Genomic DNA, 115343 nt, shown 5'->3' on the forward strand with positions numbered 1-115343 from the left:
GCATATAATCGACTCAGGCCGCACCTCAGCCTGGGAATGAAAACACCCGAAGAGGTGCATAAAAAAGCCGACTGCCATTGGCAGCCGGCTTGAATAAAAAAACGTCAACGTATTTTAGGACGAGACAATGGTCTGAATTTAACTGTCTTCTTTCTTCTTTGCCTCATTAACGCGCAGGGTGCGGCCGGCATAATCGGTGTCGTTGAGATGTTCAATGGCAGCGTTGGCATTGGGCGTGTTCATTTCGACAAAGGCATAACCTTTAAAGCGACGGCTGCGACGATCTTTTACAAGACGGATATCCACGACATTACCAAAAGGTGAGAAGAGGTTTTTGATCTCTTCCTGGCCAACATTAAATGGTAAATTGCCGACATAGATGTTGCTGGTGCCACTCTCTGTTGCTGTGCCAGCACCCTCTTTGGAAGGGTAGAGTGCCACGAGCAGACCACCAAAAATCGTACCGAGAGTCAGGCCACTGGCAAACAGTGATGAGGGGTGGATTGTATCCAGTCCGACCAGCTGGATAGCGTAACTTCCCAGCGTAGAAATGACGATTGCCGCCACAAACAGTTTAATAAAACAGGAAAAACTCATTGATATACTCCATGCCTGCAGAATTGCAGGAAAAATCATGGCGAAGACTGCCAATAAAGAGCTCTGAACGCACGTAAATCCATAAAACAGGGTGGATGTACGTAGCAGCCTGATTCGCTAGCATGCCGCCATGAGCAGAAAAGTGATTCCGATTCAGGTTGAAACGCCAGGCGAGCCGATGATTGGCAAGCCGAAATGGCTGAAGGTGCGTGCGCCGATGTCGCGCGAGTACAAGTCTATTTCCGAAATGATGCGCAAACTCAAGCTGAATACCGTTTGCGAAGAGGCCTCCTGCCCCAATATCGGTGGCTGCTGGAAACAGGGTTCGGCGACCTTCATGATTCTTGGTCGTGTCTGTACCCGTACCTGTGCTTTCTGCGATGTGGCTACCGGCAAGCCTGATCCAGTTGATCCTGATGAAGCCGTGAATCTGGCTACAGCTGTGGCTGAGATTGGCCTTAAACATGTGGTGATCACTTCGGTGGATCGTGATGATCTCAAAGATGGTGGTGCAGGCCACTATGCGACTGTGATCCGGGAGTTAAAAGCCCGTCAGCCGGAGGTGACCATTGAAATTCTCACCCCCGATTTTCAGCGTAAACCTGACTCCTGCCTGAATACGATCATCGAAGCTGGCCCGGACATCTTCAACCACAATCTGGAAACCGTGCCTCGGCTCTACCGTTCAGTACGTCCGGGTGCACGTTACTTCACATCCCTGCGTCTGCTGCAGCGTGCCAAAGAGCTCGATCCAAATGTGGTGACCAAGTCCGGTATTATGCTGGGACTTGGTGAAGAGCGTGATGAGGTGCTGCAGGTACTCGACGATATGCGCGAGGCGAACATCGATATTCTCACCATCGGCCAGTATCTGCGCCCCAGTGAAAAACATCATCCGGTGATGAAGTACTGGTCGCCAGAAGAGTTCGATGATTTCAAATATATCGCTGAGAAGAAAGGTTTCGGCATGGTCGCCTCCGGGCCACTGGTGCGCTCATCCTTCCATGCCGATGAGGTGTTCCAGCAGTTGAAACTCAAAGATAGAGGTTAATGTAGTCTTCTCTTATTTTGACGTGAGCACAATGCCGTTACGTATCTTTTCAGCCAATGCAAGGTTGCTGTTATACAGCGCAACCGGGGCGGTATAGCTCCAGTAGTGATAGAGACCGAGTTTGTCGCGAGGGATGAGCACGCCGATGCGCCGCATCTTCTCTCCCTGCAGGGTGAACTCCATGAGGAACTGTTTGCCGATCACATTACCACCATCATCCATATGCAGATAGGCAAGGGTGGTGAGCCAGCGTGAAGGGCTTGCTCCTTGCTCCAGTTGTGATTTCAGATCGGCAATCACTGCCTGCATGTCGGGATACTCTTGTGCTGAAATATTCTGGACGGTTACCGTGGTAAAATAACTATCAGTTCCATTTGCACCTGAGAATACAACAGTCCAAGGCTTCTCTTTCGCATAGTGCCAGTTGTCCGGATAGGGCATGGTGTAACCAAAGCCGGGCTCGGCAAAAGTTTTACTCAATGTGCCGGGTTTTGCCGATACTGCGGGTTTGGCAATGGCTGCGGTCTGAGTTTTTGAGTCCGGTGCAGTTGCGGCGGCTGTTGGCTTGGGTGCTTTTGCACCTGGCAGGGCCTTTAATGTAGTTAAAGCCTTTTCAAATTTGGCTAACTGGCTGTTGAGCTGCTTGCCGTCACATTTAAAACCGGCAACCAGATAGGTGTGTGGAAGCTTGATGAAATAGCTCTTTAAAGCCCCCTCATTTGTGTCATACGAGCCAAAATAAGCGGGATAACCAGCGATCGTAACAGGGCCGAATGAACTACGGCTGATGCTGCTGTCACCGCCCTGAACCATCTGTTGGAACCAGTGCTTTTCAAGCTGCCTTGGCGTTAGTGAAGTGCCGGGGTTGCCTGGAACCAGATTCCCCGGAACAAAACTCATGGCACAGCTCCCCTGATCCCGAATGATGATCCGTCCCGTGGGTTCCGGTTTGGCGATCCGCCAATTGTCGAATGCTGGTAAGAATGAGTAACCGACGATTTCATTGATTAACCTGAACCCCTCCTTGGGATCGATAACTTCAAGCCGCACACGCCCATCATCACTGAGCGGTGACATCTTCCCCGGTATCATCCGGGTTTTCCGCCCGTTATCCTGTTCTTTGGGCTTTGCTGAGGCGTTGCTAAACAACTCCCATCTCGGCTCTTTGTCATGCTTCAACGCATTGCTCAAACGGGTTCCCGACCACTTACGCGTCATCGGCTTGTCGCAATACCCCCACACCCCGGACATGCGGTCACCGGTAAAGCTCAGGCGAACCTTGCCCCAGTAATATGTCCCCCCCTTTTGGCTGGCACATTTCTCATTGGAGCTGCTTTCAACCCACCATCCGTCAAAAGCATTCCCTGATTTGGATGCCCAGAGCCAGCCGGTGTCATTATCGGTTCTATAATAACTGAGTAGTCGATCATCCTGTTGCCAGAAATCGAGCCTCGCCTTCCATTCCGAACTCGACCAGTGACCAGCGGGGGGCGCTGTGCTCTCTTTTTCTGAAGGTTGACTCTGACTAACGGAATTTCCACGCGTCCCCAGAACTTCAACCTCATCAAGATGGAACCAGTTCTTCTCCGATAATTGAAGCCTGAGATATCGGGCAGAGACACGATTGAGGGGGACTTTCAGCGTACTGAACGACTTTCCTCCCTGATCATGCACCTGACGCCACATCTTGCCGTCATCAGAGAGTAGAACACGCATGGTACGGGCGCGACCAGCGTCGGAAGCCCGGTTATACACCTTGATCTCCTGAATCACGGCACCTTCGCCCAGATCAACTTGCCACCATGGGGAGTTCTCTTTGTTGGTGTGGAATCCATACATGCCTCTGTGTTTGTCGCCATCAACAGCACCGCCACCATCTTTAGTAATATCCTTATGTTTGGAATAGATACTTGTAGAGCTGACAAGGGTAGGCCTGTTTAGCGCTAGGTTGACCTTTTTCTGAGCATCATCGACCGATGACTTTACAGTTGTAGCATCAATGCCAGTAGTCGAATCTGTTGCGTTTATGATGACTTGGCCGCCATTCATCGGTGTGAAGGTAAAGAGCTGAAGCATTTTTCCATTCATCTCTTTGATGCCGGTAGCCGTCGGGGCATAAAGCGTTTTGAAGTAAAGTGGCTTTCCAGATCTCAGATCAAGGGCTCGTTTAGCCACCAGTACACGCCATCCATCCCAGTTTTTCTGTTCCACATTGCCAGTATCACCTTTGACTCCTTGTGCATCGTCATGTGTGACCAGTCCAGTCCAGTCATTCCTTGGCAGGTGTTCATGGATAAAATGAAATATGTGGTAATTCTGGGTGCCTTTCTGGATGGAATTGGGCTGATCTAGTTTTACCCGCTTACTAAGAGCAAAGACAAGCGTATCCTGCCAGCCGGGATATTGTTGCCAGAAGTCAGCTGGAACCTTTTCAGAAGGAACGATGAGGGATGAGACATGAGGAGGCATGGGTGAGTTTTCTCCAACACCTGCCCCTTTGATGATAAGACCGTCACCTTCTGCTTGATAATCAATGGCAAAAGCCAGCTCTGCACGCATAAAGAACTCATTTTCAAACAACAACTGGCCGGCCATTCTGCGCCCTTTCCCAGGAGGGGCTCCCGGCATTAGCAGAGAAAACTGGACATCTTGAAGGACGAGACCATCGAGTAGTTCCATCTTGTTGGGGATATTTCCTAGGGCTGCTTTACTAAAGCGAACACCGATATCAGCAGCATCATGCTCACTGTAACCTCTCAGCTTGAGAACCAGCGCTAAGATAGCCCGATTGACATCATCTGGTGCTTTCTCACCATCAATTATAATGGGATTATCAAGCCTCAAGATGTTCAACTTCTGTTCAGATGAAACAGAGGTTTCTGCCAGCAGGCAGAAGAGTGCGCTGATGCATAAAAGCAGAGCGGGATACCTAATCATTGAAATGGCCTGCTCGCATAGCGGATTAACATGGAGCTTTTAGGCGGAGGAGTGTTATTTCGGAGTTTTCCCGGTTTTTTCATGTATGTCTCGTATTCTTCAGTCGTCCAGCTTTGAACAAGGCCAGAAACTGAATTGCCAGTGCCAGTCTCAATACCTTCCATAAACGCATCCATTCTGGTGAGATGCTTGAGACCCTCATCATCCAATTTGGTGACCAGAACTCTGTCGGCAAGATTTGATTTTGCTGCTTTGCGTCCTAATTTAATACCGTCATCAATAAGTGAAACCGTCGCGGCCCCCATGCGGGACTTCGCTGCAAACTTCCCGATGGCTTTTGCTGCAGGTCTGCTGCTACGCAAGATGACCTTGCCGCTTTTGCCAACCCAGCCGATCACTTTTCCTGTGGCAAGATCAATGACTACGCTTGTACTTGCATCCAATGTCCCTTCGCGAACGCCTTTTGCTGCGGCCTGCCCCACATCAAGTGTTTCACTGGATGCCTTGACGAAATTATCCAGGCTGCTGGCAACAAGCGTGACACCTCCAACAATGATAACGCTTGTGCCTAAAGTCATGGTGCCGGCCGCAAAAGCACCAGCAGTCCACAAGCCAGTGTAGAACGTGGCGTTTTCAGATGCTGTCGCCATGTCGTATTTACCGAATACATGGTCAAAACCGCGCTTTGCATTGTCGATTCTGCGCTCAAAAAAGGATTTATTATTGACCTTGCCGACGAAAAATATTTTTTTCGGTTTTGGCTGTTTTACATGCATGAGTAGTTCATTGCGAACGGTTACCGCATCTTCTCCTTTGGCAATGCGGGCCTGGCAGGCCTTATAGCTACCCTGAGCAGTTGTTTTGCACGCTCTGGAACATGAGCTTGCTTCATTCTCATCTTTTGACCAGCAACCTCCAAAGCAGCCCATTGCAGTTTGCTTAAGTACTTCAGAACATGGATCGTCATCAGCAAGACTGGTTACAGTAGGACACATCCATCCGCCGCATGCCGACCATTTAAAGTCATAGATGTCGCCACAGCCTCTGCTTGAGCAGCTACCAGAACTTGAAGGAGGGCATACTGACTGAGAACAGGCTTGAGCAGCAGGATGGCAGGTTGAATTAAAGCATTCCCAGAAATCACCCGCATTGGCCGTTGAATGGATTAAGACAAGGCTGGCCAATAAGAAAAATCTTATAGCAAAAGAAAAGGAGTTTCTAATTGTTGGCAGCTGTTGCATATCTGCCCCTCACTATATCGATGACTACCTTAAGCATAGACAAAAAGGGTGCAAAAGTCAGCTGGAAATTTACTTGAATTAGGAAGGGTGGAGGGTATGTGTTAGCGCTGACGATTTTACAGCATGTCGGCTAGCGACTGCTCCTCCAGCACCTTCATGAAGGCACGGCGTGCTTTGTACAATACACCCATCAGATGACAGTTGTCGATCAGGGGGCAGGTGTTGGTTTCGCGCGAGAAACACTCCTGAATATTCATATGCGGTTCGGTCAGGCGTACTACATCGGCAATAAAGATCTCTTCCGGTTTTTTGGCCATGCGCATGCCGCCGGATTTGCCGCGTACAGTCTGGATAAAACCGTGAGTCCCCAGATTATGTACCACCTTCACCATATGATTTCTCGAAACACCATAATGCTCGGTGATCTCGGAAACCGTTACCAGCCGATCCGGATGTTTGCCGATATAGAGCAAGGCGCGTAACGAATAATCGGTGTATGAGGTGAGCTGCATGAGCTGAAGGTATATTCAGTTTATATATTATGCAAACTCCAGATGTTTAAAGGCTCTTTCATCTTCTGCAGGTCAAAATTTCAGACCGGAATTTAAAGATATATTTTGTTGACATGTTTTCGCGCCATCTCTAACTTGCACTGCCAATGCATCTTTAGAGAAAGTGAAGGGCATCAGATTATTAGTGATTCTACTGTAGCAGAACCGTGTTTTTGCCAGGCAGAGAGAGTTACTTACAACTATTTATAAAAAGAGGAGTTAGCTGCTTATGTTTTGTTATCAATGTGAACAAACATCCCGTGCCGATGGCATTAATGGATGTGCTTCCGCAGTAGGAAACTGTGGCAAGGATGCGCAGACATCCGATCTGCAGGATCTGTTGATCCATGCCGTTAAAGGTATCGCCCAGTACGCCAAACGTGCTCGTGACCTCGGTGTTGGCAGCAATGATGCCGGTAAATTTATTCTCTACTCCATGTTTACCACGCTAACCAATGTGAACTTCAATCCGGCCCGTTTTACCAGCATGCTGGTTGAAGCTGCAGAGATTCGTGCGGCTGTGAAGAAGGCTTATGAAGATGCCGCCACAGCGCAGGGTGTAGCTATAGAAGAACTCAGTGGTGCTGCTGCCTGGGATATTCCAACCGAGACCAATGAGCTGCTGGCTCAGGCTGAGATGGCATCGGTTCGTGCCGGTGAAGCAGAAGTCGGTGAAGATATCGTCGGTCTGCGTGCCCTGATCCTTTATGGCGCAAAGGGTGTATGTGCCTATGCTTATCACGCACTGATGCTCGATGAGCAGAGTGATGAGGTATATGCTAATATTGAAAGCACCATGGATTTCCTGGCCAGTGATCCGACTGATGTTGATGCGCTGGTAGGTCAGGCTCTGGCGCTCGGTCATACCAATCTGACAGTGATGGGCATGCTTGATGCAGGTAATACCGGCAAGTTCGGTACACCTGAACCATCAGCAGCGCGCATCTCTCCGGTTGCCGGTAAAGCGATTCTGGTCAGTGGTCACGATATGGCCGATCTGGCAGCGCTGCTGAAACAGACCGAAGGCACAGGCATTAATGTCTACACCCATGGTGAGATGTTGCCTGCACACAGCTATCCTGAACTGAAGAAACATACACATCTGGCCGGTAACTACGGCGGTGCATGGCAGGATCAGCAGACAGAGTTTGCCAACTTCCCCGGCCCGATTCTGATGACCTCCAACTGCATTATCGAACCTGCAGCCTCTTATCGTCGCCGCATCTTCACTGCCGGCCCTGTGGGTTGGCCGGGTCTGCGTCATATTGAGAACCATGACTACTCAACCCTGATTCAGGCTGCCAATGCCATGCCAGGTTTTGCTGCAGACTCTGAAGAGGAGACCATCACTGTCGGTTTCGGCCGTGATGCCGTACTTGGTGTTGCCGATGTTGTGATTGATGCGGTGAAAGCCGGTGCAATCAAACACTTCTTCCTTGTTGGCGGTTGTGACGGTGCTGCTTCAGGCCGTAACTACTACTCCGATCTTGTTGATCAGACGCCGAAGGATAGTGTGATTTTGACACTGGGATGCGCCAAGTACCGTTTCAATAAGACCGATCACGGCGATATCGGTGGCATCCCGCGTCTGCTGGATATGGGTCAGTGCAATGACAGCTACTCAGCCATTCAGGTTGCAGTGGCTCTGGCCGATGCCTTTGAGTGCGAAGTTAATGAGCTGCCACTCTCGCTGTTTGTCTCGTGGTTCGAGCAGAAGGCAGCAGCAGTGTTGCTGACGCTGCTGGCGCTGAACATCAAGGGCATCACCCTTGGGCCAACACTGCCTGCGTTTATCACACCGCCAGTGCTTAATACACTGGTAGAGGCTTTTGATATCAAAGCCAACACCACGCCGGAAGCTGATCTGGCTGCAGCTCTGGCTGCATAAAGAAACAGAGCGGAACGGGGGTTACCCGTTCCGCTCCCCTTTAGTTGATACGCATAACGATATTTCGCAAAGGATAATCCGATGACCGGTTCTCACTCCATTCGCTTGATTACTCAGGACGATAAAGAAATAAGCTTTGACTGCGGCGCAGATGAAAATCTGATTGATGCAGCAGCCAAGGCTGATATTACGCTGCCTGCGGTCTGCCATGAAGGAAACTGCGGTGCCTGTCACGGTCACTGCAGAAGTGGTGACTACGTACAGGAATCTCATAGTGCTGGGGCTCTCTCTGAACAGGATGAAGGGCATGGCGGCATTCTGATGTGCCGCACGCATCCACGCGGTGATATGGTCGTAGAAGTCACTTCCGATCTATCCCACATCACCTCTGGTCCTGTACCTGAACCTGTTTGTGAAGTTCTGGCTGTCGATGATATGGGTGGCCAGGTTCGACGACTGCTACTTAAAGTTCTGCCTGATGAATCAGGTGTTGTTCACTCAGAATTTGAACCGGGTCAGTTTATGGAGCTTGAAGTTCCTGGCACGGATATTCGTCGTGCTTACTCGATCTCCAATGCGCCCAACTGGAGCGGTGAACTCGAGTTTATGATTCGTTTGCAGCCACATGGTAAATTCTCCAGCTGGCTTATCGATGGTGCCAAAGTTGGCGACAGACTGAACACTAAAGGCCCTGAAGGCAGTTTTCTGCTGCATCAGGCCGGTATCGCTCCCCGCCGTTTTGTTGCCGGAGGTACAGGTGTTGCCCCTATGCTCTCGATGTTGCGACAGATGGCGGAATTTCAGGAGACCCATGAATCACATCTCTATTTTGGTCTCACCACAGAAGCCGATCTGTTTGCTATCGATGAGATTGAAGAGCTGAAAGCTTCTGTGCCTAATCTCACTGCTGAAGTCTGTATCTGGAAACCGACGGCTGACTGGCAGGGTTTTACCGGCTCGCCAGTGGACGCATTCAAACGTGATCTGCAAGCCGATCTTGCCAAAGGTATTAAACCCGATGTCTATCTCTGTGGCCCTCCGGGACTGATTGATGCTGCTGAAGCTGCAGCTGACGAGCTTGGCTTGCCCTATAGCAGCCTGTTCAGTGAGCGCTTTCTGCCCGGCTAGCCCGCAATTGTGGTGGAGTGATCTTTCACCTGAATAATTAGCGGTTGTTCTCCCGATCCGATAATGACACTCTCTTCTCCTTTCACTGTGGGGGTGAATAAGAGTCTTCATTCGGGAGGGTGCTGTATGCCCTATAACAAAAAACAGATTAGCGAAGAGCTGGCGATAAGCCATTTGGGTTTGAAGAACCTGGAAGATGTTTACTGGAATCTGCCAACACCACGTCTGTATGAACATGCGATCCGTAACCATGAAGGGCATGTGGCACACCGGGGTGCTCTGGTGGTACGCACCGGCCATTTCACTGGCCGCGCTGTAAAAGATAAGTTCATTGTTGATGAGCCATCAAGCCGGGACAAGGTGTGGTGGGGTGATTATACCAGCGCTTTTTCAGAGGAGCGTTTTGATGCGCTCTATAAACGGGTTCAGCGTTATCTTGAGGGCCAACAGGTATATGTGGAAGACGCTCTTGTTGGTGCGGATTCCGGTTTTGAGAAGCAGATTCGTGTGATCACTCAGGATGCCTGGCACTCGCTGTTTGCGCGTATTATGTATGTGCGTCCGGGGGATTTGGGGCGTGATGTTGCCTATAAAGAGCCTGAGTTTACTGTTATCCATGTGCCACATTTTCATGCCATGCCAAGTAGAGATGGCACCAACTCCGAAGCTTTTGTGATTCTGCATCTTGGCCGACGCATTGCTCTGATTGGCGGCACCTCCTATGCCGGTGAGATCAAAACTTCGATCTTTACGATTATGAATTATCTGTTGCCTGATGAGGATGTGTTGCCTCTGCACGCCTCGGCGAATGTCGGTGAAGGTGGTGATGTGGCCATTTTCCTCGGCCTGGATGGAACAGGTAAAACAACACTCTCTTCCGACCCTTCACGCAGGCTGATCGGTGATGATGAGCATGGCTGGAGCCAAAATCATGTTTTTAATTTCGAGGGCGGTTGTTACGCCAGAATCGGAAATCTGTCGGCTGAGAAAGAGCCGATGGTCTATGAGGCGACACAACGCTTTGGCACGCTGATTGAGAATGTGGGGCTTGATACTCATAGTCGCAGACTCGATTTCGAGGATACCAGTCTGACTGAGAATATCCGTGCAGCTTACCCGATTGAGGCGATTCCTGATGCCATCTGGCCCGGTGTTGCCGCGCAACCATCAAATATGGTACTGCTCTCTGCTGATGCCTTCGGTGTGTTGCCTGCCATTGCCAAGTTGTCGCCTGAACAGGCGATGTATTACTTTCTGCTCGGTTATTCGACCAATATCCCCGGCATCGAGGAGGATGTGAAAGAGCCTGAAGCGACCTTCAGCCCCTGTTTCGGCGCGCCATTTCTGGCTCAGAATCCTTCTGTCTATGCCAACATGCTGGGTGAGAAAATACGCAGTGGTAATGTGCAGTGCTGGCTGCTCAATACCGGCTGGAGTGGTGGTGATTGCACCAATGGTGCACGCATGGATATCGAGCTTACACGCACCTTGCTTAGCGCAGCCCTCTCCGGAGCACTCAGTGATATCAAATATCAGCGCCATCCGATTTTCGGCTTGCAGATGCCGGAGACACTCGACCCGATCACCACATGGTCTGACCCCAAGCATTACATGGAGAATGCCGAGAAGCTTGCCATCAGCATCAAGGAGGCCATGGCCCAGTTTAAGGGGCAGGTTCCTGATGAGGTGTTTGCTGCCGGCCCTCGATAAGGGTGGATTGATATACAAATAGCAGCGGATCATGAATGATTCGCGCTATGCGATATGTTACTGATGAACAACAGATAGACTCTTTAGAGAAGCAGCAGTGGTTGCCGCTATTGCGGCGCGGTTTTCAGCTTGGCTGGGTGAGTCAGGGTGAGTGCCCTGATATGCCGACTGCCGATATGACCGCAAGGCGCTGGTCAAACGATCAGGCTGTTTTGCTGCCGGGCATCATCGATGTCACTGCGTGGAAGTCCGAGATCGATGCCGCACACAAGCTGATGGAAGCTACGCTTGATGCGGATGAGGTATCTTCACTGCTGGAGCAGCCGCCATACAGCACTCGCCTATCTCCGCTTTTTCCTTTGGTTGCATCTTCACTTGAAGAGCATGATGAGCAGGGCATTGAGAAGGTCTATTTCGATGCTGAAGAGGGTGAAGAACTTCTGGCTGAGAGCCTCTGGTGCAAAGCGTCATGGTTATCTTTTATCGAAGAGGATGCCTCACTGCGCTTCCGTTTCTCATTTGGTATGGAGTGCATGGAAGATGTGGCTGCCGATCCTGAGCGTCAGCTCTGGGCAGGCAAACTTTGTGATACGATCTTTCCCGAATCAAAATCTATCACAGAGAATGAAGTGATTTTGCCGCTGCTGGAGAAGATCGTTGGTGGTGAACCGGCGTTTGTAGAGCGAATCGTCTATTTTAATGCCCCCAATGGTGGTGCGCAGATGCACCACGATGTTGAACGCGGCCATGATGGTGTGGTTTTTGCACAGCTTTCGGGAAGCACCTTCTGGCTAGCACTCTCCAAGCCTGAACTGATCGATTCGCTGATCGATTTCATTACAGATCCGAACAACAGCAGTGAGATCACCCGCCTGCTGCCTGAATCTGCAGATCGTCTGCAGCTGGCCGAGCTATTAAGTGATCGCGCAGGGCTGGCTGCTTATATGGATGAGTTTGATCATGAACTGGTTGAAGCGGTGATGGATCGTTCGGCTCTGTTTACCGCCTATCTGGTTGCCAAGGGTTATGCTTATATCCTGAATGCCGGAGATGTACTGCTGATGCCACAGCGGGATCTTGATAACTGCGTATGGCACGCAGTGACTTGTCTCGGGGATGAACCGGGCGAAGCGCTCTCATTCGCAGTGCGCGCGAACAAATAAGCAGGAGAGCCGTTTGGACGACCAACAGGTCGCCCGCAGGGTGAGGAGCATTGGATGGCCCGAATCACAAAAAGGCAGGAGAGCCGTTTGGACGACCAACAGGTCGCCCGCAGGGTGAGGACCATTGGATGGCCCGAATCACAAAAAGGCAGGAGAGCCGTTTGGACGACCAACAGGTCGCCCGCAGGGTGAGGACCATGGATGGTCCGAATCAATAACGGAAAATAACAAGCGCAAAAAAAGGGGCGGTGATTACCGCCCCTTTTTCTATCTGACAGTTCAGACTTATTCAGGCTTGTTTAAATGAACATCCATCTGTGGGTAAGGGATGGAGATGCCATTGTCATCAAAGGCGATCTTGATCTTTTCGTTGAGGTCAAAGTAAACACCCCAGTAATCAGCTGATTGAACCCATGGGCGGACATTAAAGTTGACACTGGAGTCAGCCAGTTCACCCACAGCAATCAGCGGCGCAGGATCTTTCAGGATACGCTCATCGGCATCAATAATGCCCTGCATAATCTCTTTGGCTTTGCGGATATCATCATCATAACCGATACCGAACACCATATCGATACGACGGGTTGGACGGGCGGAGTTGTTGGTGATGGTGCCGCTATAGATAGCGCCGTTAGGCACGATGATTTCGCGGTTATCACCTGTTTTGAAACGAGTGCTGAAGATACCGATCTCTTCAACAACACCGGTTGCACCGCCAGCTTCAATAAAGTGACCCACCTTGAACGGGCGGAAGACAATCAGCAGTACGCCTGCGGCAAAGTTCTGCAGCGAACCCTGCAGTGCCAGACCGACAGCCAGACCTGCAGCACCAATCAGAGCGATGAATGAGGTGGTATCAACACCAAGCTGATCCAGTGAGGCGATAATGATGAACAGCAACAGCAACGCATTGAGAATCGAGTGGACAAAGCTGACCAGCATCGGATCCATGCCGGCTTTGTTGAGCATTTTATCAACAACATTAAGTAGCGCTTTGGCAATCCAGCGACCAACGATAAAGATCGCCAGAGCCATGACAATATTGATGCCCCAAGGAATAGCGTAGAGATCAATGAACTCCTGGATATTTGATGTTTCAGGCATGAGTGCCTCCAAAATAAGAGATAAAAAAGGGATATTCTCCCCTTCAGCTGCGCAATATTACATATTAACCGCTAACTACAACAGTAATCGTAGTCGAAATGGTTGTAAAAGTAACAGCTGCTTAGCTGGGGCGCATTCTCATGCGCTAGCCGGAAAAGGCGTGTGAACTATTTCACATATCCGGGCATCTGTTTTCAAAGGCGTCGCACAGGGTGATCAGGAGGAGGTTAATACGGCACAATCTGGGCATCAAATGCTACAAACTCGCCCGCAGCAAAATCGCGTGCATCTGAAATAACATCGGTCATACCAGCCACAGAGGTCGCAACATCGATCAGGCCGCTATTGTGGGTCATATCTGTCGCCACCCAGCCCGGATGCAGGGTAATAACATGCACACCATGGGGTGCCAGATCGACAGCCATCGATTTGGAAACGATCACCAGTCCGGCTTTAGCAGCGCGGTAGGCGTAGGTGCCGCCACTGCTGTTGTCACTTGTAGAGCCCATCTTTGAGCTGAGATTGGCAATCACCCCTTGTGCTACAATCACCCTGTCGGCCAGCAGTTGTACCACCCTAAGTGGTCCGACACAGTCGATATTAAATACCTCCAGCATCGCCTTGCCGGTTACTTTATTCAGTGACTGCCCATCCTTGCCAGGGCCGTAGATACCGGCGTTATTAATGAGTAGGTCAATCGATTCCGGCAGTTCGCCCTGCGGATGTTCATCACTGCCTACATCCCAACGGACGGTATGCAGTCTCTCCGACGCTATACTGGCAAGTTCACCCGCATCCGAGCGATAACAGGCCCAGACAGATGCACTCTGTTGCAGATAATGTTTTACAAAACCGAGCCCTAAGCCTCGATTTGCACCGGTAATCACGACGTTCATGTGCCCTCCATTGGATTCATGTGCTACTGAACTGCTACCATAGGGCCCATGGTCGATTCAGTGAAGCCCCATATCTCGCATAAGAGTTTTCTGACCCTGCTCAAGGGAACTCTGGCAGACCGCATCCTGCTTGCCGTCTCACTGGCAGCTATTGCTGCGGCATGGATAATCGTGCAGGCGGTAGTGGCATCCGGGCCGGCCGTTGCCGAGGTTTATCACGGTAAGGTGCTGCTTGCCACCTATCCGCTGCCACTGGCAGGCGAGCCAGCCAAATCTTTTCAAATTGAGGGTGAATTGGGCACCTCAGAAATCCTGCTTGATGCAGATGGTGTGCGCATGCTCTCATCCCCCTGTTCGGCTCAGCGCTGTGTCTACTCCGGCGCCCATCGCCACGCCGGAGATATGATCGCCTGTGTACCCAACAGGATTCTGATCACCATCCGCGGCAGTGCGACATCCCGTTTCGATGCTATTGTTGAGTAAACTGTGAGTCAGGAGATAATTCGCCCGCCTCTGGCTGAGCTGCAGCAGAAAGCAAACTGGCTGGCACTGCTGCTGCTGGCGGTTGGTCTGCACGTGTTTGAAGCGGCACTGCCCAGCCTTGGCCCATGGTTTAAACCGGGACTGGCCAATCTGGTCACACTGCTGGCACTGATCTGGTTGGGGCCAAGGGCGGCGCTACTGCTGGCAATCGGCAGGGTAGTCGTCGGAAGTTTCTTTATCGGCACACTGTTTACACCGACCTTTGTCATCAGTATGGCCGGAGCGCTTGTAGCAGCAGTTGTCATGCTTGCCGCATGGCGTTCGATTCCCGGCATCAGTCTGGTCGGTGTAAGTCTGCTCGGAGCACTGGCCCATATGGTCGCCCAGTTTGTGACAGTGGAGACACTCTTTATTCAGCAGAGCCTGCTCTATTTTGCGCTGCCACCACTGCTGCTGCTCTCTACGATTACCGGCTGGCTAAATGGTGTGCTGGCAGGGTATATTGCGGCGAGACTTGAGTTCCCTAATGAAAAAAATTGACCTGAATTCACAGCAGCGCCGCATTGGCAGCGCATTCATTGCTTCGATCGCCCTGCATATGCTGCTGGTGGTGATGATCGACTATGCCGATGAGAACAGGGCACTCCCGAAAAAAGATACGCCGAAGATTATGGATGTAGTGCTTCTCGATGATAAGAAGTCACTGTCCAAAAAAGCTCCGAAAGATGCCCGCACCATGTCCAATCGCAGTGCCACCGGTGGTAGCAGCAAAGCTGAGGACAATGTTACCCGTCAGGCCAAGGCACCGGTGACAGGCCAGCAGCAACCGCAGCGGCCAACTCCGCCGAGCCAACCGAAAACGCCACCTCCGATCAGTCTGGAGAGTCGTACCCGCATGATGGCTAAGCGTGGCGCTTTTCCCGATAGCAGCCAGCTTAAGAAGCAGAAGAAGATAGAGAAGAGTAAGAAGCCCGCCAAAAAAGAATCGAAAGTGCCGCTCCCTAATCTGATGCCATCGGCGATGGCGCTGTCACAGCTCTCCCGTGATTTTGAGCGCGAGCGGCGCATGAAGCAGAAGCTAAGCAAAGAGGCTGATATTCCGATCAATACCCGTCAGGCCAAGTATGCTCCGTATGCGCAGGCTCTGGTGCGTGCTCTTGAGGAGCAGTGGCGACCCGGGCAGGCGAACTATGACCAGTATCCGCAGGACGCGCGCCGCGCCCTGATGAAACTGACCATTGAGAGAGATGGTAATCTGGTCGGTGTAGAGATTCTCAATCCGAGTCCGATTCCGCAGATTAACAATAGTGCGGTTGAAGCGATCAATGCTGCGGCCCCGTTTAAGGTGCTGCCATCATCGTGGGGTCTGGACCGGGTCAGTTTTTATCTCACCTTTGAGGTGGTTGAGGATAGGTTTGTTTTCCGACCGGCCAGGTAAGGTACTACTTCACTGGTATGCCAGTAGTGCTCGCCAGCTTCCCTGGCGTGAAACAACCGATCCCTATCAGATCTGGATATCAGAAATCATGCTGCAGCAGACACAGGTGAAAACCGTGTTGCCGCGTTATCGCGGCTGGTTCGAGCTATTCCCAACCTTAGAGGCTCTGGCTGCATCATCTGTAGATGATGTTTTGAAGGCGTGGGAGGGGCTGGGTTACTATCGCCGTGCCCGCTTTATTCACCGTGCCGCGCAAATGATTGTCTCTGACTTCGAGGGGCAGTTCCCAGCTAATTTTGACGATATTATGAAGTTGCCCGGCATTGGTCGCTCTACTGCCGGTGCGATTGCATCATTCTGTTTCAATCAATGCACACCTGTGCTCGATGGCAATGTAAAACGGGTACTTAAGCGTTGGTATGCAGAGCCGGAAGCCCGCGATAAGACCCTCTGGTTGCGGGCTCAGCAGGTTATTGATGGTTCAGGTGACCCTGCCACATGGAATCAGTTGATGATGGAGCTGGGGGCGAGCCTCTGCTCTGCCAAATCTCCAAACTGCAGTGACTGCCCAGTACATACATTTTGCGCCTCTGCATTCAGTGTCGATGTTACAAAAGAGCTGCGTAAACAAGTTCCTGTTGTCGATGTGCACTGGCGAATTCACCTCTTCACCTGTCCTGAGAAAGGCATCTGGCTGACGCAGCGCCCTGATGCCGGTATCTGGGGTGGCCTCTGGTCGCCACCGATCACTGTGCTGGATGACCGCCCTGATGAAGATCCGACCCATATCCATCAGCTAACCCACCGCCGACTGCATCTCTACCCGCTTCAATCCGATAGCGATCCGATAGGTGATGGTCGCTGGGTGCCATCAATCGAAGGTTATGCGCTGCCGACCGGAATCCATCACCTGCTGGATAAAATGATATGAAAACAGTTCGTCTTCTTCTGCCTTTTGCTTTTCTACTTTCCCTGGCCACACCTGCTGTCAGTGCAGAGGCTGGCATGGTGGTCGCTGCTCAGAAGAGCGCTGCAGAAGCTGGTATAAATATGCTGAAGAGAGGCGGTAATGCCTTTGATGCGGCAGCTGCAACGGCACTGGCGCTTGGCGTTGCTGAACCCGGATCATCCGGTATTGGCGGAGGTGGCTTCTTCCTGCTCTATATCGCCAAAGAGAAGCGTTATGTGATGCTTGATGCGCGCGAGACCTCGCCCAAACTTGCTGGCAACGGCGAAGTCTATAAGACCCAATCCAGTGTTGATGGGCCACAATCAGCTGGGGTGCCCGGACTGGCGGCTGGTGTCGATCACCTTGTCTCACGATACGGCAGACTGAATCGAAAAACGGTGACTCAGCCTGCTATTGATCTGGCCAAAGATGGTTTTGAGGTCGGGCCTCGATTGCAATCAATGCTGAACTGGCGCGGCAAAGCGTTTAATGAGACAGGGCGCAACATCTTTATGTCAGGCCAACAGATCAAACAGGAAGCATTGGCCGATACACTTGTTCGTTTTGCCAAAGGCGGAGCCGAGGAGTTCTATCGCGGCGAGACTGCCGGGCGACTGATTGCCGATATGAAGCGTGATGGCGGTCTGATTCGTGAAGCTGATATGGCCGCTTACCGGGTCATTGAGCGTGAGCCTGTCACGTTTGATTATCAGAACTATCGGGTGATCTCTGCACCACTGCCATCATCCGGTGGTTTAACACTGGCGCATGTGTTCGGGCAGCTAAAAGATGATGATCTTAAAGGATTGGATCGGGCTGACCGCGTACACCTTCTGGTTGAAACCATGAAACGTGCCTATCGGGATCGCAATGCGCATATGGGTGATGCTGATTTCGTTGAGATCCCTGATCTGCTCAGTGCGGATCGTTTGAAACAATTGAGGGCTGGCATCCGTATGGATCGAGCTACACCAAGCAGCGAGCTTGGCAGCACTACTGATGCCATCGGCGCAGGAACTGATACCACCCATTTCTCGGTGATTGATGCTGAGGGCAACATGGTTTCTGCCACGCTCTCAATCAACTACGCCTTTGGTTCCGGTTATGTCTCTCCCTCTACCGGTATCTTAATGAATGATGAGATGGACGATTTCGCCACCCGCCCCGGCAAACCCAATGCCTATGGACTGGTGCAGGGAGTGGCCAATGCCGTAGCGCCGGGTAAACGCATGCTTAGCTCTATGACCCCAACCTTTGTGATCGGCCCTGATCGCACCTTTATCGTCGGCACCCCCGGCGGCTCGCGCATTATCTCCATGGTGCTGCTCGCATCTCTCGGATTCATGCTTGATGAAGATGCTCCTGCCGACTGGGTCAATGCTCCACGCTATCACCACCAGTTCCTGCCCGATGTTATCCAGCATGAGCCGAATGCATTCAAGCCGGAACTAACCGCCGAACTTCAGAGCCGTGGACATGTTTTCAAACCAATGACCCGCCAATACGGCAATATGTATGCGATAGTTCTCGATAGAGAGAGCGGTAAACTCACTGGTCTTGTCGATGGACGTGGTGAAGGAAAAGCTGAATCTCTGAATCCAGTCGATTAAGCAGAAGTCTAATTTCCTGCTACACTGGGAATAATCACAGGGAGTAGGGATGTGCATTATGGAAGGCGTTATTAGTATATTAAGTGGAGTTCCAGATGTTATATGGGCAGCAATCATTGCATCATTCCTTACTTTTATAGGCGTGCTGCTGACTAACCGCGGAAGCCAACAAAGTTTGGCTATGCAATTAAACCATGACAAAGAAAAGTTTATTTATGATCAGGATATTGCATTAAAAAAAGAAGTCTTTCTTGAAGCTGCGGAAAAATTCTCACTAAGTCTCGCAACTATTCCAAAAATGGTGAATTTGGAAATAACGATAGAATCTATAAGTCATGATATTGGAGTTCATGGTCCTTCTGCTGCCAAACTTTATATTATAGCTAAAGAAGAAACCGTTGCTAAAGCGATTGAATTCTCGAACGAATTAAGTGAATCATTCCTCAGTTTGTTCAAGACTCGAGCCGAACTGATGGATTCAAAAGAAGCAATTTCAATCTATGAGGAAATAATAAAAGGCTCTGAGACTGAGCAGCAAAGAATTCTTTCAATTATGAAAGAATTGAATTTACATGGCCACTCTGACTCAAGCAAATGGGATTATTTGAATAATAGTTTTGATACAGAATCAAAAAATATTGAAGAGAAGAAAAAAACAATTGATAGCTTAAAAAGTGAAATGGATCCGAAGCACATCCAGTTTTCAAAGAGATGTCTGAATGAGTATGCCCGTCTAAGCGTATTACTATCACCAATGATAATAGCGGTTCGTTCAGAGCTCCATACGACTGAAAATACAGATGAGTTTACCTCAATAATTAGAGAGTCTATGATTAGAATGCAACATTCTTATGATGGGTTTATTAAAGATATTACTGGGAAATAAGAGGCAGCATACAAGCATTAACAGCTACACATTTCATTTAACACTGCATTCCATCCAGAGGCGAGATTGGCTCGATTATAACCACCGCCACCAAGGGCGATGATGCGACTCTGGCTGAATTCATCGGCGATTTTGCAGAGGCTGGCAGCGGCGTGGGCGTGAGAGTTTGGTGTGAAGCGCATGTCGGTGATCGGGTCGCCCTCTATCGAGTCAGCACCGCACTGAAAGATGATTAATTCCGGTTTGAATGCGCGGATAAAGGTTTCTGCTTCGGGCCAGACTTTCAGGAAATCGGCATCATTCGCTCCGGGTCGCATGGGTAGGTTGAGTTTGCTTCCTTTTGCGCTCCCCTTGCCTGTTTCATCACTAAAACCGGTGCCGGGGTAGAGGTGGGCGCCATCCTCGTGAACATCAACGAAACATAGATCCGGATCGTCTTCGAAGGCGTAGAAAACACCGTCTCCATGATGGGCATCGATATCGACATAAGCGATGCGTTGGGTGTTGTGTTGTGAGCGCAGTGTTTCGATCAGCACTCCTGCATCGTTAAAAGCGCAGAAACCGGCCGCCATGTTGCGACGGGCGTGATGCAGGCCTGCAATGGGGATGAAGCAACGTTTATGGGTTCCGTTGATGGCCTCTTCGGCTGCTGCCAGCACGGTGCCGACCACTGTTGCTGCAGCCTCATAGATGCCTTTGAAGGCGGGGGTATCGCCGTAGTCGAGATAGCCGCTTCCCGATTCGGAGCAGGCGATGACACGATCAACATATTCCGGCGTGTGGAAGCGTTCAAGGGCTTGCCGATTCGCCATCACTGGAGCGGTAATCGAAACCCTTTTGTCTAAACCCTGTCTGATTGTCTCCTGCCAGAAGGCATCCATACGATCAGGCTCGAAGGGGTGGCCTTCGCCGAATCCGTAACGGGCCAGTTGCGGGCCAATATATAGCTGAACACGCTGCTGCATGCTTCTACTATAGACGATTTTGTGCGGTCAGGCTTTAAGCCGCAGTAGCGAAAAGGTAACCCCATGCACCGAAGAGCAGAGCAGAGCCGAAGCAGAGGAGGGCGATCCAGGCCATTGCAAAGACGATACTTTTTCTGCCAAGTTTATGGGCTTTCCAGCCGAACCATGCGGCAAAGCAGCCGATGGGAATGGAGAAGATAAGGAATAGGGCAAGGACCATCCGCGCAGGCTAACCTTCATGGGTCGATTGCCAAGCTACATCTCATCCCTATGCTTCTTGCACGGCATCAATATGCAAAGGAGCAAACATGATCAAAAAGCTTCAGACATTGTGGAGAAAGGCTGCGGATACACCCAAGGAGAAGCGCCAGCATGAGGTGTCGCTGGCGGTGACGGCACTGATGGTCGAAGTGATGCGCATGGACGGTAAACTTGATGAGGCCGAGCGCAGTGAGATCGTTCTGGCCATTGAGAAGCGCTTTAGCCTCTCTAAAGCTGAGGTGCATGAGCTGATTGAAGTGGCCGCTATCGAGACTGAACAGGCACTGGATCTGCACCAGTTCACCTCAACTGTGGTGAAATCTTTTTCAACTGATGAGAGAAAAGAGATCCTCTCTGAACTCTGGTGCGTGGCGATGGCAGATGGTCACGTAGACCCTTATGAAGAGCAGCTGCTGCGCCGTATGGCCGAATTGATGGGGTTGCATCACAGCCAGTTTATTCAGGCCAAGATTGCTGCCGAACTGATGTTCTAGGGCTGCCTCCCAAATCAGGGAATCCGGCGTTACTCGTCGTTCATTTGGATTTACCAAACTTCACTCCTCGCGCCTTGGCTACCCAAATTTGAAACAGCAGTAGTGCTTAGCGGTTAAGAACTAATTGATTCTATTGAGTGTAACCCAGATAGAGGCGATTTCGCGGGCACGATCTTTATCTGTGGGCACAGTAGGGAAAATGCGCCGTTTGCTTATGCCGCGGTGATTGAGAAAACGCTCTATCAGCATCAGGCTATATTCAATGCGCTGCATCGACTCCCAGTCGAGACTCTCGCCACTCCATTTCGGATTCAGATCAACAATCAGCGTAGGATCCTCATACATCTTTTTCAGTACTTTGCGCAGGCGGATACGCTCGTTCAGGGAGAGGTTACCGGACTCATGAAGCCGAATGCGGGTCTCCACAGTCGAGGCGCGCTGTTCAGAGGCGGCTGAAATGGCGACAGGGTGCAGAGCCAGATCGTGTAGCTTCTTTTGCAGCTCCATACCAAGATTCTCAGCATTAAGTGGTTGACGCTGCCAGACTCCACTGAGAGGAAGGGTGATTTTAATCTCCCGTTTTTCATTCTCCAGCCTGTGGATCAGATCAATGCTGTTATAACCGACCCGGTTGACCATAGGGTCATTATCCGTGACAGCATGTTCAAGCTTCATGCGATAGAGGGACAGTAGCGCATTTCCTTGATACTGCTCTTCCGATACATCCTGTTTGATCTTCAGTGCGGCTGAAATTCGGCCCTGAATCGGTTTGGGAAAACCTGATGCGACCATCCACTCGCTGAGGAAGAAGGGGGTGGCATTATCAAGGCTGATTGTGCCGAGAAACTGCTCCGAAGCAGCGAGTGGGCTCCATTGCCCATCGAGTTTGAATGCTCCTCCGCCCATCTTTCCCTCTAATACTATGCTGGAAGCGCTCTGCGGGGATAGCGAAGCGAGCTGGAGCTCTGCATCTTTCAGCCAGTAGGAGTCCGCTTGTCCGACGCTGATGTGGCCATTTTTCCAGTGGATCTCATCCACCTGCCACTTTCCGGCGATCAGGTTTTCAGCCCACCACGCCTGCTGCTGGGGCGCTGGCTCGGCGCTACTATTATCTTTCAGGTAGGGCGATAGCGGTTGCAGGGGAGCAATATAGTGCCACTTTTCGGCGAGCAGTGATTGAACATGTTGGATGTCGCCAGCTGTGCCGACGGGGCCGAAGGAGGTGGTCACCTTCTCAGCCATCCAGCGGTTGCCAGCATGGGCGAGAAGCAGGTTTTCGCTGCTGGCTCGGCCATGAAACAGCCATGTTCCATTGTTAAAAGTGGCCCCAATTGTAAGGGCTGCCGCTCCATCAAGCATTAGAGGGGAGCTCTCTGAACCTTTGAGCGGGATCAGTGGGCGCAGTTGGGTCAGTGGAATATCTGCAGCTTTTATCTTCAGATCCGCACCTTCAAAGTGGCCATCCTGCCGCCCAACTTCACCCTGGATACGCCACTTTGCCGCCTCTTCCTGGGTGGTGGCGCTTTTAAGTTTAATATTTTTTATGCCGGAGCTGGAGAGTGAGCAGCTGCCATTCAGCTCTGAGAGCTGGATGTCTCCTGCGTTGAGTGAAAGCAGTATATTGAGGCCATTAATATCAACTGTGCTGATATTGTAGTGCCAGGATTGTGATTGCTGCCTGTTGGCACCGCTCTGTAGCTGAGGTTGGTAGGATATATCAGGTTTTGACAGCATGAGACTGTCGGCTTCAAATGTCCTCTGGCTGGAATCCATTTTTAGATCACGATAATCCAGCCTTTCGATGCTCCAGTTACTAAGCGACTCATCAGAGAGTGGGGCAAAGGTGATTTGATTCAGCGTGCCCTGCTTGCTGCTAAAACGTGAGCCTCTCTCATCACTCTGCCAGAGCAGATCACCATCGAGTGTTGCTCCGATGAGCTGTCGGTTTTCAATGGCTGGAAGGTGGGAGTTCCATGCATCCAGTTGCCAGGCGATGCTTTGCATGGCGATCTTCAAACCACTGTCTGAGTGGGTTCCCTGCCACTGTAGTTTAGAAGCGTGCAGAGCCTTCTCCTCATGCTGCTGATCAACTCTTAGCTCACCGAGAAGAGAAACCGTCGCAGATTCGCTGTTTTCTCTCTGCCACTCCATCTCGCCAGAGAGGAAACCGGAGAGAGGGCCGGGATTTGCCGCTTTAGTCAGCTGAGAGAGATCGATATATCGCCAGTTTACACTACCACTGTTCTCTCCAGCACCGTCTGCCGATCTAAGCCAGTGAGCCTGAACAGGTGCGCCATTAACACTGGATGTGAGCGTGAGAGAGCGCATCTCGCCAAGCGCCAGTTGTGAGAGCTGCAGATCAGAGAGGATCAGCGGTGGGTTGGCATCATCATCGTCGAGATAAAGGGCGAGCTCGCCACTATCAACGACTACAGCATGTGTCGCCTGCCAGATGCGCTGAAGTTGTCTATCCTGCTGCCAGAGATTGAGTTTTTCAGGGCGGTGCAGTTGCGCATGCAGACCCGTGATCTGCATGCTGCCGATCTTCGGATTTTCACCGGTCAGCTGCTGCGGCTGGGCCCGGATAAGCATGTGATCAATGTTAAGTCTATCGCCATTACGTTTGATGTTGATCTGACGAAGGATCAGGCCATTGCGCAACAGGTGATAACGCACATCACCGATTTCAACATCTGCACTTTTCGCCCACTTGTAAATTGCCTCTTCGGCCTGTTTCTGGGCCTGAATCTGCAGTGAGAGATGCACGGCTACACAGAGCAGCGACAGAATGGCTATCCAGGCCAGATACCAGCGGGCTCCCGGCGGAAAGATGCCTACCGGGTGGCGAAACAGATGTGCTTTTTTCAGATCGCCTCCACGTTTATGCTGCTGTTAGAGCCTACTGTTTTGCAGCTGCTCTACAACAGACTGATCTTCCAGCGTTGAGATATCCGAGGTGATCGGTCGATCAGCAGCGATATCCCTGAGCAGGCGGCGCATGATTTTACCCGAGCGCGTTTTCGGCAGCGAGTCGGCAAAACGGATGTCATCAGGTTTGGCGATGGCACCGATCTCTTTGGTGACATGGGCACGCAACTCTGCCGCCAGTGTTTCACTAACCTCACATTTCAGCACCACAAAGGCGCAGATCGCTTCGCCCTTGATCGCATCAGGGCGACCAATGACAGCCGCTTCAGCAACAGCTTCGTGTGATACCAGTGCTGACTCCAGCTCCATCGTGCCCAACCTGTGGCCGGATACGTTGAGCACATCATCGACGCGCCCCATGATCCAGAAATAACCATCGTCATCACGGCGTGCGCCATCACCGGCAAAATAGTAGCGGCCGCCGAAGGCCTTCCAGTAGGTGTCGATATAACGCTGATCATCACCCCAGACGCCTCGCAACATCGATGGCCATGGTTTGCGAATCACCAGCAGGCCACCACCCTCGCTGACCGGCTTGCCCTCTTCATCGACCACTGCAGCATCGATTCCCGGCAGTGGTTTGGTTGCAGAACCGGGTTTGGTCGGTGTGGCAAATGGCATCGGGGCAAGCATGTGACCACCGGTTTCGGTCTGCCACCAGGTATCAACAATCGGGCAGCGCCCTTTGCCGATCACCTCATGGTACCACATCCACGCTTCGGGGTTGATCGGTTCACCTACCGTGCCAAGCACGCGCAGTTTCGAGAGGTCATGGCTATCTGGCCACTGATCCCCGGCTTTATTCAGAGCACGAATGGCGGTTGGTGCGGTGTAGAAGATAGTGACACCATGATCAGCGCAGATTTTCCACAAGCGACCGGGATCGGGGTAGGTGGGTACACCCTCATACATCACTGTGGTGCCGCCATTGGCCAGCGGGCCGTAGACAGAGTAGGTGTGACCGGTGATCCAGCCGACATCGGCGGTGCACCAGAAGACATCACTCTCAGGCCGGAAGTCAAAGCTCCAGCGCATGGTTAGCCGTGCCCAGAGCAGGTAACCTGCCGTGGAGTGCAGGATACCTTTGGGTTTGCCGGTGGAGCCGGAGGTGTAGAGGATAAACAGCGGATGTTCAGAATCCAGTGTGGCAGGTTCGCAGTGGTCCGGTTGAGCATTGAGGGCATCAAGCCAGTTGATATCACGACCGGCCGACCAGTCGATCTCATTACCGGCATGACGAACCACCAGCACATGCGAGATGGTGCGGCAACCCTCGGAGAGTGCTTCATCAACATTGGGTTTAAGGGCATGGATACCGCCGCGACGGCCGCCACCATCGGCGGTAATCACCAGCTTCGCTCCGGCATCTTCGATACGATCACGTAGCGCCTGCGGTGAGAAGGCGCCAAAGACCACAGAGTGTACGGCACCGATACGGGTACAAGCGAGCATGGCGATAGCGGCTTCGGCGATCATTGGCATATAGATGATCACTCGATCACCGGCCTTGATGCCAATCTCTTTCATGGCATTGGCTGCTCGGCACACCTCATGCAGCAGATTACTATAACTGTAGTTACGCACCTCACCGGCTTCAGACTCCCAGATAATAGCGGTGCGTTCGCCAAGGCCTGCTTCAACATGCCGATCAAGGCAGTTTTCCGAGAGATTGATTTTGCCATCCTCAAACCAGCGGAAGAAGGGGGCATGTTCACTGTTGAGCACGCGGGTGAATGGTTGCCGCCAGCTCAGGTGCTCACGGGCCAGATCACGCCATGTACTATCCGAATCATTTTCGAACTGTTCCCGTATGGCTTCATACTCCTGCATCGATGCAATATGACCCCGGTGCCCTTGTGGCGGGTTAAATATGCGAGTTTCATCAAGGATGGTGGTGATCGCTTCAGACATGGCTCCTCCAGTGGCACTCATTTCTAACAGGTGGCGTATAGCGGGACAACAGGCTTTCGCTGATGTGTTAATAGGTTATTATAGCGCATGCCAAAAGTTTGTCTTATTAAAACCAGCTTGGGCTCGATGGATGAGGCGGAGAAACTGGCAACAGCGCTGGTAAAGTTGCAGCGGGCTGCATGTGTACATATCAGTGGCCCCGGCAGATCGATCTACCACTGGCAGGGCAAGCTTGAGGTGGAAGATGAGTACTGCCTTACCATTAAAACCACCCCCTCTCTTCGTGAGGCCACTGTTTTATATCTGACCGGCTCTCACCCTTACGATCTGCCTGAGATCATCTGGGCTGAGTTTGACGCGACGGATGCTTATGGTGACTGGGTCTATGGTGAACTCAATGCTAGCATGGGCACGAATGCACAGGAGTGATTGATGATTGAAGTTACATATGCAGGAGCGCTGGTGGCGGGTCTACTCTCCTTCCTCTCTCCCTGTGTGCTGCCGCTGGTTCCAGCCTATCTCTCCTATATCTCCGGTGTTTCTGTCAATGAGTTGCGCCACAATGATGGATCGGACGCCTCAGTGCGCAGGCATGCGCTTGCCCAGTCACTCTGGTTTGTTGCCGGCTTCAGTCTGGTGTTTATTGCGCTTGGTGCTTCAGCATCGCTGATCGGACAGTGGATGCTGACCAATATGGCGATCCTCGGAAAGGTTGCCGGTGTGATTATCGTGATCTTCGGCCTTCACTACGCAGCGATTATTCGCATTCCATTTTTAATGATGGAGGCGCGATTCGATGCCGGTGGCGTGAATGCCAAACATGGCATGGGTGCACTTATTCTTGGCGCTGCATTTGCCTTTGGCTGGACACCCTGTATCGGCCCTATTCTCGGAGCTATTCTTGCCGTAGCTGGAGCTCAGACTGAGATGCTGCGCGGTGTGGCACTGCTGGCCACCTACTCACTGGGCCTTGCCATTCCATTCCTGCTGGCTGCACTGGCTACCGATAGCTTCCTGCGCTGGTCACAGCGATTTAAACACCATTTCGATCTCATTGAGAAGATCTCCGGCCTGTTATTGATTGTGGTTGGCGCCCTGATCTTCCTCGGAAGTTTCAGTGTGGTTTCAGGCTGGTTGATTGAGTGGTTCCCATTCCTGGCCGATATTGAAGGGACATTTTCCCAGTGATGAATATGTGGCGACCATTTCTAATGGTTGACCCTGATTCACTCTGGTGATTCAATATCAGCGTTATGCATGAATCTCCCAAACAAGCACTTGAAAGCCGCATCGAGGCACTGACTGACCATCTGTCGGAAATTCGGCGCAATATGGAAAAAATTATTGCTGATAACCATCGCATGCGTGAAGTGGTGCGCATTGCTGAGAGTGAATTACGCAAGCGTCGTGATCAGGTGCAGAAGCTTGAGAGTGAGCTGGAGGGGTTGCAGAACAGCCGTCTTGAGGCCAAAGCCCGGGTTGAACATGCCATGGAAAAACTCGATGATCTGATCTCCAATCAGGGAGAAGCTTCATGAGTCAGCATGTTGAAATTAACCTGATGGGTCGCTCATTTACGATCATGACCGATGAAGATCCTGCACAGGTAACTGCTGCTGCGAACCTTGTGCAGGAGCATATCGATGAGATCAGGCAGATGGGGACGACCGTCGGTTCAGATCGCCTTCTAACCCTTGTTGCACTCAATCTGGCAGGTGAACTGCTGAAAGATAAAGAGGGTAAAGTGGAGGGGCTGGACTCCTTGATCTCTGCATTTGACGGTGTAGTATCACAAGCAGAAGGTTTAGCGAAAGCGCCCCTGCGTTGATCGAATGGCAGAAATGTTGCCTGAGCCGATACTTGTCGAAAGGGAGCCTACCTACTTTGGCCGTGAGCGTCCCCTAACCGGGATACCTGAAGCTGAAGTGCGGCGCCCACCTCTTGTTAGAGGGTTCGACGACTGTTTGCCACGACGCCAGCGTGGGGGCGCCCCATCTACTCCCTTGTACTTAAATACCATCCATTTTGTTATCCAATGACCATTAACCCTGTCGATAAGGGTGCTTTAAGGGCATCGGCTCTGGCCTCACGCCAGCAACTCTCTGCTGTCAGCAGGGAGCTCTACTCAACGCGGATTCAAGAGCATCTTGTTGCTCACCTGAATGCTCAGCCAGAGCGCTCTGATATGATTCTCACCTATCGCGCCATGCCCTCAGAGGTAAATACCGACACTCTCTTTAAGATGCCGGAGCGCCGTTTTTTTGCGCCGGTGACACACCATCATGAACATATGGAGTGGCATGAGGTGAGTGCAGAGAGCAGTTGGAGTCGTGGTGTGTTTGGAATTCTTGAGCCGGACGGCAATTCCATCTGGCCGGGCGGCAGTGGCATCACGACGCTACTCTGCCCTTTGACTGCATTTGATCGGCAGGGCAACAGACTCGGCATGGGTAAAGGTTGCTTCGATTTCTGGCTCTCACAGCATAGAAAGGATATCTATCAGGTGATCGGCCTGGCTTTCTCCTGTCAGGAGGTCGCGAAAGTGCCTGCTGAAGGGCATGATATGCCGATGGATTTTGTTATTACAGAAGAGGGGGTCATCAGGTGTCCGAAACGCTGAATCTGCTGGTTATCGGTGATATTATTGGCAGAGCAGGACGCAAGGCGTTAGCCGATCATCTGCCAGTTCTGATTGATCAATACGGTATCGCTTTTACTGTCGCCAATGGTGAGAACCTTGCCCATGGTTTTGGTCTTACCCAGAAAGTGGCTGATGAGATGTTCAAGCTTGGTGTGGACGTATTGACCAATGGTAATCACTGCTGGGATCAGCGTGAGTTTCTCAACCTGATTGACCAGGATGATCGATACGTGCGGCCGATGAATTTCAGTGCGCATGCACCCGGACGCGGATGGACAGTTAAAGAGAGCAGATGTGGTCATAAGATCGCTGTTATTAACCTGATCGGTCAGGTCTTTATGGGGCCTTGGGACTGCCCGTTTGCTGCCGCAGACAAAGCTTTGCAAGAGATTCCTGATGATGTCTCGATTGTGCTGGTGGATATGCACGCTGAAGCGACCAGTGAAAAGATGGGCATGGGTTGGCATCTCGATGGTCGTGCCTCATTTGTCTATGGAACCCATACGCATGTGCCAACCTGTGATGAGACTGTGCATGCCAGTGGCACAGCCTATCAGTCGGACATCGGCATGACCGCATCCTACCAGTCGATTATCGGCATGAAGGTGGAGGGAGCACTCTATCGTATGGTGCAGCGCCTGCCGCAGCGTTTTGAAGCGGTGGAGCAGGGTGCAAGTATCTTTGCAACGATGGTTACCATTGACGTGGCAACAGGCAAAGCAGTAGCCATTAAAAGGATACATATTCCAGCGATCTAACTTACTTGCGAGCAATTAAGAATGTATTTTACCGCAAAGGACGCAAAGGTTCGCAAGGGAAAGAAAATTGCCAAACGACCAAACGGATCATTGATGTGAAGAACAGGGGTGGCGGACAAGTGTCAGCAGTGCCCGAGCATGGAACCCCTCTTTGCGTGACTTTGTGTCCTTTGCGGTTCAATTCGCATCTGTTTTAACCTTGGGAATAAAAAAAAGGGGCCTCGTAAGAGACCCCCTTTGAGTTGTCGAACTTAGCGAAGTGATTCCGCCTGCATAGCCGATTCAGGTGTATCAGCAAAGGTTCTCAGCTTCTGTGCCCGTGAGGGATGACGCAGCTTGCGCAGTGCCTTGGCCTCAATCTGACGAATACGCTCACGCGTCACGCCGAACTGTTTACCAACCTCTTCCAGTGTGTGGTCGGTGTTCATGCCGATACCGAAACGCATGCGCAGTACCTTCTGCTCACGATCGGTGAGGTTTTCCAGAACCTCAAGTGTGGCTTCAGCCAGTGCGGCACTGACTGCTGCATCCAGTGGATTCTCGGCGTTCTCATCTTCAACGAAATCACCCAGCTGGGAGTCTTCATCATCACCGATTGGTGTTTCAAGTGATACAGGTTCTTTAGCAACCTCAAGAATCTGCAACACCTTCTCAACCGGCAGCTCAAGATGTTCTGCCAGCTCTTCCGGTGTCGGCTCGCGACCGATCTCCTGAGCAATCTGGCGAGAAACGCGCATCATCTTGTTGATCGTTTCGATCATGTGTACCGGAATGCGAATGGTGCGTGCCTGATCAGCAATAGAGCGGGTAATGGCCTGACGAATCCACCATGTTGCATAGGTGGAGAATTTATAACCACGGCGCCACTCAAATTTTTCAACCGCTTTCATCAGGCCGATGTTGCCCTCCTGAATCAGGTCGAGGAAGCCAAGGCCACGGTTGGTATATTTCTTGGCTATGGAGATCACCAGACGCAGATTGGCTTCGATCATTTCACGCTTGGCCTGGCGCATCTTGGCTTCACCCATGGTCAGTTTGCGAGCTACATCCTTGAGCTCGCCAACCTCCATCTCGGTCTCCTGCTCAACACGTTTCAGGCGGCGCTGATTCTCTTTGATCTTGCCGGAGATCGCTTCAAGGTTTTCAGCCCAGGCCGCGTCCCTGTTGTTTTTAATAATGTTATCAACCCAGCGCTCGTCGGTTTCACTTGGCGGGAAGGTTTCAAGGAACAGTTTGCGTGGCATTTTAGCCGCAAGTGCGTAATCGCGAATGGTGCGCTCAAAACGACGTACTCGCTCAACTGCATTTTTAAAGCGCTGTACCAGCTGGTCGAGCTGACGTGGTGAGAAAGGAATGCTTACCAGCTCCATCAGCATGCCATCAAGGACTTCACGGCTCTTGGCAAGCAGTTTTGCGTCATCGGGTTTCTTAGTCAGCTGCTTTTTCACAGTGATAAACTTGTCGTGGAATGCTTTGGCATTAGCAAAGTGGCCAAGCGCCTCCTCCAGCTGCTCCTCCTTGGTGATGATTGTTTCCATCATCGGAGTGCCATCAGGCGTAGCGGTGCGCGCTTTAATGGCTTGAGAGAGCTGCTCACCATCCAGCTTGGGCTCGGCATCCAGCGGCTCGTCATCCTCATCTTCGCTGCGGCTCATGCGGTTTTCATACTCTTTAATCGCAGCAGCATTTACTACCTTCTCATCGACATCAATGATGTCACGGAAGTTCGGCTCTTCGCCGGTCTCAATCGCTTCATCGCGGATTTCGACAATGCGCTCACCCAGCAGCATGATTTCACGGAAGGTGGATGGGCAGAGGCAGATTGCCTCGTGCACCTGCATGCGCCCCTCTTCGATACGGCGGGCAATCTCAATCTCACCTTCACGGGTTAACAGCTCTACGGTACCCATCTCACGCAGGTACATACGTACCGGATCATCAATGCGAACCACTGTTCCCAGCTGTGAGGTGTCGGCACGCAGTGCAGAGTCCTCTTTACGCAGGCGGTCCTTGCGCATGGCATAAGCGCCGGTAGGAGCGCGTTCGGGATCAACCACCTCAACACCCATTTCGGTGAAGACATTAATCAGCTGTTCAACGCGGTCAGCGGTGACCAGTTCGCCTGGCAGATGTTTATTGAGCTCGTCATAGGTGATGTATCCGGCCTGCTTACCTTTGGCCATCAGGCTTCCGAGTTCGCGGATAGATACTTGCTCTGGTTTCTTCGACATGCGGTTATGCTCCCGTTTCGTTCAACAGTTCACTAAGTTTACGTTGTTGGCTCTGCAGCTCTCTTAAACGTTTCTGCAGCAGTACCGATTCATTAAGATCCGGGCCGCGCTTCAAACGCCAACGAATATCATTGGACTCCATATCCAACAACAGACTTTCGTATTCAATATCCTGGACGGTTGCCTGATTCACCCAGCGAGAAATCAATGTTTGGTCTTCAGGGGATTCCTGTGCCAATTGTCTCGCGATGTCGGTATTGTTGTCTTCGGCGCCCGCTATTATCGAAAAAGCCCGCATGTATAACGATTTTACCCTTCCTTTGTCAAGGAAAAAGTCATTTGCAATGTCGGGAAGATCTCGAAAACGTTCAGGTTTCTGTATGAGACCGGCAAGAAAGCGGTCTTCAATCTCGTTCAGTTTTACAGTGTCATTGTCTGCCTGGGCAGAAGGGGTGGACGAAACGTGACGGCGCTGTTGCTGCAATGAGATGCCGGTAGTCTGCTCAATCTCCTGTCGCCAGGCCTGTGCAAGGTATGAGTCGGTCATGGTGGCCAGCATGCTGTCGGCTTTTTTGGCCATGCGCGCACGTCCCTCAGCTCCTTGCCCCGCCAGTAGTTTCAAGCCCATCAGCCAGGTTTCAAGAACCGGCTTGGCCTCTTCTTGCATCCTTTTGCGGAAGGCTTCGGCGCCCTCTTTGGCAAGCAGCGAATCGGGATCTTCACCATCGGGAAGATAGAGGAATTTTGGTGAGAGCTCCGCTTTAAGCAGTGGCATCATTCTCTCCAGCGCTCGCCAGGCCGCCTGACGCCCGGCACGATCGCCATCAAAGCTGTAAATCGGGCTGTCGCAGAGTCGGAAAATCTCCCGGATTTGACGCTCGCCGATGGCAGTGCCCAGTGGTGCCAGGCCGATTTTCAATCCGTATGCCGCCAGTGCAAGCACATCCATATACCCTTCAACGATAAGCAGCTGTTTCTCTTTTCTGATCGTATCGCGATGTTCTGAGAATCCGTAAAGCAGATCGGACTTATGGAACCAGTTGGTTTCAGGTGAGTTGAGATATTTCGGTTCACCCTCTCCGAGTACACGTCCACCAAATCCGACCACCCGCCCACGGCGATCGCGGATGGTAAACATCAGCCGGTCGCGGAAGCGATCACCGTAGCCGTGGTCACCCTTAAACAGCAGACCTATCGCCTCAAGCTGGGCGTTGGTTCGGTTATCATTGCCGATCGCCTGCTGTATGAAGCCGTAACCTGCCGGTGCGTAACCCAGTCCATAACTGCGTACAATGGCTTCGGGCATACCGCGCTGCTTGATATATTCAAGCGCTTTGCCACCACTGGGGCCATACAGGGCGCTGGCAAACACATCTGAAACACGGGTCAGCATGTCGTAGGCTTTTTTCTGGCGCTCTTCATCACCGGGTTGGCGCTGGGTCTCTTTGGGTACTTCCATGCCCGCTTTTTCTGCCAGATATTCAACGGCCTCAGGGAATGGGTAACCGTCATGCTCCATGAGAAACTGGAATGCACCACCACCTTTGCCACAACCAAAGCAGTAGTAGAGCTGTTTGTCGGCGGATACAGAGAAGGAGGGGGACTTTTCATGGTGGAACGGGCAGAGGCCCATCATATTAGAGCCTGATTTTTTCAACTCGACATGGCGCGCAATAATCTCAACGATATCAGTGCGCGAAAGCACCTCATCAAGGAATGAAGGGGAAAAGTTAGCCATATCTTATTTTGTAGTGGTTAACGGAGAGGTTTGCAAGGAGTGCAGGGTCATTCAGCCCAGGCGGGATTTAACAATGCCGGAGAGTTTGCCCATATCGGCGCGCCCCTCTGCCTTGGCTTTAACAATACCCATCACCTTGCCCATATCGCGCATGCTCGATGCACCGGAATCGGTAATGGCCTGATCGATCAGAGCTGTCAGTTCTGCATCGGAGAGTGGCTCAGGCAGGTAGGCCTGAAAGATAGCAGCTTCTGCCAGCTCTTTATCACGCAGATCTTCACGTCCAGCCGCATCATACTGGTTGGCAGCATCCAGGCGCTGTTTAACAATTTTTCCTGCAACGTCCAGTGCTTCAACTTCACTGAGTTCATGACCGACCTCGATCTCCTTGTTCTTGATCGCGGCGCGCAGCATGCGAATCGAGGAGAGTTTAAGTTTATCTCCTGCTTTCATGGCGGCTTTCATATCATCGGTTAACTGTTGCAGCATGGAATACTCCGAAATCGGCGAATATTTTTTATCACAGAGTGCACAGAGGAGAATGAGAAATAAAATGTTCCTTCTCAGATACAATCAAGCATGTCAGTTCAGTAACAGTTGAAATGACGGTGTAGATAGCGTGAGCAAAGTATGAACACTTTCTTCCTTTGTGATCTTCGTGGTGGTGCGGGGTGTTACATAAAAAAAAATGCCGGACCAAAAGGCCCGGCATTTTATCTGTTTTACATACACAAGCCTGTGTTTAGTAGTCGCGGTTCTCGCGCATACGTACACGGCGAAGGCGCTTCATTAAACGTTTGCGTGCAGCAGCTTCCTTACGCTTTTTAGCGATAGAAGGCTTCTCATAGCACTCACGACGACGGCATTCGGAAATGACGCCACCTTTTTCAACCTGTTTACGGAAACGCTTAAGCGCGATTTCGAACGGCTCATCAGAATTAACTCTAATTCCTGGCATGTAAAAACATCACCTCCTTGGGCTCATTCCCAAAAAAACTGTGGCCTTTAGCGACGGGCTACCGTCAGGCTCGCCCTTCTCTCATCGCGGCGCTAGGCTCGCAGCGCACCAATAACGGGTGCAGAGAAAAGGGCGACGGATTATGGCGATAGAAAATGACAAGTCAAATCAGCATGAGAGCAGGCGCTCTTCAGGTCTGATTCGAGCTGCATCCAAAGTGGGTGGCTGGACCATGCTCTCCCGAATTCTCGGTTTTGTTCGTGATATCTTTCTGGCCCGTATCCTCGGTGCAGGGCCTATTGCAGATGCCTTTTTTGTGGCATTCAAGCTGCCCAACTTTTTTCGCCGTATGTTTGCCGAGGGCACGCTGACAGTCGCGCTGGTGCCGGTGCTCTCTGATCAACGGCAGCAGGGTGAAGAGCATGCCCACAAGTTCCTTAATGCGCTGGCTACACTACTACTGCTTGCCGTAACCGGTTTCACACTGCTTGGCATGCTGTTGATGCCGTGGTTGCTCTATCTCTTTGCGCCCGGCTTTGCCGATGAGGCGGATCGCTGGGCTATGGCTTTGCAGTTGGCCCGCTGGATGTTTCCCTATCTGGCGATGATCTCGCTGGCAGCAATGGCCTGGGCTGTTCTCAATACCTATAAGCAGTTCTCTGTGCCGGCGGCGAGTCCGGCACTGCTGAATGTAGCCATTATCTTTGCCGCCATTGTGCTGGCTCCCTATTTCGATAGCCCGGCCATGGCTCTGGCGATCGGTGTGTTGCTGGGCGGTTTTCTGCAGCTGATGATCCAGTTTCCTGCCCTCAAACGTATTGGCTGGGTGCCGCGCATCAGCTTTGATTTCAAGCAGGATGCCATTGCTGAGACGATGCGTCTGTTTGGTCCGGCTGTGCTGGCTATCGCGGCAGTACAGATCAATATCCTTGTCGGCACGATTCTGGCCACGCTGCTGGAGAGTGGTGCGGTATCCTATCTCTACTACGCTGATCGCATTGTGCAGTTGCCGCTGGCACTGTTTGGCATCGCCATGAGTACGGCGCTGCTACCAGCTCTCTCCGGCCATATCTCTAAAGGGGATCAGGAAGCAGCCGCAGATGATCTGCGTTCAGGGCTGGCCTGGCTGACATGGATTACACTGCCGTGTGTGGTGGGTGCGATCTATCTCGCCGAGCCGATTATTGTAACGCTGTTTGAACGTGGCGCCTTCACCCATGCCGATAGTATTGCCACCGCGGCCACACTGCAGGCCTATGCAGTCGGATTGATTGCTTTCTGCTGGGTGCGACTGCTGGCCACGGCCTGTTATGCAGAGAAGGATGCCAGGGCACCGATGCGGTATGCGGCAATCAGTGTGGCTGTAAATATTGTATTGGCAGTAATCTTTATGCAGTTCTGGGCGTATGTGGGGCTGGCGCTGGCTACCTCGCTGGCAGCATTTGTGAATGTGGCACTGCTCTATATCAGGCTTACAAAAAGTTACGGTTCACTGTTCAGTGACAAAACAGCGCGCCGCCTGATCACCGCAACCATCGCCAGCCTGTTGATGTTTGCCGGGCTCTACCTCTTTAATAACCTGATCTGGGTCTTCCCTGTTGATGGCGGTGCCATTCAGTTTGGCTGGATCGCCATGGCAGTGGCTGGTGGCATCGCAGTTTTCCTGTTTTCTGCTTTACTACTGGGTGAGAGAGAGTTGTTGATGCGCTTTTTAAGAAGAGGAAAATAAGCATGCGTCGTGATGTGATTGTATTCGATATCGAAACGGTGGTGGATGCCGATAGTGCACGGCGGATACTGCGCCTGCCCGATCTCAATGATTTTGAGGCGCGCGACACACTCTCCGACTATTTCCTTGAGAAGACCGATGGTCGTAACGATTTTCCACGTCAGCCCTTTCATCAGGTGGTGGCTATCTCCTATGGCCACCTGATTCATGAACCGGGTGAAGAGGGGGGGGAGCTGGTGATGCGCCGGCTGGCAACCGGTGGTGAAAGCAGGAGCAGTGAGAAGGAGCTGCTGGAAGGGTTTTTCCATCTGATTGAGACGCGTGCGCCGCAACTGGTCAGTTTTAACGGCCGTGGCTTTGATGTGCCGGTACTGAAATACCGGGCCATGGCACATGGTTTGTCTTGCCCGCGCTGGTTCACGCAGGGCGATAAATGGAATGGTTATGACTCCCGCTACTCTAAAGAGTATCACTGCGACCTGATCGAAGTGCTCTCCGATTTCGGTGCATCGGCGCGCTGTTCAATGGATGAGGTGGCGGCAGTGTTCAATGTGCCGGGTAAGCTGGATACAGCCGGGGAGAATGTGCGCGAGATGTTTGAGGCAGGTCAGATTGACGCGATCCGTAACTACTGCGAAACCGATGTGTTATCGACCATGCTGATCTTCCTGCGTCAGCAGCTCTTTTGCGGTGCACTGACTGAAGGTGCTTATGCCCGTACCCTGATCGGTATCCGTAACTATCTCGAAACAGAATCCGAATCCCGCGCCCATCTTGGTGAATATCTGCAGGCCTGGGATCAGCTGGCGCACTGATTGAAGCTATTTTGAAGCATAAACCTCACATCTATCTGACCCGGGCTCTGCGTATCTTTGAACTGACAAGGCGCAAACGATTTGCCAAAGCAGCATTGAGTGAACTGGTCGATGGAGATCCTGATCCGGTTGTGCTGGATATGATCATTGAACAGTTCGGCATCAAACCACCAAAAACCCAATACAGTAAAAAGATGATCGCACTGGCACGCAAGCGGGCGCTGCAGTGCGCGAAAGAGTCCGGCCTCAGCGATTAAAAGGAGAAGTGCTCTTCTGCCAATAGCTTCACACAGGCATCCACGCAGGCTTCGTCATACTTCGTGCCTCTATGGTTTTTGATCTCATCGATTGCCATCTCCATGCCCAGACTAGGGCGGTAGGGCCTGTGGCTGCTCATCGCCTCAACCACATCAGCTACAGCAATAACTTTCGCCTCCAGGCATATCTCATCGCCCTTCAGCCCTCTGGGGTAACCCGAGCCATCGATCCGCTCATGATGCTGGTAGGCAATATCTGCGACAGGCCATGGGAATTTTACATCCTCAAGGATTTTGAAGCCGCTTTCAGGGTGTGATTTAATCAGCTCGAACTCTGCTTCAGTCAATTTTCCCGGTTTGCTCAATATCTCTGCAGGCAGCTGAATCTTGCCGATATCATGGATGATAGCCCCCATCCTGATCCCTTCAATCAGCTCTTTATCCAATCCCATCTTCTGGGCAATGGACCGGGCCAGTCTTGATACACGCTGCTGGTGACCGGCGGTATATGGATCCCGTGCTTCAACCGCTTTAGAGATAGCCAGGATGGTGCCGATCAGACTCTCTCTGATAATCAGTTCGCTCTCTTCTATCGCCTCTTTATGTTTGCTTAACTCAGAGAGGTCGCGAATGAAGGCATTGAATGTGAGTTTATCCCCTTGCTTTAATGGCACAATCGATAGCTCTACAGGAATGATATGGCCATCTTTATGCATGGCGGTGATCTCAATGTGTGTGTTAAGCACCTTAGCTTCACCTGTGGCAAGGTAGTGCTTCATTCCTGCTGTGTGCGGCTGCCTGAATTCAGCAGGAACGATGGTGTCAGCCAGTTCTCTGCCTTTCACCTCATCAAAAGTGAAACCAAACAGATGTTCAGCTTCGGGATTCCAGTCGATAATAGTGCCAGCGCTATCGATACTCACAAATGCATCCCGAGCATTCTCAATAATACCTCTGGCATGCGCCTCTGCTGCTTTCAATGCACTATTCGCCTGTTCGCTTGCAGTGATATCCAGAACGGACGATTGGTAACCGATGATATTCCCGGCGGCATCGTTAATCGTTGAGGCTAATCCATAGGCATTGAATGTGGTCCCATCCTGTTTCAGGGCTGTGTATTCACCTTCCCACGCGCCACTGCTGTTCAATGCCTGAACAATTGCATGCGCCTCCGCCTCATCACTCACAAATGCACTGATGGACTTGCCGACTACACCCTCCAGACTTTCATAACCCCAGATTTTGAGGAAGGTGTCATTGGCGTGGGTGATGATGCCGGCACTGTCTGCGATACTGTTGGCAGTAATGGAGTGCTCAAAAACCAGATCTTTCAACAGCAGCTCAGACTCTGCCTGCTTGCGTTCGGTGATATCTTCACCGGAAAACAGAATGCCTGTAATGCAGTCGTTATGATCTCTAATAACCGTATTATGAAAGGTAATAGTTCTTGGCTCGCCTGTTTTTGTGAGCACTACATTTTCATAATGTTCAACAGAGGTGCTATCGCCTGTCATGAGTTGATTGAACACCGCCTCCACCGTCTGGCGGAGATCTTCTGGGATACAGAGCTCAAACCAGCTTCTGCCTATAGCCTCCTGTTCAGACCAGCCTAATACCGCGCTCGCTTGCTGATTAAATAGCTTGATCCGTCCACTCTCATCCAGTGCAACCATCATTGATCCGGCAATATCGAGATAGCGTTGCGCCACCTCTTTTTCAGCATTGATACGTTGTCCATGCTCTTTCTGGATGGTGATATCTGTTGCAATGCCTTCAATGGCGACTGGTTTGTCCTGCGCATCGGTGATCAGTACGTTACGCTGATGAATCCATTTTGTATCACCTGCTCTGGTGATAATCTGATACTCATAACTGGTAGGTACGATGCCCGCCAGCAGATCATGCCACTGCTCTTCAAAATATGACCTGAAATCAGGGTGCATCAGTTCAGCGATGATGTTCGGTGATCTGTAGAACTCTTCCGGTTCTGCACCGAAAACCTCACCGCAGGCCCGGTTGATATACTCATATCTGCCATCTGGAAGTGACATGCGGTAGATAACATCTTTGGCGTGGGATGCCAGCCGTGTGAACTGTCTGGTGCTATCGGCAAATCTAACTGCAATCTCTCTGCTTAAGCGGTAAAAGATAAGCATTGCGCCGAGGCCCACCAGAATAGCGACTACAATGGCTGTAATGCCCGCCTTGATGTATGGCGCATGGATCTCGCTCATATCAATTTTGGCAACAATGCCCATATTCAGCGCCTCTACCGGCTCATAGGCCGCCAGTACCAGAGTGCCTCGGTAGTCCCTGCCAACCATCCAGCCCGACTCACCGGATAGAGCCCGGCGCATCGGCTCGGCATTGATCCCTTCAAATGGATCGGGTGCAGGGATACTCCTTTCTGATAGATGGTTTCTGAGCAGGAAGATGATTTGATCGTCAACTCTTCTGCCCAGTGTGAATTCACCGCTATGGCCGAATTGAAACAATTCGTGGGCGGCTTTGATTTGGCTTAAGGTACTTTCAAAGGGTTCCAGGTCTGCATGAAATGTATGCCCCTCACTATCTTCGTGCTCTGCAATCGATTCAATGAGCCGCGCATTGCTTTGCACGGTTTCACTCAGCCGCTCTGCGATTTCTGTTATCGATGTCTCATAGATAATGATTGCACCGATTCCGGATGCAACAAGCACGGCAATAAACATCGTCAGGGCAAGCCCTGCGAGTTTGTTGCGAATCAATCCTGTCCGGTACATCTTCCTGAACCCAAATAAAACCGCCTATCCAACAGAGTTGATTTTTTTATACCAGCAATTTCTTATGCCATCTCTATTATATGCGAAGGGAAGGTCACTGCGGTATGGGGCGAAGGTATGTGCGTTGATATTCATGATTTCAGACCAATATCTCTATTCATCCACAACAGGCTTGCCATAGATGTGGTGAATTCTGGCTTCGGCCTCTAACCAGTCGCCAAGTGAAGAGCCACCTGCAAAACCACGCTGCTCGGCAAGATAATATGCCTGTTCAGCAATCACTCTCCTCAGGTTTTCAGGGGTGGCGTTTGTGCTGTTTTCCTTGAGCCGGTTTGCATCAGACATTTGAGACTCCGTGGATGCATTGAATGAAGTCAGTAGCTGAGCGTGCATGAATGCATCGCTACCAGTATAGCATAAATATGACGGTTAGATATTTTTGCAAGAGAAATGACATCGATGATAATAAAAAAAGGCCCCTTGCGGGGCCTTTTGATAAACGGGGTTAGATTTTACTGCTGAGCAGTTGTCGGCCAGCCGATAGTCCAGATGTGGAAGCTGTGGGCTGCTGCTGATTTGACCTGATGCTGATGTAGCATCTCCTTGCTGATGGCGCGATCGGAGTGGAAATAGATGCGGCCATCTTTGCCCATGCGGGCAGCACCATCACGGGCTGCATCGCGGGTGATCTGGGTCAGGTTGCGACCATCACTGCCGATAGCCCAGATATCCCACTGTGATTTTCCTTTTTTACGCATATCGGCATCGGCGCGATTGGAGGTGAAGAGAATCCATTTGCCATCACTGCTCCAGGAGGGCTGCACATCCACACTTCTGGCATCGGTGACCTGGATAAGATCGCTGCCATCGGTGTTGATACGGAACAGATGCACGCTGCGCCCGGCTTGCATGGCAAACACAATGCTTTTGCCATCGGGGGCGAGAGCCGGATTAATACCTTCAGCCAATATGCGCTCGGAACCATCCTGGTTAAAACGCACGATTTCAGACGTGAATCCTGCTACCTGCCAGTTGTTAAAAGCATCATGTTTGGTTTTGCTGATGGTTTTCTTTTTATAGTCGATAGCTTTCATGCGCACGGCAATAATCGACTCATCGGCCAGCACCAGTGGTTGAGTGAGGGCACCGTGCAGCGGTTGAATGCGACGCTGCATACCTTCGCCATCGGATATCTTCTCCCACAGGCCAAGTCCGCCAGCGCGCTCGGAGAGGTAGTAGATATGCCCCTCATCTTTCCAGCCGAAGGAGTCCAGTGCCCGTGCATCATTGGCGATAACACTATTGGCCGGATCACCATTTTCACTGTAGCGACGGCTGATCGATGTCTGCTTGCCTTGACGGGACAACGTCAGAATATATTTTCCATTGGGAGAAGGCTGCGGATACATCTCACTCTCCTTGCTCTCCAGGGTCAGCAGTTCGGCACTATCTGCAGGCGCGTGGGCTGTTTTGTTGCTGATTGAGTTGGCCGAAGTCTCCAGCCATTCAAGAACGTTTTCTGCATGAGCTGCCGGAGCAGCAAGCAGTAGTGCCAAACTAAGCATTGTTATGTGTCGCATGAGATGAACCCCTCCGAATGTCAAAAGATGGCGCAATATGCGCTTATTCAGATAAATGAAAAATGGATTGAAAATGAAAGTTTATTCATGGAGACATCGCTGCCATGATTGGATCCACAAAAAAAGGTCCCGATTCAATCGGGACCTTTTTGAGCAGGTTGAACATCTGTTTAAGCCTCTGCTTCCAGAAGCTCTTTGAGATTGGCAAAATCCATCTCAAGTTCCCGTTTGGCGATGTGCCCGACAACCGGAGATGCCACCTTAAAGAAGCGGCCTACATCAACGCTTAGTGTGCGCTTTACAACGGTGGCGTTGCCATTGGCTGTAAACGCCATTGAGGTCGCCATCGGGAACGGCCCGGTTGTGCTTTTGGCTGACCAGTAGCTGCCATCTTCATTGCGCTCAGTGACAATCCAATCCTGCTCAATGACGCGGCCGAGGAACTTCTCTTTGGCGTGGTAAATAGTGCCAACGCACGGTTCACCCTCATCCTTCTGACGCGACTCCAGCACCGATGTCTGCCACATCGGGTCGTTGTTGCAGTCATCAACAAAGGCGATCACCTCACTGATCGGACGATTAATCTCTATGCTGGTTTCCAATTTGCTTAATGGCATCTCTTCTCCCCCTGTTGCGGATCAGGCCTCGCGGAGCAGCTCCGTAATGCCTGTTTTTGAACGCGTCTGTTCATCCACCTTTTTCACAATAACTGCGCAGTAGAGGTTAGGGCCACCGGATTTGCCCGGCATCGAGCCTGATACCACCACGGAGTAAGGCGGAACTTCACCGTAGTATACATCACCAGTCTCACGGTCGTAAATACGTGTCGACTTACCGATATAGACACCCATGGAAAGAACCGAGCCTTCGCGGATAATGCAGCCTTCAACCACTTCAGAACGGGCACCGATAAAGCAGTTATCCTCAATGATGGTAGGGGTGGCCTGCAGTGGTTCAAGGACGCCACCGATACCTACGCCACCAGAGAGGTGAACATTTTTACCGATCTGTGCACAGGAGCCGACAGTGGCCCAGGTATCTACCATGGTGCCTTCATCAACGTAGGCTCCAATATTAACATAGGAGGGCATCAGCACTGTTTTCGGTGCGATGTAGGCGCCTTTACGAACTGATGCCGGAGGAACCACGCGCATGCCGCCTTTACGGAACATATCTTCGCCCCAGCTGGCAAATTTCTGCGGAACCTTATCGTAGTAGTTGGTGCCGCCACCGTGGATGACCTGATTGTCGTGCAGTTTGAAGTAGAGCAGTACACCCTTTTTCAGCCACTCCTGAGTGATCCAGTTGCCCGCATCATCCTTTTCGGCAACGCGAACGCCACCATCATCCAGCAGCTGAATGGTGTGCTCAACGGCATCACGAACTTCGGCAGTGGCCGAACGCATATCCCACTCATTTTTTGTGTCCCAAGCGCCTTCAATGACTTTCTGTAAATGATTCACGGACGAACTCCTGTATTCATGTATTTATCTGATAAAGTAATGTAGTGAGTAACAACTATATAGAGTTACCTGCTGCAATCCAGTGCCGGCAAGGGGGTGGCTTTAGCTTAAAACAATCTCATCGGGTCGTTCATGGCTGAGAAACTCCATGTTCGACATGGTCAGCCCATAGGCCCCGGCCAGTCCGAACACCCCGATATCACCGATATCGGCGCTCTCGACATAGACGTTGTTGGCCAGCTTGTCGGCGCCGGTGCAGAGAGGCCCGCCAAAGTAGACCGCTTCATCTCTGATCGACTCCTGCCCATCAAACAGCGGTGCTCTGTTCAGCGTTACAATGGCCAGGGGATGGTTGATCGCCAGTGCAGCCGGACGACGGAAATGGTTGATACCACCGGCACAGATCACCTGCTTTTTGCCACGCGAGTCTTTGATATCAAGGATCTCAGTGCAGAACCAGCCGGAATCGGCAGCCAGATAACGGCCCAACTCAAGGAAGAAGGTGCGCCCCTGATAACCGTAGGTCTCAATCAGGGTTTTCAGTCCATCAGCATAGGCTTGCGGATTAAAATCGTGATCGGTTTCAAGGTAGTCGACACCAAAACCGCCACCGAAATCGATGATATCACAGAGAACGCCGGGGAAATCGGCTTCAATCTGTTTGGCCATGCCAAATACCAGTTCACAGTTTTTCAGCAGATCGGACACATTAAGCACACCGGAGGCGGCATAGACATGCAGTCCGCGGAAATTCAGTGCTGGCAGGGCCAGGATCTGAGGCAGAATATCGGCCAGCTTCTCCTCATCTACCCCGAATTTTTTGGAGCCGCCGGAGAAGGTGGTCTGCGCTTCGTGAATGTCGAAGTCAGCATTGATGCGCAGCAGCACATCCTGCGTTTTGCCAGCTTTCTCTGCGATGGCATTGAGTCGGTGCGCTTCAGTGAGTGATTCAATGTGTACGGTGCGGATGCTGTTTTCTACCGCCCAGCTCAACTCTTCAGGCGATTTGCCGGGGCCGGTATAGATCAGTCGCGATGGATCAAAGCCAGCTGCCACAGCTTTTTCCGCTTCGCCAAGGCTGGCAATCTCAATGCCTTTGGCATCGGCCTTCAGAGCCGCCGCGAGAAAAGCGGCATGCGGGTTGGCTTTCATGGCATAAAAGACTTCAACACCGGCAGGCATGATTTCGGTCAGGTGGGCGATTTTGGTGCGCATCTCGGTTGTATCGTAGATGTAGCAGTTGACGGTGTTGCCGCTTGCAGCCAGCTCGCGCAATGTGGTTTCAACATTCTGAGGTGTCTTCATAACTAAATCCTTACTGCTTTCAGGCGGCGGGCAAGCTCTGCTGCCGAATCGGGGCCATCGACAAGGGCTGCACGAATGTAACCGGAGCCGGGGTTGATGCCCTGCTCATCTTCTGCGCCAAGGTAGCTGCCCGGTAGTATGGTCACTGCCTGCTGCGAGTAGGCTGCCTTTGCAAAAGCTTCATCATCGGTAACCGGCAGCCAGACAAAGAAGGAGCCGGCTGGTATCTGACCACCGAAAACATCGAAGAAGGCTTTCAGGCTCTGGCGATAAACATCCAGATGCTGAGTCACATGGGTCTCATCTGACCATGCAGCGGCAGCCACATGCTGCAACGGCAGTGGTGTGGCTGGCCCTGTGTAGCTGCGCAGCTTGGTGAAGCGTTTGATCAGTTCCGCATCACCTGCAATCAGCCCTGAACGCATGCCGGGAAGTGCAGAACGCTTGGAGAGTGAATTCATCACCAGACAGCGCGAAAAACCTTCGCGACCAAGCTTCTCAGCCACCTGCAGTAGACCAACAGGTTTCTCCTGCCAGTAGATCTCTGAATAACACTCATCCGAGACAACATAGAAATCATATTCATCAGCAAGTGCCAATAGCTCAGCGTAATAAGCCTCATCTGCAATCCAGCCGGTTGGGTTGGATGGCGAGCAGACATAGACAAGTGCAGTCCTCTGCCATGTCTCTTTTTCAACGCTGCTCAAATCCGGAGCAAAACCGGTTTCACTGTTGCATGCCAGAAGCCAGGGCTCTGCCCCTGCTGTATAAGCGGCGCCCAGATAGATCTGGTACATCGGGTTGGGCATCATCACGATCGGCTTGTCATCGGTTGCGCAATCCGGGTTTACCAGCGCATGCGCGATGGCAAATAGAGCTTCGCGTGTACCGTTGGCAGTTAACACCTGGGTAGCCGGGTCAACTGACGTTAAGTCGTAACGGCGCATCAGCCAGTTGGCAATCGCCCCTCGGAGCTCCAGACCACCGATGGTAGAGGGGTATTTGGAAAAGCCGCCGATATGGGTGTTGAGGGTATCAGCGACAAAGGCTGGCAGAGGCAGGCGCGGTTCACCGGCGCCGGCGTCAATGTGAGTCAGTTCGGGATTGGCAGTGATGCCGCCAAACAGCTTCTTCAGACGCTCAAACGGATAAGCGCCCAGCTGTTCAAGGCGAGCCTGATGCGATTTTTCCTGCATCATCAGTCGCCTAGCGGGTCGTGATACTTGGCGCGCATGATCTTGCTCCATGGCCCGATATTGCCATCGATATCATAGGCTCGGATGCGGTAGAGAAACTCCTTATCCTTGGCGCTCAGCGAGATCATTTTATTGATCGGTTTCTCCATCAGTTTCGGATTGGGAGCCTGATCCTGAAAACGGCGCCAGAATCCCGGACAGTTACAGTATGGATCTGTCACAGTGCGATCAATCTGATAACCGACGCCGGCCGGATTGCCTTTGAGTGAGAAATTCATATGTACCAGACCAATCTCCATGTTATAGACCATGTTAACGATTTCCGGTTTGATGTCGGCTGAGCTTATTTGCGGTGCCTCTTTGCGGCCACAGCCGCCAAGCAGCAGCACTGCAAGCAATAGCAGAGAGAGGGTGTGAAACAGACGATTGGATTTCATTAGCTTTTCAGCTCCTTTTGCCAGGCGGTAACCTGAATGCGCACCTGAGCCGGTGCGGTGCCGCCGATATGATCACGTGCTGCCACGCAACTCTCGACTGAAAGTGCGCGCACCATATCCACGCTCAGACGTGCGTCAATGGCACTGCAGGCTGCTTCATCCATCTCATGCAGCTCAATATCAGCTTTGATACAGTGGCCAACCGATTTGCCGACGATCTCATGTGCATCGCGGAATGGTACACCGGCACGAACCAGTGCATCAGCAAGATCAGTTGCCGTTGCAAAACCGGAGGATGCGGCACGATGCAGTACCGCTTTGTTCACCGTGATACCGGGCAGCATATCACCAAAAACGCGCAGGCTTCCTTCAAGATTATCGAAGGCATCAAAAACAGCAGTTTTGTCCTCCTGCATATCCTTGTTGTAGGCCAGTGGCAGGCTTTTAACCGTGGTCAGGATGGCAACCAGACCACCGATAATGCGGCCGGTCTTGCCACGTACCAGTTCAGGCATATCCGGATTCTTCTTCTGTGGCATGATCGATGAGCCGGTGCAGAAGGCATCTGGAAGGTCGACAAACTGGAACTGAGCACTCATCCATAGGATCAGCTCTTCAGAGAAGCGGGAGAGGTGTACGGCTGTAATTGATGCCGCAGCCAACAGCTCCATAATAAAATCACGGTCAGAAACAGCATCAAGAGAGTTGCGGGTCGGGCTGTCAAAACCGAGTTTTTCGGCTGTCATAAAACGATCAATGGGGAAGGTGGTACCGGCCAGTGCCGCAGATCCGAGCGGGCAGCAGTTCATACGCTTGGAGGCATCGCTAAAGCGGCCAGCGTCGCGATCGAACATCTCGACATAAGCCAGCAGGTGATGGCCGAGTGTGACCGGCTGTGCTGTCTGCAGGTGGGTGAAGCCGGGCATAATGGTATCGGCATGTTCATCGGCCAGTGCTACCAGCACCTTTTGCAGATGACGGATGCGAGCCACGATATCGGCTGTGCGACGACGCAGATAGAGACGGGTATCAGTGGCAACCTGATCATTTCTGGAGCGCGCTGTGTGCAGGCGTTTACCTGCATCGCCTATTTTCTCGGTCAGACGTGCTTCAATATTCATATGCACATCTTCAAGGGCGATGGTGAATTCAAACTCACCACTGTTGATCTCACCGGTAATCTCATCCAGACCGCGCAGGATCGAGTTACAATCCTCCTGAGAGAGGATGCCCTGTGCAGTCAGCATTTTGGCGTGAGCACGAGATCCGGCGATATCTTCGGCATACATGCGCGCATCCACATCGATCGATGCGTTAAATGCTTCTACAAATTCATTGGTAGGGGACTCAAAACGGCCACCCCAGGGTTTTTCAGACATATTGATTATCCATTAACAGTGATCTGGCAACTATAGCTCTGCTTGCTACGAACGGAAACAGGCATAAGTTTTGCAGGCAGGAGCTCTCCCGTACAGATGCTTTTCAGTGCGTTCTTAATAGTGCGGAGGCGGGCTCTCTTCATCAGGGCGTGCCAGGCCTGAATCACTGCCGCTTCTCACCTGCTCATGCAGCCGGGAGATCGCTTTTTCCAGCCGGTCTATCTGCTTCTGCTGGCGGGTCACCACATCGTTAAGTTCACCAATGAGATGATCCTGATAGGAGATTTTGGTTTCCAGTTCAATCAGTCGCTCTTCCATGCGGCTCACCCTACTTTAGCGTCTGCATGAATGCAGCAGCCTTGTTTTTCCTATAACCACTGCAGTGGTGGCTCCTGCATGGCGCCAACCTGCTCTTTGAGCATCAGAATGTGCTGCTCCCAGTAGTTCTGTGTATTGAACCAGGGAAAGGCATATTTAAAGGCCGGATCATCCCAGCGCCGGGCTAACCAGGCGGCGTGATGCATGATGCGCAGGGTTCTTAAGGGTTCGATCAGTGATAGTTCACGACAGTCGAAATCACAGAACTGGCTATAGGCGGTGAGCAGAATGTCGAGGGCGCTGTTCATCTGATCCTGCTCGCCGGAGAGAAACATCCAGAGATCCTGAACGGCGGGGCCCATGCGGGCATCATCAAAGTCGATGATATAGGGGTTACCTGCCCCGTGGCCGGAAACATCCCAGAGGATATTACCCTGATGGCCATCGCCATGCAGGCGAATCAGTTGCGGGTCGATCGATTCAAAACGGGATTCAACCGTGTCCAGCAGCTCTTCAGCCACCGCCTCATATGCAGCTTCCAGTTCGAGTGGGATAAATCCGTTTTCAATGACGAATTCGTATGAAGCATCACCGAAAGTGTGCACATCCAGTGTTGGCCGATGTTCAAAATCGCGTGTTGCGCCGAGCGCATGGATACGGCCGATATAACGACCGAGCTGCTGCAACTGCTCCTCACTCTCCAGATCCGGTGCGCGTCCGGCTTTCAGGGGATAGAGAGAGAAACGGTGTTCGCCAAAATGAAACAGCGTGTCGCCTTCAATAATCAGTGGTGGCACGGCCGGGATATCAAAGTCGGTCAGCTCCAGCGTAAATTGGTGCTCTTCATGAATCGCCGCATCACTCCAGCGATTGGGACGATAGAACTTCACCACCAGCGATGGTTCATCCTCAATACCAACCATATAGACGCGGTTCTCATAGGAGTTAAGTGCCATCTGCTGACCATTGCAGTGGTAACCAATGCTCTCAATCGCCTGTAGCACCTGCTCCGGACCAAGATCATAAAACGAGGATGTGGATTCATTTTGCATTGGCAGAGGCTAGCAGATCGATTGCATGCGGTAGAGATAGCGATAAAGTGCGCGCTTATGTTGTGTTATCCATCACGGTCAGCCCCTCTCCGCTCAGCCACAGTGCCGGCCATGCATACTACTAATCGAAATCCCAAACTGTTGACCCGACTACTGTTTACCCTGTTTGCCTCTCTGCTATTGGCATCCTGTGCCAAGGTTGAGCCGAAGGTGGTGGAGGTGAAAGAGGTTGCGCCGCAAGTGGTTGTTGTGGACAAGCCAGTTGTGAAAAAAGAGGTGGTGAAGCGGCCTGCCAGATTCAACAGTGTGACAGAGAAGAAACGCTTCTTTTTCGCGTTTATGAAACCATTCGTCATTGAAGAGAATGCTCGCGTGGTAAAGTTGCGCAGCCGCCTGATTGAGATGCAGTCAGCTACCTTAAGCCAGGATGATCGGCAGTGGCTGGCAGAGGTCGCTAAACAGTATAAGGTGGAGATGAAGGGGAAGCCTGATCAGCAGTTCTGGGATAAGATGATGGCCCGTGTTGATATTGTGCCACTTGAGATGGCATTGGTGCAGGCGGCCAATGAATCGGCCTGGGGTGAGTCCCGCTTTGCTAAAGAGGGCAAAAACTTCTTTGGTCAGTGGTGTTACTCGAAAGGGTGCGGCATGGTGCCCACTCAGCGCAATGCGGGTTCCACGCATGAGGTGCGCAGTTTTGATTCACCGGGGCTCTCTGTGCGCGCCTATATTCAGAATATCAATCGCACCCGTGCCTATCGCGAGTTTCGTCAAATAAGATTGCAGTTACGCAAGCAGAAACAGCCACTGGATGCCGAGAAGCTGGCTATGGGTCTTAAATCCTACTCCGAACGCGGCATGGCCTATGTAAAAACAATCCAGTCGATGATCCGCTCCAATCGCAAACTGATAGAAGCTAGCTAATTAACCTGATGCAGCCTTAATTCATCAGGCTGTGATTCGTTCCATGGTAATAAAGGCATAGGCATACAGATTCTTCTCATCCGGAAGATGCTCTTCGCGTCCGCTCTCGCGCCATAAGCTGAGATCAAATTCGGGAAACCATGCATCACCCTCAAAACTACCGTCGATCTCGGTAATATAGAGCCTGTCTGCCTGATCCAGTAGTAGTGCGTAGATCTCTGCACCGCCCATCACCATAATCTCTTCTGCATCGGGCACTTCAGCCAGTGCCTCTTCGATTGAATGGATGACCGTGCAGCCTTCAATGTTCAGGTCGGCTTGGCGGGTAAGAATCAGGTTGGTGCGGCCGGGCAGGGGGCGCCCGATTGACTCGTAGGTTTTACGCCCCATCAGAATCGGTTTGCCCATTGTACTTTTTTTGAACCAGGCCATATCGGCAGGCAGGCGCCAGGGCAGCCCGTTCTCTTTACCGATGAGTCGGTTGCTGTCCATGCCCCAGATCAGGGAGATTGTTGGTTTACGCATCAGCCAAAGCTCCGGAAATCAGTTGCTGAATGCAACGCCTTTAGCGTTGGCATTATAACCCGAGTGCTCGCAGATCGAGTTTTCCATTGCACATAGGCGGGCACCAGAAATAACTGCCGCTTACCGGCGTGGTAAAGCTGAACAGAGCATCAACTTCGCCATCATCTGCACCGACCATGCGCTCAAGCAGTGCTTCAAATGCATCAAAGCTGTGACCAAAGGCAACGAAAACCAGCCCTTCGTGGGCGGAGTCAGCCCATGGCATGGAACGACGAACCACGAAGGCTTCAGGGCTAAAATCCTCCTGTGCCGTACGTTTCACATGTGCCGAACGAGGGGCATCTTCCAGCTCTTCGTTATCCGATTTGCGCCGCCCAATGGTTTCATCCTGTTCCGATTGGGGGCGAGAGAGGAAATCATCAAGATTGTGCACCCACTGCTGCACAGCCACAAAGCTTGAGCCATCCATACCTTCACCGGCATTGGCGACAACCGCGCACTTCAACGCCTCATCATCTACCGGGTTTTCCGTGCCATCCTCATAGCCGGTGAGATCGCGGCCACTATCAAAACGGAAGCCATCAATAATCTGATCACAGATGAAACCGTCAGCCAGCAGGTTGACCAGCTGATGGGTGCGGTGCACCAGTTCACCGCGATCGCTGCCACGCAGCCAGCACCAGAGATCACTGTGGGTTGCGGGAACCTCAACCAGTGCATCCTCAAAGATCGGGAAGCTGGTTAAACCGACTACCTCTTTAGAGAGCACTTCAGCCACCGAGGCACCAATGCCGACAACGGTTGCCTCACCATCAGCAAACCCGGCCAGCTGCCGCAGCGCCTTTTTCAGGTCGCCATCGGCATCAATAGAGAAGCTCAGGTAACGTGCCTGTGTTGGCACATCGGCAAGAATGCCCGGTTGTGGTTGGTTCATACGCAGATCTCCTTGCTACCCCTGTTCACTACCCTCTGAGTATTGCAGATCAGATGGCAATCGGGGCGCGAATACCGGGGTGGCACTCATAATTGATCAGTTCGAAATCTTCATAGGTGAAATCGAAGATGTTTTTTACATCCGGATTGATCTTCATGGTTGGCAGGGTAAAAGGTTCGCGGGCCAGCTGTGTCTCTACCTGCTCCATGTGGTTGGAGTAGAGGTGGGCATCACCAAAGGTGTGCACAAAATCGCCCGCTTCCAGATCACACACCTGTGCAATCATCATGGTGAATAGGGCATAGGATGCGATATTAAACGGCACACCGAGAAAGATATCGGCACTGCGCTGGTAGAGCTGGCAGGAGAGTTTGCCGTCAGCGACATAAAACTGGAAAAAGGTGTGGCAGGGAGGCAGTGCCATCTTGCCATTGGCGACATTGGCCTGTGGCGAGATCGACTCATCCGGCAGGTCAGCCACATTCCAAGCTGAAACAATCAGACGGCGTGAATTGGGCTTGGTTTTAATCTGCTCGATCAACTCGGAGATCTGATCGACAAGGCGACCATCAGGTGTGGCCCAGTTGCGCCACTGGAAACCATAAACAGGGCCCAGTGATCCATCTTCAGTAGCCCACTCATTCCATATTTTGACACCATTCTCGGTTAGATAACGGGTATTGGTATCACCGCTGAGAAACCAGAGCAGTTCATGAATAATCGACTTCAGATGCACCTTTTTGGTGGTGACCATCGGGAATCCTTCAGAGAGATCGAAACGCATCTGGTGCCCGAACACCGATTTGGTGCCGGTGCCGGTGCGGTCGCCCTTCTGGGTGCCGTGGTCGCGCACATGGCGCATTAAATCTAGATAGGCCTTCATGTTTCCCCTCGCCTGCTGAAATCAATTTGGATATGATGCCGTCAGCCGCATGAGTCGGCAACTGATGTGAGGTTCCCATGTTTATTCGCTTTTTTTCACTGTTGATGTTTTGTCTGACTGTTTCCGCCACCGGAGCATGGGCCGAACCAAAAAGCTCCACCGACAAGATTGTCGACCGTTTTATCGAACTTGATCAGGACTCAAGCGAAGGCGTTTCACTCGATGAGTATCTTCTTATGGTCAACGAACGCGCCAAAGTGCGTTTTGAAGAGATGGATGCCAACCGTGATGGCGAGGTCACTGACCCGGAATACCGCGACTTCTGGCAAAAGAAAAAAGCCCAGTGGTACCGCTTGGAACGCTAGGTTTTATTGGTTTCCTTATTCACGCCTGTTTTAGATGTCGGTGAATTATCATATTCACTGGCCAGTAGATAAACTCGGTTTAAATCCTCTTCACTGATATCAATGAAAGAATCAATCTGTCGTAAAGCATGCTCGATGCTTTGATGTGAGAGCCGGGCTGACTCATTGGCGGCCGTTCTGTTTTTTGTTTCGATTTTAGCCAGTCTGGCCGGGTATCTCCGCCATTTGAATAAGAAGTTAAATAGTACGGCAACCGAAAAAATGACCAGCACATTGAGCAATACCGGCGTGATAACATATTGAAAACCGAGCGATTCGACTGCTGAACCGCCAACCACAGCCGATAGTGCTGTGGCACCACCGGGTGGATGGATACATTTCAGGTAATACATGATGGTCACGGAGAGCCCGACAGCCGCTGCAGCGGCGATGAATGTATCTGGAATCAATTGGGCGCAGGCCACGCCGATGCAGGCGGAGATAAGATTGCCGCCAAACAGTGGCCAGGGTTGCGACAATGGGCCATGTGGCACTGAAAACAGCAGTACAGTTGCAGCACCCATCGAGGTAACAAGCAGAAGAGCATCTTCTCCAAGCATCAGATAGCTGATGTTATAGATGGCGAAAATAGCGATGAAAGCACCAACACCCGAGATCAGTTTTTCGCTATGACTGGAAGGATTGAGCTCGATGCCAATGAGATCAATTAGAGTTGATCTTCTCATGCGTCCTACCCTCCTTTAGCTGCTATGATATATTAACGGTTTACACGCAGGTGGATGACAAAATCTCTTTTGCCGACCGAGGAGCGGCCAGCGAGCAGGGCGGTGCCGAGTCGGCCTGCTTCATTGCTGGATGCTGCAATGGTTACGGTTTTATCCAGTGGGATGGTCACCTCGGTGGAGGCTCCGGCAATCTCGATGACCGGGTTGTTTTGTAGTTGCGGAGAGGCATTCAGGCGCATGTTGGCATTGGGTGAGGGCGGGGTGGCAGGATCTCTTGCCGTGCCCAGATCGATAAGCATCTCATGACGTCCGCTTACCTGTGGTTCCAGACGCTGCATCCACGGGGTGATGCGAACGCGCACCTGATCTGTGCCGACTGGCCATGCGACGACATTGAATCCCGAGGTGATTGGAATCATCTCGACACTGTTGGCCTGCACGATGCCGTAACCACTGAGCCAGAGGCGGGTCTCGCGGCTGAATGAGCGGATCGTACCTGTCTCTAACCTTGCCGCTTCTGCTGCGCTAATACGCAGCTGATGCAGGTGACTGCTGTTGTGGTGTTGACTGTTTTTCCCGAGTGCCAGCTGTACCCAGCCGCCGGGCAGTTTGCCAAGTCTGACTGCACCTGAGGCGCGAGCGTTGGCGATGATCCTGCTGCTGATATCCTCGATCTCAACTACGGCGGTGAATTGAGGTGCGGGTTGATCCAGTTTCTTAAGCAGTGCTTTGGCTTTATTGATGTGTTGCCTGTCATCCTCAATCACGAGCATACGCCGGGACGGAATCGGGGCGATTTTACCATTGGCAGAGAGCTGGCTTCGTACTGCTTCTGCAGCATCGGAGATCGGCAGATAATAGACTTCGAGGGCTTCAGTGGCAGCCGCCGCTGATGTGCTCATGCCGCAGAGCAGCAGCAGGCTCAGCAGCAGCCGTTTCACTCGGCAAACTCCGGATGCTGCTCAACCAGGCTGGCCGGATCTTCGTGGATAATTATCTCCGCCCCCGGATATTCCGCCAGGAGTAGTGCTTCTACTTCATCTGAGATCGTGTGTGCCTGCATAAGAGTTAAACTATCGTCCAATTCAAGGTGAAGTTGAATAAAAATGGTCATGCCGGACGTGCGGGTGCGCAGATCATGCATGCCGAGTGCCTTGGGATGACCGCGTACGATGGCCTTAATTTTCTGGCGATCCTCATCAGGCATTTCACGATCCATCAGCAGACCCAGTGACTCCTGCACAATCTCCCATGCACTGTAGAGGATATAACCGGCAATCAGCAGGGCGAAGAGTGGATCAAAACCGGCCCAGCCGTAGTAGGCCAGCAGCAGAGCGATGATGACGCTGCCGTTAACCAGAAGGTCGGTTTTGTAGTGCAGGCGATCCGCTTTGATGGCGGTGGAGTCTGTTTTATTGATAACATGTTGCTGGAACATCATCAGGCCATAGGTGGCGACAATGGAGACAACCATAATGGCGACACCGACAGGCATCTCTGAGATCGGTTGCGGATTCCAGAAGTGAGAGATCGCCTCAAGCAGTAGAAACAGCGCTGAACCGGTAATAAAGGTGGCCTGACCAAGGCCGGCCAGCGCTTCAGCTTTACCGTGACCAAAGCGGTGCTGCTTATCGGCCGGAGCCAGAGCGTGGCGAACAGCAACCAGATTAATGATCGAGGCGAGTGCATCCAGACAGGAGTCGATGAGGGTGGCCATCAGACTGACCGAATCGGTCATCAGCCAGGCGACCATTTTGCAGATAATCAGGGTAAGGGCGACCGATGTTGAGGCGTAGGTCGCCAGCTTCATCAGCCGTGCTTTTTCCTCGGAGGAGATGGAATTCATGCGGATATGATGCCCGATTCCACCGTTGAATAAAACCGTATTCCTCCAGTTGCAAAGCAAAGGCATGACATCACCAATTTCTCAGACCATGATAGTGGCATGCGATGGATCAACTCTCCTCATCAGAATGAGCGCCCGCCCGGTATGGCGGTTGATATGATTGTGTTGCATGCGATCAGCCTTCCGGCGGGGCAGTTTGAGATGGGCTATATCGAGGATCTATTTATGGACCGGCTTGATTGCAGTGTTCACCCCTCATTTGCAGATCTGCAGGAATTAAAGGTTTCGGCCCACTTCGTGGTTGATCGCAAGGGTGGCATTACCCAGTTTGTTCCCTGTCAGCGTCGGGCCTGGCATGCAGGTGTCTCATCATGGCATGAGCGTGAGGGGTGTAACGATTTTGCCATTGGCATCGAGATGATCGGTGATGAAACGCATCCCTTTACACAGCCGCAGTACCGGGAAACAGCGCGGCTCTGCCGGCAACTGATGCAACACTTTCCAGCTATTAATAGGCAACGTATTGTCGGCCATCAGGATATCGCACCGGGCCGCAAATGGGACCCCGGAAAACAGTGGAGCTGGTCGAAATTTGATCGCTCGCTGAGCAGGATCAGGCGTTTACATCTGGAGGTGAAATGAGCATAGATAACTGGCTTTCTCTTTTTCCGGCACTAACGGGACTCTCCGGGGCAGTGAGCCATGAGCTTGCCGCACTGAAAACCATGAAGGTGCCCAAAGGCACAGTATTGTTTCGCGATGGTGACGCCTGTCAGGGTTATGTGTTTGTGCTCGATGGCTCAGTGCGCGTGCAGAAGATGGATAGTGAGGGGCGCGAGATTGTGCTCTACCGGGTTGAGGATGGGCAGACCTGTATGTTGACCACCTCCTGTCTGTTGGGCGGTAAACTTTATCCTGCCGAGGGCATTGCCGAAGTGGATACCGAACTGGCTCTGATCCCGGCCAGCCGCTTTGATGAGCTGCTCTCAGACAGCGCTTTTCGTAAATTTACACTGGGCATGATCTCGGATCGTGTGGCCGATCTGATGGCGTTGATTGAGGATGTTGCATTTGGACGTATGGATGTTCGCTTGGCTTGCCGCCTGCTCGAACTTGATGACGGTAGCCATGCACTGCGCCTGACCCACCAGCAACTGGCGACCGAACTGGGTACAGCGCGTGAAGTGGTCAGTCGTATTCTTAAGGATTTCGAGCGTCGTTCACTGGTGATGCTCAAACGTGGCGAAGTGCGTCTCTCCGACCTTTCAGCCATGAAACGGCTGGCGAAAGAGGTTGTGTGACAATATCACGGAACTATAATATATAGAGGTCTATAATCCCTCCATCAGCAACGAGATTCTCAGTGGAGGTTTAATATGAAAGCAAATGTAGGAACAATTGATCGGGTTTTACGACTGGTGGTAGGTGCAGCAGCGATTGCGTTTGGTTATATGGGCGGTCTGGCAGCACCATGGAATATGGTGGCGATTGCAGCAGGCAGTGTATTTGTACTGACAGCAGTGATTAAGTTCTGCCCGCTTTATCTCATCGTAGGAGCAAACAGTTGCGGTGTTAAATCAGCGGACAGTTAAGGTAAAAGTTCTGTCTATTAAAGCGGCCCTTTGGGGCCGTTTTTTTTATGCTGCTGACTTGCGTCGACGCGCCACTTCGGTTTTCAGCTGGCCACAGGCAGCTGAAATCTCATTGCCGCGTGAAGAGCGAACCACAGCGACGATCTTTGCCGCGACCAGTATCTCACGAAAGGCAGAGACTGCCGTGTCATCAGGACTCTGAAATGGCGAGCCTTCAAAGGCATTGAATGGCAACAGGTTCACTGTGCAGCCCATGCCTTTAACCAATTCGCATAGGCGATGGGCATCTTCAGTCGTGTCATTGATACCGGCCAGCATCACATATTCAATCAGCACCCGTTTGTTGCCGCGTGCTTTGATATAAGCGCGCACTGCATCCAGCAGCTCATGAATCGGATACTTGCGGTTAATCGGGATTATCCGGTCACGCACCTCATCGGTGGTGGCATTGAGTGAAACAGCCAGATTGCACGGTAGCTTATCTTCGATCATTCTGTAGATGGCTGGAACCATGCCTGAGGTGGAGAGGGTGATGCGGTTGGGTGAGAAGGCCATGCCTTTCGGATTGGCGGCAATCGAGAGGAAGCGCGCCACCTCATCGTAGTTATGCAGCGGTTCACCCATGCCCATCAATACCAGATTGCGCACCTTGAAATCACCGGTCTTCTGGCCTGCAATCACCTGCGCAGCCATCTCGGCTGCAGAGAGATTACGCGTCAGACCTGCGGTTGCGGTCAGGCAGAAGGTGCAGCCAACCGCACAGCCAACCTGGGTTGAGATGCACTGGGTGAGACGACCCGGCCCCTGAATCAGTACCGTCTCCACCTCTCTGCCATCGGGCATCTTCAGCAGCAGTTTACGGGTGCCATCCTCAGCCTGTTGTAGCGCGGTGCATTCGGGCTCAAACATAGAGGTATGTTCGGCCAGATAGCTGCGCAGGATATTCGGTAGTTCGGGGATGGCACTGATATCACTGTTATAGTGGCGAAACAGGGAGGCAACGATGCGCTCGGCATGCACCGGTTTGGCACCGGCATCATGGCAGAGCTGAACCATCTGCTCAAAGCTCATGCCGATCAGTGGCGGAAGATTACTTTTCATAGGGGAAATAAAAAACGCATGTGCAGTTGCCCGCACATGCGTCTGAAATTATCGATCCTGTAGAGATCAGAGACCGTATTTGGCCTTATTCTGAGCCACTTCTTCAGCTGATGGCGGGGTATGATCTTTCACTTCAGCCAGATCAAACTTTTCGCGTTCATCATCACAGAGCTCATTCAGCGCGAGATCAGATTCAAACACCTCAGGCACATCCTCTTCAGGGTAGATCGCTTCCCATGGGCACTCTGGCTCACAGACCGCACAGTCGATGCACTCTTCCGGAGAGATGTAGAGCATGTTCGGGGTTTCATCGTTGATCTCTTTCGGCTGATAGAAACAGTCAACCGGACATACCGCAACACAGGCGGTATCGACACAATCTTTACACAGTTGGGTGACTATAAATGCCATGGGTTATTACCTCACTCACAAATTCGGCGCGCAGACTAACAAGGGCAGGCGAATATGGCTATATGCGGATCAATGCGACCGGTTCAGGCTCACTTTTTCCAGTTCGCCACCGATCCTTGCGATCATGCTGCCCGGTGTTTTTTCCTGTCGCCACTCATAGACGGTGACAAAAGCCATCACCTGCTGCACATAACGGCGTGTCTCATTAAACGGTATCGCTTCAACCCACGCTTCAGGAGCAGAGAACGGCGTGCGCTCCAGCCAGCTTGATACCCGATGTGGGCCTGCATTGTAGGCCGCTGCCGCCAGCGCCAGCGAGCCAAAGCGCTGTTTCATGTCGGCCAGATAGGTTGAACCGAGACGAATATTAACCTCAGGGGAGAAGAGGTCGGGATGACGAGAGCGCAGTTTAAGTTGTTTGGCGACGGCCCTGGCGGTGCGTGGCATCAGCTGCATCAGACCTTTGGCTCCCACATAGGATACAGCCTGAGAATTAAAGGCCGACTCCTGCCTGATAATGCTCCAGATCTCGGATGAGGTGAGGCCGCTCTCAATCGATGCGGATCTGACCTCCTCCTCAAAACCCAGTGGAAAACGCGATTCAAGTGCATCAAGGCTGTCGGATTTAAAGGCGGAACGAATCGTCTGATCAAACCAGCCCCAGTGGTTAGCAAGATTGGTGGCCGCGGCCCACTGCTCTTTGGATGCATCTTGCAGGGCAAAGTGCCATTCACGGCTGGCTTTGTTGTTGTTGCCAAGCTGTAGCCACTCATAAGCGCGATGCACTGCTTTCATCTCGGCTATCTCAGCAGTGGCACTATCGGGTGCATCAATGTTGCTGTTTTCCAGCTTAAGTGGGATGCCGAGTCTTTCGGAGGCAAGAAAGCTGTAGTAACCGCGATCATCGGCCAGCATCAGGTAGAGCGGTTCAGCCAGATCAATTCTGCCTGTCAGCTCCAGGGCACGCGCTTTCCAGTAGAGCCAGTTGCTCTGCTGACGTTCGTTATCGGGCATGGCATCAATGGCGGCAATGGTTTGCGGCCACTGCTGATTGACGATATAGAGGCGAGTCAGCCAGCTGCGGGTATCTTCGTTCTGTGCCGAAGCAGGCAGGCTGTTCAGCCATGTGATCGCTTCTGGCATATGCCGGCGGGCAGCGCGCAGGGCAATCTGACGCTGCTGATCTGCCAGAAAGAGCGGATTTAAATTGGCTGTCTCAGCAAGTGAGAGAATCTGTAACCACGCTTTGGCAGGATCGGAGCGGGCCAGTCGTTTTACACCATCATTAAGTATCAACTCGGCAGTGAAGGGTGATATATTGGAAGGAAACTGTTGCAACATCTTTTCAGGATTGTTCTGCATCTTCTGCCAGTAGCTGATCAGTGATTGCTGATCTTTTGGCAGATGGCGTTTCTCGCCCTTTATCTTTTTCCATTTGCCGCTATTGGCGTAGTGGTCAATGCGCAGCCAGCGTTCATAGAGTGTGGGGTGCCCGGACCTCTGCCACTGTTGATAGAGCGGATGCGTGTATCCGCTGACTTTTTGTGCTTTGATCCAGCGTTTGGAGAAGAGTGTCAGTGCCTGTTTTGTGTTGCCATCTTTCCACGCTGCGAGCATGGCAATCTCAGGTGTCCGCTTGCGATCAGCAGGGAATTTTTCAAGCTGCTGGCCAATCTTTTTCCAGTCACCTTTTTTGGCAAGATGATGAAGCCATGCCACACGCAGGTTGATCGATTCAGGAATATCGGAAAAGTGTTCAACGACATCCTGAACTGTGCTGTCACTGCCCTTGGCAAGCGCTTTTCGGGCTTCCCAGATATCGAGATAGGGGGTGAGTGGATAGTCTGGAATTCTGGCTTTCAGGGTTTGATAGGTGGGAAGATCATTGCTGTTCAGGGCCGCGCGGGCCTCTTCAAATGTGCTTCGGTTAAGCGTCGGCGTGGCCGCCTGCGCGAAAGATGCACAGAGCAGAGAGACGATGATGATCAAGCCGTTTAACCGCATTCCAGCCCCCTTTGATGGCTGCTTCCCGTCGCCTAGCGTAGAGGGTTTGTTTTGTTATTGCCAGTGGTTAGATGATTCGTGTGTGAAATTGCATCCACAGGGTGAACGTAAGAAGTTGTTACATCTTATAAAATGCGAACTCTTCAACAACCCTGCCACCACGGAAATGCTCTTCAATAATGCGGTCAATAGCACTCTGATTCAGATTGCAGTACCAGACCCCTTCCGGATAGACCACCATCACAGGCCCCTCAATGCAGACGCCCAGACAACCGGCTCTGTTCACACGCACCGCATCGGGATCACCGACGACAAGCCCTGCAGCAACAACCTGATCTTTGAGATAGTTGAGTAGCGGCAGGTTTTCACCACAGCTTTTTCCACAGCACATAATGGCGTGGCGTTTATAGGGCATCATCATCGGTTTTGGCATGGCTTAATCCTTCCAGCTTATTCTTTCGTTCACCACATCACCGATAATAATAATCGATGGTGATTGGGCAGTGACATCTCCATTGGCTACCGCTTGCAGGGTGGTCACAATCGTCTGTTCATCATCCAACGTAGCAGCGTGAATAATGGCAACTGGTGTCTGTTGTGCAAGGCCCGCCTCAAGCAGCTTCTCGACAATTTGCGGTAGATTCCTGGCTCCCATATAGAAGACCAGCACCGGAAACGCCTCTACAAGCGCCTGCCAGTCCATGCGACTCTTCTCGCTGGCTTCATGGCCGGTAAGAAAGGCCAGCGTGGCATTGACCGAGCGATCCGTGACCGGAATGCCGGCCATGGCAGGTGCTGCCACCCCGGATGTAATGCCCGGAATTACCCGGAATTGGACAGAGGCTGCAGCCAGTGCACGCATCTCCTCACCACCCCGGCCAAAGACAAACGGATCACCGCCTTTCAGGCGCACCACCCGTTTTCCCGCGCTGGCCAGCTCAATCAGTGTCTCACAGATATCATGCTGGCTGGTTGAGGGCCTGCCACCGCGTTTGCCGGCTTCAATCAGTTCGGCACCGACGGCGGCCATGTTCAGCACCTCTTCAGAGACCAGTGCGTCATATACAATAGCATCGCAGTCAGCGATCAGTTTTGCGGCAGCCAGCGTGAGCAGTGATGCCGCGCCGGGACCGGCACCGACCAGCGCCACCTCACCGTTAGAGAGTGGTGCATCGAGTTTCATTTATCACTCCTGAAGCACTCTGCGACCAGCTCGGCAAAACCGTCCAGTTCACTGAGAACGGCTGCAAGGGTTACATCGGGGATGGCAGATTCACTGATCATGCTCCGGACTCTAGCAAGAGAGTGTCCCGGAAACAGCAGTACCGGTTGCACGGTTATCCCGCTAGCCCCTGCTTGATGTTGCTGTTGCAGAACAGTTGTCAGTGACGATTCACCATGCAGACAGGCAACCGGGCCATGCTCCTGCAGTCTGTTTTGCAGCGCCTCAAAACCTGCTGGCTGATAGAGCAGGAAGATGCTGTTCTTTGCAGCGTTTTTAAGAATAAGGGAGCTGATGGCATCCGTTTGCCTGCCGAATGCCGGTAGCAGACGGCAATTTGAAACAGTTGCTAGCGCAGGCGCATCTCTGGTGACATGCACACCAGCACCAAGAAACAGAGGAAGAACATCGGCTCCCGCAGGCAGGCGTGCATCAGAGAGAAAGGCAGTTGTGACAGCTTCGCCAAGCAGGGTTGAAACTTTGCCTGCCAGAGTATCGACCTGTTCTGCATGAACTGAGTCAGAAGAGCCGTGGGCAAGTAGTACCCTCAAAATTCAATACCCTGAGTGGCGGGGATGTCGGATTCGTAGGCGTGTTTGATCATCTTCATCTCGGTGACGGTATCGGCAACCTCGATCACTTCGGGTGCTGCACCCCGACCGGTGAGGATCATATGCATCCACTTCGGTTTTTCTTCGCGGATGAAGGTGGCAATCTCCTCACCGGATATCCAGCCGTAACCGCTGCAGTAGTTAATCTCATCAAAGAGCACCAGATCGAACTCTTCAGAGCGCACTTTGGCTTTGCAGAGATCCCAGATTTCACGGCTGGTTTTGATATCCTGCTCCGGGTTTTTCGTGTCCCAGGTAAAACCGTCACCGAGTGCATGCCACTCGATATTATCAAACTGTTTAGCGGCCCGCTCTTCGCCGGTTTTCCATTTGCCTTTGATGAACTGGATCACGCACACCTTCATGCCCCAGCCCGCTGCACGGAAGGCAACACCGAAAGCCGAAGAACTTTTACCTTTTCCGTCGCCGGTATGTACCAGTACAACGCCCTGTCGTTTGTCACGTGACTTCATTTCATAACTCCGTAATCAGGAACCAGAACAGTTCCCTGTGTGATGACTGGTGCATCAAATAGTTTTGTTAATCGCTCACTTGCAAAAAGCTGTTTCGCCTCACCATATTCAGCACCGCCTCTGCCATCAATGAGTATAAGATGATCAGCCACAGCCATCGCCTGCTGCAGGTCGTGCAGCACGGTGATGATGCCACGGCCCTGTTTACGCTCCTCTTTCATCATATTGATAAAGTGAATCTGATGTTTGAGATCGAGATGCGCGGTTGGTTCATCCAGCAGCCAGATGGGCGTTTGACGCAGCATCAATGCAGCCAGTTCGGTGCGCTGACGTTCACCACTGGAGAGTTGGCCCAGTGGCCTATGCAGCAACGAACCTATATCCATGCGTGTGGCGGTAGCCTCAACAGCGTCGATCTCTTCACCGGCAGCAAGTTCAAGGCGCTGTTTTACAGTCAGGCCAAACTCGGTAGGAGGAAGCTCCCCCTGCCAGGCGATCAGGCGGGTTAGTTCATTGCGGCTGTAGCCGGTAAGAGCCTTGCCATGCAGTTCCAGACCACCTGATGCAGGAATCAGTCCAGCCAGCGCAAGCAGCAGGCTCGATTTACCTGCCCCGTTGGGGCCGAGAATCACCACCACCTCACCGGCATGGATTTCACAGTTTAAGTCTGAAAGAAGGGTGGATTCACCGCGTTTAACCATGAGATTCGATAGCTTCATTAGACTACTCATCTCGAACGTCTCAGCAGCAGAAAGAGGAATACAGGCACACCGATAATAGCGGTGAGAATACCGACCGGCAGTTCAGCCGGGGCAATGATGGTGCGGGCAGCCGAATCGGCCAGAACCAGCAGCAGGCCGCCACCGATGGCGGAGGCGGGCAGTACCGCGCTGTGCAGTGAGCCGAACAGCAGGCGCATAAGATGCGGAATCACCAAGCCGACGAAACCGATGGTTCCGGCAGCAGTCACTGCCAGTGCAGTAACGGCTGAAGCGAGCAGTAGCAGGCGCTGACGCAGCTTTTTGACATCCACACCCAACGCTTCGGCATGACGTTCGCCGAGCAGCAGTCTGTCCAGTGAGCCGGAGAGCATCACGCCGCAAGCCAGTGCAATAGTCCATGCAATCAGCAGCAGTGGAATGGGCAGATCGGAGTGGGAGAGATCACCCATCATCCAGGAGAAGGCGCGGAACAAACCCTGCTCAGGTAGTAGAGCCAGCAGTAGTGCCAGTACAGCAGACCAGAAGGCTGCCAGTACCACACCGGCCAGCAGCATGCGGTTAGCTCCCAGATGGGAGAAGAACATCACCGCCACAATACCGATCCAGGCACCGATAAATGCACCTGCGCTCATCACCCATGCCGATTCGGGCATAAACATCAGTCCGGTAACCGCACCGGCAGAAGCAGAGCCTGCTACACCCAGCACATAGGGTTCAGCCAGTGGGTTGCCGAGCAAAACCTGAAACCATGCACCGGCCAGTGCCAGCAGGCCTCCGACAGCAAAGGCGGTGAGCAGACGCGGAAAACGCAGATCCCAGAGAATGGTCTGCTCAAGTGGACTGCTGCCAGCAAACGGGTTGATCCACTGCTCGCCAGTTGCCAACCCCAGCAGCAGACAGATGCCCACTGCAATGATGAGTGCTGACCAGCGCAGCATCTTAGATGAGTCCAATCGCAAGCAGCATCAGGCACTCGCAATATTCGATGCCGGCACCGAGACAGTCGCCGCTCATGCCATTCAGACGCCACTTCAGATAACTGCGCCAGAGCAGCAGGGCGCCGACGGCAGCAAGAGCAAACATGAAGGAGACAAAAATAAGTGAGAGCAGGAAGAGGGCACCGCCCCAGATCCAGTGGATCTTTGCATCAACCTGCCAAACGAACGCTTCGCCACTACCCGCTGCGAGCGGCTCAAGTGTCTGTGACCAGAAGATAGCTCCCAGTCTTGCCCAGGCGGGAATCAGCAGCAGAACCCAGAGGTCGATATCGGGTGACTCCACAATCCACGCGACAGTAACCAGCTTGGTGAGAAGAATGGCGACGATGGCCATCACACCGAAGGCGCCGGTGTGCGGATCTTTCATCACCGCAAGCAGGCGCTCAGGATCACGATGGGATGCACCGAGTCCATCAGCCAGATCAGCAGCACCATCAAGATGCAGGCCACCGCTAATGCCCAGCCAGAGTAGCACAACCAGTAGCGCCGCTATCCATGGGCTGGCAGTGATACCTAGCAGTGCAACGAGAATCAGCAGCAGGCCGATGGCGAGGCCGACCAGCGGAAACCAGATGGCAGAGCTAGAGAGCTCCTCCTGCTTAAAGTCGGCAAGCGCAGGCATGGGAATACGTGTGAGAAAACCGAAAGCGAGAATCAGGCCGCGCGGCATCATGATTGAACCTCACGATTGATAAACAGCAGGCGTGGCTGATGGCCTTCAAACAGGGAGATCTGACTGCATGAAGCGTAGGGGAGATGCAGTCGCCAGAGGGCACTCATCGGCATATTCAGGGTGTGGGCGAGTAGTACCCGGATCACACCACCGTGGGCAACAAGCAGACGATTTTGACCGACATCGCGATTGACCCACTCTTGCCAGCAGTTGATAACACGCTGACTGAAAGCATCAAAGGCTTCGCCGTTGGGCGGCTGAATGGCTACAGGTGATTCCCAGAACTGCTGCAGTACCTCTCTGTCAGAGCCACTGATCTCGTCAAAGCTGCGGTTCTCCCAATCACCGAAATCCATCTCGGCCATCGCATCAAGCGTGATCAGCTCGGCCTTCGACTGCTCACTGAGCTCGCGGGCAAACAGTTTGCAACGCTGCAGTGGTGAGGTGGCGATATGATCAAGGCCATCAAACCCGGTTGCAGCCGCACGCATCTGGCTCCAGCCGAGCTCGGATAGTGGAATATCTGTGCTGCCACGGAAGGCCCAGCCCTCGGCCTCCACTTCGCCGTGGCGAAGCAGCGTGATGATGGTTGGTTCACTCATCTTTGTCGGTTACACCGGCACTGGCGAAGGTGGCCATCTCATTGTGCAGGGCAATGGCAGACTGCAAGAGCGGCACAATCAGCGCTGCACCTGAACCTTCACCAAGGCGCATCTCAAAATTGATCAGCGCATCAAGGCGAAGTGCCTTAAGTGCCAGAGCATGGCCATTTTCATGTGATATGTGGCTGGCCAGCATCCAGTTGATCACTTCCGGTTCAACAATCCGGGCTGCAAGTGCAGCAGCGGATGCGATAAAGCCATCAATGACCACCGGTACGCCGGACTCTGCTGCCTGCAGATAAAAACCGGCCATGGCGGCAATTTCCACGCCACCAACCTGCTGCAGCAACTGATCATCTGCATAGCCGGAGATACGTGTCAGGGCTGCTTTGACGACATCCACCTTAAGGTTGCGCCCATTCTCATCAACGCCGGTACCGAAACCGACTACAGCTTCAGGTGCTGCACCGGTCTCTCTACAGATCAAACATGCAGAGGCGGTGGTGTTGCCTATGCCCATATCTCCGGCAATCAGCAGGTTGGCACCAGCCTCAATAGCCGCTTTTGCTTCTGCTCTGCCGACAGCTATGGCGGCAGCACATTCTGTCGCACTCATTGCCGCTTCACGCAGCAGATTGGCTGTGCCGGGTTTTACCTTTTTATGGCTGACTCCATCAAATTCTGAGAGGTCGGAAATAACACCGACATCAACGATGGAGAGTGTGGCGCCGCACTGTTTTGCCAGCACATTAATAGCAGCACCACCGCGAGCGAAATTCTTCACCATCTCACCGGTCACCACAGAGGGATAGGCGGAAATACCCTCTTCGCAGACGCCATGATCCGCAGCAAACACAGCAATATGTGGCTGCAAAGCATCGGGCAAAACCTTGCCCTGGCGGGCGGCGAACCAGCAGGCGATATCTTCAAGGCGTCCGAGTGCACCGCGTGGTTTGGTCAGACTCTCCTGATGGGCTCGCGCCTGTTGTTCAATCTCGATATTGATGGCTGCTACACTCACTTCTTATCCCCTTTCAGACTGTTTTGTTTCAAACAGATTGGCAGACCTGCGGCAATAAACTCTACGCGATCAGCAAGCGCTGCAATGCGCTGATTCAAACGCCCTTGCGCATCGCGAAACTGGCGCCCCTCGGGAGCCTCAGGAACCACGCCCATGCCCACTTCATTGGCCACCAGAATCACGTTGCCTGCCAGCTTGGGCAGTAGTTCACAGAGTCGTTCAACTTCCTGCTCAATATCCCTGCCGCCAAAGATCAGGTTGGATATCCAGAGGGTAAGGCAGTCGATCAGCACGACACTCTCAGGCCCATCCGCTGCTTGCAAAACAGCGGTGAGCTTCAGCTCTTCCTCAATCAGTTGCCAGTGATCAGCGCGCTCTTGCCGGTGGCGCTCAATGCGCTCCAGCCACTCATGATCATTATCGATTAAAGGAGCTGTGGCGACATAGATTGGGGTTTCGCTGAGTTCAGTGGCAATGGCTTCAGCACGGCGGCTTTTGCCACTGCGGGCACCACCGAGAATCAGGGTTACCGGCATGATGGTCTCCTCATGTTGATCTCCTTAACAGTGGCTCAAGTAATTCGGGCTTGATCGCCTTCTCCATAGCATCGGCCAGCAGATCAAGCGAGGCAAGTGTGCGTTCTTGCTGATCTCTGCCGTCACCTGTTGTGTGGCCCATTTCGGCAAGCCACTGTTTACGAAACTCGCCCTGCTCGAAGAGTCCATGCACATATGTGCCCCACACCTGAGCATCTTCAGAGCAGGCCGCAAAGGGGAAGAGCGTCTCATCAGCATCCGACTCGCCATGGTGGATCTCATAACCGGTGACCCTGAAGTCAGCAAAGCGGGGGGCTGGTTGATCCACCTGTTTCAGTGTTTTCGCGGCTCGCATGGTGGTTGAAAGCGGCAGCCATCCCAACCCCTCTGCACTGCCACCCTCAACACCGTCATCTTCAACGCGCTGCCCAAGCATCTGCATGCCACCACAGATACCGAGCAGTTTGCCGCCATAGCGCAGGTGGCGCTGCAGTGCAGGAACAAAGCCTTGATCTCGCAGCCACTCCAGATCCGATGCGACATGTTTGGAGCCGGGCAGGATAATCAGGTCGGCAGGATTTAACTCATCAGGAGAACGGATAAAACGCAGGTGAATCTTCTCCTCCGAAGCCAGTGGATCGATGTCATCACTATTGGACATTCTGGGATAAGCGATGACGGCAATATGGATGGTGTCAGGAGTAAGGGGTAAGGCGTGAGGAGATAGCTCCTGCACATGGCGGAAAGGACTATCCTCTTCAGGTAGCTCAAGTGCAAGCCAGGGGATCACACCAGCAACCGGGCGCGCTGTTTTCTGCTCAAGCCAGATCAGTGCATCATCAAGCAGGGCAAGATTGCCGCGAAAGCGGTTGATCAGCAGCGCTTTGACGCGAGCATTTTCGGTTGCCGACAGGATACCGAGTGAGCCGGTAAGGGCGGCAAATACGCCACCGCAATCGATATCGCCGACCAGCCATACCGGCACATCAGCCGCCTCGGCAAAACCCATATTGGCAATATCACCCTCGCGCAGGTTGGGCTCGGCAGGGGAGCCTGCCCCTTCAATAATTACCACGTCATACTGCTCCTGCAGCTGCGCGAAGGAGTCCAGCACCATCTGCATCCAGCCGATACGATCCTCACGGAAACGTTTGGCATGCAGCTCTCCAACCACCTTGCCGCGCACGACCAGCTGTGCTTTCTCATCTGCTTCGGGTTTGATCAATACCGGATTCATATGAACGGTAGGTTCGATGCCACAGGCGATGGCCTGCAGTGCCTGTGCGCGGCCGATCTCACCGCCATCAATGGTGACAGCCGCATTGTTGCTCATGTTCTGAGGTTTGAACGGGGCGACAGAGACGCCGTTGCGGGCCAACAGTCTGCAGAGACCAGCCACCAGCACCGATTTACCGACACCGGAAGCTGTGCCCTGAATCATCAATGCGTTCATAAACCAACCTTTTGGAACCACGGATGGACGCAGATGAACACAGATGAAAGACAAAGGCTCTCCGGCAGTTCTGGTTTTGCAGAACTAATAACTTTGCCTGTGGAGCTCGTAGCGATATTACGTATATATCTGTGTTTATCCGTCTTCATCTGCGTCCATCTGTGGCTAAATATTTTTGATTCTGAAGTGCGCCCTGCAATGCTTCCAGCCCATCGATCAGGCGCGGGCCGGGGCGGTGCAGTATATCCGGATCAATGGCTACAAAACGGACCTTGCCGCCTCCTAACCACTTCTCCCAAAAAATTCTGCGCTCTGCAATGGATCGCTTCTCAATCGGAATAACGATCAACTCAGGTTTGGCTCGGATCACTGACTCGATATTTACATGCGCTGTTTCGATATCGATACCGGCAAAGATATTTCTGCCTCCGGCCTCGTGGATCAGATCACTGATAAAACTGGGGCCTCCGGCAGTCAGTAGCGGGTCATGCCACACCTCATAAAAGACAGCTGTCTCAGAGCGCGGTCTACTGCGCACCTGCTGCAGGCGTTGACGCAGCTGAGCAACCAGTTTGCCTGCCTCGGCAGTGTGACGGGTCAACTCACCCAGCTTGAGCATGTCGTCAAACATGCTTTCAAAGCTGTCGGGATTGGAGACCACTGTCCGGACTCCCATCTTCTCCAGCACCTCGATCCCCACAACATTGCGACTCATCACGATGGCCAGATCAGGTTTCAGGCGCAGTGCAGCCTCAACATTGATGCGCTCATAACTGCCGATACGCGGTAGCTGTTTTGCCTCTGCAGGATAGTCGCAGTAGGAGACAGCTCCGACCAGTTGCGCTTGAGCACCAATGGCATAGATCATCTCACAGGCATGCGGAGTAAGTGCCAGAATGCGTTGCGCCATAGCCGTAGCGGGAAGCAGCAGGGCAGCCAATAGCAGGGGGAAAAGAAGACGTTTCATTGCAGTTTAAACTCAACGGGAAGGCGATAGGTGCCATTGGCCAGCGGTAGGTGATCGATGGCCCGGATGCCACGCATGGCAGCACGATCAAGCAGGCTGTGGCCGGATGAGAGTGAGAGATCCAGCCGTGCCAGTTTCTGCTCATGTACGGCAAGGTTAAACATGGCGTTGCCCTGCCACCCTTTGCGGCGTGCCTTACGGGGATAACTGATGTGGGAGAGGATCATCTGCTGCACGTCAGACGGCATGCTGGCACCAGTAACGGCATGACTTTCAGGCTCAACTACAACTGTAGTTTTTACAACTTCCGGAGACTGTTTCAACGCCTGTGGGGTCGTTTTTTGCGGACGCTCGGGCAGCGGTGATTCGGCCAACTCCTTTATCTCTTTATGCACGATTGGTGCAACTGCAGGGGTGATCTGTTTTGTCTGCTTTTGAGGTGCAGCTGCTTTTGCCTGCGGTGTTGCGGTCTGCTCGGGACTCTCTGCTTTTTTGACCAGTTCGACCTGCAGGGTGGCACCCTCGTCAGCTTGAATGTGTAGCGTGTCGTTTTGAGCCAACAGCTGAAAAGCGAGCATATGCAGGCCAGCGGCAGCTACAAAAGCAGCTGCCAGCCGACCGGATCGATGCAGGTTGATCAGAAGGTTGCTCCCAGACCTGCGTACCAGACGCGTCCGACCACACCGTAACCGGCCGCCTCCTCATACTTCTTATCTTCGACGTTGTTTACCCGTGCTGTCAGCTCCCATGTCTCATTGACATGCAAGCGGGCACGCAGGTCCGTTTTACGGTAACTGGCCAGGTAGGCGGCATTGTTCGGGCTGGAGAAGCGTGGCCCGACAATGGCCAGATTGCCCTCCAGATTAAGCGGGCCGATATCAATGCCGAGCAGAATATTGCCACTCTCTTTGGGGCGACGGGCCAGCCAGGTCTCGTTAGAGGAGTCCCTCGCCATCAGATAACTCCAGTTAGCCTGCAGATAGGCCCCGGAATAACTCACTCTGCCGCTGATCTCCAGACCGCGGCTGCGCGCTTTGTTCACATTCGATGGAATCCATGTGAATGATCCGGGGGTGATCGGGGCCCAGGCGATCAGATCGCGAAATGATTGATCAAACCATGTGGCACTTAAACCGCCCTGCAGCTGATCACTGCTGTAATCATAAGCGATGCCTGCATCCCAGCCCTTGCTGGTTTCGGGTTTCAGGTTGGCATTGCCCACGGCCGGCCAGTAGAGATCATTGATGGAGGGGGCCTTGAAACCGGTACCGTAGTTCCCCGAAATTTTCAGGCCGGTAAGCGGATGCAACACTGCACCTGTATGCCAGGTGGATTTGTTGGCCGAGTTGATCAGGCCGCTATTGCGGTCGTGGCGCAGTGAGCCGTTGAGATCAAGCAGCTCACTATGCCATGAGAGGGCTGCGAATCCCGCACTCTGCTTTAACACCTTGTTAAGCGGAGCCAGCGGATTGACGGCGCGATCAGCATGATAATCCAGCCCGAAGAGCAGAGAGAAGTCGGCCAACTCAATATGGTTCTGCCAGTTCAGCTGTTTGATGGTGGTGTGGATGTCGGAGTTGTTGGCTGCATTGGCGGGATCATAACCGGTCATATCATCAGCTGAGCGGGAGAGTTGCAGGCTACTCTCCCAGCTGTCCATGATCGGATAGCTCACTTTAAGGCTGTAGATAGACTGTCTTGATGATGCGCTCCAGTTCAGTGTGTCTGCCAGTACCCAGCCGCCATCCAGACTGTTTTTGCCCTCTGACTGGCGGGCGGTAAAAGAGATCGTGCCGTCACCAAGCTCCATCTCGATACGACCGGAGATCTGGCTCTGTCGATAGGGGTCGGTTTCTGTACCTGCGGCCGCAACTGAGACACCATCGGTACGCTGGCCTGCTGCCGTCAGTGCATAGCTAACACCATTTTCGGTTGATCCTGACACCTGCATGCTGCCGCTGGATGAGGCCAATCCGCCAGCTTCGCCCTGAATGCGGACTTTGGTTTTACCTTCACCTGTTTTGGTGAAAATCTGAATGACGCCACTCATGGCATCAGCACCGTAGAGTGATGATTGTGGGCCTCGCACGATCTCAATGCGCTCAATATCTTCCGGTGACATCAGCCCCCAGTCGAATGCACCGGTTGAGGCTGCACCAACGCGCACGCCATCAATCAGCACCAGCACATGGCCACTATTACCGCCACGCATATAGAGTGAGGTTGATTTGCCGGGACCACCTGTTGTCGATGTGTTGATACCCGCCTGACGACGCAGCAGTTCGACTACCGTGGTTGCCTGTGCCTTTTTGATCTCCTCTTCATCAATGATAGTGACATCTGCCGAGATTCTGGCTGGATCCTCTGCAATTCGACCGGCTGTAACGACCACAGTTGGTAGCGCCTCTTCGGCCTGCAGTGGAGTCGATGCAGCTAACCCTGCCGCCATAAGAAGCATCGATGTGATGATTGTTGTTCGTCTGTTTGTGGGCTGAATAGCCATCTCTTCTTCCTTTCGCGCCCGCCGCGCATTTGTAGTTTTGCGGTAGAAGTCTGGAAGAATGGTTGCGGGTCAGAGGGCTCTGTTGCTGCCTTTAACGCCGGCAACACCCCCCTCCGAGGCCTCAAACCGATGACAGCCTTCATAAAGAATGGTCTGTCGTGCTTGAGGCCGGTCTCCTGGCTTGCCGTCATCCGCGGCTATTCTCCTTCCCGGTCTCCCAGTGGATTCGAACAGCGTTGTCAGGCCTACAGTAGCGGGGGCTGCGCCGGAATTGGTAGATAGCAATCCACACTCAGCATGAGTTTGCATTGCTATCGAATCCGCACCGGACTTCCCGTTTCACCCGTGGTCGAACGACCATTTGGGCACCTAAAGCGGTGTGAACACTATCTCCACAGGGAAGCTGCGTCTATTCAGCTGTCGAAGGGGGGGCTTAAGGCTTTTGGAACTATGCTGAATGACTGCTCCCTGCCAAATCAGGACGGACGGAAAGGGTTAGTTAAATATCAATCGAGTTTGACCCTATTGATTATTACCGATGCTCCCGGCCAAAAGCATCGGTCATTCGTTTGAGCCCTTCATGGGGAGCCGGTTTATCAAAGCTGCCGAGGAATATCCCCAAAACAAGACCTGAGCCTCCGAGTATGTTGAGTACGCGTGTTTTATGTGTAAGGTGAAGAGGTAACAAAGCGCGTAGACAAAGGGGAGCCTCATGCAGGATGACGTACATAATTTGCCAAAACCAACAAGAGTCAGCGAAAATGAAGAGGAATAAATAATGATCCTAAAAGACACCCGTGTGACCCATTCATTCAATCAAAATGAGCCCGACAGGCTTAGAAAACAATGGCGCACACCAACTATCACAAAACTACCACACAATAATACAGATGGTGGCAAAGGCGCTTTCTTCACAGAAACAGCAGTAGGATCATCTAAATCCATCGGCCCGAGTTAATAATATTTAGTACCATAAACTCAGCAGACCGTGGAACTAAGGTATCAGAGCACACGAATCCGACACTACTGTATGAATGGGTAATCTCACCCCCAGCTCTCCTGCCATAAGCCAACGAAATCAGTTCTGGATATATTTTCCAATTCGGGATGAGTCCGCACCTTATTCATAGATCCGAATGTCCGATTTTGGCGGCGGTCATTCGGAATTAAACGCTGAGTTTAGTGATTTAGGGGGTCTTGTAGGTGTCGAGGTGGCTGGCGAGGTTCAGTGGTTTCTCGAACAGCAGGTTGGCACGCACATCCATATCAACGACATGACTGACCAGTGTAAATCCACTCTGCTTCTGCTCCAGCAGTGAGAGATTCTGCTCGGCGATTCTCAGCCCCTGCGCGGCAGCGGTAGTGAACCACTTCTCAGCCAGCTTGCGATCACTCTTTACACCGCGACCGAGCGCATACATATAAGCCAGTGAGTTTTGTGCCTGTGGATAGCCAGCATCAGCAGCTTTTTTGTACCAGTAGAATGCCTTTTTATCGAGCTGCTCCAGCCCTTCACCTTTACGGTAGAGGTTACCGAGATTGAATTGTGCCTGCGGATAATCCTGACTGGCGGCTTTCCTGTACCAGACAACGGCCTGATCGATGTTGTACTCTGCACCCTGACCATGCTGATACATTGAGGCGATAATGTTACAGGCCTGGGCATCACCAGCGTTGGCCGCCTGTTGGAAGCTCTCGAATGCCTTGGCGAAATCGTTGGTTTTATAATAGAGAATCGCGAGATTAAACAGCGCATCGAGATCACCCTTGCCCGCTGCCTCCTGATACCAGTGAATGGCATCAGCCTCGCTGTAGATTACACCATGACCAAGATGGTAGAGCAGGGCCATAGCCAGACGTGCCCGGCTACTGCCGGAAGCTTCAGCCTTCTTGAACCATGCGGCGGCGGTTTCCTCATTCTGTACGGTATGAATGCCGCGCAGGAACATGATGCCGAGATTATACTGGGCTTTGTTATCTGATTCAGCAGCCTGCTGGAAGAGGCTGAATGCCTGTTTGTGATTTTTATCCACGCCGCGACCAAGTGCGTAGAGCACGGCCAGATTATTGCGGGCATCAGCCCGGCCACTTGCAGCGGCCTTCTGCAGCCATGTAAGCGCCTCTTTGTCGTTATGGCTGAAGCCGGGGGTTTCGCTGTAGAGGATGCCCAGCGCCGTCTGAGCTTTGGCATTTCCTGCCTTGGCCGCTTTATTTAACCATTGCAGAGCCTGTTTCGGATCAGCTCTGGTGCCAATGCCGGTTGCAGCCATGACTCCGAATTCAGCTGCGGCCTCTACATGCCCCTGTTTGGCGGCAGCCAGATACCACTTGGCGGCCTCCTGAAGCTGATTGCCGTTCTCATTGTCAGCAAGAAAGGAGGCGAGGTGGAACTGGGCATCACTGTTACCGGACTCGGCACTCTGGCGCAGCAGCTGCTCAGCTGATTTGATGTCGGCATTCAATCCGTCACCTCTGCGATACATCATCGCCAATACAAACTGGGCTTTGGCATCGCCTTTCATCGCTTTGGCGGTGACCCGTTTAAGCAGCTGTTGCAGGTAGGGCTCGGCCTCCCTGTTTTTAGACTTGCTTGCGGCTACAGCCCACTGCAGTGCCAAACCATCATCCTGCGGGGTGCCGCGCCCCTCAGCGTAGAGAACGGCCAGATGCAACTGGGCAGATCCGTGGCCCTGCTCAGCCGCCTGTCGGAAGAGACGAACTGCAGCAGCCGGGTCGGCCTGGTCCATGCCGCGACCGCTATCAAAGAGTTTGGCCAGTTCATACTGGGCCTTGGCATGTTTCTGGGCGGCGGCGAGTTTAAGCCAGCGCACCGCCTGCGAGTCATCCCGCTCCACACCTTTACCATCACGATAGAGCATGGCGAACCGGTATTGCGCCTCTCTGTCGCCCAGTTTGGCAGCCTGCATAAACCACTCGGCAGCCTCTTCGAAATCGCCCTGCTGGTAGGCGATATTGCCACGTGAAAGACCATCTTCATTAAGATCGTTGTAGTCGGTTCCATTCATCAATAGCCATGCGAAAACCGCAATAAGGCCGATAGCCAGTGCAAACAGTGGTGTTTTCAGCTTGGCAATCATTATAGCCCCAGCTCTTCCCAGATATGATCAATGCGTGTCACAATCTCTGCATCCATTTTTATCGTTCTGCCCCATTCACGATCGCTTTCACCCGCCCATTTGTTGGTGGCATCAATGCCGACTTTGGAACCGAGACCCGCCACAGGTGAGGCAAAATCGAGATAATCAATCGGGGTATGTTCAGCCATGGTGAAATCACGCACCGGGTCGCAACGTGTGGTGATCGCCCAGATCACCTCATGCCAGTCGCGGCAGTCGATATCTTCATCCACCACGATAATAAACTTGGTGTACATGAACTGACGCAGATAGGACCAGATGCCGAACATCACCCGTTTGGCGTGGCCTGCATAACCTTTATTGATCGAGACAATCGCCATGCGATAGGAGCAGCCCTCCATTGGCAGATAGAAATCGACAATCTCAGGAAACTGTTTTTTCAGAATAGGAACAAACACCTCATTAAAGGCGAGTCCCAGCACAGCCGGTTCATCAGGCGGTTTGCCGGTGTGGGTGGAGTGATAGATGGCATCAGAGCGCATGCTCATCGTCTCGACAGTAAACACAGGGAACATCTCGGTTTCGTTGTAGTAACCGGTATGATCGCCGAATGGCCCCTCCTCGGCATACTCATCAAGGGAGACATAACCCTCCAGCACAATCTCCGCCGATGCAGGCACCTGCATGTCGATATCCAGACAATTTGTCAGTACTGTCTTTTTGCCGCGCAGCAGCCCTGCAAACTGGTATTCGGAGAGGGTGTCGGGAATAGGGGTTACAGCAGCAAGAATAGTGGCGGGATCAGCACCGATAACAACGGCACAAGGGAAACGTGTAGCGCCCGCTTTTTTCGCCTCCAGATGATCCTGAGCACCGCCGCGATGTTTCAGCCAGCGCATAATCAGCTTGTTTTTGCCAATCTTCTGTTGCCTGTAGATGCCGAGGTTCTGACGCTCTTTGTTCGGGCCTTTGGTGACCACCAGTCCCCAGGTGAGCAGTGGTGCTGCATCATCAGGCCAGCAGGTCTGAATGGGCAGGCGATCCAGATCTACCTGATCACCACGTAGCACAACCTCTTGCCAAGCCGCCTTTTTTACAGTCTTAGGCTGCATGTGCATCACTTTCTTCAGGACGGGGAACTTCTCCCATGCATCCTTGAAACCTTTGGGTGGCTCAGGCTCTTTCAGATAAGCCAGCAGTTCACCAATCTCACGTAGCTCATCAGCTGATTCACGGCCCATGCCGAGTGCAATGCGCTCAGCAGTGCCGAACAGGTTGGTCAGTACCGGCATCTCTGAATCTGTGACATTCTCGAAAAGCAGCGCAGGGCCAGCGGCGCGCAGCACACGATCCGATATTTCGGTGATCTCCAGATGAGTGCTGATCTCTTGCGTGATGCGTTTAAGCAGGCCGCGCTTTTCAAGCTCAGCTGTAAAAGCACGCAGGTCAGAGAAACTCATGCTGCAGGGTTGTCTTCGATCTCAAATACGGTATCAAGTTTGGCTAGTGAAAAGACGTCACGAACATTGTCGCTCAGACCGGAGAGTACAAAGTGACCACCGGTCAGTCGTGACCACTGCATCCCTTCGACCAGTGTTGCAATGCCTGAGGAGTCCATGAAATCGACTTGATCGAGTACCACCTGAATGCGCTTCATTTTTGCGGTAAACAGGGGTTTTAGCTGCTCTCGCAAGCGTGATGAAGTGTGGATGGTGACATCACCAACAACCTTAAGTTGCACCTCGTTATTGGACAACTCGTTACGTTCGAATTTAAGCGCTACATTCATCGTTTTCTCCATCACCGATATTAAAAATCAGTCGCCAGTGATTGCCATTTTCAAGCACATTGTGCTGGCAGCAGTCGGCCACAGAATGAATCAGTCGCAGCCCCAGGCCACCGGGGCAGAGGTGCTCAACATCCAGCGGCTGGCTGGTAATCTTCTCTATATCTCCGTGCCAGCAGACCGGCGCATAATCACGAAAATCAAAAACCAGCATCTGATCTTCATCTTCACTGTAGATCGCTGTCTCAAACTCCACCTTGCCCGGATCACCGCCATAGGCGTGTGCAGCGATATTGGCAAACAGCTCATCAACCGCGATAGCTACCCGATTACTGCGCAGGTCACTCAACTCAGCTCTGGCCGTCATGACGGTCACCATTGAGCGCAATACATGAATGCAATCACTGTTACTTTCCAGCTGCAGGCAGAGTTTTCCATCAAAGCTATTTTCACATGCGCTGACTACAACATCCTCTGTGACTGCACTTCCCATATGGCTACCTCACTGGTCGACTTAAACTATCATCAAACAGTTCTACTCCCCAAGCTTGTCTTCGAGATCGGTTAAACGCAACAGAAGCTGTTCAGCACCTTTCTCATCTCCAGCCTCATTCGCCTGCTGTGAGAGCAGGGTGAGGGCTTTTTTCTGCCCGGTTTTATCGTCCAGGGCAATATATATATCTAAAGCACGCTCCACTCTGTCCCACTTCTCAACCGGTTTCTGCGCCAGCTCTCCCTGTAGCAGGAGCGCATGTGCAGTCAGTCGAGCTGCACCGATCTGACGGCAGTAGGAGAGCGCCTGCTCGGCTTGATTGATCGCAGTTTGATTCTCACCACGATCGCGGGCCAGCAGGGCCAGCCCCATATGAGCTTCGGCTGCCATCTTGAACTCAGAGGGGGTGTTCCTGTTACGTTTGATGACCAACTGGTAGGCATCTTCTGCCTCGGCTGTTTCTCCTAGCCTCTGAGCCAGTCTTGCCGCCTGCAGGTGCAGATCTGCAGGCCACTGCTGCTTTGAAAACAGGGATGCGGGCAACTGCTGCAGGGAGAACGTTTCAGGCAATCTACCCAGTCGCTGCTGCATCAAATGTAGAGCCAGTCTGCCTCTAAGTTGCATCACCTGATCATGGTGGCGTTGCGCAAGCTCCATAACCTGTCTGTAGGAGGCCTCGGCTTGAGTGTGCTGTTTGGCGTTGCTTTGGGCTGCGGCAAGGTTGTACCATGAGTGTGTGATAAGAGCTGAATCATCAGCCAGCTGGGCGGCGGTAAGTGCGCGGGAGAATGAGCGCATTGCTGCATCCCAACGCTCCTGCTGCATGGCCGCCATGCCATTGCTGGTATGATTCTCTGCTTGCAGAATATAGGGGTTGCTGAGCTCTGCTGTTTTGCTGCCAGTGGTGGCAGCACAGGAGAGAAGTAGCAGCGTGGCTGCGGCAATAACAAGTGCATTGAAACGTGTTGTCATGGCTGCATCTCCATCACAGGTGCTGCAATACTCTCTTTGCCTGCCCTGTCTGAATGCTGCTTGCCAACCAGCCATGAGCCACGTACCGATTTAAGAATATCTTTCATCTCGTTAATGGCCTGGCGTGATTCGCGGGCAAGACCCGGTAGTTCAGGCGTTAGCTCAGAGAGATCGGCGGCGACGGTATCAAACGATTTAGATAGTTTGTCGACATGATGGATCAGGCTATTGATATGCTCCAGACTTTCAGGGCCATCTTTGGCAATCTGCTCAGAGAGAGGGCGCAGGTCAGTCAGGATGGCGGAGCTGGCTTCTAGTGCAGCAGCAAGCTGTTTGGCAACCTTTTGCTCTTTCATATCCATGGTCAGGGCATTGAGATTATCCAGTGCGCCGGAAAGATTGGCGATCAGTTGGCCGACATTCTCTCTGGTTAGGTCCTGACTGACAGCATTCAGGCGTGTGGTGATCTGTCGAATATCACTTTGCGGGTTGTTCAGCCAGCTGGCCAGTTCAGCCAGCTCCCTGAGCAGGGTGTTGGCATTGGCGACGGCAGGTTTGATATCCTGCAGCAATTGCTCCACAGATGCGGCCGTCTCATATCTGATCATCTGGTCTGATTGAATCACCGGTTTGTCGGTATCACCGGCGCTGATCTCAAGTGTCTGCTCACCAATTAATCCCTCCCGGGTCAGTTGCATGAAAGCACCCTCATGCAGCATGGGGTGATAACGCTCCAGAAGGCGCAGGTTAATGCGTACTCGGCCATCACTCTGAAGATCCATGTTATCAATGCGCCCAACCGTGAAACCCTGATATTTAACAGGCTGGCCAACATAGAAGGAGGTGGCCGACGGTGGCGAAAAGCTCAGATAAAACTTTTTGGCGAACAGGTCACTGCGCAGGCTGACCATGAGAAGAATAAAAATAATCGCACCGATGCCGAGGATGACAAACCATCCTACCTGACGACGGATATTGGATACGAACTCAGCCACTTACTCTCCCTTTCCGCTCTCGCTGTTTTGACAATCCTGTGCAACCGTCAATGTGCGGGCATATTTCAGTCCGGAACCTTCATCGACTGATGCAGTCAGATAGAGCAGTCCTGATCCCAGCTCTTCAAGTGCCTGCATACTCAATGCCCTGAACCGTTCCAGATGATCTGGTGGCATACCGATATGTACCTCCTGCGCAACGATGATGGCAGGTTTTGCAAGCATACAGCGGGCCAGAGAGACCAGAGCATGGGTGAAGGTTGTTCGCTCGCCAGCTTTGTCATCCAGAAATGAATCTATCTCTAGCCAGCGGGCCACTTCAACCATTTCATCTGCGGCGGACTCCAGGCGCTGCTGATCACCGTGGTAGAGAAAGGGAAGTAGCAGGTTTTCACGCAGCGTCAGATTGGCGATGATACCTCTGTGGTGGATCATGCTGCCAATGTGTTTGCTGAATTCGGGCGTGCCGGATGGGTGGCTTGCTGCCTTGCTCTGCAGCCACATTTTCCAGTCGCTATCCCGGCATTCATCGCCCAGAAGAAACATATGCTGCATAAAGGAGAACTGGCAGGGGTAGTTCATCACCAGTCGTACGTATTCTCCATGTTTTACATGCGAGGCCGGGATCAGGGCGTGGCCCAGATGAAGCTCATCCCAATGCAATGTCTCGATGATCACAGTAGCTCCACAATCAGGGCGATCAGGGCGTCGCTCATCAGCACCAGTATCAGTGACCCCAGTACACCCTGGGTGGCGTAGACGGGGATCAGATTGGGTTCGCGCCCCACCTTACAGCCCATATTCAACAGCATGATAGCGCTGAGCATCGGATAGAGGGTGCCTTTAACGAGCAGCATCACGATCTCCTCCATGGTGGTGCCACGGCGCACCTCGATCAGAAAATCGATAAAATTGATCTCTTCATTCATCGATACGAGCAGCCCTCCCAGCCAGATCGATACGAATACGAAGATAAAGGTGAGAATCAATCCGCACACTGTAAAGGCCATCAGGCGTGGCCAGAGCAGGTACTCCTCTTTGCTGATACCCATACTGCTCAGTGTCAGATCTTCTCCTCGCACATGCATGGTTCCCAGTTCGGTCACCACAGCCACACCAGAACGGGAGAGCAACAGAATGGTGACGATTAGCGGGGCAAGTTCAGTTACCAGCAGGTCAGAGATAAGCTGGCCGATCAGGGACATGTCCTGAATGCTTCTGGCGAAATCAACGATGTTATAGACCGAGAGCACACCCACGCCAACTGCTACCATGACAACCCATGGCACACTCTCCACACCGGTAAAATAGATCTGTCTGAATACCACATTGGTGACAGCAGGTTTTGCCAGCCACTGCATTTTCAGGCCGGCAGAGAGCACGCCCCGGATCAGTCGATAGGCGCGGCGGATTTCAGAAAAGATGTGAATCACGGTGCTGCCGAGCTTGTCAGCTCGACGATTCATCTTGAGTAGCATCCTGCTCATGATATTCATGGTCGGTTTATAGGCCAGGATTTACGCAGGCGAAGTGAGCAGGCACACAGTTCAAGCGTTTGAGGTCACTGAATGGGAAAGGTTTCCGGTTTTGTGGGTTCGACGTTGCCGGAGTTGAACCAGTGGTCGGGCAGAGTTAGCAGGTGTTCAATAATGCCGGCAGAAGCGAGACCCGCTTTTTCAGGGTTGACGATGGATACCTTGGCATCGGTGAACGGGCCGGACATGTGGTAGACCTTTCTGATAAGGCTGTGTGAGCTACCGCCCAGAATATCTCTTAACAGCGGAATTTTTGCCAGCAGAGCATCCAGATTTTGCAGGGGTTGCACGACCATGTAGAGGTCAACAGACGCTTTCTCCAGATCCATGTTGCCCTGACCGGCAAGGTCGAAGGCGGTTGAGCGCATCGCCACATTGCGCACGCGGATATTCTGGCCTTGAATAATCGCTTCCATCTGTAACCGTTCATACATGGTGCCAGGGCCGGTCAGATCTTCACGCTGACCGAGCAGTAGCAGCGGAAATTTGCTCAGGTTGGTGGCTGCCAGCAGGGTGGTTAGCGCACCGCCCTCCATGATGCGGCCATTGTCTGCACGCAGGCGAAGTCTCCCATCCAGCCCCTCCCACCATGGTTGTTCTCGCAGCATGATGCCGCTGCCTGAGAAGAGGATATGTCCATCCCCCTCGCTGAAACGTTCGGAAAGTTTGCCGAGCTTGAGCAGGTGACCAAAGTCGCCATGCAGTTCGGCAAAACCGCGCCAGCGCATGCCGCCCTCATTTTCCGGCCTTAAGGTGGCTGACATGGTCAGTTGCTGTTTTTCAACAGTGGCTGAGAGACGGCGCAGATCGATAGCACCGCCACCGGGCATCGAAAAACGCCCGTCAATATCGGTAATGTCCATCTGAGAGGTGTGAATCTGATTGGCCTTGAACAGGCCAACACTGCCCTTAGCCGATGCAAGGCGAATGAACACACCCTGCATGCGCGCATCATCCCAGTCGAATTTGGCAACATTGGCTGACAGGATCCACGATTTATCGATCATCTTATCAGGATGGTCGAGCGCTTCCGGCAGTGCATTGCGGTTGAGATACTCGGCATCGGCGATCAGCTCCCACGGTTTGTTATCAAAGGGGATATTGATATCAAGTGAGCCACTGAAGGAGGGGGTATGCAGGTCATTTAACCGTAGTTTGAGGTTGTTGCGGTTGATTGAAGCGCTGCTATTACGGATCAACAGTGCTTTGCCGTCACTGTAAAGTGAGGTTAACAGAATGGTCGGGACGTTCTGCTTCAGATCAAGTGTGCCGCTATAGTTGATGGCATACGGTTCACCACTTTTTTTACTCGACCCGAGCAACTGCTGCCAGCTGGCAGCAGTCATATCGGCACTTCCCTTCCAGTTGCCATCATAGATCAGATTGCTGTGAACTGTGCCGCTAGCCTGAGAGAGCGGCAGCTGGAAGTGGGCTGCAAGTCGGGCGAAATCACTTTTCGACCTGGCTTCAAGTCTGGTGATCTGCCAGTTATTCTCTTTATCGATAGCGGTTGAAAGCGAGAGACTGCCATCAACATGTTCGTTGCGGTAATGCATATCTGTAATCGACAGACCGGAATCCTGATCCCAGTTGGCAACGCCACTGGAGAGCCGGAACGGGGTGTCATGTATGGCGATCTTCCATGTGCCGATCGGCAGCAGTGTGGCCGTAGCTTCGCGAGGTTCGGATTCACTGGGGTGCCAGAGCAGACTGAAAGAGCTATCGGCTTTGGCACTGTTCCATTTCCAGTCGGAAACCTGATCCGGCCCGAACCATGCCAGCAGTGAGGCAACATCAACTTGAGATTTACCTGCGATATGCAGCTCCAGCGTCTGCCATGGAATATAAAGCTCTCCGGTGGAGCGGCCCAGGTTTTTCGGTAGCTGTGCATCACTGAATATTGCATTCAGTCCATCCTGATTGAGATCCACCTGAGCCGTGGCATCGCTGAGGAAATCATCGGAGAGGCCGAGGGCGATATCGGCACCATCAACATGGGCCGAGACGTCAAACAGCATCGCCTGCCAGTTCTCCATGCTTGGTAGGTCTTTGAGCGGATCATCCCAGACCAGAGAGATTTTCGCTTTGGCTTGACTGCCTGTGCCGGATTTCATCAGCGATAGCCAGTGGTGCCATGTCTCATCACCAAGTGGCCTTAACCATGACCAGACGATGGGCATGGAGAGCTTTTCCGAGCTGGCCTGCAGAGATAATAGGCCTGCACTCCAGCTGCCTGTAGCTTCGATACTGCTCTCACCCAGAGACCAGAGAATCTGCTCCAGCCCGATATGTTCAATGGCAAAGGTTTCACCCTCTTGCGATTTCAGTTTCAGTTTCAGATCAGCACGATTGAGTTCAACCGAATAGATGCTCTCAGGCAGCAGTGTCAGTTTCTCTTCAGAGGCCAGTGAGGCATTGAACTCCCACACCCTTCTGCTCTCTCTCTGCAGCTTCATGGATGTTACAGGTTTACCCTGGAAATATTTCTGCAGGGGCAGTGGCAGCCAGGCAAGATCTCTGCACTCCAGTGCCGCCGCTTTTGGCAACATATCATCACTAAGCGCGGCAGTGAGAGTGAACTCAGGTGAGACCATCTGCAGCTCCCTGCTCTCTCCATCGAACATCAGTTGCAGGTGATCAATGCTGCCAAACCACTCATCCTGGTAGCGCCAGTTGAGCTGTACATCATCGAGTATCAGCTGCGCAACAGGAAAGCCGCGCCCTGATTGTGTATGCTGGAGATCAAGTCTGCCGCCACTTAAGCGAATACGATCAGGCAGGAAAGTGCCGGTAAAAAGGTCTGAAAGATTAATGCGGATAGCCACGCCGCCATCGTGGAATGCCAAAGCTTCATCGTTGCTGCTGAAATCGAGATGATCTGATTTCAGCCAGAGGAAACCGGACCAGCTCCATGAGAGTTGACCCAAGCTGATCTCTTTGAGATCGAGCTTCTCCTTCAGGTGTGTTTCAATGGTGGGGCGAATGGTGTCGAGCGTAGGGGATTGCCAATAGAGCCAGCTGCCAAGCAGGGTAAAACCCAGCAGCAGTAAAAGCGACACGCGCCAGCATGATGCCAGCGCGCGCTTTAAAATGTTGCCGGACATGGCAGCAGACTCTTGTCAGATCAGCCCTTATCTTTTTCCTTCAGTTTGCCGATTTTATCTTCCAGTGTTTTCAGCAGATGATCATAGCCGCCGTTATCCAGTGTTGATTTAAAATCCTGATAGAAGGTGCGCACCATGCTGGTGCCCTCAATGCGGATATCATAGACCTGCCAGCCGCTATCGGTCTGATGCATGCGATACTCCACCGGTGTTTCACGGGTACCGTCGATAACCGTGGACTCTACACGTGCTTTTTCACCTTTAAGCTCGGCATCGGCAAAGACCACCTTCTGGCCTTTGTATTCGCTCAGACGGTTGCCGTAGGAACGCTCCAGAAGGTCGCGGAATACACTGGTGAAATGGGTCTGCTGCAGACCATCCAGCTCTCTCCATGGTTTGCCAAGACTGCGCTTGGCCATGGCTGCATAATCAAATTTACCCTCCACGCTCTGGCGGATGGCATCGCGATCCTTACTGGTCAGTTTGGATGTGTCATCGCGTGCTTCAAGCACCTCAATGATTTTGTTGACCGTAGCTTCGATGGTCGTTTTTGGACCGGCATCTTCTGCCCATGCCGAAACGGAAAAGAGTGCGGCGAACAGGATGGCTATTGTGGTGCGAAACAGTTTCATCATGAAAAACTCCTTAAATGTGATACCCATAGTTTAAAGTTGCTGCGACAGTCGGCGAGGAGCAATGATTACTCCTTGCCGCTGAAAATATACTTGCTGATCAGATCTTCAATATTGATGGCCGATTCTGTCTCCTCAATCTCGCTACCTGGCTCCAGGCCACTCTCCTCCATACCCTGTGTGATGCGGATATAGCGATCACCGATAATGCCCTTGGTACGCACCGAGGCGAAGGCATCCTCGGTGATTACTACGCCATCATTGACGCGCAGGATCATGGTTGCGTGATCATTATCCGTCAGTTTCACTTCATCGACACGGCCGACAATCACACCGGCAAGCATGATGTCGCTGCCTTTGCGAACGCCACCTGCATCATCGAAATTGGCAGTCAGGGTGTAGCCGGAGGCGCCGATGCCGCCGATGCCGCCGATTTTGATGGCAAGCCAGGCAATGGCCACCAGTCCGAGGAACACAAATACACCAACAGTCATCTCTACTTTTCTATACGATTGCATTACAACTCCTTACAGGAAAAACGAGGTCAAAATATAATCCATAATCAGCACGCCGACCGAAGCGACCACCACAGCCTGCGTGGTTGCTTTGGCCACACCTTCCGTGGTGGGTTGGGCGCGGTAGCCCATATAGGTGCAGATCATGCCGATCATGAAGCCGAAGACGACTGCTTTTACCCAGCCACCATTGAGATCAATCATCTCTATCTTGGCGATCAGTTCGCCCATGTAGGCGCCGGGATTTACACCGAGCATCTCCACACCAACGATATAACCGGCACCGATGCCTACAACATCAAATACCGAAACCAGAAGAGGTACGGCAATGGTGGTGGCGATGATGCGTGGCAGGATAATGCGCTGCATGGGATTCACAGCCATCATCTCCAGCGCATCGGTCTGCTCTGTTACACGCATAATGCCGATCTCGGCCGTGATGCTGGATCCGGCCCGGCCGATAATCATAAAGGAGCCAAGTACAGGTCCCAGTTCACGAATGATCGACATGCCGACACCGGCCCCGAGCAGTGATTCCGAACCGAACTTGGCCAGTGTGTAATAGCCCTGCAGTGCCAGCACCATGCCGGTAAATGCACCGGTGATGATGATAATGGCCAGCGAACCCACGCCCAGCGCATAGAGCTGGATAATGAAATGTTTGCCCTGCCAAGGTTTGACAAACAGCAGTGAGAGGGCGTGGAAGCCCAGGCGTGTGCCATCACCGAGCTGTTCGATGCCGCGCATCGCATAGCGGCCCATGCTACCGAAGAAGGTGGCAGTGCCAGATTGATTTACGGGGGTTAAGTCACTCATTGTTCAAGCCTCACGGTACCCGGCCTGTGCGTCAAATCATCAACGTAAGAGGTTGTGCTGCGCGAGAAGGGGATCGGCCCGTCAGGGCGCCCTTCAAGAAACTGCCGTACACGCTCATCATCACTGTTGCGAATCAGATCCGGTGCACCTCGGGCAATGATGCTGCCCTGCCACATGAGAATAACATGGTCGGCAATAGCGAGCCCTGCCTCGACATCATGGGTGACCACGATCGAGGTCATGCGATTCATTTTGGAGGTGTCGCGAATCAGTGTGGTAATCACACCTGCTGAGATCGGATCAAGGCCTGAGGTCGGCTCATCAAAAAACACAATCTTCGGATCCATGGCGATTGCGCGGGCAAATGCGACGCGTTTGGCCATGCCGCCGGAGAGCTCGGATGGCATCAGATGCTCAAAACCGCGCAGACCAACCTGCTCCAGTTTCATTGAGACCATGGTGCGGATCACCGACTCATCGAGATCGGTATGTTCGTGCAGCGGGAAGGCAATATTATCGTACACATTCAGCGAATTAAGCAGTGCGGAGTACTGGAACAGCATGCCCATGCTTTCGCGTAGCGCGTAGAGACGTTTGTCAGAGATAGTGCTGAGATCTTCATCGCCATACCAGATGTGACCGGTTGTCGGTTTGATCAAGCCTGAGAGCAGGCGTAGCATGGTCGTTTTGCCTGAACCGGAACCACCCATAATCGCCGTTGTTGCAGCGCTCTTAATGTGAATGTCGGTTGCAGCCAGCGCAACTGTGTCACCATATCGTTTGCTTAAGTTCTCACCACGAATCATTGGCGCAGGCTAGGGGCTGTTTGCGGCTACGGCAAATGATCTGTATCACGTTCAAAGATGGCGCCTGCTTGAGTGACACGCTACATTTACGCCCGCTTTTAAGATTTCCCCGTTATTGCAGGGGATTTGATATGGAAAATGAGGATGTTTAGATGAATTTCGCAGATCGTGATGGATTAATCTGGTTTGATGGGCAGATGGTGGATTGGCGCGATGCCAAGGTTCATGTGCTGACGCATACCCTGCACTACGGCATGGGCGTTTTTGAGGGCGTGCGTGCCTATCACGCCGAAGATGGTACTGCGATTTTCCGTCTGCAGGCGCATACCGATCGTCTGTTCCGTTCAGCCAAGATCATGAATATGGAGATGCCTTTCTCCAAAGAGGAGATCAATGAGGCGCAGCTGGCTGCGGTTCGTGAGAACAATCTCGACTCAGCTTACCTGCGTCCGATGGTCTTCTACGGCTCAGAAGGCATGGGCCTGCGTGCTGATAATCTGAAAACACATGTCATTGTTGCCGCCTGGAGCTGGGGCGCCTATCTGGGTCAGGATGCGCTGGAGAAGGGTATTCGTATCCGCACCTCATCGTTCACCCGCCATCATGTGAATGTCTCCATGTGCAAGGCCAAGGCCAATGGTCAGTATATTAACTCCATGCTGGCACTCTCCGATGCACTGCGTGATGGCTATGATGAAGCGCTGCTTTTGGATGTGGACGGTTTTGTTGCCGAAGGCAGTGGTGAGAACTTCTTTATGGTTTACGAGGGTGTGATCTACACGCCGGAGCTGACCAGTGCACTCGATGGCATCACCCGCCAGACAGTCATCCGCCTGGCCGAAGAGGAGGGGTATGAGGTTCGTGAGAAGCGCATCACCCGTGATGAAGTCTATGTTGCCGATGAAGCATTCTTTACCGGTACTGCTGCTGAGGTTACACCGATCCGCGAACTTGATGGTCGCACCATCGGTAGTGGTTCTCGCGGCCCGGTTACTGAAGTGTTGCAGAAGAAGTATTTCGATGTGGTACATGGCAGAAGTGAAGCCCACAAGGATTGGCTCGCTTACGTCTGATCTTTTTACCCGTAACATGCAAAAGGCCCGCAGTCACCTGCGGGCCTTTTGTTATCCTTTATGCGGCTACTACAGCCACGCCCGCCACGACTGCGAACACCGCGATTAGTATAACAAGCAGATAGTTCGGCTTGTCGAAATCACCGAGGCCGCCCGCTTTAGGATTGCGGTTCCATGCATCGCCGCTGCCATCATCATCGTCACTGTTTACACCCATATTGGGCTCCTTCAATCATTCCATTGTGTTCTTACTCTTCCTGATAATGACTGTTATAGACCAGAAAAGAGCATGCCGCTATCCCCCATATGGGGGACAAAGATTTTGTTGGTGGTCAAAGAGGTGCTGATTTTCAGAAGGATGTGTAAGTTTATGATTTGTACTTGTAGGTGGCGGTTGCGTTGCTGTGTTCATACGTGCCCATCACGATCTCGGTTAATACTTCATCAAGATCATCGGATTTGCGCAGATCATCTTCTAATACGCTGACCATCTCTTCGCTGCTGATGGCCTCTTCTTGTCCGGTTTTTTTGTTGGTTTTGATGAACATGTATTGGGTCCTGTTGGTGAGTAGTGACGGGCGATAGAGATGATGAAGCATCTATTCCTGACGCGCCACTTCCATGTAGCACAAAAGGGTGTTTAGATCGGAAAGATAGAGGCGATAAATCGCCTCTTCCTAACGCGTTAAAACCTTCTAACGCGCCAATGTTAACATTATCAATGTTCACATTGGCTTGTTGGTACCGGGAACGGGAGTCGAACCCGTACAGTATTGCTACCGAGGGATTTTAAGTCCCTTGTGTCTACCAGTTCCACCATCCCGGCGTACTACAACAAAGCGGCGGGAATCCTGCCTAAGAATGGCGATTGCGCAACAGCAGATCAGCCCCTGCAGATGCAGGGGCCATCTACGTTGATTTTATGCCAGTCGAAGGTTGATTGCGCCACGTACCGGATCGACACTGTCGATCACCACATCTAGCTGATCACCAAGGTGATAAGAGGCACCACCGCGTTTGGCGATGAGCTGGTGGCCGGTCTCATCCAGTTCAAATGAACCCGGCAGATCATCAACAGAGAGTCCGCCTTCAGCCATGGTCGGCTCCAGTTCAAAGAAGATGCGACGTTTGGTCAGTCCGGCAATGCGTGCAGACATGGTTTTGCCGACATCCTTCTGATGGAAGAGGGCGGCCAGCATGGCACGGGTATCCCATTCGGCGCGCTGCTGTTTGCGCTCCTGCGTGGAGGTCTGTGTGCCGATCGCTTCAAGCGTGCTCTTGTGCTGTACCTTGTTGGGGTCGGTGCCACGCACGAGTGCTTTGAGGCGACGATGCACAATCAGATCGGCATAACGGCGGATCGGGCTGGTAAAGTGGGCATACGATTTATAAGCCAGGCCAAAGTGGCCCTGGTTCTTCGGCGTATATTCAGCGCGCTGCAGTGAACGCAGTACAAGGCGGTGCAGCACATGGGCAAAAGGTTTGCCTTCTGACTGTTCCAGTACCCGCTGCACGCTACCCGGACGTACATTGGCATCATCGGATTTAAGCTTGGGCAGGTTTACAAACAGGCCGAAGGGGGCAAGGAACTCATTCAGGGTTTCAATCGCCTGACGCTCCGGTGGAGCATGCACACGATAGAGAAGGTCGCATTCGCGCACCTCCATAAACTCGGCAATGGCGGTATTGGCCGCCAGCATCATCTCCTCAATCAGGCGATGGGCGATATTGCGAGAACTCTCTTTCAGATCGGTGACCACATCATTTTCAAGGGTGGCACGAACTTCCGGCATATCCAGATCAAGGGCGCCGCGCTGAGCACGTTTGCGCTCCAGTTTGCGGAACAGGCGCGTTGCATCATCAAGCATGTTGCGCGCAACATCACTCTCAACGGCTGAGGCGTCGTTATCTTCAATCCAGCTGGCCGCCTGATCGTAGGTGAGACGGGCCTGAGAATGAATCACTGATTCATAGACATGGATAGAGCGGCGGGTGCCGTTGGCATCAAAGCGCATACGCACGGTCATCGCCAGTCGAGCCACTTTCGGATTAAGGGAACAGAGACCGTTGGAGAGCTTCTCCGGCAGCATCGGGATGACACGATCAGGGAAGTAGAATGAGTTACTGCGTGCCAGCGCCTCCACATCCAGTGCCGATTTCGGTAGCACATATTGGGCGACATCAGCAATGGCCACCCACGCTTCAAAACCTTCACCGCGTGGTAGTACACAGATCGCATCATCGAAATCGCGGGCATCTTCCCCATCGATGGTGACAAACGGTAGCTCCCTGAGGTCTTTGCGACCTTTGAGATCATCCTTATTAACGGTGTCGGAGAATTTCTCCGCTTCAGCTGTAACCGCTGGCGGAAAGCTCTCTGAGAGCTGCTGCTCGGCAACGATCAGATCGATCAGCGCCGATGGCGCGAGATTCTCACCGAGGGTTTCCAGTACCTTGCCGGTGAGGTGGCCCGGGCTACGCGAAATTTCAACACGTACCCAGTCGCCATCGGTTGCACCATTAGCATCGTTGCGTTTGATCAGAATGGTCTGCGGCATTTTGCGTGAGCGGGGCTGCACGATGCCGACGCTATCCTTAATGATAAACTGACCGACAATGGTGGTCGGGGCGTGTTCAATGATTCGCACCAGCTCGGCTGATTCACGGCCGCGGCTATGCACAACGCGCACCTCTACAATGTCACCATGCATCAGTTCGCGCATCTCTTCGCGCGGCAGAAAGAGCCCTTTCTCAAGTCCCTCTACATCAACAAAACCAAAACCGTCGGGATGGGCGGAAACTTTGCCTGTCCACATCGGTTGATCTTTGCGTGGCCCTTTTGCATGTTTTGCATGGCCACCCTTTTTGTCGCCATACGGCTTCTTATCGACTGCGCCTTTGCGCGCTGGCCGGCGATCACCACGGCTCTCTTCACCGCGACGGGCCGGGCGCCTGTTGCCAGGTTCCTCTTCTCCACTGCGGGCAGGGCGGCGATTGCCGCGACTCTCATCGCTGCTGCGTGGATCTTTACTCTGCTTGGCCGATTTCTCTGACCATTTAAAACTTTCAAGCGAACTGCTTTTCTTTCTTGACACTATGATGCTCCATCCTATGATTGCGCGCCTCTTGCAGCTGAGCTGTAAGAGACGTCTAAGCCGAGGTGGCGGAATTGGTAGACGCGCTGGCTTCAGGTGCCAGTTTCCTCACGGAAGTGCTGGTTCGACTCCAGTCCTCGGTACCAACAAGCATCTTAAGTGTTAATAACACTTAAGATGCGCGTTAGGTCTTTATCTAATTAGACCTGACACCTGACTTTAAGGGCCTGCAGATTTATCTGCGGGCTCTTTTTGTTTGTACCGGTTTCATCTAAACATATAGAGAACGCCGGCACATTCTCAATAAGCTGCAGATTCCTCTGCAGACGCTTTTATATCAAGTGTTATTCACACATCTGCTACTGCAGTGTGCCCTGGACAGGGTTGTTGCTCCTGTTGCATGATGAATTTATCAAACTTTAAATCTTGGGGGTTTTAAGCAGGAAAATTCTGTTGTTCTAAAAGCGCACTTGATCTCACTTTGGTCTCAACGCGGCGAACTGTAGCATGATAAGATGGTTTCTGCGATGACAGGTATCCTGTGATGAGATTAGGGTGTGCATATGTCTTCCCCGCAACTGAAAAATGAAGAGGCAATTACCGGCCATCTGCAGCGGCTGGCGATGCTGCGTGGCTGGTCTTCAAAAACCACTGAGTCCTACCGCTCCGATCTTCTGCATGCTGAGACCTTCTTTCAGGGTGCGAAAACCGCATTGGATACGGCTGATCAGCAGGCCGTGTTAGACTATCTTGCGTCACTACGCAGAGTCGGATTGAAAGAGAGTACGATTCAGCGCCGTCGTAGTGCGCTCTCAACCTGGTACAGCTACCTGCAGGATCAGGGTTTGCGAGAGGATCACCCTGCCCGCCATCTTCCCAAGCTGCGTAAATCTCGGCCACTGCCCAAATTGATCAGTGAGCAGAGCGTGGAGGCGCTGATCAATGCGCCGGACATTCATAGCGCAACCGGACTGCGTGATCGCTGTATGCTGGAGATACTCTATGCCACCGGTCTTCGGGTGACTGAGCTGGTGGAGCTGCGTCTCTCCCATGTTGATCTTGCCGGAGGGCTGGTGCGTGTGATCGGCAAGGGGGATAAAGAGCGGCTGGTACCCTTTGGTGCAGAGGCGGCAAGTTGGCTACAGCAGTGGCTGGCGATGCGTCCGAAAGAGAAATCCGGCTCCTACCTGTTTGCCGGACGCGGTGGCAAACCGATGACACGACAGAATTTCTGGCTGCGGATCAAGCAGTATGCGCTTCAGGCAGGCCTCTCACCATTGCCATCACCGCATACCCTGCGCCACGCCTTTGCCACCCATCTGCTCAATCATGGCGCTGATCTGCGGGCTGTGCAGATGCTGCTGGGCCATGCCAATGTCACCACCACCGAGATCTATACGCATGTCACCCGTGCCCGTCTGCATGATGTAGTGAATCGGAGCCATCCTCTTGGTAGCGGTTGAATCAGGATGCGAAATGAGAACGGGAAATTATCCCTCTGTTTTGTTATCTTTCAGCTTGGTTCCATCCGAAGGCTGAAGTTTCTTCGGGGTTAATGAGTATAGGAGTGGTTTGAGCGATGGCAGACAGTCAAAAGAGAGAAGAGTCTATTTCATGTTTTTCACCCGGGCTGGCAGGTATTCCGGTAGCCGAATCGGCCGTTTCATTTGTCGATGGCCAGGTCGGGCATCTGGAGTATCGTGGCATCGATATCGAGACGCTGGCCGAGAACTCCACCTTTGAAGAGACCTCCTATCTGCTGCTTTATGGTGAGCTGCCAACGGCTGAGCAGCTGGAAGCCTTTGAAACCAGATTGAAGAGACATCGCCGCATCAAGTTCCGTATTCGTGACATGATGAAAAGTTTTCCCGAATCGGCACATCCGATGGACAGTCTGCAGGCTACGGTTGCAGCTCTCGGTATGTTCTATCCCTACCCGAGAACCCTTGTCGGCACACTGGCTCAAGCAACTGTCGATGACGTCTGTGTCAATCTGATTGCCAAACTGCCGACACTGGTCGCTGCACATGCACGCATGCGTCGCGGTGATGATCCGATTGCGCCGCGCGATGATCTCTCACATGCCGCCAACTTCTATTATATGCTTACCGGTGATGAGCCCTACCCGTTGACTGAGCGGATTCTTGATGTGGCCTTTATCGTGCATGCCGAACATACGATGAATGCCAGCACCTTCTCCACGCTGGTCGTGGCATCAAGTCTTGCTGATCCCTATACCTCAATCAGTGCCGCGATCGGATCACTATCCGGACCTCTGCACGGTGGTGCCAATGAAGATGTGTTGCAGATGCTGGATGAGATTGGCACGGTCAAAAATGCTGAGTCGTATCTGAATGGCAAGCTGGAGCGTAAAGAGAAGATCTCGGGTCTTGGGCATCGTGTATACAAAACCCGTGATCCACGCGCGACCTTGCTGGTGAAGCTCTACAAACAGCTGACCGATAAGATAGGTAGCGATATTGATTATCGTATTGCCCGTCAGATCGAGAAGCTCTCCGAAAGCACGCTGGGTAAAAAGGGTATCTGCCCGAATGTCGATTTCTATTCCGGCATTGTCTATCGCAAACTGGGTATCCCGACCGATCTGTTTACCCCGATCTTTGCCATTGCCCGTGTTTCAGGCTGGTTGGCACACTGGAAAGAGCAGCTGGGTCAGGGCCGTATCTATCGTCCATCCCAGATCTATACCGGAAAGTTCGACGCCCCGTACACGCCAATCGACAAACGGTGATCGCGCATTGATTCCACTGAGGCCGTGTTAGCTCCTGCTTTCACGGCCTTTTTTTGCTTCATCGCGCAACTTGCGGGAATGCAGGGGAAAGGTCACCGTGATGTGGCAGATAGGCTAACCACGAATGCCCCAGGGCACCCTCTCCGGCTTACTATTTAGCTGAAGACTGATGTTTGTCATAGCAATGAATATCTTGTCATTCGTGAAAATTCGAGTGTACAAGGTGAATCAAGCTTGCTTGAGAGAGAGTGCCCTGGGGTATTCGTGGTTGGATTTTTTATGTTTGAGCAATGCTAAAACAGCCGCCATAGGTTGATATTACCCGTTCATCCGAGATGAGCTTTTTGTGATTGTGTTAGATGGCTGCAGGAACGTCTGCGTCGTGGCCGTCTCTATGTAACCAGCGGGTCATGCCTGCGGCGGTGACAATGCACCAGACGGCAAACAGGGCGCCGGGAAGGGCAGTTTCAGGTTCAAAATGCTGCAGTGCCAGTGCCACGCCCAGGCCTGCGTTCTGCATGCCTATCTCAATGCTTAGCGTGATGCGATAGCTGCGCTCAAAGCGGAACAGTTTGCCGGCAAACCAACCGAGCATGTAACCCAGTCCATTGAGTAGTACCACCAGCACAAACACGATAGGCGGCGTGTTGGCCAGTTGATCGTGATTGCTGGCTACGGCAAAACCACAGATAATGATAATGGCTATAGATGCGATGCCGGGAGCAATGATGGCAGCCTGATTGAGCATGTGACTGCTCAGCCGGGTGCGCAGTGCCATGCCTAGTGCCAGTGGCAGGGCAACGGTAAGCAGGATCGTCTGCATCATCGGCCAGAAGGGGATCTCCATATAAGCGCTGCCAAGCAGCTCCACCAGCAGAGGCGTCAGTATCGGTGAGAACATGGTGGCGACCATGGTCATGGCAATCGAGAAGGCGACGGCACCACCTGCCAGATAGGTGATGACATTGCTGGCCATAGCACCCGGTGCACAACCGACAATAATGAAACCCAGTGCCATAGCTGGCGTTGCTCCCTGCCATGTGGCGATCAGAGCGGCGGTAAAACCGAGCATCGGCATAATCCAGAACTGCATGGCCACACCGAGTGCAATGCTCAGTGGTTTGGCGATAGCTGACTGTGCCTCTTCAGGTTTGAGAACCACACCGAGCGCAAACATGGTGGCGGCAAAACACCAGAGAAAAACATCTTGAAAAATCAGGAATGCGGCGGGGAAGGCGTAAGCGACAACAGCGAAAATGACTGTGAAGACAGCCATCTTTTCGGAGAGCGCCCGCCAGATGATCATTTAGAGATAATCGCTGATCTTTCCATGGATGGCAATAGTCGCGGCAGATTTATTCAGGGTGTAGAAGTGCAGGCCGGGTGCTCCCTGCTCAAGTAGCTCACGGCACTGGCTGGCAGCCAGTTCGATACCGAGTTTGGCGACCGCATCGAGATCTTCGCGAACCGGGTCCATCTTCTCATGCAGCCATGCCGGGATGCTGGTTCCGCACATCGATGAGAAACGGACAATCTGATCAAAGTTTCCGATCGGCATGATACCCGGAATAATCGGCATGGTAATGCCTGCTTTGTCACAGCTATCACGAAAACGGAAAAAGGCTTCATTATCGAAAAAGTATTGGGTGATGGCGCAGTCGGCACCATTGTCCTGTTTCATTTTCAGGTAGCGGATATCATCAGCGACACCACCCTTTGATTCAGGATGCCCCTCGGGGTAGGTGGCGCAGGCGATCGAGAAATCACCCTGTTCGCGCAGAAATGCGATCAGGTCGGTAGCATGGCTAAAACCACCTTCGGTGGCCTGAAAGTGATCCATCCCCTCCGGCGCATCGCCTCTGAGGGCCAGGATATTCTGAATGCCTGCTGCACGGTAATCGGCAAGCAGATCGGCCAGTTGATCTCTGGAGGCTCCTACGCAGGTCAGGTGAGCCACAGCTGATAGCCCTGTCTCATCCTTGATGCGAGTGACAATACCTTTGGTGCGATCCTGGGTTGTGCCGCCGGCACCATAGGTGACCGAAGCATAAGCCGGGTTGATTGTTTGTAGTTCGCGCAGGCAGTTCCAGAGATTCTCTTCACCCTTGTCGGTCTTGGGTGGGAAAAACTCGCATGAGAAGAGTGGTTTGGTGGCTGCGCCGAGAATCTCAGAAAGTTTCATATTATAACCTTGGTACGGTCACGCCCGTCTGTCCCTGATATTTACCGGCTTTATCCTTATATGAGGTTTCACACTCTTCGTCCGACTCCAGGAAGAGGAACTGAGCCACGCCTTCACCGGCATAAATCTTGGCCGGCAGTGGTGTGGTGTTGGAGAACTCAAGGGTGACATGACCCTCCCACTCAGGCTCAAGCGGGGTGACGTTAACGATGATGCCGCAGCGGGCATAGGTCGATTTGCCGAGGCAGATGGTCAGTACCGAGCGCGGAATGCGCATGTACTCCATGGTGCGTGCCAGTGCGAATGAGTTGGGTGGAATGATGCAGACGTCTGATTTCACATCGACGAAACTGTTGGCATCGAAGTTTTTCGGATCGACAATCGCGGAGTTGATGTTGGTGAATATCTTGAACTCGTCAGAGCAGCGCACGTCATAGCCGTAAGAGGAGAGGCCGTAGGATACGATGCCTTCATCTTTCTCATTGCGTTTGACCTGACCGTCGACAAACGGCTCAATCATGCCGTGCTCCTGTGCCATGCGGCGAATCCACTTATCCGATTTGATGGACATTACACCCCTCCAAAAACATTAGGTGCCGGAGCATAACGGTAGAGGCTTAAATCGGCCAGTCACTTGCGCGCCTCATCCAGCAGCCAGTCGCGAAATGAGGTCAGTGAGGCTGTCTGCTGTTGCCACGGCGCAGAGACAAGGTGATAGGCATTTTCACTTGGCAGTGACTGGGCAAACGGCTGCAGAAGGCGGCCTGAAAGCAGTTCATCTTTCACCAGTGCCGGATCAACAATGGCGATGCCGAGGCCATCAATGGCGGCCTGAATGGCAAAGTTTCTCGTTTCGAAGGTCTGCTCATGGGCCGGGCGCAGCTCACTCACGCCTGCTGAGCGCAGCCACATATGCCAGTCGTCGGGTCTGAGCCTGGCATGCAATAGTGTCTGCTGCTGTAGCTCCTCGATTGTTTTCAGTTCAATCTTCGGGCTGCAGACGGGAGTCAGTCGCTCTGAGAATAGCTTGTCCACATTCAGGCCGGGCCAATTGCCATGGCCGGAGCGAATGGCGCAATCGACATCCTCATGCCTGAAATCTACCGGTTCAATCGAGGTGGCGATGCGGATCTCGATATTCGGATGCAGTTTTTGAAAGCCTGAGAGGCGGGGGATAAACCAGCGCATGGCAAAGGTGGATAACATGCTTACGGTCAGGACCTGCTGCTCCGGCCTCGTCTGCAGTTGCGCCATGCTGTCGGCAAGCAGATCAAAGGCCTGCTGAATGCCGGGCAGGATACTCGCTCCGGCAGATGTCAGTTGTAGTCCGCTGCGCGTGCGGATAAACAGTTGGGTGTTAAGGTTTTGTTCGAGTCCTCTAATCTGGTGGCTGAGTGCTGAAGGGGTGACAAACAGGGCGTCCGCTGCGGCCTTCAGATTCAGGTGTGTTCCCACCGCAGCAAATGCCCGCAGCGCATTGAGCGACGGAAGTTTTCTTTCAGGCATGAGAAAAACTCAACTTCATGTAGAGAATATTTCCTTTTGTTTATGGTTTAGTCAACGTTATGCTTGCAATTCGGTTGAGATTTACTCTCCCGAAAGAGGTCTACTCTTCTCGCGTTGAAATAAGGGGTTCGCATATGGGTCAAACACTGTTTGATAAAGTCTGGCAGCAGCATGTCGTTAAAGAGAACGAAGATGGTTCCATGTTGCTCTATATTGATCGTCATCTGGTGCATGAAGTGACCAGCCCGCAGGCCTTTGAGGGGCTACGCCTGACCAGCCGCAAGCCGTGGAAGATCAGTGCTACCGTGGCGACACCCGATCACAATGTACCGACCACAGATCGCGCTCTGGGTATTACCGATGCCGTATCGCGTACGCAGGTAGAGGCACTGGATGCCAACTGTGAAGAGTTCGGTATTACAGAATTCGGCATGAACGATATCCGTCAGGGTGTGGTGCATGTGATGGGCCCTGAGCAGGGCTTGATTCTGCCCGGCATGACTGTGGTCTGTGGTGATTCCCACACCTCCACGCATGGCGCTTTCGGTTCAATCGCAATGGGCATCGGCACCTCCGAAGTGGAGCATGTGCTGGCCACCCAGTGTCTGATTCAGCAAAAACCCAAGGTGATGCGTATCAGTGTCAATGGCGCGCTGCCGGCCGGTATTACAGGCAAGGATGTGGCACTGTTTATTATTGGCAAGATCGGCACAGCCGGTGGCACAGGTTACGCGCTGGAGTTTGCCGGTGAAGCGATTATGGCGCTCTCAATGGAGGGTCGCATGACCCTCTGTAACATGGCAATTGAGGCTGGCGCACGTTGCGGCATGGTAGCCGTGGATGAAACCACGCTCGCATATGTGAAGGGGCGTCCCTATTCACCAAACGATATTGATTGGGACAAGGCAGAAGCGATGTGGTCTGAGCTCTATTCAGATGCTGATGCCGAGTTTGATGCTGAGCTGGTTTACGATACATCCGAGATCGTGCCGCAGGTAAGCTGGGGCACAAGCCCTGAGATGGTGCTGCCGGTCACTGCAGCGATTCCTGATCTGGCTGATGCCCGAGATGAGGTGCAGCGCGAAGGGTGGCAGCGCGCCTTTGATTATATGGGGCTTTCAGCAGGCACACCGATTGCCGAGATTCAGATTGATAAGGTCTTTATCGGCTCCTGCACCAATGGCCGCATTGAGGATTTCCGTGCTGCAGCTGCAGTGGTAAAAGGTAAAAAGGTGGCCGCTAATGTGAAGCTGGCACTGGCTGTACCGGGCTCAGGTCTGGTGAAACAGCAGGCTGAGGCTGAAGGGCTGGATGTTATCTTCACTGAAGCGGGCTTTGAGTGGCGCGAGCCGGGCTGTTCGATGTGTCTGGCGATGAATGCCGACCGTCTGGAGCCGGGAGAGCGTTGTGCCTCCACCTCCAACCGCAACTTTGAAGGCCGTCAGGGCATGGGTGGGCGCACCCATCTGGTTAGTCCTGCCATGGCAGCAGCAGCCGGCATCGCCGGCCATTTTGTCGATATAAGGGAGTGGGATAAGGATTTGGGGTGAGGCGTAAGGAGTGAGGGGTAAGGACATCCCTTCACATATATCGCGCCTAACATCTCACGCTTCACACCTCACACTCCGAAGGAGAAAAAAATATGCAGGCATTTACAACTTTAAACGGCGTGGTTGCGCCGATGGATCGCGCCAATGTTGATACCGATGCGATTATTCCCAAGCAGTTTCTGAAAAGCATCAAACGAACCGGTTATGGCCCGTTCCTGTTTGATGAGTGGCGTTATGAGGATCGCGGTGAGCCTGAGATGGATTGCACCAATCGCCCCAAACGTGCCGATTTCGTACTCAATCTGCCACGCTATCAGGGTGCGCAGGTACTGCTGGCCCGTGAAAACTTCGGCTGTGGCTCATCCCGCGAGCATGCACCGTGGGCGATTCTCGATTGCGGTTTCACCTGTGTGATTGCCCCGAGCTTTGCCGACATCTTCTATAATAACTGTTTCAAGAACGGCATCCTGCCGATTGTGCTTGATGATGCGGTTGTTGATCAGCTCTTCAAAGAGACCTACGCCAGTGAAGGGTATGCGCTGACGATTGATCTGCAGGCGCAGACGGTCACCACCCCGACAGGTGAAAGCTTCGCCTTTGAAGTTGATGAGTTCCGCAAGCACTGCCTGCTCAACGGCCTGGATGATATCGGCCTGACCCTGCATGAATCATCAGATGCCATCCGCAGCTATGAGGCATCCCGCAAACAGGCAGCCCCCTGGCTGTTCTGATTCAATAAACCTGTAAGCTGAAAAGCGCTCGGATGCCTTGGCCTCTGGGCGCTTTTTTTGTTTTGGCAAATCTTATGGTTCGAGTATCACGCGGCTCCCCGTGCAGGACAAAACTGGGCACCATTGGAATGAGGTGGTTCTTCTCAACTTCTGACTGTCTCAAACCGGCCGTGAGTCGCCTGTCGTGATCGGCAGCAGTCGGCCAACTATGGCCGGTCAAATAGCTAAAAAAGATTCGAATTTAAAAATATACTTACAATCAGTCATTTTACTGGACAATTGCTATTTATCTCAATGAGGCGTCATCCAAACTAAAGCCTGAATCGAACAGTTTGAGGCAAGCATCGACAACCGTGGCATCGAATTTCTTTCCACGCTGTTTCTCTAATGTTTCCAGTATTTCCTCCATGCTAAAGGCTGGCCGGTAGGGACGGTGCGCGTTCATAGCGCAAACCGTATCTGCAACAGCGATAATGCGTGCCCCAACGTTGATCTGGTCTCCTTTGAGACCAAGTGGGTAACCCGAACCATCCATGCGCTCATGATGTTGGTATACATCCTCGGCCACAGGCCAGGGGAATACGATATCTTTCAGAATATCTAAGCTATAATGGGTGTGCTGCTTAACGAGCTCAAACTCTTCTGTATTTAATGTTCCCGGCTTGGCAAGAATTCTGGCCGGTAGCCAGATGTTCCCAATATCGTGCAATGTGCCTGCAATACGGATTCCTTCAACCTGATCATCATCCAGCCCCATTCCCTGAGCTATACTCCTCGCCAGCGTGGTGACTGCGCTGTCATGTTGGGATACTGACGAATCGCGTTTTCTCATTGTATTGGACAACATCCGAACAACCACATGCAATTGTCTCATGTCGCTTTCCATGCGGTGATGCCGTTTTAAGGGTTTAAAGACCAGCTGGTAAAGAAAAGGCGCACTAAACAGGGCCAGCAACAATGCATCGGCAATGTTTCGCCACAGGGTATCAGGAACACCATATAGGCTGAACAGAAGCATCACAAAAATCTCAACGCCTATCAGAATGCACAATATGCGAAACATGATATTGAGTAGATTCATATTATTCGCCTTCCTTGGCATTGAGAGATACCGGCAACTTATTTTTGTCAACGAGTCGCAGAAAAGCATCCACAGCATCCGGCCAATAGCGACTTCCGCGATGGGCCTTGATTTCATTGATTGCTATCTCAAGACCAAGATCGGGCCGATAAGGCCGGTGCGAGGATATAGCCTCTACCACATCTGCTATGGCAACAATGCGTGCCTCCAGACATATCTGACTACCCTTGAGGCCTTGAGGGTAACCCGTCCCATCCATGCGCTCATGATGCTGATGAATAATATCTTCCAGCGGCCAAATGAAATTGAAACCCTTGATAATATCATAGCCTGTCTGCGCATGAAGTTTTATCAGGCTATATTCCTGTTCGGTCAGCTTCCCCTGCTTGCTGAGGATTTCGATAGGAGCAGAAATCTTGCCAATATCATGGATCAGGGCACCCAGTCGAATGCCCTCAATCTGCAAGTCATTTAAACCCATTTCCAAAGCAATAGCCGCAGCTATCTCAGCAACCCTTGACTCATGACCAGCAGTATAAGGATCTGCAGCATCTCCCATTGCCGACATCGCCCGAACGATGTCACTCAAGGCTTCTTTCAACTGCTCTTTTCCAGCCATGATTTCCAGCTTTGCATTTTTTTGCTCGGTGAATTCATACAGTGTAACGAGATTTGTTTCACTGAAGTCGCCACTCAGGCTTGTGGCCTCAACGATAAAATTGCGGACCAAACCATCCTTGCAGGTAATATCCGCATCTTCTATCGGTAGAAAGGCTTTCCCATCACGCTTGCATTCTACCATCCGCCTCTGCCAATCAATAATTAGCGCCTCACGGTATTTCGGGAAGGGATAGGCGCGAGGCCACCAGTCGGCCAGTGTGGGAATATCATCCAAGGTATAACCAAGTATCTTTATAAACGCATTATTCAGATATATGAATCTCTCTTGCTCATCGATCAGAGCAATTGGCACAGGCGATGCCTCAATAATGGCATTGAGTTTCGCTTCACTCTCTTGGAGGTCTTTCTCCAATGCATTGTTTTTGTCCCGCAGATCATAGGAAGCAAGCCCCTGCTCAATTCCCACCACCATTTCCAGAAGCAGGCTTTGTGCCTCTTCATCAAAAGCATTGATTACATCGGCATAAAAGTTGATTGCCCCCATAACCTTGCCGTTGCTGTGTATAGGAATGGCGGCAGATGAACACCAACCACATTGCGCTCCTCGCTCCTGCCATGGCGTTAGGAGTGGATCGTTCTGGTAATTTTGGCACCAATACGGTCGATTTTCACGCACTGCTATGCCGGTAGGACCACGCCCCGATGAGTCATCCTCCTTGGTTGTAATCTCGATACCTTCCAGATATTCCAAGCCATTACCGTATTTGGCTACCGGCCTGACTGCTCCACTCTCTTCATCTATCAGACCTGCCCATGCCATCTTGAGCCCACCAAACTCAACCGCGTAGCGGCATGCTTTTTGAAGCAACTCATCTTTGCTCTGGCTGTCCATCACAGCCTTGATGGTCTTACTCAAGGCCAAGCGAAGATTGGATAGGTGCTTTATTTGTTCTCTGGCCAGTACACGCTCAGTGATATCAATATGCGTCCCGACAAGTCGAACTGGTTTACCATCTGGCTCGCACCTTATCAATTTAGCCCGGTTCAGAACGAAAACATCGCGACCTTCCTTATGGCGCATGCGCATTTCGAACTCTAAATTGTCAGTTTTTCCAGTTACATATTCTTGGACATGCTGAAGTGCCATCACCTTATCATCCGGATGAACAAGCTCAGCCCATGTCTCCAGATGCGGTTCAAACTCATCGGCATCGTAGCCAAGCATCTTAAACCAGGGAGGCGAGTAATACACTTCATCAGTCAGGAGATCCCAATCCCACAGACCATCATTAATTCCCTCGACAGCCATCTTGAAACGCTCTTCACTGACTTGCAGAAGCTCCTGAGAATGAATTCGATCGGTAACATCGCGCAATGTTGCACAATAGATTGGATTGCCATTCACTAGGGCCTTAGCAACAGCAACCTCAGCATAAAAGACTGCCCCATCCTTACGCAGTGCTTGAACTTCCCTATACCCATTCATGGGGCGGACAACGTGCTCCCCGTCAACGAATGCATCCACATGTTTTCGATGTAAGGCGCGGAAGGACTCAGGTATTAGCAAATCAATCGATTCACCTAATATCTCACTGGTTTTGTATCCAAAAATATCTTCTGCACTCTTGTTGAAAAATACGATATTCTGGTCCTGATCAATAGAAATGATTGCATCATGGGTGATATCTACAATCGCCGAAAAAGGTGATTCATCCACCTGAGTGGGTTTAGATTCAAACATATAATTTCTACCCTCTTTAAGTGAACTTCAATAGAGCTCATTTAAGCATACCTAGAAAAAAATTAAAACATACTTAACCACTATGGAATAAATTCCATAGGTTCGCACAGCAAATACGCAGACGATTAAAATCGTCAAGGCCGCGTTTTGGCTAACCGCGTGCAAGAGTCAAAAACTATAAAGGCACTGTGCTACGCACAGGCTTGCAATGAAATTGCATAGTTTTCAACTAGCGCACGGCGACAATAAACTTCCAAGCCGAATGACCGGATGTGGCCGAACTACGACGGTCACCAGTAGCGCCCAACGCCTTCCCCCGTTTCAGTAACACGGGGGGCAATAAATACACGCACACCCATTCCCGTAGTTTTTATTATAGCTGAACTAAGACGGATTGCACTGTGAGGAATGGAAAGACAGGAATTAGTGCCCGTTACTGTCCAGGACTGGCTCCCCGTACAGGACTCGAACTAGGGGAGGTCTAGCTGGGGTTGGTAGGTCGGATGGGCTGAGTGATGTAGCTGCTGCGAATATAGCAGAGGTTTACTTTTTCCAGATATTGAAGACGCCGCCGATAATGATCGAGGCGAGGCCGCCGGCGCCGCAGATGATCCAGACCATGCGCCAGTCGATGCCGTCGGTAGTCATGACATCAAGCCATGAGAGCATGAACACAAGGGCTGTGCCGCCTGCGCCGAGCAGCCATGCCGAGAGGCCGATTTTGAAGAAGATATCGCTGGCACTCATTTTCATTTCAGTTTCAACCTGTAGACGGTAGAGCCGGAGATCAGATCGTGCAGCGCCAGCTTCTCTTTGCTCAGGAACATAACCAGCATGCTCAGCGCTGGAATGGAGGCGGCAACAAAGAAGAGGAAGTGATTGGTATCCTTGGTGGCGATGTACCAGAGGGTCATAGAGAGAGCCATCCAGGTGACCATCAGTCCGGCAAAACGGATGCTGGCTGTAAACGGTGTTAGTGGATCACCGGTCTCAAGCATAGCCAATCGTAGTTTCCATGGGCGCATGCCGGTGGTGGCGCCGCCTCTGACCCAGAAGCCGATGAAATAAGCACCCACGACAGTCAGGAAGAGTAGTCCCTGCAGCCATTGCGGTGGCATGATGCCGAGAGCCTGGTCGCTGATGGTGATGGGAATGCCGACCAGTATCATGGTGACACCGAATAGAATGGTGAGGTCGTAAGCGCTGGCGAGTATGCGGACAACAATGCCTGCTCTTGATCCCTGATCGCGACTGCTCTCTGCCATCTCTTTTCCCCTCTGCTTGCTAAAAAATACTGTCTGCTACTTTTGCGTCGTGATCGCTGCGCGGATGCCATGCGTGGCCCAACTAATTACGAACAGGGCGCATAGTGCCAGCACAACCGATGCACCGGAAGGCCATTCCTGCGCATAGGACCAGATTAGTCCCGCCAGAGTGCCGGTGATTGAGAATGCAACCGATAGTAGCCACAGGCTTGCCAGCGATCTGCCCCATAGCCAGGCACAGGCGGCGGGCAGCACTAAAAGGCCTGCGGTTAAGACGATGCCAGCCAGTTTGACGCAGAGGATGACGGTTAGTCCGACCAGTCCGTAGAGCAGCAGACGCAGCGCATTGACCGGCAGGCCGGAGGCTTCAGCCGTGACGGCATCAAAAGCGATACTCCACCATGCGCGTGAAGCTAGAAGCATGATAATCAGAATCAGGCTGCCCAAGAGATAGAGCCAGAGCTTCTCATCTGCGGTGACCGTCAGGATGTTTCCGAACAGAAGTCCGAACAGGTCTACACGTGTGGTGGTGGCGGTGGAGATCAATACGATGCCCAGCGCCATAGATCCGGCGAAAAGTATGCCGGTACCTGCATCCTCTGAGATGCCCTGACGTTTGGGCATCAGCGCCAGCAGCAGGGCGATGGCCACGGAGAAGATAGTGGCAACCGGCAGCAGCGGCAGAGAGAGTGAAACAGCAATACCAAGGCCAGCCAGTGAAGCGTGTGAAACACCGACGGTAAGGAATGACAATCGATGCGCCATCACCATCACCGACATCGAGGCGGTAACCACGGCAATCAAAATGGCAGGAAGCAGGCTGGCAGCCATGACCGGCGAGTTGAGGAAATCGCTGAACAGATCAATCATGATGATGCCCTGTAACCTTTTGAACCGCGAATGAACGCGAATTTACACGAATGAAAAGAGGTGTATTGCGATTGACATTCATGCAAAACTCCCATCTAACACGACCCGTTTCCATTGCAGTTTTGAGTGTTTGAAATTGAGCAGAAGGCCGAGCTTCAGGTCGGTGACCTTCAAATAATTCAGCATCTGTCCGATTTCATGATTGGATATTCTATCAATCGATTTGGTATCGACGACAATTTGATCAAAGCAGACCAGGTCAGGGATGAATTCGCCTACCTTTACAGATTTGTAGTTCACATCAAATCGGGGCTGCTGTTTGAACGGGATCTCTTGCAGTCCAAACTCAACGACCAGCGCATTCTCATATGGTTTTTCAAGAAACCCATGCCCGAGCGTGTTGAGAACCTCCATGGCGCAGCCGACGATCTGATGAGCTTCCGCCTTCAGTAGTAATTCGTGTCTATTGGTGTTCATTCGTGGTTCGCTTCTTCGCTGCCTGGGGTGCAGCCAATGCAGCCGGCATCGTGGGCAACAATCTGAATGTGCTCGCCATACATGGCGCGCCAGACATCATCCGGGATATTTTCACCCTTCATGGCGTGGTGATGAATCTGACGATTCAGGCAGGCTACGGAATCAACATGCGAGCTGATGGCTGCGATATCATGCTCGACCATAATCGCGCACATACCGGTCTCATCACAAAGGCGTCTTAACAGACGGAAGAGGCGATCCTGACTGACGCTATCCAGTGCTGCCGATGGCTCATCCAGCAGCAGTAGTTTCGGTTTTCTGACCAGAGCGCGGGCAAGGCGGACACGCTGCCTCTGACCACCTGAGAGCTGGCGGAAATCTTTATCTGCCAGTGATTCCATATCGACAAGGGTCAGGGCTTCCAGAATGGCTTTTTTGTCATCACCGTACTGCCATGGCATGGCATAATCGGGCAGCCCCATAGCCACCACATCCGATACGCGCATTGGCAGTCTTGGTTGATGATCATGCAGTTGATGCAGGAAACCGATCTGCTTGAGCAGGCGGTGGCGACTGTAATGGGTCAGGCATTCACCCATTAGATCAATATGACCGCCATCAGGCGGGGTGAGCCCGGCAATAATGTTGATCAGTGTGCTTTTGCCAGCGCCATTGGGGCCAACGATGCCCATGAAATGACCCGCCTCTACATTCAGGCTGATGTTATCCAGAATCGGTTTATGGGCTGGTCCGAAGCGGAGATGGGATACTTTGACAATGCTCTGGGCCATCAGTGCTTTGCTCCGGATATCTGTTGCAGGTTCTGCAGCATCATCTGATCCCAGCTTGTGCCGCAGTCGGAGAGGGCATCAAGCGTGACATGGTGAACCGCTTGCTCACTATGCTGCTGCAGCCACGCCAGGGCCCGATTGTTGTGTCCGGCATCGCTAATCAGCCAGGCGTTGGGATGCTCATCAATCTGATGCAGTGAATCATCGAGTGCATGCGGCCCGTGTTCATGGCCGTGATGACCGGACTCAAGCACATTGAGAATCGGGATCTGCATATCGTTCATCAGCCTGCGCCAGGAGGGGTGCTGCATGATGATGCCTGCAGCTTTGGCCGGGGCGAGCGCCTGCTGCCACTGCTTTTCAATGTCGTGAGTCAACGCGATGGCTTTGCCCAGGTTGCTGTTGATCTTCTGGCGCTGCTCAGGTTCTAGCTTGATCAGGGTTTTGGCAATACGCGGCAGGATCAGGCGCACCTCTTTAGGGCTAACCCAGCCGTGGTCTTTGTCGGGCCAGATATCGAGTACGTTTTCATGATCCGCTGGCAGAGGCCAGCCGCCATCATCGAATGAAGTGCGAATCAACAGCTTACTTCTTTTTAGCCGCTCAATAGTACGCGGCTGCATCTGGAAACGGTGCGGATCAGCGCCGGCAGGCAGCAGGCACATCACCTCACTCTCTGCATCAAGCATTTTCACCAGCCCTGCCAAAGGTGGCAGGGTGACAGCTATCTCAGCAGCCAGCACAAGCGATGGCGCAATCAGAATCGATAAAGCGGCCACTGCAATTCGCCATCTTATGTAAAAAATCCTCTGCATGCGGCGCATGTTAACAGTTTACAGAGAAAGTCCATCTATGGATTTATAGCGACCTATGTGAAATGCTACCAAACCTTGATTATCTGTAAGAATATAAGGAAACTCTCCAACCTATGATTTCACCGGATTATTTTGATTTTCGCTGGAGCTGGTACCGGCCTATCCTCAACCGCCAGGAGCAACCGGGTGACCGCTGTGCTGTAGAGGTGCGTCGCTTGCCTATCCGTATGTCGGGTCAGGATGCCGGCGAGTACATTCCGTTTGCGGTTGATATGGCTGTCGAGAAAGCGCTCTCCGGCTCGCTGCGCAGGCTTCAGGATTATGCCATTCGTTATATGGTGCGTGGTGAAAAGGTCTCTGCCCACACACTGCCACCGATGGATGCCAAAGTGCGTACCATGGTGGCCTATCTGCGCAAACAGAATCCACATATCTCCCGCGATCTGCTGCACCACTGGTGTGCAGAGCCACAGGGTGCTGCTGCACTGTTGAATGTCTGTGAAGTGCTTTGGGAGCAGGGTTGGAAGCAGGATCAGGCTGATGCCGCGCCATGGGTGCCTGCCGTAAATGTGCTACTGCTGCGCCTGATCAGAACAGCCATCGCATCGCTGCCTGATGAGGAGAGTGCAACCACCAACCATGTCATGCTCTGTGTTGTCGGTGGTCTCTATGTCTGGGCGCTGCAGGAGTTTCTCAAGCACTACCTTGAGGGTGTGGTTGAGGTGGCGCGTATCTCCAATTATGAGTCGATGATGTTGCCGGCAACGCCGATGGCCTTTCTGCATCATCAGCCTGACTCCTCTCTGCTTGCTGATGATAGTCGCCTGATCCGAACCTATGGGCTTGAGCCTGAAATTGTACCTCAGATGCGTTACCTGATTGCCAAGGTGGGAAGTAAAAATGAGGGCGGCATTCTGGCACTGCTGGCCAAAGAGAAGCTGGGTGAGCATATGTTGCGGCGAACCTGGGCCAGGCTCTCACTCTGGAAGCTGGCGATGAAAACAGGCCACGGTTTCTGGATGCGCTGGGTGCTCGATGCCAAGCGACTCGATCAGCTGCTGGCCGGGCAGATGAAACTGGATGAACCTGCCGTTGAGGATCTGCGCGCTAACGGTGAGGAGCCGGTGGCGATCTGGTTGCTCTCCCAGATGGCTGGTGGCAGAGCTGCGAAAAAAGCCGATGACCCATGGCTGCGCGATAAGATTACTCTGCTGGCATTTAGAGTGTTCGATGAGGATGTTCGTGTTGAGATCGCCCGGCGAAATGCTGAGCGCTCCTGGATGGATCGAAAAGCTGATCTGGCTGCGGCTGGAAAACCAAGTGCGGGTCTCGTTGGTATTAGTGAGTTGCGCGTGCAGGGCGGCTTGCGTGGTGGACGCAGTGTTGATGGTGACAAAAACCTTGAGAAGGGTTGGCAGGAGGGTGAACTTGTCCTGATTCAGCCTGATGTAACCAAAGCACTGCATAGTGGTAAAACCCTTTCATTGCGCCATGGCTGCATGCGGGTGGAGTGGTCGGACTATCTGGCGCGCATGCATGCATTGACCGGTTCTGAGGCTGCTCATTTCCTTGAGAATCGTTTTATGCCAACCCTGTTTGCTGTTGTTGAAACGAAAGAGAATCTATTTCTCGATGAGTGCTCCGGTTCGGGCTGCGTGTTGCGCGGCTCGATTTTGGCGTTGACTGAAACAGCTCTGCTGTTGCGCGAACGTCTGCGTCACCTCTACCTTGAGACCATCGGCCAGCTGGATGTAGAGGTTGAAGAGGCTACGCTTCCTATTGTGGCGATGTGTATGGATATGACCGGCGAGTGGACCTTCAGCGAGCAGAAGCATGCCAAACTCGGCGTGCAGCGTATCGCATTTTCACTGGCGGTACCGCAGGTTGAAGCGGGTATCGTTCGTGATGCCGGTGTGGCGCGTATGATGCGTGCGCGTGATGAGAAGCTGGGTCAGTTCCCGGTTGGCCGTGTCAACGTGGAGCCTGTCAAAACAGGGGCTGGCGAAACGGTACAGATTGTCCATAACGAAGGCGTGGCGCTGACCGGCTCGGCGATGAGAGAGCTGACCAGTGTGCTGAAGAATAAGGCTGAAATTCGCGAGTTTCGCCTCTCTATCGGTCAGGTGAAAGGGGTGCTTGACGGCTATCGCTTGCCACTTGGCGGCTTGGAGCTGCTGGTGATCCAGCGCTATGGCGATGAGGCTAAGGTGCCATGGCTGTTGATGAAAGCAGGCAAACCAACACTGGCCGGAGTGAATGTCGAGCTCTATGAGCTGCTTGATCTGCATTCGGATGCCGCCGCTAAAATTGTCGATCAGGGATTGATGCTCTGGCAATGAGACTGGATGCAGCATCTGCAACCTTTGCAGCGTGGTTAAGCAATCCTGAAATACCTGAACTTCCACATAAGCTGGCGGTTGGCTGGTCTGGCGGCGCAGATTCGACAGCGCTTCTTCTGGCCCTGAAAGCATCCGGTCATGATGTGCAGGCATGGCATGTTGACCATGGCTGGCGAGAGAGTTCTCATCAGGAGAGTAAGAAGCTGGCGCAACAGGCCAAAACCTGGGGTGTCCCTTTTTGTAGTGTCAGGCTCTCTTTTTCACCACAGGCAAATCGTGAGGCGGAGGCCCGGAAGGGCAGGTTTGAGCAGTTTTTGTCATGGAGCAGAAGCTCCGGTGTCACAACACTCTGTCTTGCCCATAACCGTGATGATCAGGCCGAGACTGTCTGTATGCGGTTGCTGCAGGGGGCCGGGGTGGGCGGCTGTCGAGGCATGCAGTCAGAGCGTATCCACCATGGCCTGCGCATTGTGCGGCCACTGCTGCATGTTAGCGGCGTTGCATTGCGAGAAGCTCTGTCAGCTGCTGATGTGGTCTGGTTTGAAGACCCCAGTAACCGGGATGCAACCATCTGGCGCAATCGTATCAGGCACGAGCTTTTCCCGCGCATGGCAGATGCAGGTGTGGATCCGCAACAGCTGTTCAATCGCTGGCAGCAGCAGGCGCAGCGGCTGGCTTTAGATCTGGAGGCCGGTGCAGAGATTGTTCTTGCCCGGAGTTCAAACAACAGCGATGGCCTGATGGTGCTGCCATGGACTGATTGGGCCAGGGCTTCAGTACCGATTCGAGCCAGAGTGCTGCAGCGGATGATGGCATCAACACTGGGTGAGGGGGTAACCCCCGGACGCAGGCATATTGTGCTGGTGGAGCAGTGGACTGCACGCGGAGGTCGTGGCGGACTCGATCTCTCCGGCTGTCGCCTGCAGCGCAGGCAAGGGCGCTTGCATCTACAGCCGAGAGCGTCAGTTTGTGCATCTGCTCTGGCGTGAACTGAAACAGAGCAGAATTATGGATGTTTGCGTGGCAGAGGGTTGAATCGATGTGGCTCTGCCCCTACATAACAAAACTAAGAAGAAATTGTGGTTTTTAATCTTCTTTTCATGCTTTTAAGTGACGCTTGCGTGAAATTGGTTTTACATTCATCCCGCTTAAAGGGATAAATAGTTTGAAGCAGATCCCGACCAGGGGATACCAAAGGATAGGAACGATGGGTAAGAATTTAGTACTGTGGCTGGTTATCGGCGTAACGATGATGAGTCTGTTCAATATGTTTTCGGCGCCGATGGCGAAGGGCAGCAAGATGGCTTACTCTACCTTTGTTGAAAAGGTGGATAGCGGCCTTGTTGAGACAGCCACCCTCAAAGATAAACAGGTTATCGGCCAGTATCGCGACAACGGCGGTGAGCTGAAAACTTACGATGTCACCATTCCTGCCAATGACCCTGCACTGACTCAGCGCCTGCTTGAGCAGCATGTTGTGGTGAATGTAAAAGCTGAGGATGAGGTGCCGTTTATCCTTTCGGTACTGATCTCCTGGTTCCCGATGCTGCTGCTGATCGCGGTATGGGTGTTCTTTATGCGCCAGATGCAGGGCGGTGGTAAAGGCGGCGCCATGGGCTTTGGCAAGAGCAAGGCCAAGCTGTTGAATGAAAACACTGCCCGCGTCACCTTTGAAGATGTGGCCGGTTGTGATGAGGCCAAGCAGGAGGTCACCGAGGTGATCGAGTTCCTGCGTGATCCCTCCAAATTTACCCGCCTTGGCGGTAAAATTCCTAAAGGCGTATTGCTGGTGGGCCCTCCGGGCACAGGTAAAACCCTGCTAGCTCGCGCCATTGCCGGTGAGGCAGAGGTGCCATTTTACTCGATCTCCGGTTCTGATTTTGTGGAGATGTTTGTGGGTGTCGGTGCATCTCGTGTACGTGATATGTTCGAGCAGGCCAAAAAACATGCGCCGTGCATTATCTTTGTCGATGAAATTGATGCTATGGGTCGCCATCGTGGTGCCGGTATCGGTGGTGGTAACGATGAGCGCGAACAGACACTGAACCAGATGCTGGTTGAGATGGATGGTTTTGAGTCCAACGAAGGGGTGATTCTGGTGGCAGCCACCAACCGTCCTGATGTGCTTGATCCTGCGCTGCTGCGTCCGGGTCGTTTTGACCGTCAGGTTACTGTACCGCGTCCGGATCTTCTGGGTCGTGATCAGATTCTCAAAGTGCATATGCGTAAAGTACCGCTCTCCAGTGATGTGAATACCAAGGAGCTGGCGCGTGGAACGCCTGGTTTCTCGGGTGCTGATCTGGCCAATCTGGTCAATGAAGCGGCACTGAATGCAGCCCGCTTTGACCGTGATAAGGTCACCCGCGCCGATTTTGAGACGGCCAAAGATAAGGTGATGATGGGTACAGAACGTCGCTCTATGCTGATCTCTGATGATCAGAAAGAGACCACGGCTTATCATGAAGCGGGTCATACTCTGGTTGCTAAATATCTGAAGCATGCCGATCCGGTGCACAAGGTGAGCATTATCCCGCGTGGTCAGGCGCTTGGTATTACCATGCAGATGCCGACTGAGGACAAGTTCAATCATGATAAGGAGTATCTGCGTGATCAGATCTCGATCATGATGGGTGGCCGCCTGGGTGAAGAGCTGGTGCTGGGGCAGATGACGACCGGCGCATCCAACGACTTTGAGCGCGCGACACAGTTGGCACGTAGCATGGTGACTCAGTGGGGCATGTCTGATGAGATGGGGCCGATGGTCTATGGCGAGCGTGAGCATGAGCCGTTTTTGGGGCGTGAAATCACCCGACAGACCAACATTTCGGAAGAGACCGCACGCAAGATTGATATCGTGGTGCGTCAGCTGATCGAGGATAACTATGATCGTGCCAAGCAGATTCTTGAAGAGCATATGGATCAGCTGCATCTGCTGGCCAAGGGCTTGATCAAGTATGAGACACTGGATACGACCGATATCGATCGTGTCATGGAAGGCAAAGAGCCGTTGCTGATCAAGGAGTTTGAGCAGAAACCCTCATCTCCGGAAGCACCTCCGGAAGAGCCATCTGCCAAGGTGGATATCGGTGAAAGCGGTGAAGAGAGTAATTCGTCCGACGGAGAGGCAGGTCAGGTTCACTGATGCCTAGTCGCTGGTTTCGTCCGGCAAATGGTAATGTATGGATGATGGGGGTGCTTAATTGCACCCCCGATTCGTTTTCGGACGGCGGAAATTTTATCGATGTCGAAAAAGCGGTGAAATATGGCATTGCCATGCGAGACGCAGGAGCGGCGATCATCGATGTGGGTGGTGAGTCAACCAGACCGGGTTCGCAGCCAGTTGGCCTTGAAGATGAGCTGCAGCGGGTGATTCCGGTTGTTAAAGCGCTGGCCTTAGCGGGTTGCACAGTATCCATTGATACCATGAAAGCGGAGGTAATGTCTCAGGCCGTAGCTGCCGGAGCTGTTCTGGTGAATGACGTTTCTGCGCTGAGTTTTGACGAAGAGAGCCTGGACGTAGTGGCCGCAAGCGGTGTGGACGTTTGCCTGATGCATATGCAGGGAACGCCTGAAACGATGCAACTTAAACCTGAATACAATGGCGTTGTAGATGAAGTGGCCTGTTTTTTTGAGCAGCGTATTCATACCTGCCTGCAGGCGGGCATTGCCGAGTCATCTATTGTGCTTGATCCGGGCATCGGTTTTGGCAAACGCCTTGAAGATAATCTGGCTTTGATCTGCGCTACCGGCGAGTTTAAAAAGCGTTTTCCTATGCCGCTGCTGCTGGGTTTGTCACGCAAGTCGTTTATAGGCTCGGTGACCGGAGCTGCGGTCGATGATCGCGAGATCGAAACTGCCGTGGCAGGGGCTATTGGTATCCTGCACGGTGCTGATATACTACGAGTACATGATGTTTCGCTGCAGGGTAGAGCTATTCGAATGGCTTCGGCGCTCTCTTAAGGAGTCTCTGAGTCTCTCAGAGCATCCTACAAGTTAATTCCTTGCATGCGTCTCTGATGCAACTATTCTGAGCAGCATGGAAGTGACAGGTATTCTAACAGATGGCTAACTGGCAATTCGGACTCATAGATATACTTGATATTGCGGTGGTCGCCATCGTTGTCTATTTCTTTCTGCGCCTGATTCGCGGCACCCGGGCTGTGCAGATGTTGATCGGTGTAGCTATTGTGGTTGTCACTTATCAGGCTGCACGTACCTTTGGCCTGTTCACTGTCGAGTGGATGTTCGGCCACTTCTTCTCCGCCTTTATGGTGATTCTCGTTGTACTGTTTCAGCAGGAGATTCGCCGCGCGCTGATGCGTGTGGCTGTCAATCCGCTGGCTGCTACGGCAGTTGCTACTGATGAGCTGCTTGACGGGTTGGTGGAGTCAGCCTTCTCTCTGGTGCACAGGGGTTGGGGTGGACTGATCGTTATTGAGCGCGATACAGGCCTGCGCCACCTCTTTGAATCAGGTGTTGAACTGGATGCACCGCTGCGTCCCGATATTGTGCAGGCGCTGTTCTGTCCTGATGCGCCGATGCATGATGGTGCGGTGATTGTCTGCCCGGATCTGCATGGTGGACGCATTGTTGCTGCGCGTGTGCTGCTGCCATTGGCGCAGGCCAATGCTGTGGCCGGTGATTATGGTACTCGCCACCGTGCTGCAGTTGGTCTCTCCGAAGAGACCGATGCGCTGGTTGTGGTAGTCTCCGAAGAGAGGGGTGAAGTACTTCTGGTTGAAGAGGGGCAGATCGGTGAGGCGATGAGTAGCAGTGAGCTGCGCGAAGCACTGAATCAAAAGCTCTCATCTGTGGTGGCTGCCGTACCTTCGAATGGTGCCTCTCCCGGGGCTAAAGTGTGATGGGGCTGCTGCGTCGTTATAACCTCCACTTCTGGGCCATTATTATTGCTGTCGCGCTCTGGCTGCAGGTGCATGGTCAGGGCGAAGGCTCGGTGAGTCTTGATATACCTCTGCAGGTTCAGGGTACACCTGCAGAGATGGTGATCGTCAATGATCTGCCGGATCATGTGCGGGTGACAGTGAAAGGGTTGCAGAGTCGATTGAAAGATCTGCGGCAGAAAACGCTGACCATGGCTCTGGATGTCTCCGATATTACAACGCCGGGTGTGGTGGTGAGAGCTTTGCAGATGGATGCTGTTGCTGTGCCGGTAGGTTTGCGTATTGAGAAGGTTCAGCCTGATCGGCTGGAGTTGCAGGTAGACAGGCTGGTGACCCGCTCGATACCGTTGCATGCCCATTTTGAGCTTCCGGAAGAGTGGCAGGTGAGCGGATTAACCATTGAGCCGGGGGTTGTTAAGCTTGTCGGGCCTGAAGTGTGGCTGGATAGTTTGAAAAAGGTGGATACTTCACCGATCAGACCCGAGTTGAAGCGTGGCCCGTTCAAGGTGAAAGCGGGTGTGGAGAGTCCATCAGGCAAGGCCATCCGCCTTGTCGATAACAATATTGAAATTGAAGTGAAGGGGCTGCTTTTCCAGGCGGTTGCACCTGTAGCTCCCAATGAGATCACTGGAGAAGAGAGATGAGGCGCTATTTTGGCACTGATGGTGTGCGCGGAACGGTTAACAAGTCACCGATGACGGCTGAGTTTGCCCTCTCTCTGGGACGTGCCGCCGGCCATGTTCTCACCCGGCATCTGGGCCATCGTCCACATATTCTGATCGGCAAAGATACGCGTCTCTCCGGTTATATGATTGAATCAGCCCTCTGTGCAGGCCTGACAGCCCAGGGTATGAACGTGTTGCTGGTTGGGCCGGTGCCAACACCTGCCGTTGCCTATCT

114 protein-coding genes, 2 tRNA genes, 1 other RNA gene, 1 pseudogene and 1 riboswitch (1 of these 119 running past the window's edge) are annotated in these 115343 nt (G+C 52.5%); of the genes and pseudogenes, 41 read left to right on the plus strand and 77 right to left on the minus strand.

Annotated features, from left to right (window positions below):
* Positions 1–93, plus strand: a pseudogene (locus F3F96_RS12635) (integrase); the annotation flags it as partial.
* Positions 94–138: 45 nt separating this feature from the next.
* Here F3F96_RS12635 and F3F96_RS00010 read toward each other — a convergent pair.
* Complete coding sequence (locus F3F96_RS00010; RefSeq protein WP_176961216.1) at positions 139–597, minus strand: RNA-binding protein; 459 nt, start codon at positions 595–597, stop codon at positions 139–141.
* Between the two features lie 130 nt (positions 598–727).
* On the opposite strand from F3F96_RS00010, the gene lipA reads away from it, so the two are divergent.
* Entirely contained in the window at positions 728–1648 is a 921-nt protein-coding gene (lipA, locus tag F3F96_RS00015; RefSeq protein WP_176961217.1) for a lipoyl synthase, read from the plus strand.
* 12 nt (positions 1649–1660) lie between these two features.
* Here lipA and F3F96_RS00020 read toward each other — a convergent pair whose 3' ends face one another.
* The 3 genes from F3F96_RS00020 to F3F96_RS00030 all read right to left on the minus strand — a co-directional run bounded on the left by F3F96_RS00020 (position 1661) and on the right by F3F96_RS00030 (position 6338).
* Complete coding sequence (locus tag F3F96_RS00020; RefSeq protein WP_176961218.1) at positions 1661–4585, minus strand: discoidin domain-containing protein; 2925 nt, start codon at positions 4583–4585, stop codon at positions 1661–1663.
* A complete protein-coding gene (locus F3F96_RS00025; protein ID WP_176961219.1) occupies positions 4582–5826 on the minus strand; it encodes a hypothetical protein in 1245 nt (414 codons plus the stop codon). The genes F3F96_RS00020 and F3F96_RS00025 overlap by 4 nt, the downstream gene beginning before the upstream one ends.
* 116 nt (positions 5827–5942) lie before the next feature.
* Positions 5943–6338, minus strand: a complete 396-nt coding sequence (locus F3F96_RS00030) for an Rrf2 family transcriptional regulator (protein WP_176961220.1) — start codon at positions 6336–6338, stop codon at positions 5943–5945.
* Positions 6339–6606: 268 nt separating this feature from the next.
* Between F3F96_RS00030 and hcp the strand changes: the two genes are divergently transcribed.
* From hcp to F3F96_RS00050, 4 genes are all read left to right on the plus strand, one after another.
* Complete coding sequence (hcp, locus tag F3F96_RS00035) at positions 6607–8265, plus strand: hydroxylamine reductase (RefSeq protein ID WP_176961221.1); 1659 nt, start codon at positions 6607–6609, stop codon at positions 8263–8265.
* Positions 8266–8346: 81 nt separating this feature from the next.
* Entirely contained in the window at positions 8347–9393 is a 1047-nt protein-coding gene (locus F3F96_RS00040) for a 2Fe-2S iron-sulfur cluster binding domain-containing protein (protein ID WP_176961222.1), read from the plus strand.
* A gap of 126 nt (positions 9394–9519) precedes the next feature.
* Positions 9520–11103: a phosphoenolpyruvate carboxykinase (ATP) gene (locus tag F3F96_RS00045; protein ID WP_176961223.1), complete on the plus strand. Its 1584-nt coding sequence runs from the start codon at positions 9520–9522 to the stop codon at positions 11101–11103.
* A gap of 47 nt (positions 11104–11150) precedes the next feature.
* Positions 11151–12266, plus strand: a complete 1116-nt coding sequence (locus tag F3F96_RS00050) for a hypothetical protein (RefSeq protein ID WP_176961224.1) — start codon at positions 11151–11153, stop codon at positions 12264–12266.
* Positions 12267–12551: 285 nt separating this feature from the next.
* On the opposite strand, the gene F3F96_RS00055 is transcribed toward F3F96_RS00050, so the two are convergent.
* Both F3F96_RS00055 and F3F96_RS00060 read right to left on the minus strand, forming a co-directional pair.
* Positions 12552–13370, minus strand: coding sequence for a mechanosensitive ion channel family protein (locus tag F3F96_RS00055; protein WP_176961225.1), 819 nt, complete (start codon positions 13368–13370; stop codon positions 12552–12554).
* Positions 13371–13597: 227 nt separating this feature from the next.
* Positions 13598–14266 (minus strand): SDR family oxidoreductase, encoded by a 669-nt coding sequence (locus F3F96_RS00060; RefSeq protein ID WP_176961226.1) that lies wholly within the window; start codon positions 14264–14266, stop codon positions 13598–13600.
* Between the two features lie 48 nt (positions 14267–14314).
* On the opposite strand from F3F96_RS00060, the gene F3F96_RS00065 reads away from it, so the two are divergent.
* The 6 genes from F3F96_RS00065 to F3F96_RS00090 are packed head-to-tail and all read left to right on the plus strand — an operon-like array spanning position 14315 to position 19632.
* Positions 14315–14749, plus strand: coding sequence for a NusG domain II-containing protein (locus F3F96_RS00065; protein ID WP_176961227.1), 435 nt, complete (start codon positions 14315–14317; stop codon positions 14747–14749).
* A gap of 3 nt (positions 14750–14752) precedes the next feature.
* Complete coding sequence (locus tag F3F96_RS00070; RefSeq protein ID WP_176961228.1) at positions 14753–15289, plus strand: Gx transporter family protein; 537 nt, start codon at positions 14753–14755, stop codon at positions 15287–15289.
* Positions 15276–16187: a TonB C-terminal domain-containing protein gene (locus F3F96_RS00075; protein ID WP_176961229.1), complete on the plus strand. Its 912-nt coding sequence runs from the start codon at positions 15276–15278 to the stop codon at positions 16185–16187. The genes F3F96_RS00070 and F3F96_RS00075 overlap by 14 nt, the downstream gene beginning before the upstream one ends.
* Positions 16165–17118, plus strand: coding sequence for an A/G-specific adenine glycosylase (locus F3F96_RS00080; RefSeq protein WP_241697565.1), 954 nt, complete (start codon positions 16165–16167; stop codon positions 17116–17118). Before F3F96_RS00075 ends, F3F96_RS00080 begins: the two co-directional genes overlap by 23 nt.
* Entirely contained in the window at positions 17115–18746 is a 1632-nt protein-coding gene (ggt, locus tag F3F96_RS00085) for a gamma-glutamyltransferase (protein ID WP_176961231.1), read from the plus strand. Before F3F96_RS00080 ends, ggt begins: the two co-directional genes overlap by 4 nt.
* 58 nt (positions 18747–18804) lie before the next feature.
* On the plus strand, positions 18805–19632 hold the full coding sequence (locus F3F96_RS00090; RefSeq protein WP_176961232.1) for a chromosome partitioning protein ParA: 828 nt from the start codon (positions 18805–18807) through the stop codon (positions 19630–19632).
* Between the two features lie 17 nt (positions 19633–19649).
* On the opposite strand, the gene F3F96_RS00095 is transcribed toward F3F96_RS00090, so the two are convergent.
* Entirely contained in the window at positions 19650–20597 is a 948-nt protein-coding gene (locus F3F96_RS00095) for an acetoin utilization protein AcuC (protein WP_176961233.1), read from the minus strand.
* 34 nt (positions 20598–20631) lie between these two features.
* Positions 20632–20817, minus strand: a complete 186-nt coding sequence (locus tag F3F96_RS00100; RefSeq protein WP_176961234.1) for a hypothetical protein — start codon at positions 20815–20817, stop codon at positions 20632–20634.
* A gap of 88 nt (positions 20818–20905) precedes the next feature.
* On the opposite strand from F3F96_RS00100, the gene F3F96_RS00105 reads away from it, so the two are divergent.
* Positions 20906–21352, plus strand: coding sequence for a TerB family tellurite resistance protein (locus F3F96_RS00105; protein ID WP_176961235.1), 447 nt, complete (start codon positions 20906–20908; stop codon positions 21350–21352).
* A 120-nt stretch (positions 21353–21472) separates the two neighbouring features.
* Here F3F96_RS00105 and F3F96_RS00110 read toward each other — a convergent pair whose 3' ends face one another.
* The gene (locus F3F96_RS00110) at positions 21473–24118 is read right to left on the minus strand and encodes a hypothetical protein (protein WP_176961236.1); all 2646 of its coding nucleotides are present in this window, start codon (positions 24116–24118) and stop codon (positions 21473–21475) included.
* 126 nt (positions 24119–24244) lie between these two features.
* Entirely contained in the window at positions 24245–26191 is a 1947-nt protein-coding gene (gene acs / locus F3F96_RS00115) for an acetate--CoA ligase (RefSeq protein WP_176961237.1), read from the minus strand.
* Positions 26192–26278: 87 nt separating this feature from the next.
* Here acs and cutA point away from each other — a divergent pair, with 87 nt between their 5' ends.
* From cutA to F3F96_RS00150, 7 genes are all read left to right on the plus strand, one after another.
* Entirely contained in the window at positions 26279–26620 is a 342-nt protein-coding gene (gene cutA / locus F3F96_RS00120; RefSeq protein WP_176961238.1) for a divalent-cation tolerance protein CutA, read from the plus strand.
* 3 nt (positions 26621–26623) lie between these two features.
* Entirely contained in the window at positions 26624–27379 is a 756-nt protein-coding gene (locus F3F96_RS00125) for a cytochrome c biogenesis CcdA family protein (RefSeq protein ID WP_176961239.1), read from the plus strand.
* 65 nt (positions 27380–27444) lie between these two features.
* Positions 27445–27729, plus strand: coding sequence for a hypothetical protein (locus F3F96_RS00130; protein WP_176961240.1), 285 nt, complete (start codon positions 27445–27447; stop codon positions 27727–27729).
* A complete protein-coding gene (locus F3F96_RS00135; RefSeq protein ID WP_176961241.1) occupies positions 27726–28019 on the plus strand; it encodes a cell division protein ZapA in 294 nt (97 codons plus the stop codon). The genes F3F96_RS00130 and F3F96_RS00135 overlap by 4 nt, the downstream gene beginning before the upstream one ends.
* Positions 28005–28182, plus strand: a non-coding RNA gene (gene ssrS, locus F3F96_RS00140) — 6S RNA. Before F3F96_RS00135 ends, ssrS begins: the two co-directional genes overlap by 15 nt.
* Before the next feature lie 44 nt (positions 28183–28226).
* Positions 28227–28811 carry a 5-formyltetrahydrofolate cyclo-ligase gene (locus tag F3F96_RS00145; RefSeq protein ID WP_186338859.1) on the plus strand — a complete coding sequence of 195 codons (585 nt, stop codon included), beginning with the start codon at positions 28227–28229 and terminating at the stop codon, positions 28809–28811.
* Entirely contained in the window at positions 28796–29590 is a 795-nt protein-coding gene (locus tag F3F96_RS00150) for a YmdB family metallophosphoesterase (protein WP_176961242.1), read from the plus strand. The genes F3F96_RS00145 and F3F96_RS00150 overlap by 16 nt, the downstream gene beginning before the upstream one ends.
* Positions 29591–29841: 251 nt before the next feature.
* On the opposite strand, the gene rpoD is transcribed toward F3F96_RS00150, so the two are convergent.
* The 4 genes from rpoD to rpsU form a co-directional block, all read right to left on the minus strand.
* Positions 29842–31821: an RNA polymerase sigma factor RpoD gene (rpoD, locus tag F3F96_RS00155; protein ID WP_176961243.1), complete on the minus strand. Its 1980-nt coding sequence runs from the start codon at positions 31819–31821 to the stop codon at positions 29842–29844.
* A 4-nt stretch (positions 31822–31825) separates the two neighbouring features.
* On the minus strand, positions 31826–33559 hold the full coding sequence (gene dnaG, locus F3F96_RS00160; protein WP_176961244.1) for a DNA primase: 1734 nt from the start codon (positions 33557–33559) through the stop codon (positions 31826–31828).
* Positions 33560–33610: 51 nt separating this feature from the next.
* Positions 33611–34048 carry a GatB/YqeY domain-containing protein gene (locus F3F96_RS00165; protein ID WP_176961245.1) on the minus strand — a complete coding sequence of 146 codons (438 nt, stop codon included), beginning with the start codon at positions 34046–34048 and terminating at the stop codon, positions 33611–33613.
* Positions 34049–34301: 253 nt separating this feature from the next.
* Complete coding sequence (rpsU, locus tag F3F96_RS00170) at positions 34302–34517, minus strand: 30S ribosomal protein S21 (RefSeq protein ID WP_176958662.1); 216 nt, start codon at positions 34515–34517, stop codon at positions 34302–34304.
* A 142-nt stretch (positions 34518–34659) separates the two neighbouring features.
* Between rpsU and murJ the strand changes: the two genes are divergently transcribed.
* Genes murJ through F3F96_RS00185 form a run of 3 tightly spaced genes read left to right on the plus strand, consistent with a single transcriptional unit; the run spans position 34660 to position 37318 of the window.
* Positions 34660–36246: a murein biosynthesis integral membrane protein MurJ gene (gene murJ, locus F3F96_RS00175; RefSeq protein ID WP_176961246.1), complete on the plus strand. Its 1587-nt coding sequence runs from the start codon at positions 34660–34662 to the stop codon at positions 36244–36246.
* A gap of 2 nt (positions 36247–36248) precedes the next feature.
* The gene (locus F3F96_RS00180) at positions 36249–37061 is read left to right on the plus strand and encodes a 3'-5' exonuclease (RefSeq protein ID WP_176961247.1); all 813 of its coding nucleotides are present in this window, start codon (positions 36249–36251) and stop codon (positions 37059–37061) included.
* 11 nt (positions 37062–37072) lie between these two features.
* Positions 37073–37318 carry a hypothetical protein gene (locus tag F3F96_RS00185; protein WP_176961248.1) on the plus strand — a complete coding sequence of 82 codons (246 nt, stop codon included), beginning with the start codon at positions 37073–37075 and terminating at the stop codon, positions 37316–37318.
* On the opposite strand, the gene F3F96_RS00190 is transcribed toward F3F96_RS00185, so the two are convergent.
* The 11 genes from F3F96_RS00190 to F3F96_RS00240 form a co-directional block, all read right to left on the minus strand.
* Complete coding sequence (locus F3F96_RS00190; RefSeq protein WP_176961249.1) at positions 37315–40080, minus strand: PAS domain S-box protein; 2766 nt, start codon at positions 40078–40080, stop codon at positions 37315–37317. The genes F3F96_RS00185 and F3F96_RS00190 overlap by 4 nt on opposite strands.
* Positions 40081–40233: 153 nt before the next feature.
* The gene (locus tag F3F96_RS00195) at positions 40234–40425 is read right to left on the minus strand and encodes a DUF2934 domain-containing protein (protein ID WP_176961250.1); all 192 of its coding nucleotides are present in this window, start codon (positions 40423–40425) and stop codon (positions 40234–40236) included.
* Between the two features lie 167 nt (positions 40426–40592).
* Entirely contained in the window at positions 40593–41660 is a 1068-nt protein-coding gene (locus tag F3F96_RS00200) for a PD40 domain-containing protein (protein ID WP_176961251.1), read from the minus strand.
* Between the two features lie 170 nt (positions 41661–41830).
* Positions 41831–42277: an SRPBCC family protein gene (locus F3F96_RS00205; protein WP_176961252.1), complete on the minus strand. Its 447-nt coding sequence runs from the start codon at positions 42275–42277 to the stop codon at positions 41831–41833.
* A 21-nt stretch (positions 42278–42298) separates the two neighbouring features.
* Positions 42299–43123 (minus strand): 2,3,4,5-tetrahydropyridine-2,6-dicarboxylate N-succinyltransferase, encoded by an 825-nt coding sequence (gene dapD / locus F3F96_RS00210; protein WP_176958668.1) that lies wholly within the window; start codon positions 43121–43123, stop codon positions 42299–42301.
* A gap of 102 nt (positions 43124–43225) precedes the next feature.
* Positions 43226–44428 carry an alanine racemase gene (locus F3F96_RS00215; protein ID WP_176961253.1) on the minus strand — a complete coding sequence of 401 codons (1203 nt, stop codon included), beginning with the start codon at positions 44426–44428 and terminating at the stop codon, positions 43226–43228.
* Between the two features lie 2 nt (positions 44429–44430).
* Positions 44431–45627: an aminotransferase class I/II-fold pyridoxal phosphate-dependent enzyme gene (locus F3F96_RS00220; RefSeq protein WP_241697566.1), complete on the minus strand. Its 1197-nt coding sequence runs from the start codon at positions 45625–45627 to the stop codon at positions 44431–44433.
* On the minus strand, positions 45627–46061 hold the full coding sequence (locus tag F3F96_RS00225; RefSeq protein ID WP_176961254.1) for a hypothetical protein: 435 nt from the start codon (positions 46059–46061) through the stop codon (positions 45627–45629). Before F3F96_RS00225 ends, F3F96_RS00220 begins: the two co-directional genes overlap by 1 nt.
* Positions 46061–47440, minus strand: a complete 1380-nt coding sequence (gene argH, locus F3F96_RS00230; protein WP_176961255.1) for an argininosuccinate lyase — start codon at positions 47438–47440, stop codon at positions 46061–46063. Before argH ends, F3F96_RS00225 begins: the two co-directional genes overlap by 1 nt.
* A gap of 114 nt (positions 47441–47554) precedes the next feature.
* Positions 47555–47758 carry a SlyX family protein gene (locus tag F3F96_RS00235; protein ID WP_176961256.1) on the minus strand — a complete coding sequence of 68 codons (204 nt, stop codon included), beginning with the start codon at positions 47756–47758 and terminating at the stop codon, positions 47555–47557.
* A 50-nt stretch (positions 47759–47808) separates the two neighbouring features.
* Positions 47809–48810 (minus strand): serine/threonine protein kinase, encoded by a 1002-nt coding sequence (locus F3F96_RS00240; RefSeq protein WP_176961257.1) that lies wholly within the window; start codon positions 48808–48810, stop codon positions 47809–47811.
* A 111-nt stretch (positions 48811–48921) separates the two neighbouring features.
* Here F3F96_RS00240 and F3F96_RS00245 point away from each other — a divergent pair, with 111 nt between their 5' ends.
* Positions 48922–49734, plus strand: a complete 813-nt coding sequence (locus tag F3F96_RS00245; protein ID WP_176961258.1) for a glucosaminidase domain-containing protein — start codon at positions 48922–48924, stop codon at positions 49732–49734.
* 24 nt (positions 49735–49758) lie between these two features.
* Here the strand turns inward: F3F96_RS00245 and folA are convergent, their stop codons facing one another.
* The 3 genes from folA to F3F96_RS00260 are packed head-to-tail and all read right to left on the minus strand — an operon-like array spanning position 49759 to position 52076.
* Positions 49759–50259: a type 3 dihydrofolate reductase gene (gene folA, locus F3F96_RS00250; protein WP_176961259.1), complete on the minus strand. Its 501-nt coding sequence runs from the start codon at positions 50257–50259 to the stop codon at positions 49759–49761.
* A gap of 52 nt (positions 50260–50311) precedes the next feature.
* Positions 50312–51193, minus strand: coding sequence for a Dyp-type peroxidase (locus F3F96_RS00255; RefSeq protein WP_176961260.1), 882 nt, complete (start codon positions 51191–51193; stop codon positions 50312–50314).
* Between the two features lie 49 nt (positions 51194–51242).
* Positions 51243–52076, minus strand: coding sequence for a thymidylate synthase (locus F3F96_RS00260; RefSeq protein WP_176961261.1), 834 nt, complete (start codon positions 52074–52076; stop codon positions 51243–51245).
* Positions 52077–52153: 77 nt separating this feature from the next.
* Here F3F96_RS00260 and F3F96_RS00265 point away from each other — a divergent pair, with 77 nt between their 5' ends.
* A complete protein-coding gene (locus F3F96_RS00265; RefSeq protein ID WP_176961262.1) occupies positions 52154–52441 on the plus strand; it encodes a thymidylate synthase in 288 nt (95 codons plus the stop codon).
* On the opposite strand, the gene F3F96_RS00270 is transcribed toward F3F96_RS00265, so the two are convergent.
* The 3 genes from F3F96_RS00270 to F3F96_RS00280 are packed head-to-tail and all read right to left on the minus strand — an operon-like array spanning position 52438 to position 55012.
* Positions 52438–53166, minus strand: coding sequence for an HPP family protein (locus F3F96_RS00270; protein WP_176961263.1), 729 nt, complete (start codon positions 53164–53166; stop codon positions 52438–52440). The two genes, F3F96_RS00265 and F3F96_RS00270, sit on opposite strands and share 4 nt — an antisense overlap.
* A gap of 32 nt (positions 53167–53198) precedes the next feature.
* Positions 53199–54107 (minus strand): secretin N-terminal domain-containing protein, encoded by a 909-nt coding sequence (locus tag F3F96_RS00275; protein WP_176961264.1) that lies wholly within the window; start codon positions 54105–54107, stop codon positions 53199–53201.
* Positions 54104–55012, minus strand: a complete 909-nt coding sequence (locus tag F3F96_RS00280) for a cation diffusion facilitator family transporter (RefSeq protein WP_176961265.1) — start codon at positions 55010–55012, stop codon at positions 54104–54106. Before F3F96_RS00280 ends, F3F96_RS00275 begins: the two co-directional genes overlap by 4 nt.
* A gap of 99 nt (positions 55013–55111) precedes the next feature.
* Between F3F96_RS00280 and ampD the strand changes: the two genes are divergently transcribed.
* From ampD to F3F96_RS00295, 3 genes are all read left to right on the plus strand, one after another.
* Positions 55112–55654, plus strand: a complete 543-nt coding sequence (gene ampD, locus F3F96_RS00285) for a 1,6-anhydro-N-acetylmuramyl-L-alanine amidase AmpD (RefSeq protein WP_176961266.1) — start codon at positions 55112–55114, stop codon at positions 55652–55654.
* Positions 55651–56313 (plus strand): Crp/Fnr family transcriptional regulator, encoded by a 663-nt coding sequence (locus F3F96_RS00290; protein WP_176961267.1) that lies wholly within the window; start codon positions 55651–55653, stop codon positions 56311–56313. The genes ampD and F3F96_RS00290 overlap by 4 nt, the downstream gene beginning before the upstream one ends.
* 75 nt (positions 56314–56388) lie before the next feature.
* The gene (locus F3F96_RS00295; protein ID WP_176961268.1) at positions 56389–56604 is read left to right on the plus strand and encodes a DUF2892 domain-containing protein; all 216 of its coding nucleotides are present in this window, start codon (positions 56389–56391) and stop codon (positions 56602–56604) included.
* A gap of 45 nt (positions 56605–56649) precedes the next feature.
* Here F3F96_RS00295 and rlmN read toward each other — a convergent pair whose 3' ends face one another.
* The 30 genes from rlmN to F3F96_RS00445 all read right to left on the minus strand — a co-directional run bounded on the left by rlmN (position 56650) and on the right by F3F96_RS00445 (position 86653).
* Complete coding sequence (gene rlmN / locus F3F96_RS00300; RefSeq protein WP_176961269.1) at positions 56650–57705, minus strand: 23S rRNA (adenine(2503)-C(2))-methyltransferase RlmN; 1056 nt, start codon at positions 57703–57705, stop codon at positions 56650–56652.
* Positions 57706–57771: 66 nt separating this feature from the next.
* Positions 57772–58116 (minus strand): ferredoxin family protein, encoded by a 345-nt coding sequence (locus F3F96_RS00305; RefSeq protein ID WP_176961270.1) that lies wholly within the window; start codon positions 58114–58116, stop codon positions 57772–57774.
* A 69-nt stretch (positions 58117–58185) separates the two neighbouring features.
* Positions 58186–60120, minus strand: a complete 1935-nt coding sequence (locus F3F96_RS00310; RefSeq protein ID WP_176961271.1) for a transglycosylase SLT domain-containing protein — start codon at positions 60118–60120, stop codon at positions 58186–58188.
* Positions 60121–60238: 118 nt separating this feature from the next.
* Positions 60239–60553 (minus strand): ferredoxin, encoded by a 315-nt coding sequence (locus F3F96_RS00315; protein ID WP_176961272.1) that lies wholly within the window; start codon positions 60551–60553, stop codon positions 60239–60241.
* Positions 60554–60556: 3 nt separating this feature from the next.
* Positions 60557–61303 carry a uroporphyrinogen-III C-methyltransferase gene (gene cobA, locus F3F96_RS00320; protein ID WP_176961273.1) on the minus strand — a complete coding sequence of 249 codons (747 nt, stop codon included), beginning with the start codon at positions 61301–61303 and terminating at the stop codon, positions 60557–60559.
* Positions 61300–61893: a sirohydrochlorin chelatase gene (locus tag F3F96_RS00325; RefSeq protein WP_176961274.1), complete on the minus strand. Its 594-nt coding sequence runs from the start codon at positions 61891–61893 to the stop codon at positions 61300–61302. The genes cobA and F3F96_RS00325 overlap by 4 nt, the downstream gene beginning before the upstream one ends.
* On the minus strand, positions 61890–62426 hold the full coding sequence (cobO, locus tag F3F96_RS00330) for a cob(I)yrinic acid a,c-diamide adenosyltransferase (protein ID WP_176961275.1): 537 nt from the start codon (positions 62424–62426) through the stop codon (positions 61890–61892). The genes F3F96_RS00325 and cobO overlap by 4 nt, the downstream gene beginning before the upstream one ends.
* Positions 62423–63145, minus strand: a complete 723-nt coding sequence (locus tag F3F96_RS00335) for an ABC transporter ATP-binding protein (RefSeq protein ID WP_241697567.1) — start codon at positions 63143–63145, stop codon at positions 62423–62425. Before F3F96_RS00335 ends, cobO begins: the two co-directional genes overlap by 4 nt.
* Before the next feature lie 8 nt (positions 63146–63153).
* Positions 63154–64101: an iron ABC transporter permease gene (locus F3F96_RS00340; RefSeq protein WP_241697568.1), complete on the minus strand. Its 948-nt coding sequence runs from the start codon at positions 64099–64101 to the stop codon at positions 63154–63156.
* Positions 64088–64819, minus strand: coding sequence for an adenosylcobinamide-GDP ribazoletransferase (gene cobS, locus F3F96_RS00345; protein ID WP_176961277.1), 732 nt, complete (start codon positions 64817–64819; stop codon positions 64088–64090). Before cobS ends, F3F96_RS00340 begins: the two co-directional genes overlap by 14 nt.
* Positions 64816–65421 carry a histidine phosphatase family protein gene (locus tag F3F96_RS00350; protein ID WP_176961278.1) on the minus strand — a complete coding sequence of 202 codons (606 nt, stop codon included), beginning with the start codon at positions 65419–65421 and terminating at the stop codon, positions 64816–64818. The genes cobS and F3F96_RS00350 overlap by 4 nt, the downstream gene beginning before the upstream one ends.
* A complete protein-coding gene (cobT, locus tag F3F96_RS00355; protein WP_176961279.1) occupies positions 65414–66442 on the minus strand; it encodes a nicotinate-nucleotide--dimethylbenzimidazole phosphoribosyltransferase in 1029 nt (342 codons plus the stop codon). The genes F3F96_RS00350 and cobT overlap by 8 nt, the downstream gene beginning before the upstream one ends.
* Positions 66439–66978, minus strand: a complete 540-nt coding sequence (gene cobU, locus F3F96_RS00360; RefSeq protein WP_176961280.1) for a bifunctional adenosylcobinamide kinase/adenosylcobinamide-phosphate guanylyltransferase — start codon at positions 66976–66978, stop codon at positions 66439–66441. The genes cobT and cobU overlap by 4 nt, the downstream gene beginning before the upstream one ends.
* A 10-nt stretch (positions 66979–66988) precedes the next feature.
* A complete protein-coding gene (locus F3F96_RS00365; RefSeq protein ID WP_176961281.1) occupies positions 66989–68431 on the minus strand; it encodes a cobyric acid synthase in 1443 nt (480 codons plus the stop codon).
* Between the two features lie 145 nt (positions 68432–68576).
* Positions 68577–69398, minus strand: a complete 822-nt coding sequence (locus F3F96_RS00370) for a cobalamin-binding protein (protein ID WP_176961282.1) — start codon at positions 69396–69398, stop codon at positions 68577–68579.
* Positions 69395–69976: a TonB family protein gene (locus F3F96_RS00375; RefSeq protein ID WP_176961283.1), complete on the minus strand. Its 582-nt coding sequence runs from the start codon at positions 69974–69976 to the stop codon at positions 69395–69397. The genes F3F96_RS00370 and F3F96_RS00375 overlap by 4 nt, the downstream gene beginning before the upstream one ends.
* 59 nt (positions 69977–70035) lie before the next feature.
* Positions 70036–71901, minus strand: a complete 1866-nt coding sequence (locus F3F96_RS00380) for a TonB-dependent receptor domain-containing protein (RefSeq protein WP_176961284.1) — start codon at positions 71899–71901, stop codon at positions 70036–70038.
* Positions 71902–72049: 148 nt separating this feature from the next.
* A riboswitch (cobalamin riboswitch) is annotated at positions 72050–72289 on the minus strand.
* 799 nt (positions 72290–73088) lie between these two features.
* The gene (locus F3F96_RS00385; protein WP_176961285.1) at positions 73089–74999 is read right to left on the minus strand and encodes an SEL1-like repeat protein; all 1911 of its coding nucleotides are present in this window, start codon (positions 74997–74999) and stop codon (positions 73089–73091) included.
* Entirely contained in the window at positions 74999–76459 is a 1461-nt protein-coding gene (ubiD, locus tag F3F96_RS00390; protein ID WP_176961286.1) for a 4-hydroxy-3-polyprenylbenzoate decarboxylase, read from the minus strand. The genes F3F96_RS00385 and ubiD overlap by 1 nt, the downstream gene beginning before the upstream one ends.
* Positions 76456–76788 carry an STAS domain-containing protein gene (locus F3F96_RS00395; protein ID WP_176961287.1) on the minus strand — a complete coding sequence of 111 codons (333 nt, stop codon included), beginning with the start codon at positions 76786–76788 and terminating at the stop codon, positions 76456–76458. The genes ubiD and F3F96_RS00395 overlap by 4 nt, the downstream gene beginning before the upstream one ends.
* Positions 76772–77278, minus strand: a complete 507-nt coding sequence (locus tag F3F96_RS00400; protein ID WP_176961288.1) for an ATP-binding protein — start codon at positions 77276–77278, stop codon at positions 76772–76774. The genes F3F96_RS00395 and F3F96_RS00400 overlap by 17 nt, the downstream gene beginning before the upstream one ends.
* 42 nt (positions 77279–77320) lie before the next feature.
* Positions 77321–78250 carry a hypothetical protein gene (locus tag F3F96_RS00405; RefSeq protein WP_176961289.1) on the minus strand — a complete coding sequence of 310 codons (930 nt, stop codon included), beginning with the start codon at positions 78248–78250 and terminating at the stop codon, positions 77321–77323.
* Positions 78247–79245: an MlaD family protein gene (locus F3F96_RS00410; protein ID WP_176961290.1), complete on the minus strand. Its 999-nt coding sequence runs from the start codon at positions 79243–79245 to the stop codon at positions 78247–78249. The genes F3F96_RS00405 and F3F96_RS00410 overlap by 4 nt, the downstream gene beginning before the upstream one ends.
* A complete protein-coding gene (locus F3F96_RS00415; protein WP_176961291.1) occupies positions 79246–79923 on the minus strand; it encodes a hypothetical protein in 678 nt (225 codons plus the stop codon). It lies immediately after the preceding gene.
* A complete protein-coding gene (locus tag F3F96_RS00420; RefSeq protein WP_206675237.1) occupies positions 79920–80711 on the minus strand; it encodes an ABC transporter permease in 792 nt (263 codons plus the stop codon). The genes F3F96_RS00415 and F3F96_RS00420 overlap by 4 nt, the downstream gene beginning before the upstream one ends.
* A gap of 95 nt (positions 80712–80806) precedes the next feature.
* Entirely contained in the window at positions 80807–83884 is a 3078-nt protein-coding gene (locus tag F3F96_RS00425; RefSeq protein WP_176961293.1) for an AsmA-like C-terminal domain-containing protein, read from the minus strand.
* Positions 83885–83904: 20 nt separating this feature from the next.
* Complete coding sequence (locus tag F3F96_RS00430; protein ID WP_176961294.1) at positions 83905–84519, minus strand: phospholipid-binding protein MlaC; 615 nt, start codon at positions 84517–84519, stop codon at positions 83905–83907.
* A gap of 65 nt (positions 84520–84584) precedes the next feature.
* Complete coding sequence (locus F3F96_RS00435) at positions 84585–85034, minus strand: outer membrane lipid asymmetry maintenance protein MlaD (RefSeq protein ID WP_241697569.1); 450 nt, start codon at positions 85032–85034, stop codon at positions 84585–84587.
* Positions 85035–85043: 9 nt separating this feature from the next.
* Positions 85044–85847 carry an ABC transporter permease gene (locus tag F3F96_RS00440; RefSeq protein ID WP_176961295.1) on the minus strand — a complete coding sequence of 268 codons (804 nt, stop codon included), beginning with the start codon at positions 85845–85847 and terminating at the stop codon, positions 85044–85046.
* Entirely contained in the window at positions 85844–86653 is an 810-nt protein-coding gene (locus F3F96_RS00445; RefSeq protein ID WP_176961296.1) for an ABC transporter ATP-binding protein, read from the minus strand. Before F3F96_RS00445 ends, F3F96_RS00440 begins: the two co-directional genes overlap by 4 nt.
* 152 nt (positions 86654–86805) lie before the next feature.
* Between F3F96_RS00445 and F3F96_RS00450 the strand changes: the two genes are divergently transcribed.
* Positions 86806–87726 carry a branched-chain amino acid transaminase gene (locus F3F96_RS00450; protein WP_176961297.1) on the plus strand — a complete coding sequence of 307 codons (921 nt, stop codon included), beginning with the start codon at positions 86806–86808 and terminating at the stop codon, positions 87724–87726.
* 58 nt (positions 87727–87784) lie between these two features.
* On the opposite strand, the gene F3F96_RS00455 is transcribed toward F3F96_RS00450, so the two are convergent.
* The 4 genes from F3F96_RS00455 to rnr all read right to left on the minus strand — a co-directional run bounded on the left by F3F96_RS00455 (position 87785) and on the right by rnr (position 90821).
* On the minus strand, positions 87785–87943 hold the full coding sequence (locus F3F96_RS00455) for a hypothetical protein (RefSeq protein ID WP_176961298.1): 159 nt from the start codon (positions 87941–87943) through the stop codon (positions 87785–87787).
* Between the two features lie 151 nt (positions 87944–88094).
* Positions 88095–88325 (minus strand): N-carbamoyl-L-amino acid amidohydrolase, encoded by a 231-nt coding sequence (locus tag F3F96_RS00460; protein WP_241697570.1) that lies wholly within the window; start codon positions 88323–88325, stop codon positions 88095–88097.
* A 140-nt stretch (positions 88326–88465) separates the two neighbouring features.
* Positions 88466–88552, minus strand: a tRNA-Leu gene (locus F3F96_RS00465).
* A gap of 94 nt (positions 88553–88646) precedes the next feature.
* A complete protein-coding gene (rnr, locus tag F3F96_RS00470; RefSeq protein WP_370465474.1) occupies positions 88647–90821 on the minus strand; it encodes a ribonuclease R in 2175 nt (724 codons plus the stop codon).
* Positions 90822–90880: 59 nt separating this feature from the next.
* On the opposite strand from rnr, the gene F3F96_RS00475 reads away from it, so the two are divergent.
* The 3 genes from F3F96_RS00475 to F3F96_RS00485 all read left to right on the plus strand — a co-directional run bounded on the left by F3F96_RS00475 (position 90881) and on the right by F3F96_RS00485 (position 93573).
* A tRNA-Leu gene (locus F3F96_RS00475) sits at positions 90881–90967 on the plus strand.
* Between the two features lie 417 nt (positions 90968–91384).
* Positions 91385–92284 (plus strand): site-specific tyrosine recombinase, encoded by a 900-nt coding sequence (locus F3F96_RS00480; protein WP_176961299.1) that lies wholly within the window; start codon positions 91385–91387, stop codon positions 92282–92284.
* A gap of 116 nt (positions 92285–92400) precedes the next feature.
* Positions 92401–93573, plus strand: coding sequence for a citrate synthase (locus F3F96_RS00485; RefSeq protein ID WP_176961300.1), 1173 nt, complete (start codon positions 92401–92403; stop codon positions 93571–93573).
* Between the two features lie 355 nt (positions 93574–93928).
* Here F3F96_RS00485 and F3F96_RS00490 read toward each other — a convergent pair whose 3' ends face one another.
* Genes F3F96_RS00490 through gcvA form a run of 4 tightly spaced genes read right to left on the minus strand, consistent with a single transcriptional unit; the run spans position 93929 to position 97261 of the window.
* Positions 93929–94879, minus strand: a complete 951-nt coding sequence (locus tag F3F96_RS00490) for a bile acid:sodium symporter family protein (RefSeq protein ID WP_176961301.1) — start codon at positions 94877–94879, stop codon at positions 93929–93931.
* Entirely contained in the window at positions 94880–95755 is an 876-nt protein-coding gene (metF, locus tag F3F96_RS00495) for a methylenetetrahydrofolate reductase [NAD(P)H] (protein ID WP_176961302.1), read from the minus strand.
* A gap of 1 nt (position 95756) precedes the next feature.
* Entirely contained in the window at positions 95757–96326 is a 570-nt protein-coding gene (gene dcd, locus F3F96_RS00500; protein ID WP_176961303.1) for a dCTP deaminase, read from the minus strand.
* Between the two features lie 59 nt (positions 96327–96385).
* Positions 96386–97261 (minus strand): transcriptional regulator GcvA, encoded by an 876-nt coding sequence (gcvA, locus tag F3F96_RS00505; protein WP_176961304.1) that lies wholly within the window; start codon positions 97259–97261, stop codon positions 96386–96388.
* A 134-nt stretch (positions 97262–97395) separates the two neighbouring features.
* Between gcvA and leuC the strand changes: the two genes are divergently transcribed.
* Positions 97396–98811, plus strand: coding sequence for a 3-isopropylmalate dehydratase large subunit (gene leuC / locus F3F96_RS00510; protein ID WP_176961305.1), 1416 nt, complete (start codon positions 97396–97398; stop codon positions 98809–98811).
* 92 nt (positions 98812–98903) lie between these two features.
* Complete coding sequence (gene leuD / locus F3F96_RS00515) at positions 98904–99542, plus strand: 3-isopropylmalate dehydratase small subunit (RefSeq protein WP_176961306.1); 639 nt, start codon at positions 98904–98906, stop codon at positions 99540–99542.
* Positions 99543–99828: 286 nt separating this feature from the next.
* Here the strand turns inward: leuD and F3F96_RS00520 are convergent, their stop codons facing one another.
* From F3F96_RS00520 to F3F96_RS00555, 8 genes are all read right to left on the minus strand, one after another.
* Positions 99829–100623, minus strand: a complete 795-nt coding sequence (locus F3F96_RS00520; RefSeq protein ID WP_176961307.1) for an HD-GYP domain-containing protein — start codon at positions 100621–100623, stop codon at positions 99829–99831.
* Between the two features lies 1 nt (position 100624).
* Positions 100625–102985, minus strand: coding sequence for a PAS domain S-box protein (locus tag F3F96_RS00525; protein ID WP_176961308.1), 2361 nt, complete (start codon positions 102983–102985; stop codon positions 100625–100627).
* Positions 102986–103528: 543 nt separating this feature from the next.
* Positions 103529–103732 carry a hypothetical protein gene (locus tag F3F96_RS00530; protein WP_176961309.1) on the minus strand — a complete coding sequence of 68 codons (204 nt, stop codon included), beginning with the start codon at positions 103730–103732 and terminating at the stop codon, positions 103529–103531.
* A 2-nt stretch (positions 103733–103734) separates the two neighbouring features.
* Positions 103735–104250 carry an RDD family protein gene (locus F3F96_RS00535; protein WP_176961310.1) on the minus strand — a complete coding sequence of 172 codons (516 nt, stop codon included), beginning with the start codon at positions 104248–104250 and terminating at the stop codon, positions 103735–103737.
* Between the two features lie 36 nt (positions 104251–104286).
* Positions 104287–105120, minus strand: coding sequence for a metal ABC transporter permease (locus F3F96_RS00540; RefSeq protein WP_176961311.1), 834 nt, complete (start codon positions 105118–105120; stop codon positions 104287–104289).
* Positions 105121–105198: 78 nt separating this feature from the next.
* The gene (locus F3F96_RS00545; RefSeq protein WP_176961312.1) at positions 105199–105597 is read right to left on the minus strand and encodes a GxxExxY protein; all 399 of its coding nucleotides are present in this window, start codon (positions 105595–105597) and stop codon (positions 105199–105201) included.
* A complete protein-coding gene (locus F3F96_RS00550) occupies positions 105594–106388 on the minus strand; it encodes a metal ABC transporter ATP-binding protein (RefSeq protein ID WP_176961313.1) in 795 nt (264 codons plus the stop codon). The genes F3F96_RS00545 and F3F96_RS00550 overlap by 4 nt, the downstream gene beginning before the upstream one ends.
* Positions 106388–107167: a metal ABC transporter solute-binding protein, Zn/Mn family gene (locus F3F96_RS00555; protein WP_370465475.1), complete on the minus strand. Its 780-nt coding sequence runs from the start codon at positions 107165–107167 to the stop codon at positions 106388–106390. The genes F3F96_RS00550 and F3F96_RS00555 overlap by 1 nt, the downstream gene beginning before the upstream one ends.
* Positions 107168–107316: 149 nt before the next feature.
* Between F3F96_RS00555 and F3F96_RS00560 the strand changes: the two genes are divergently transcribed.
* The 7 genes from F3F96_RS00560 to glmM form a co-directional block, all read left to right on the plus strand.
* Positions 107317–109542 carry a hypothetical protein gene (locus tag F3F96_RS00560; protein ID WP_176961315.1) on the plus strand — a complete coding sequence of 742 codons (2226 nt, stop codon included), beginning with the start codon at positions 107317–107319 and terminating at the stop codon, positions 109540–109542.
* Positions 109539–110531, plus strand: coding sequence for a tRNA lysidine(34) synthetase TilS (gene tilS / locus F3F96_RS00565; RefSeq protein ID WP_176961316.1), 993 nt, complete (start codon positions 109539–109541; stop codon positions 110529–110531). The genes F3F96_RS00560 and tilS overlap by 4 nt, the downstream gene beginning before the upstream one ends.
* A gap of 218 nt (positions 110532–110749) precedes the next feature.
* The gene (gene ftsH, locus F3F96_RS00570) at positions 110750–112684 is read left to right on the plus strand and encodes an ATP-dependent zinc metalloprotease FtsH (protein WP_176961317.1); all 1935 of its coding nucleotides are present in this window, start codon (positions 110750–110752) and stop codon (positions 112682–112684) included.
* A complete protein-coding gene (gene folP, locus F3F96_RS00575; protein WP_176961318.1) occupies positions 112684–113502 on the plus strand; it encodes a dihydropteroate synthase in 819 nt (272 codons plus the stop codon). The genes ftsH and folP overlap by 1 nt, the downstream gene beginning before the upstream one ends.
* A 101-nt stretch (positions 113503–113603) precedes the next feature.
* Complete coding sequence (locus tag F3F96_RS00580; RefSeq protein WP_176961319.1) at positions 113604–114404, plus strand: diadenylate cyclase; 801 nt, start codon at positions 113604–113606, stop codon at positions 114402–114404.
* A complete protein-coding gene (locus F3F96_RS00585; protein ID WP_176961708.1) occupies positions 114404–115087 on the plus strand; it encodes a YbbR-like domain-containing protein in 684 nt (227 codons plus the stop codon). Before F3F96_RS00580 ends, F3F96_RS00585 begins: the two co-directional genes overlap by 1 nt.
* On the plus strand, positions 115084–115343 hold the beginning of the coding sequence (gene glmM, locus F3F96_RS00590; protein ID WP_176961320.1) for a phosphoglucosamine mutase. The gene runs 1096 nt beyond the window's last position; only the first 260 of its 1356 coding nucleotides appear in the window; the start codon lies at positions 115084–115086; the stop codon falls past the right edge of the window. The genes F3F96_RS00585 and glmM overlap by 4 nt, the downstream gene beginning before the upstream one ends.

The organism is Mariprofundus sp. NF, from assembly GCF_013387455.1.
Taxonomy (GTDB): Bacteria; Pseudomonadota; Zetaproteobacteria; order Mariprofundales; family Mariprofundaceae; genus Mariprofundus.

Bases quoted from the DNA above. Each gene is read 5' to 3' on its own strand.
- folP (WP_176961318.1), top strand. From the start codon at position 112,684: ATGCCTAGTCGCTGGTTTCGTCCGGCAAATGGTAATGTATGGATGATG.
- F3F96_RS00335 (WP_241697567.1), bottom strand. From the start codon at position 63,145: ATGAAGCTATCGAATCTCATGGTTAAACGCGGTGAATCCACCCTTCTT.
- F3F96_RS00420 (WP_206675237.1), bottom strand. From the start codon at position 80,711: ATGAATCGTCGAGCTGACAAGCTCGGCAGCACCGTGATTCACATCTTT.
- F3F96_RS00400 (WP_176961288.1), bottom strand. From the start codon at position 77,278: ATGGGAAGTGCAGTCACAGAGGATGTTGTAGTCAGCGCATGTGAAAAT.
- F3F96_RS00045 (WP_176961223.1), top strand. From the start codon at position 9,520: ATGCCCTATAACAAAAAACAGATTAGCGAAGAGCTGGCGATAAGCCAT.
- F3F96_RS00010 (WP_176961216.1), bottom strand. From the start codon at position 597: ATGAGTTTTTCCTGTTTTATTAAACTGTTTGTGGCGGCAATCGTCATT.
- metF (WP_176961302.1), bottom strand. From the start codon at position 95,755: ATGAAACTTTCTGAGATTCTCGGCGCAGCCACCAAACCACTCTTCTCA.
- F3F96_RS00460 (WP_241697570.1), bottom strand. From the start codon at position 88,325: ATGCTTCATCATCTCTATCGCCCGTCACTACTCACCAACAGGACCCAA.
- F3F96_RS00055 (WP_176961225.1), bottom strand. From the start codon at position 13,370: ATGCCTGAAACATCAAATATCCAGGAGTTCATTGATCTCTACGCTATT.
- gcvA (WP_176961304.1), bottom strand. From the start codon at position 97,261: ATGCCTGAAAGAAAACTTCCGTCGCTCAATGCGCTGCGGGCATTTGCT.
- cutA (WP_176961238.1), top strand. From the start codon at position 26,279: ATGCCAAAAGTTTGTCTTATTAAAACCAGCTTGGGCTCGATGGATGAG.
- dnaG (WP_176961244.1), bottom strand. From the start codon at position 33,559: ATGGCTAACTTTTCCCCTTCATTCCTTGATGAGGTGCTTTCGCGCACT.
- F3F96_RS00200 (WP_176961251.1), bottom strand. From the start codon at position 41,660: ATGCGACACATAACAATGCTTAGTTTGGCACTACTGCTTGCTGCTCCG.
- F3F96_RS00525 (WP_176961308.1), bottom strand. From the start codon at position 102,985: ATGTTTGAATCTAAACCCACTCAGGTGGATGAATCACCTTTTTCGGCG.
- F3F96_RS00240 (WP_176961257.1), bottom strand. From the start codon at position 48,810: ATGCAAAATGAATCCACATCCTCGTTTTATGATCTTGGTCCGGAGCAG.
- F3F96_RS00350 (WP_176961278.1), bottom strand. From the start codon at position 65,421: ATGAGTGAACCAACCATCATCACGCTGCTTCGCCACGGCGAAGTGGAG.
- F3F96_RS00290 (WP_176961267.1), top strand. From the start codon at position 55,651: ATGAGCATAGATAACTGGCTTTCTCTTTTTCCGGCACTAACGGGACTC.
- F3F96_RS00425 (WP_176961293.1), bottom strand. From the start codon at position 83,884: ATGTCCGGCAACATTTTAAAGCGCGCGCTGGCATCATGCTGGCGCGTG.
- dcd (WP_176961303.1), bottom strand. From the start codon at position 96,326: ATGTCCATCAAATCGGATAAGTGGATTCGCCGCATGGCACAGGAGCAC.
- leuC (WP_176961305.1), top strand. From the start codon at position 97,396: ATGGGTCAAACACTGTTTGATAAAGTCTGGCAGCAGCATGTCGTTAAA.
- F3F96_RS00560 (WP_176961315.1), top strand. From the start codon at position 107,317: ATGATTTCACCGGATTATTTTGATTTTCGCTGGAGCTGGTACCGGCCT.
- F3F96_RS00190 (WP_176961249.1), bottom strand. From the start codon at position 40,080: ATGTACCGGACAGGATTGATTCGCAACAAACTCGCAGGGCTTGCCCTG.
- cobS (WP_176961277.1), bottom strand. From the start codon at position 64,819: ATGATGCCGCGCGGCCTGATTCTCGCTTTCGGTTTTCTCACACGTATT.
- cobA (WP_176961273.1), bottom strand. From the start codon at position 61,303: ATGAAACTCGATGCACCACTCTCTAACGGTGAGGTGGCGCTGGTCGGT.
- murJ (WP_176961246.1), top strand. From the start codon at position 34,660: ATGGCGATAGAAAATGACAAGTCAAATCAGCATGAGAGCAGGCGCTCT.
- F3F96_RS00235 (WP_176961256.1), bottom strand. From the start codon at position 47,758: ATGGAAGAGCGACTGATTGAACTGGAAACCAAAATCTCCTATCAGGAT.
- F3F96_RS00195 (WP_176961250.1), bottom strand. From the start codon at position 40,425: ATGTCTGATGCAAACCGGCTCAAGGAAAACAGCACAAACGCCACCCCT.
- acs (WP_176961237.1), bottom strand. From the start codon at position 26,191: ATGTCTGAAGCGATCACCACCATCCTTGATGAAACTCGCATATTTAAC.
- rpsU (WP_176958662.1), bottom strand. From the start codon at position 34,517: ATGCCAGGAATTAGAGTTAATTCTGATGAGCCGTTCGAAATCGCGCTT.
- F3F96_RS00135 (WP_176961241.1), top strand. From the start codon at position 27,726: ATGAGTCAGCATGTTGAAATTAACCTGATGGGTCGCTCATTTACGATC.
- F3F96_RS00065 (WP_176961227.1), top strand. From the start codon at position 14,315: ATGGTCGATTCAGTGAAGCCCCATATCTCGCATAAGAGTTTTCTGACC.
- ampD (WP_176961266.1), top strand. From the start codon at position 55,112: ATGCGATGGATCAACTCTCCTCATCAGAATGAGCGCCCGCCCGGTATG.
- F3F96_RS00040 (WP_176961222.1), top strand. From the start codon at position 8,347: ATGACCGGTTCTCACTCCATTCGCTTGATTACTCAGGACGATAAAGAA.
- F3F96_RS00255 (WP_176961260.1), bottom strand. From the start codon at position 51,193: ATGAACCAACCACAACCGGGCATTCTTGCCGATGTGCCAACACAGGCA.
- ggt (WP_176961231.1), top strand. From the start codon at position 17,115: ATGAAAACAGTTCGTCTTCTTCTGCCTTTTGCTTTTCTACTTTCCCTG.
- lipA (WP_176961217.1), top strand. From the start codon at position 728: ATGAGCAGAAAAGTGATTCCGATTCAGGTTGAAACGCCAGGCGAGCCG.
- F3F96_RS00225 (WP_176961254.1), bottom strand. From the start codon at position 46,061: ATGAAATCCAATCGTCTGTTTCACACCCTCTCTCTGCTATTGCTTGCA.
- F3F96_RS00520 (WP_176961307.1), bottom strand. From the start codon at position 100,623: ATGAATCTACTCAATATCATGTTTCGCATATTGTGCATTCTGATAGGC.
- F3F96_RS00125 (WP_176961239.1), top strand. From the start codon at position 26,624: ATGATTGAAGTTACATATGCAGGAGCGCTGGTGGCGGGTCTACTCTCC.
- F3F96_RS00260 (WP_176961261.1), bottom strand. From the start codon at position 52,076: ATGAAGGCCTATCTAGATTTAATGCGCCATGTGCGCGACCACGGCACC.
- F3F96_RS00270 (WP_176961263.1), bottom strand. From the start codon at position 53,166: ATGAGAAGATCAACTCTAATTGATCTCATTGGCATCGAGCTCAATCCT.
- F3F96_RS00485 (WP_176961300.1), top strand. From the start codon at position 92,401: ATGGCAGACAGTCAAAAGAGAGAAGAGTCTATTTCATGTTTTTCACCC.
- F3F96_RS00130 (WP_176961240.1), top strand. From the start codon at position 27,445: ATGCATGAATCTCCCAAACAAGCACTTGAAAGCCGCATCGAGGCACTG.
- F3F96_RS00450 (WP_176961297.1), top strand. From the start codon at position 86,806: ATGAATTTCGCAGATCGTGATGGATTAATCTGGTTTGATGGGCAGATG.
- folA (WP_176961259.1), bottom strand. From the start codon at position 50,259: ATGCGTAAACCAACAATCTCCCTGATCTGGGGCATGGACAGCAACCGA.
- F3F96_RS00030 (WP_176961220.1), bottom strand. From the start codon at position 6,338: ATGCAGCTCACCTCATACACCGATTATTCGTTACGCGCCTTGCTCTAT.
- F3F96_RS00310 (WP_176961271.1), bottom strand. From the start codon at position 60,120: ATGCGGTTAAACGGCTTGATCATCATCGTCTCTCTGCTCTGTGCATCT.
- F3F96_RS00540 (WP_176961311.1), bottom strand. From the start codon at position 105,120: ATGATTGATCTGTTCAGCGATTTCCTCAACTCGCCGGTCATGGCTGCC.
- hcp (WP_176961221.1), top strand. From the start codon at position 6,607: ATGTTTTGTTATCAATGTGAACAAACATCCCGTGCCGATGGCATTAAT.
- rlmN (WP_176961269.1), bottom strand. From the start codon at position 57,705: ATGAAAAGTAATCTTCCGCCACTGATCGGCATGAGCTTTGAGCAGATG.
- F3F96_RS00385 (WP_176961285.1), bottom strand. From the start codon at position 74,999: ATGATTGCCAAGCTGAAAACACCACTGTTTGCACTGGCTATCGGCCTT.
- F3F96_RS00430 (WP_176961294.1), bottom strand. From the start codon at position 84,519: ATGATGAAACTGTTTCGCACCACAATAGCCATCCTGTTCGCCGCACTC.
- F3F96_RS00075 (WP_176961229.1), top strand. From the start codon at position 15,276: ATGAAAAAAATTGACCTGAATTCACAGCAGCGCCGCATTGGCAGCGCA.
- F3F96_RS00280 (WP_176961265.1), bottom strand. From the start codon at position 55,012: ATGAATTCCATCTCCTCCGAGGAAAAAGCACGGCTGATGAAGCTGGCG.
- F3F96_RS00480 (WP_176961299.1), top strand. From the start codon at position 91,385: ATGTCTTCCCCGCAACTGAAAAATGAAGAGGCAATTACCGGCCATCTG.
- F3F96_RS00050 (WP_176961224.1), top strand. From the start codon at position 11,151: ATGCGATATGTTACTGATGAACAACAGATAGACTCTTTAGAGAAGCAG.
- F3F96_RS00100 (WP_176961234.1), bottom strand. From the start codon at position 20,817: ATGGTCCTTGCCCTATTCCTTATCTTCTCCATTCCCATCGGCTGCTTT.
- F3F96_RS00105 (WP_176961235.1), top strand. From the start codon at position 20,906: ATGATCAAAAAGCTTCAGACATTGTGGAGAAAGGCTGCGGATACACCC.
- F3F96_RS00395 (WP_176961287.1), bottom strand. From the start codon at position 76,788: ATGAATGTAGCGCTTAAATTCGAACGTAACGAGTTGTCCAATAACGAG.
- F3F96_RS00215 (WP_176961253.1), bottom strand. From the start codon at position 44,428: ATGAAGACACCTCAGAATGTTGAAACCACATTGCGCGAGCTGGCTGCA.
- cobO (WP_176961275.1), bottom strand. From the start codon at position 62,426: ATGAAGTCACGTGACAAACGACAGGGCGTTGTACTGGTACATACCGGC.
- cobU (WP_176961280.1), bottom strand. From the start codon at position 66,978: ATGCCGGTAACCCTGATTCTCGGTGGTGCCCGCAGTGGCAAAAGCCGC.
- F3F96_RS00375 (WP_176961283.1), bottom strand. From the start codon at position 69,976: ATGCTCGCTTTTCAGCTGTTGGCTCAAAACGACACGCTACACATTCAA.
- rpoD (WP_176961243.1), bottom strand. From the start codon at position 31,821: ATGTCGAAGAAACCAGAGCAAGTATCTATCCGCGAACTCGGAAGCCTG.
- F3F96_RS00025 (WP_176961219.1), bottom strand. From the start codon at position 5,826: ATGCAACAGCTGCCAACAATTAGAAACTCCTTTTCTTTTGCTATAAGA.
- F3F96_RS00145 (WP_186338859.1), top strand. From the start codon at position 28,227: ATGACCATTAACCCTGTCGATAAGGGTGCTTTAAGGGCATCGGCTCTG.
- F3F96_RS00405 (WP_176961289.1), bottom strand. From the start codon at position 78,250: ATGACAACACGTTTCAATGCACTTGTTATTGCCGCAGCCACGCTGCTA.
- F3F96_RS00165 (WP_176961245.1), bottom strand. From the start codon at position 34,048: ATGCTGCAACAGTTAACCGATGATATGAAAGCCGCCATGAAAGCAGGA.
- F3F96_RS00220 (WP_241697566.1), bottom strand. From the start codon at position 45,627: ATGATGCAGGAAAAATCGCATCAGGCTCGCCTTGAACAGCTGGGCGCT.
- F3F96_RS00435 (WP_241697569.1), bottom strand. From the start codon at position 85,034: ATGCAATCGTATAGAAAAGTAGAGATGACTGTTGGTGTATTTGTGTTC.
- F3F96_RS00380 (WP_176961284.1), bottom strand. From the start codon at position 71,901: ATGGCTATTCAGCCCACAAACAGACGAACAACAATCATCACATCGATG.
- F3F96_RS00455 (WP_176961298.1), bottom strand. From the start codon at position 87,943: ATGGGTGTAAACAGTGACGATGATGATGGCAGCGGCGATGCATGGAAC.
- F3F96_RS00090 (WP_176961232.1), top strand. From the start codon at position 18,805: ATGGAAGGCGTTATTAGTATATTAAGTGGAGTTCCAGATGTTATATGG.
- F3F96_RS00550 (WP_176961313.1), bottom strand. From the start codon at position 106,388: ATGGCCCAGAGCATTGTCAAAGTATCCCATCTCCGCTTCGGACCAGCC.
- F3F96_RS00305 (WP_176961270.1), bottom strand. From the start codon at position 58,116: ATGGCATTTATAGTCACCCAACTGTGTAAAGATTGTGTCGATACCGCC.
- F3F96_RS00180 (WP_176961247.1), top strand. From the start codon at position 36,249: ATGCGTCGTGATGTGATTGTATTCGATATCGAAACGGTGGTGGATGCC.
- F3F96_RS00295 (WP_176961268.1), top strand. From the start codon at position 56,389: ATGAAAGCAAATGTAGGAACAATTGATCGGGTTTTACGACTGGTGGTA.
- tilS (WP_176961316.1), top strand. From the start codon at position 109,539: ATGAGACTGGATGCAGCATCTGCAACCTTTGCAGCGTGGTTAAGCAAT.
- ubiD (WP_176961286.1), bottom strand. From the start codon at position 76,459: ATGAGTTTCTCTGACCTGCGTGCTTTTACAGCTGAGCTTGAAAAGCGC.
- F3F96_RS00095 (WP_176961233.1), bottom strand. From the start codon at position 20,597: ATGCAGCAGCGTGTTCAGCTATATATTGGCCCGCAACTGGCCCGTTAC.
- F3F96_RS00205 (WP_176961252.1), bottom strand. From the start codon at position 42,277: ATGCCATTAAGCAAATTGGAAACCAGCATAGAGATTAATCGTCCGATC.
- ftsH (WP_176961317.1), top strand. From the start codon at position 110,750: ATGGGTAAGAATTTAGTACTGTGGCTGGTTATCGGCGTAACGATGATG.
- F3F96_RS00265 (WP_176961262.1), top strand. From the start codon at position 52,154: ATGTTTATTCGCTTTTTTTCACTGTTGATGTTTTGTCTGACTGTTTCC.
- F3F96_RS00580 (WP_176961319.1), top strand. From the start codon at position 113,604: ATGGCTAACTGGCAATTCGGACTCATAGATATACTTGATATTGCGGTG.
- F3F96_RS00535 (WP_176961310.1), bottom strand. From the start codon at position 104,250: ATGGCAGAGAGCAGTCGCGATCAGGGATCAAGAGCAGGCATTGTTGTC.
- F3F96_RS00060 (WP_176961226.1), bottom strand. From the start codon at position 14,266: ATGAACGTCGTGATTACCGGTGCAAATCGAGGCTTAGGGCTCGGTTTT.
- F3F96_RS00370 (WP_176961282.1), bottom strand. From the start codon at position 69,398: ATGAAACGTCTTCTTTTCCCCCTGCTATTGGCTGCCCTGCTGCTTCCC.
- F3F96_RS00445 (WP_176961296.1), bottom strand. From the start codon at position 86,653: ATGATTCGTGGTGAGAACTTAAGCAAACGATATGGTGACACAGTTGCG.
- F3F96_RS00365 (WP_176961281.1), bottom strand. From the start codon at position 68,431: ATGAACGCATTGATGATTCAGGGCACAGCTTCCGGTGTCGGTAAATCG.
- F3F96_RS00585 (WP_176961708.1), top strand. From the start codon at position 114,404: ATGGGGCTGCTGCGTCGTTATAACCTCCACTTCTGGGCCATTATTATT.
- F3F96_RS00315 (WP_176961272.1), bottom strand. From the start codon at position 60,553: ATGCCAAAACCGATGATGATGCCCTATAAACGCCACGCCATTATGTGC.
- F3F96_RS00020 (WP_176961218.1), bottom strand. From the start codon at position 4,585: ATGATTAGGTATCCCGCTCTGCTTTTATGCATCAGCGCACTCTTCTGC.
- F3F96_RS00245 (WP_176961258.1), top strand. From the start codon at position 48,922: ATGCATACTACTAATCGAAATCCCAAACTGTTGACCCGACTACTGTTT.
- F3F96_RS00490 (WP_176961301.1), bottom strand. From the start codon at position 94,879: ATGATCATCTGGCGGGCGCTCTCCGAAAAGATGGCTGTCTTCACAGTC.
- F3F96_RS00530 (WP_176961309.1), bottom strand. From the start codon at position 103,732: ATGAGTGCCAGCGATATCTTCTTCAAAATCGGCCTCTCGGCATGGCTG.
- F3F96_RS00440 (WP_176961295.1), bottom strand. From the start codon at position 85,847: ATGAGTGACTTAACCCCCGTAAATCAATCTGGCACTGCCACCTTCTTC.
- leuD (WP_176961306.1), top strand. From the start codon at position 98,904: ATGCAGGCATTTACAACTTTAAACGGCGTGGTTGCGCCGATGGATCGC.
- argH (WP_176961255.1), bottom strand. From the start codon at position 47,440: ATGTCTGAAAAACCCTGGGGTGGCCGTTTTGAGTCCCCTACCAATGAA.
- F3F96_RS00545 (WP_176961312.1), bottom strand. From the start codon at position 105,597: ATGAACACCAATAGACACGAATTACTACTGAAGGCGGAAGCTCATCAG.